The organism is Thioalkalivibrio thiocyanoxidans ARh2 (genome assembly GCF_000385215.1).
GTDB classification, from domain to species: Bacteria; Pseudomonadota; Gammaproteobacteria; order Ectothiorhodospirales; family Ectothiorhodospiraceae; genus Thioalkalivibrio; species Thioalkalivibrio thiocyanoxidans.
Genome location: NZ_ARQK01000059.1, coordinates 1 through 111991 on the forward strand (window position 1 = coordinate 1; position 111991 = coordinate 111991).

Here is a 111991-nt window from a genome sequence, read left to right on the forward strand (position 1 = left end):
CGTCATTTCCGCAGGGCCTACACCTGCGCCCGGGGTTACTACCTGGCCGTGTCGCAGCCGAACCCGGATGCCCCGCGCGTCACGACCCGGCTGCATGGGGTACTCAAGGCCCGGTTCCGGTATCGCATCGGGCCGCGTTATTACTCGCTCTACCGCCTGGCCTCGGTCGAGCCTTCGCGCTGGAACGACTACGTGATCGACAACAAGGCCTACGGAGATAACTTCCGGTCGATCAGCGAGGAACGGTTCCGAAGCATCATCAATCGCAAGAGCCTGTTCTTTGCGCACTGCGTGCACCACAGCCTGCCTACGCCGCCAGTGCGGGCGATCATACCCCCCAGCAATGGAGCCCACACCGGAGGTGACGGCTTCGACATAACCGGGCCGGTAGCCACGAACGCCCGGGATTGGCTCGGGTTGGTACAGACCGGCGAAGGGGATTTGTTTATCAAGTCCGATGATGGCGCCTATGGGGATGGGGCCTTCTCCGCCACACGGCAGAGTGATCGCTGGCACTACTGCGGTCGGGCCAGTTCTCTGAGCGATCTGTTTTATTACGTCCGCGAACGCGCCAACCGGAGCCAGACGTGCTTCATCGCCCAGTCGCGCATTCATGCCCATGACGAGCTCAGGAGTTTGATGTCACCCACGGCCGTGGGCTGTGTGCGCATCGTGACCTACATGCGCGAGGGGGAGGCCCACCTATTCTGTGCGGAAATCAAGTTGACCGCAGGGAACGGGGAAACCGACAATTTCGGATTGGCAGCCAATGGAAACATGGTCGCTGCCGTCGATATGGATAGTGGCCGCCTAGCGGTGGGTTATGCTTCGCGTAGCCTGGCGTGGCCGGTCATTCAGCCGATCGCCGAGCACCCGGATACGGGCAAACGGATTGAGGGTACCCGGTTGCCGTTGTGGGAGGAGGTCAAATCACTCGCGCTGCAGGCCCAGCGCAGCCTGCCCGAGGTCAAGACGATTGGCTGGGATATCGCGATTACCCCCGAGGGCCCGCTGATCCTCGAGGGCAATACGACCTATGGGCTTGCCAGTCTCCAGATCGCACACCAGCGCGGGTTCAAGCGGGAGATGGAGCAGATCTTTCGCGGCTAGCGTCTATGGCTAGAGCAGAAAGGGCAGCGGATCGCGCATCGCCTGCCAGAGGCCGCGCAGGTTGTACGGGGCGATCCCGCGCCATTGACGGGGCTGCCAGAGCAGGTGTTTGAGCAGATGGCTGTGCAGATGGTAGGCGCCGGCCGCGGGGGAGGCGCGCACAAATGAGCCCCCCGCGGCGAGTGCAAAACCCGCCTCGACGAAATTGATCCCCGCCCACAGCGAGGCCTGCAGGGTGTACCAGAAGCGCGGGTTGCACTCGAGTACGCGAACGTCCCCTGTCGATTCGTCCACGCGCAGATCGATATTCGCTACGCCAGTATAGTGCGCCGCCCGGACGATCCGGCGACCGATCTCCAGCAGCCGCTCGTCGGCGAAGAATTCCAGTGAGCAGGGATTCCGGCGCGATTGCAGGAGATGGCAGACCACGTCCCCATCCCGGGCCAGCAGGCTAAGGTCCGCGTCGAATCCGGGCGCATATTCCTGCACCACCAGCGGGAAGCGGGCATGTCGGCCACCTCTCTCCAGGTGGGCCTCGATATCCTCGAGCCGCTTCGCCTGAATGATTCCATGACTGGACTCGCCGTACAGCGGTTTGGCCACGAGCGGGAATGTCATCCCGGCATCCTGCAGGCGCTCCAGGTCTCCGGGGCCTTCCAGGCGCAGCGCCTTTGGACACGGGATTCCGTGGGTCTCCATGAAACGCTGAAAGGCCCATTTGTCGTCCAGCATGCCCAGCACCTCCAGGCTGCTGGAGGGAAAGGCCGTCACGCCCGGCAGGCGCGGTGCGAGCGCGTGGACTACGCCGGCCCCCAGGATGTCGGCACCGATAATCCCGTCGATACGGTGTTGTGTGCAGTAGTTGCGCAGGCGGTCGCCAAAGACTTCCAGGGTTTCCGGCCGGGTATCCGTCAGGGGCATGCGCTGGTAGCGGTCGCGGTACCGGGAGTGACGGGCGGCCCCCGGGGACTTGAGCTCCAGCAGGTGGATCTCGGCGGCGAGGCGCTGCAGGCAGTACAGCACCTTCAGGGCGAGTGGCGAACCGTCGGAGAGCACCGCGACGCGCCGCGGCATGGTGGTCTCGGTCATACCGGCAGGCGAAGCTGAATGCGTCGGCGGAACGGGCAGATCTCGATATAGGAACCGGCGATCCGCCAGCCGGTTTTTTGGCTTACCCGGATCGAGCTCTTGTGGCTGTGCCAGATGCGGCTGTACAGGCGAGTGAAGCCCCGTTGCGACATCAGGTAGGCCGTCTGCCTTTTCAGCAGGGCCGCATATCCTTGCCCGCGATGCTGGGGCAGGGTGTAAAGCCCGGTGGATTTCGCGGCACTCTCGGGCAGCTTCCAGCTGCGTCCCTGGCGTTCGGCCTCGTAACGCGCGCCCCACCAGTACCATTGCACCGCCACGAGCTCATCGTCGCGAAAAAGGCCGAAGCCCTGGGCCCCTTCACCTCCGAACTCCCGGCGCTGAAGCATGCCTTCATCCACCACGCCGTCCAGGTCCTCGGGGGTGATCGGCTCGACCCGGATACCGGCGGGCATCTCGACCTCGGGCTGCGGGAGATCGATATAAAAGACCTTCCAGTACTGATAGTCGCCAAGCCCCAGATGCAGGGCCTCCTTTAAAAGGCTGCGCGGACTATAAACATTCACGGTGCCCACACGCGTCCCCCATTGCGAACTTTGCTGTCCAGGCAGGCGGCCGGATATAGCCGACCCTGGTTTTTCAATGCAAGCCATGCCGCGGGCGCGACTTTAAGATGTTTTCTTGATCAACCGCCCATGGAGGTTGGTTGTGGTTAAGCGTTCGTATGTCACCAAGGAACGATTATGAATCAGTGTCTCCCTAGCATATATCGCCAGGTTCCCACTGTCGGTACGGTTTTTTTGGTACGCGAAAGCCCTTTCGGTTCCGTTTCAAGCTGCTAGTCTGAAATGTCCGGCTCGGGTTTGTTCAGGGGCGATGGGGTTGCTCAGTCAGGCCCGCCACACAGGACGCTCTTGTAACAACGAGGCCAAGTGCGTTCGTGCGTTTATTTTCACTTGGGGAGGACATCGTGGGTAAAGTCTCGGGGTTGCTGGTGTCCGCGCTCTATCGTTCCAATCACATCGTGCGCCACTTTTGCCGTTCCGATGTGTGGGGCCAGTTTCAGGCGGCCGCCGACCACTATGGTTCGTCAGCACCGGCCATCGCCTGGAGGGCGCTGCGCCTGTATGGGGCCGGTCGTTTTCTGCCTGGCGAATCGTTGTGCCGGGGGCTGCTGGACCCGCGGCTGCCGGTGAACGAGCACCTGGCCCATGTCAGCGAAGAACGCCTGCACGGGCTCCAGCTTGCGGTGAACTCGCCGCATGCGGAGATGTGTCGCGACAAGCTCATGTTCCATGACTTCTGTCGCAGCCATGACCTCCCTGTGGCCGACCTGCTCGGGGTTGTGTCGCGCCATGGTTCGCGCGACGCCTGGGGCGAGCCGCTCTCCACGCCCGCGCAATGGGAAGATTTCGTGTGCCGTTTGCCCGCCTCGTTTCTGGCCAAGCCCCGGCACGGGCGCCAGGGGCGCGGTATTGCCGCACTGGGGCTGGATCCACGGGAGGACACCGCTCTGCCCGAGTTCGCGAAGGAGGTCGCCGGTCTGGCCGATGATGGCGAGGATCGCATTCTCGAGCAGCGCCTGCGAAGCCATGATCGTGTTGCCGAACTGACCGGGACCCGCTCCATATCGGCACTGAGGCTCTTTACTCGGGTCAGCCCGGAAGGGGAGCCGGAGGTATTGGACTGCCACTTCCGGCTGATCGTTGGCGACTCGGTCACCGACAACATCAGTGACCCGCACACGGGCCGTTTCACAGCCAACGTGGTGGCCCTGCCGCAACTTGAGGATGGAAAGCTGGGCAAGGCCTGGGCGTTCAACGCCAATGGGCTGGGCTATGACTGGGTCACCCACCACCCGAGCACGGGCGTTCTGATCGAAGGATTCGAGGTGCCGTTCTGGGCGGACACCCTGCAACTGGCCAAGACGGCCGCGCGGGACCTCCTGCCGATCCGGACGGCCGGCTGGGATGTCGCCCTGACCCCGAACGGCCCGGTCCTGATCGAGGTGAACGAGCGTTTCCAGCATGTCGGGTTTGGAGATGGCATTCAGCGTATCCGGCAGGCCCTGCTGGCGGACAAGCGCTACCTGGAAACGGCTGGCTTCTCGTGTTCCCCTTCGTCTTCGCAACTGCATTAGTCGCCATGCCCACGGTGTCAGGCCATACCGCGCATCGGTGGAGCCGCATCCTGGGATGCCGCAGGTCCTCGCGAGGGATGCGATGGCTTTCGTAGAGGTCATCGGTCGCCAGTACCTGGGACAGGCGTCCCATCACCTGGACTTCGACTGGGTAGCCGGAGGCCCGACGCTCGTCGCGGGCTGGTCATTCGACGGGGCGAGTCTGTCCGTCTCGGCCGATCGGCTCGGGTTTATTCCGTTGTTCTATGCCCGTGAGGGCCGTCGCCTGATCGTGGCCGACTCCCTGCAGGAGGCCGCGGCGCGCTTGTCGGCCCCCGCCTTTGACGACGAGGCCATCGCGGTCTTCATGGCACTGGGCTATCTCGTGGGTGCCCAGACCCCGCTGGCGGGCGTAAAGGTCCTGATGCCGGGAGAGACCCTGCTGTGGCGAGAAGGCGTGCTCTCCGGCGAACGCCCCGCCATCCCCCTGACACCTCCATTTTCCGGCGACCCGCACGAGGCGCGGACACGATTCACGGAGCTTTTTGCGCGGGCGATCGAGCGGCGCGCCGCTGGCGGTGTGGGGCGCCTGCCGCTGTCCGGTGGCCGCGACTCGCGCCATATCTGTCTGGAGCTGGCGCAACAGGACACCCCGCCACCCCGAACCCTGGTCCTGCGGGCGAAGAGGGGGGACGAGAGTGGTGTGGCGTGCACAGTGGCCCGGCACCTGGGCATCGAATGTCAGGTGATCGACAATCCCCAGGATCGTATCGCCGCGGAGCGACAGAAAAACCGCCTGAACCACTACTCCACCGACGAGAACAGCTGGTACCTCGCGCTGATGCCGCATCTGGAGGGCCCGGTATTCGATGGCCTGGCCGGCGATGTGTTGTGCAACGGTTCCTATTTCGACGCGCGTCTGGCCGAGTGCCTGGGTGCCGGTGACCTCGAAGGGGCGGCGAATCGTGTGCTGATGGCGGGCAGTTACACGTCGTTTCTGAAACGGACCTTCCAGGACCGCTGGCGCCTGCAGATCGCTCGTGATGCGATCATTCGGGAGCTGGGTGCACACGTTGGTACGCCCGACCCGGCCAAGTCGTTTGTTTTCTGGAATCGGATTCGCCGCGAGATCGCCCTGTTGCCGATCGCCATGGCCGGACAGCAGCAGGCCGTCTGTCTGCCCTATCAAGACCCGGACGTGCTGGAGTTCCTGCTGAGCCTGCCGTGGCAGTCGTTCGCGACGCGCGCGTTCCACGACGAGGTGATCCGGAGCTGTTATCCCCACGCCGCGCATATCCCGTACAGCCAGAAGGCCACGGGGTCACCGCCAAGGGTCGAGTGGGCGAGCCTCGGTCGCAGGGTGTCGCATCTGGCGCGGCCGTTGTTCAACGCCTTTACGCGCCCGGAGCGTGTCGTCGGGTATGCCCTCGAGGCCCTGCGCACGGGCCATATCCGCCCGCTCACGCCGACCTTCGTCAAGGTGATGCCGCTCCTCCAGGCGGTTCAGGAGCTGGGGGTCGACCCTCACCGCCACCAGGCGGCTGCTTACCCAGCCGGAAAGGCTGCCTGATGCGCCGGCTCGCGCGTCGAAGCATCGTCTGGTTGCTGGCCATCTTCGCGCCGGCGCTCGCGACCAGCCAGGCCGCGGCCAGTGACAGCTCCTTGGGGCGGATGGCGGCGGGCCTGCAGCCCGGAGAGCTGGCCCCCCTCGATGCCGGCTTTCCCGAGGGGTTCCAGCGCTACTACGATTTCCTGCGCGCCAGATCGAACGATCCGGATACCTGGAATGACAGCGCGCACTGGGATGCCAACCGGCGCCAGGTCTTCATGTATGGCGACCGCGGATCGAGACCGGTATTCATTACCTACCGCGAAGACCAGCATGCATGGCAGCACCTGTCCGCCGAGGGCCCGCCCCCCTTCGCGCATGTCTATGGCGGTGTGGCGCTCGACCCCGAGAGGGGGCACTACTACAAGATCAGTGCCGGCCGCTCGCAGCGCACCCTGTATCGCTATTCCATTGCGGATGATCACTGGGAACTCGCGACGCGCAGTTTGCCCGGGCCCGGCGGGGGGTGGGAACACACCGACCCGATCGAGTGGCACGACGCGCTGGACCAGCTGATCTACCTCCGCGAGAACCAGGTTTACGGCCTTCGCGATGGTCGCTGGGTCGAACACGGCAAGGCCGCGGTCGATGGCTATCACTCCTCGGCCCAGTACAACCGCGTGCGCGACGAGATGCTGTTCATCGGCGGCAACAAGTCGCGCAACAAGGTCTCCCTGCTGGATGCGAATGGCACAGTGCGTGATCTCGGCGATGCGCCGTTCGTGTTCGGGATCATGAACGAGAGCCTGACCTACGACCCGAAAACGGGGAACTACCTCGTGCTGAGGGCAGGCCGTGTACGCGAGTTGTGGGAGCTCGATCCGGACAAGGACGAATGGCGCAAGGCTGCGGACTGGAGCGGACAGCGCTGGCCATTCGACCGCTATGGCGGGATCGTGCCGGTGCCGATTGACGACCACGGGGTGGTCCTCTGGCTCAACCAGGCCGGCCCTCTGCTGCACCGGCACCAGTCTGCGTTCAGCCAGGAACATTCGGAGGCCGAAACTCTGCCCCCGGCCGAGCCCCGTGCGGCGTTCCTGAAGGTTTCGGCCAGTGCGCCAGCGCCCGCGTCGGAGGGGCGCTCAAAGCTTTACGACATTGCCGAGACGCTGGAGCCTGGCGAGTTCCGCCGTGTCGAAACCCGGCTGCCGGAAGGTGTGCCGGACATGGCGCGAATGAACAACACCCAGTGGCACGACCCGGACAAGCGCGGCACGTTCGGGGTGGGATGGACAGACCGCCATATCTTCGATCCGGAGACCGGGCGCCTGTTCAATGTCCTGATGCGGGACAATTCCGTCCGCTCGGTGACCTGGCTGGAGCCGGACCTGTCCTGGTCCGGCGTTGTGGCCCCGCCGGGCCTCGACTATGACGGGGGCGAACGGCGTCCGTACAACCGCCTGATGGATGGCGGTGATGGCTACATGTACTTTTCGCCGAGCGAACCTCGCCGATCCGACATTGGACGTCTGGTGCGCGCTCCGTACACCGATCCGACCGCCTGGGAAGAAGTTGGTCGAGGCGCGGGCCAGGGCAACGCCCATGCAGTGGGCGACCACTCCACCGTGTGGCACCCCGATATCGAGAAATTCGTCCTCTACACGCTGGGGTCCGCCAGCTATGACCACCTGCCGGGAGACGGCATCGAGGCCCACACGATGGGGCAGGTCCGTGTCTGGGGGCATGGCGACCGGGCGTGGACCCATCCCCGGAATCACCCGGACTACCGGGGCCCCGAGGGCCGCACCCAGTCCTCCGGATATGGCGGGACCATGCTCTACAACCCGGTCCACCGCGAGGTACTGATCTACGGCGGGATGACCCAGTACGGTGGCAACCACCGACGCGGGGCCGAGGCCACGGCCACCATCGATCGCGAGGGCCGATTCCAGCGGCATGGGGCCTCTGGACAGGCCTATGTTGCCGGCGGCAGCCGGCTGACCTATCACCCGGAGACCGGGGACTACATCCTGCTGCAAAACAATGCCCGGCAGATGTACATCGGCGATCCGCCGCGCGGGAAGCCCTGGCGGCTCCTGTACAACTGGCAGGATGTGGACTTTGCCGATCGCCCGTTTGACCGCTACGAGAACTGGCATCGCGTCACCCCGCTGCCGGGAACGGACGTGCTGATCTGGTCCGACCTGCGCCGCGGGATCATCCTGCAGCGCCTGCCCGAGAGTGATTAGGGAGATGGATTCAATCCGCGTCTCCCTAACGTTCCGGGTTACGTAATCAGTCGCCCCAGCCGAGCGTCAGTCGATGGGCATAGGGGCCCGGGTGCAAGGGCTTCGGCGGCAATGCGCAGCCCACTCCCGGGATGGTCGAGGGCAGGGGGACACTAACGATCGAGGGTCCGGAGGCAGGAAACAGAACCTCGGTCCACTGGCCCGTCAGGGGGTCTTGCTGCTGAAAGCGCCGCACGGGGGGAGGTTGATCGGCGACCAGTGCATGGCCACCCGGATTCAGGTAATGGACCGGATCTTCACCCCGACACTCGAGCCGGACCTCCTGTCGCAGTACAGGCCCCGCGGGGTCCAGCCACAGCGTAATGGCCCCGAACAGGGCGGACGAACGCGGGCGTCGCAAGGCCGCGCCGCGTCCCAGGGCCCCGTCGAACCAGCGCCAGTCCAGCGCCGCAAGGCCGCGCCTCCAGAGGGCGCGGGCCGCTGCACGCACAACAGGCACCGCCCGGCCCCCGTCCAGCTGTATTCGCACGGCAGTCGACGCTGCGTCCACCGTGACCGCGCGAAAATCCGCCAGGGCCCAGAGCTGGTCGTCGATCTGAAACAGCGGTAGCCACCCGGCCAGGGCCGGGCTGCGCGCCAATGATTCGGCGCTGACCCTCACGGCTGGCGGACACAGGACCCGGTCGCGATAGCGGACATGAACGGGCTGTCCGCCTGCATAACGCAGCTCGGCGACCTCTCGACTGTAGGCCTGGGGCGCCTGCCCACGGGTACTGATCAGGGCGCACAAGTCGGGTCCCGCCTGGGCACGCAGCACACCCGCCTGAGCGTCCTGCTGGCAGACCTCTGTCCGCCCCCCTGCCCATTTGAGGTTGACGATCCGTCCGGGGGGGGCGTGGCGCCGCTGTGGGTCGCTGGCCCAGGCCAGGACTGCAGCCGCCCAGGCGTTGTAGACCGACAGATGCATGTAGTCGTCCCAACCTGCAGGCCGGGTTCCGGCTGCGAAGATGCGATCCGCGGGCGTCAGGTCCAGGAGCCCGTCGGCCCGGCGCTGCCGTTCCCATCGCCTCAGTACGCCACGCAGCATCTGCCCGGCCGGCGTATCCGCCTGCTCCGCGCCGGCCAGCCCGAGGAGCTGCAGACTGGCCACCAGACAGGCATCACCGAACAGGGAGTGTGTGCTGCGGCCGAGGCCACCCACGTACTCTCCACCGTCCCAGCTCAGCGCAACCCAGCCATAGAGTCGCTGGGTGATGGCTGCCAACGCAGGCGTGGCTGTATAGCAGAGGGCGATGGAAGCGATCAGCAGGGCCTTGTGGTGGTAGGCCATGGGGGTGGCTGCGCCGAGCGGGTCCGGTCGGGACGGATAATCAACAAAACCGCCGTGGGCGGTCGTCCAGCGCTCCAGCAAAGTCGCCAGCCGATCCGTTTCCCGCTCTCTTGGACGGCCGGGTGGCGACTCGATCAGGCGGCAAAGCTGGGCCAGCAGGGTCCAGTTGTTCGAGGGATAGCGCCGCTCCAGGCGACACCGCTGCAGCGCCTCGTCGAGGACCGCCTCGAGTGCCGGCGTAACGAGTTGCGCACCCACGATCACCCGTTCCCTCAGCAGCAGCAGCAACAGACGATTGAATGGGGCATGGCCGGCCCGGTTGCCACAGCGGTCCAACCATGCCCGCAGGGGCCAGCCCCACTGTTCGATTTCCGGGCCACCCTGCAGGTACAACGCGAGGGCCGCGCTGGTCTGGCCGTAGTGATCGGCGGGAGTCGGACGCTGTTCGAGGACATCCCATAGTCCGATGTCCGGCCGAACATGGGCCGCGACTGCCTGCGTCAGGCGCTCGGCCCAGGGCTGGACCATGGAGACCCCCAATGTGACGGTCTTACCCATGAACGTGCGGCCACATTGATCAGCGTTTCCCTAGCGCAGGATGCCGGGTGCCCCGGTGGCGCTGTCATGCGCGGCGCCCGCCGGCAGGTTGGGCGCCTGTGCCGGCACGGGTGCGGGTGCCTCGGCTACTCGCGGCGCCTCTTCCAGTTCGCGGCGCATGATGATGGCCAGGGCGATGAAGGCGAACAGCAGGTTGAAGTAGATCACGTCGAGGAAGGCCCCGGCGGCCAGGTAGCCGATCAACCCCACCTGGATCGCCCAGGCGTATTCCGCCAGCCATATCTGCCCCGTCTCGAGCCGGGCTCGCTTGCGGACCCGGTTCAGGGAAAAGAACGTGAACCCGACCAGCAGCAGAAAGGTAGCGAGCCCGCCAAACCCATGTTCGCCGATCAGCCCGAAATAGACGCTGTGTGGCGAGAGTACATGGCGCCAGTCCCCCTCGAAGTTCGCATAGCGGATCCACCAGTCGTACCCGAGGTGATGGTTGCGAAAACCCATTCCGGTCAGGGGCCGCTCGGTCGCCATGTTCCAGTTCACGCCCCACGCCTGGATGCGCTGCATGGCGGAGCGGTCTTCCTCATAGGTCTCGATGGTCCCCCAGCGATCCAGCAGGCGATCCGGCGCGGTCACCCCGATCACCCCGAAGACCAGCACGCCGGCCATCACCATCGCCAGCTTGTGGCGCATGTGCCAGAACAGGAATGGCGCCACCACCAGGATCCCCAGCAGAGCACCGCGGGAATAGGTCGCGAGGATCGCGATCACGGTCAGCCAGAACACGCCGTAGATGGCCCAGCTGATCGGCCGGTAGAAGCGCTCCATGCCAGGGATCTCGAGGTCAACCCAGCGCTCGCGGAACAGCCTCGCGCTGATGAGGATCAGCGGCAGCACCATCACCATCGCCAGCCCGATGTAGGTGTTTCCAGACAGATACGAGCCGGGTGGCCCCAGCACCATGTATTGCCCCCCCGTGGACAGCGTGAACAGGCCGCCCTTGAATCCGAAAAAGGCGATCGAGAATGTAATAACTAATAACAACCATACGATGCGAAGCTGACCAAATATCAGCATGGGTGTGATAAATGTAATCAGCAGGATCTTAAAAACATGCTGCCAGAAGTCCCATGCACCGCTGGGATTTACCGCAAAATACGAAGTCATGGTGATGTAGCCGAAAAAGACCCATAGCATCACCATTTCGCGCGTCATCGGCATTGGCCGTCGATCCTTGGCCAGAAACAGCGCCACCAGCGTTGTGATGCCGATCACCGCTGCTACGGGGAAGGTGCGCATGAATGACCAGGTGAGGCCGTGCGGGGCCATCAGACCTACCCAGAACCAGGCGGGGATGCCAACCCAGGGCCTTGCCAGGATCACCGGGATCAACACCATGATGATAAAAAACAGCAGGTAGTCGCGCATTACAGAGAATTCCGCTATACAGCAATTACGGGTGTGTCGCGGTACGTCGCGAGCACGCGAAAGCGGCGATATGATTCAGCCCACTCGAAGAGTAGCCCATTTGCCGAAATAGTGGGCATTTTTGTAAAAGATTGGTAACACACTACGAGCTGTCTTTTTTGGTCCTTGCCTCAAGGAGAACCATCCTGATCATGCGCCTCCCGACTCTGCTGCACGACGGCGTCCTGCATAGCGCCGAACGAGCTCCCATGGCCCCGGCGATCACGCATCGGGGGATTTCGCAATCCTACGAGGCGGTCGCCAGCGACATCGAGAATGCGGCGTGGCGGTTGCTCGCCACCGGGCTCCAGCGACAGGACCGGGTTGCCGTGTACCTGGACAAATGCCCGGAGGCGGTCCACGCGATGTTCGGGGCCTCGCGGGCGGGTGCGGTACTGGTACCCATTAATCCGCTGCTGAAGGCCGCGCAAGTTGCGCACATCCTTCAGGACTGCGGGGTGCGGACCCTGGTTACGTCCGCGGCGCGCTATGCCGCGCTGCGCGATGTCCTGGCGCAATGTCCGGACCTGGACACCATCCTGTTCGTGGACACACCGCCCGACGGCGAAGAACCGGGCGGGCCGCGCCTGGAGGCCTGGCAATCCGCGGCGGATTTCGGGATCGGCAGGCCGGCACACCGGGTTATCGATACGGATATGGCGGCGATCCTCTATACCTCCGGCAGCACCGGTCGACCCAAGGGCGTGGTGCTGTCGCACCGCAATCTGGTGGCCGGCGCCCAAAGCGTCGCGCATTACCTGCAAAATCGGGCGGGGGACCGCATCCTCTGCGTGCTGCCGTTCAGCTTCGATTACGGCTTCAGTCAGTTGACGACCGCGTTCCTGACCGGGGCCCATGCCACCCTGCTCAATTACCTCCTGCCCCGTGATGTGCTCAAGGCGGTCGAGCAGGGCGGGATCACCGGGCTGGCGGCGGTGCCACCGCTGTGGATCCAGCTGGCCGAGATGGAGTGGCCGGAGGCCGCGCGGCGGTCCCTTCGCTACATCACGAACTCGGGCGGCGCGATGCCCTTGAAGACCCTGAAGCGCCTGCGGGCGCATCTGCCGCACACCCAGGTGTATCTGATGTACGGGCTCACGGAGGCCTTTCGCTCCACCTATCTGCCGCCCGAGGAGGTCGATCGTCGACCCGACTCCATGGGGCGGGCCATACCCAATGCCGAGGTCATGGTCGTGCGCGAGGATGGTAGCCGCTGCGCGCCCGGAGAACCCGGGGAGCTGGTCCATCGCGGGGCCCTGGTCGCGATGGGCTACTGGAACGATGCCGCGCGCACGGCCGAGCGCTTCCGCCCCGTGCCGGGGCAGCCGTCCGGCCTGCCAGGTCAGGAGATGGCGGTGTGGTCAGGCGATACGGTGCGGATGGACGAGGACGGCTATCTGTATTTCGTCGGCCGGCGCGACGAGATGATCAAGACCTCGGGCTACCGGGTAAGCCCGGTAGAGATCGAGGAGGCCGCCTATGCAACGGGGCTGGTGGCGGAAGGCGCCGCATTGGGCATTACGCATCCGCAACTGGGCCAGGCAGTGGTCCTGGTCGTATTGCCGCGCGACCCCGCGGTAACCCGGGAGCAGGTTCTGGCTCTTCTGCGCGAGCGCTTGCCCGCCTTCATGGTGCCGAGCCACCTGGAGCTGCGGGTCCAGTCCCTGCCCCGCAATGGCAACGGCAAGATCGACCGCAAGGCGGTGGCGGCCGAGTTCGAGGGCTTGTTCCAGGAGGTCGCCCTGTCATGAACCGGGAGGTATCCATAACGCCCGCCCCTCGACATGCGGCAATGGCGGCCTTCGAGGTGCGTGACCGCTCGCTGCTGATCGGCGGTATGCCCCTGCCCGAGATCGCCCGCCGCGCGGGCCGGACCCCGTTCTATGCCTATGACCGACAGGTCATGACGCGCCGCGTCCAGGCCCTGCGTCAGGCTCTGCCCCGGGACCTGTCGATCCACTACGCGGTCAAGGCGAACCCGATGTCGGCGGTGGTGGGCCATATGGCCTCGCTGGTCGATGGCCTGGATGTCGCATCCGGGCGCGAACTGCAGATTGCCCTGGACGCCGGGGTGTCCGCCGCCGATATCAGCTTCGCCGGGCCGGGCAAGTCCCCGGCGGAGCTGGAGATGGCGGTGGCCGCGGGGATCACGATCCACCTCGAATCCGATACCGAACTGACGCGGGTCGCGGCGATTGCGGAGCGCACCGGCAGGACGCCCTGCGTCGCGGTGCGCGTGAACCCCGACTTCGAGCTGAAGACCTCGGGCATGAAGATGAGTGGTGGGCCCAAGGTGTTCGGTGTGGATGCCGAGCGCGTGCCCGAGATGCTGGCGCGAATTGGCAAGATGGGGCTGCATTTCCGCGGCTTCCACATCTTTTCCGGCTCGCAGAACCTGCGCGCCGAGTCGCTGGTGGAGGCCCAGGGCCTGACCCTGGATCTGGCATTGCGGCTGGCCGAGCATGCCCCTGGACCGGTGGAGACACTGAACATCGGGGGCGGTTTTGGTATCCCCTATTTCCCGGGCGATCAGCCGTTGACCCTGGGCCCTATCGCCGAGCAGCTTGAGCAACGCCTGCCGCAGGTTCGCGCGCGCATGCCGCAGGCCGAGATCATCCTCGAGCTCGGCCGCTATCTGGTGGGGGAGGCGGGCGTATACGTCGCCGAAGTGCTGGACCGCAAGGTCTCGCGCGGCCGGGTGTTCCTCGTCACCAATGGAGGGCTCCATCACCACCTGGCAGCCTCGGGCAACTTTGGCCAGGTGATTCGCAAGAACTACCCGGTCGCCATCGGCAACCGCATGGGAGAGACCGACACGGAAGTCGTGGACGTCGTCGGGCCGCTGTGCACCCCGCTGGACGTCCTGGGCCAGCAGATGGAACTACCCCGCGCGGAGATCGGCGATCTGGTGGTGGTCTTCCAGTCCGGGGCCTACGGATATTCGGCCAGCCCCAGGGGCTTCCTCAGCCATCCGGAGCCCGCGGAAATCCTCGTCTGACACCAGAGTCGGCCTTCAGGCGTGACCAGCGGCCAGCTGCTGGAAGTGCGTGCTGCCGTCGACCAGCATCTCCCAGCTTCCCTGGTCGACCAGGCGCCCGCTCTCGAGTACGTAGATCTGATCGCAGGGTTTGACGGTGCTCAGCCGGTGTGCCACCAGGATAATCGTCTTTTCACCGCTCAGGTTGTGAATGGCATCCATCACGGCGCGCTCGGTGGCATTGTCCAGGGCACTGGTCGCTTCGTCGAAGAACAGCACCGCCGGATCGCGGTACAGGGCCCGGGCGATGCCGATACGCTGGCGCTGCCCGCCGGACAGGCGCGTCCCGCGTTCGCCGATCAGCGTTTCGTAGCCCTGCGGGAGCTCGTTCATCACAAAGTCGTGCAGATTCGCCAGGCGCGCGGCCCGCTCTACCGCGGCCTGATCGATCTCGGCCTCGGGGACGCCCAGGGCGATATTGGCAGCGACACTCTGGTCGGCCAGGAAGATGTGCTGTGGGACATACCCGAGTGCCGCCTGCCACTGCCGCACGTTTGCCGCCGTCAGTGGCTGGCCGTCGACAAGAACCGCACCTTCGTCGGGTTCCAGCAGCCCCAGCAGGACATCCACCAGCGTGCTCTTGCCGGCCCCGGACGAGCCTACCAGCCCGATGGTCGTGCGGGCCGGGATCTCCAGCGAGAGTTGGTCCAGTGCGGCGCGGTCATGCTGGGGGTAGCGATAGGTTACGCCCTCGACCCGAATCGCCTGCCGGGGTGCCAGGGCAGGACGGGCCTCGCCGCGCGAGGGCAGGGCGTCGCCGCCGCGGTCACCGAGATCCTTCAGGATGTTGTCCACCGCCGCAAAATTGAAGCGCAGGGCCGCCAGGTTCTGAAAGATCTTCTGGAAGGCGGGAATCAGTTGCTTGCCCGCCAGCGCATACAGGCCGAGCAGGGGGAGGGCCTGGGCCAGGCCCCCGTCGCCGGCCATCAGGTACAGCACGAGCAGCAGTACGCCACCAAAGGCGATCGCCTCGATCGCGTACTGCGGGGTGTCCTGCAACAGCACCGCATTCGCCTGGTGCCGGGCATAGCGCCTGGACGGGTGGCGGTAGCGCTCCAGGTAGTCACGTTCGCGTCCCAGCAGGCGGATCTCCTTGGCGCCCGCGAAGGCCTCGGCCGCCGCGGTGAAGCGTTCGCGGTTGGCCTCCACCCGGTCTTGTCCGATCCGGTTCAGCCAGATCCGGGCCACGATGTAGATGGCCGCGTAGACGCTGCCCAGACCCAGGGCCACGGTGAGTGCGAGCCACGGCTCGACCACGATAAGCAGGGCGATGATCGAGAGCGCCAGCAGGCCCTGGCTGACCAGCCGCATGGCCGGCATTACCGCGCCACTGATCGCGTGTGTAGTCTCCTGCAGGATCGTCTTGGCCAGGTCACCGGAATTGCGGTGCAGGAAGAAGGTAAACGGCCGTCGCAGATAGTCGGCCATCAACCGGCGCGACAGCTCGTATTGCTGCATGTGCGAGAAGCGGGTGATCGACCACTGCGTGAGTGCCTGCAGCAACGTCCCGAGCATGAACATCACAAACGCCGCCACCCCCAGAAAGTAGAGAAACTCTCCGGTCGATTCGAACCCGAGGGTGTTGTATGCCTGGCTCAAGAGTGCGTGGTCATGAACCATGTCCGGGTCGGACAGCACTGCGAGAAACGGCATCACCGAGGCGACACCCACGGTCTGCATGAATGCCGTGATGATCATCAGGACTACCAAAAGCCCTACCTTGCGCCGATCCCGGGGGTGCAAAAGGGCATTCAACTTGCGCAAGGTTCCAGCCATGAATCAACCGATTCTCGTTGTCGCGATCCCTATGACGTATAGCGTTTTTTTGCCTTCGAGGAAACGGAAAATTTGGTTCTGGCGGCGTGGAATCGACCGTCAATTACAAAACTCATGCAGCTGTCTGGATCGGATCATCAGGTAAATCCATCGCAGTCGGGATTGCTTGATTCAACGGGTTTTTGGATCCTCCAGTTAGGGGGGTGGACAGGCCGGTGCTGGCGATCGAGTTGCATGGAGTCTCGCCATAAGCCGCGATTGCCACCCTATGCCTTTTTGCGATTTCAAGGGGTGGTCAATGGCCATGGACGAGTTCGGTTTGCACGCCGGTTTCCTGCACGCGGCAAGGCAGTTCGCGGACCGCCCGGCGCTGGATGTGGAGGGGGGCGAGATCCGCTACCGGGATCTCTACGCCGCCAGTGCCAGCCTGGCTTCGGGCCTTCAGGCCGACCTGCCCGCCGACGGGCCGCGCACGATCGGCGTCCTGGCCCAGCGCTCGCGCATCCTGTACCAGGGCCTCCTGGGGGTGCTCATGGCCGGGCACACGCTGGTACCCCTGAATCCGTCCTTCCCCCCCGAGCGAACACGGCGGATGGTCGATTTGGCCGGTCTGGGGGCCCTGGTCGTGGATGCCACCGGGATGCAGTCGCTGGACGGCTGGCTGGGGCCGGAGCATTCCGACTGTGCGATCTGGCTGCCGACCCGGGAGGACTGCGATGCCTTTCAGTCCCGCTGGCCCGGGCATGCCTTTCATGCCCTGGACGAGGCCTCGGCCCCCGAGGGATGGTCGCCGGCCCGGGTCAATCCCGACGATCTCGCCTGTCTGTTCTTCACCTCGGGCAGTACCGGTGTACCCAAGGGCGTGGCCGTGCGGCATCGCAATGCGGCCCGGTTCGTGGCCATGTCGCGGGAGCGCTATGACCCTCTGGGTCTGAGCGAGAACGACCGTTTTTCTCAGTTCTACGACATTACCTTCGACTCCTCGATGTTCGATCTGTACGTGGGCTGGTCTTATGGCGCATGTCTTTGCTGCCCCTCCGCCCGCGAGTGGTTCAACCCCAACCGCTACATCGTCGACAAGGCCCTGACCGTCATCGACATCACGCCGTCGGCCGGCCATGGCATGAGCCGCCGCAACGGCTGGGCCCCCGGCCGCTTCCCCCAGCTGCGGCTGTGCCGCTTTGGCGGTGAGGCCCTGTCGGCGGAACTGGCCAGGATCATGGAGGCCGCCGCGCCCAACGCCGCGATCGACAATGCCTACGGGCCGACCGAATGCACCGTCGATGCCTGCTTTTACCGCTGGGATCCAGAGCGGTCGCCGGCGGAGTGCATACACGGGATGGCCCCCATTGGTTATCCGGGAAACCAGGTCGGGGTTCGCGTGGTCGACGAGGCCTTTCGCGAAGTGCCCGAAGGGGGGGAGGGCGAACTCCTGATCAGCGGGCCACAGGTCAGTGCCGGGTACTGGAAGGAGCCCGAGCGTACCGCGACCACGTTCATCCGGCTCGGGGATGACGACAGCCTGTATTACCGCACGGGTGATCTCGTGAGGCGCCCGTATCCCGGGGAGCCCCTGCAGTTTCTCGGGCGTTTCGATCACCAGATCAAGATTGGCGGCGTGCGCATCGAACTGGGAGAGATCGAACAGGCCCTGCGCGAGGCCGCGTCGACTGACCAGGCCGTTGCGATCGGCTGGCCGCGTACCGCGAGCGGGGCCTCCGGCATCATCGCCTTTGTGGTCGCCGAACACGCGGACCTGGAGGGGATTAGGGAACAACTGAGGCAGCGGCTCCCCACCGTGATGGTGCCGCGGGAGATTCATCTTCTGGACGAACTGCCGCTGAACGGGAATGGCAAGGTCGATCGCAAGATGCTCGTCGAGGCGCTGGAGGCGGACGAAGCATGAATGGTCGCGCGCCCTCCGGCGCTGCCCCCGCCAGGCCGGCGAGATGACGAATGTGCTGGTTCAGCTGCGTTCCTCCCTGCACCGGCACGGCTGGTGGCGCACTATGGCGCTCGTCCCGCGGAACATCCTGTTCCGGCTGACGGACTTCGATCTCAAGCACGGCACCAATACCGGTATCCAGGCCGAGGACGATGCCGGCCTGCCGCAGGAGCACGAGGGATACGAGGGCGCCCCGCCGCGCCTGTTCCACCGGATCATCCGTTCCCTGGCCATCGCCCCCGCGCGCTATGCGTTCATTGATCTGGGGTCGGGCAAGGGCAAGGCGCTGCTGCTCGCGTCGCACCATCCGTTTCGGCGGATCATCGGGGTCGAGTTCAACCCCCGCCTGGACGCGATCGCCGCCGCGAATGCGCGGATCTACCGGCATCCCGAGCGCTGCATGCACCGGATCGAAACCGTCTGTGGCGACGCCGGCGCGTTCGAGTTGCCGCCGGGCGACCTGCTGATCTACCTGTTCAACCCTTTCAAGGCCGCGATCATGGAGCGCGTGCTCGCGAATCTCGAGAGTGCCCTGCAGGCCGACGAGGGACGGGACGTGCTGGTCGTGTACCAGAACCCGACCCAGAGAAGACTGCTGGACGAGGCCCCGTTTCTGGAGCGGGTTGCCTACCGCGAGTACCGCACCAGGCGGCTGCGAAAGATGCCGATCGGCCGTGTCGCGGTTTATCGAAATCGCCGAGGCCCTGCTCGCGCTTAGCTACGCGCGAGCAGGGCCTTCACCGTACTTGCCCCCAGATATCCCCAGGTCTTCACCCGCCCCGGGCGGCGCACCAGGGCCTGAAAGAACGCACGCCGGGCGATCCGTGGGTCCCCCTCCCAGTAGTGGTGGTAGCCGAAGGTGAAACAGGCATCACCCAGGCGCTCGCGCACCCGGAGCCAGGAGGTCTTTTCGCCATTGGGTCCCACCAGACCCCAGCGGCCGAGCGCCCGTTGGACCACCTCGACCTCGTAGTTCACATCCGGGTACTTGGTCATGCAGCCACGCCCGTGCAGGCGATAAAGGGCGGTGACGCGGTCCAGCTGGCGGTACTCGGTCAGTCGCGAGGCTCGAATCCAGTAGTCATAGTCCTGGCCGCGCTTGAGCTGAGGGTCGAACGGGCCGACCTGTTCCACCAGCTCGCGCCGCATCATCACCGTGATCGTATGCGGCAGGGATTCCATCAGCAGCCGGTTGTACACCCAGCCCGAACCCTCCGGGACAATTCCCGGTGCCTCGGTCACCGGGACCGGGGGATCGGCCAGGGTATGGGCCGGGGCGAACTGCCCGCTGGCATCCGGCGTCCACGCCAGAAAATCCGTGTGCACCAGACCGATCTCCGGGTGCTGCTCCATGTACAGGATCTGGGCGGTCAGCTTGCCGGGCAGCCAGACATCGTCGGAATCGATGAAGGCGATGAAGTCGCCCTGTGCGGCCGAGATGCCGGCGTTGCGGGCCACGGCCGCTCCCTGGTTCTGCTGGGTCAGCAGCGTCAGGCGGTCGCCATAACGGCGCAGGATCTCGACGGTCCCGTCGGTCGAGCCGTCATCCACCACGATCAGCTCGATGCTGGGGTAGTCCTGATCCAGGACGCTGTCGACGGATTCGGCAATGTAGGCCGCCGTGTTGTAGGCCGGCATGACTACCGACACCAGTGGCTTGCGGGGCAAGGCCTCCGACTCGGCTGCGTGTGTGTTGTTCGCCAGTGACGCTTCCATGGGTGGCATCATCCCGGGCTGCGCCCTGGCGCCTGGCGCAGCCAGTCATGCGTCCATCTGGCCACCTGGTCACGCCACTCGCGGCGGGAAAAGGTGTGGTTTGCGTCCGGCAGTTCGCGCAGGGTCACGCGTGGCTGTCGCAGCAAGCCGTCCCAGGCCGGTGCATGGCTGGCCACATCCCGAAACTCGGCGGCCGTCAGGTCCTCTCCGCTCAGGACCACCAGGATCGGCCCGTGAAAGCGGCGCCAGCCCTCGGCCATCCGGTCCGGAAGGGGCGCAGACGAAACATCGAAGCGGCCCTCGTCGGTCGCAGCCGGGGCAGTCCCGGCACGACGGCCCAGTACCGTAGAGACCACTCGCCCCAGGGACTGCAGGGAGACCCAGGGGTTGAAACGTCCCTTCAGGGCGCCCGACCAGAAGTCGCGCGAGAAAAGCCGCTGGAGGTAGTAGGTCTTCAGGTAGGCGCGGGCCAGGCCCTCGTCGGTGCGGACCCACGGGTTGGCCAGCACCAGGCCCGCCACCCGGGGGTCACGCCAGGCATAGAACAAGGCGGCGGAGGCCGCACCGCACAGGCCCCAGATCACGACCTCGCGCATTCCCGGCACCTCGGCCGAGAAGATATCCATCGCCGCGCGCAGGTCATCGTGCACCTCTTCGTAATCGCGCTGGGCGCCGGACGAGTCGCCCATGCCGCGAAAATCGAAGCGGAACACCGGTATCCCCCGAGCCGCCAGGTCGCGCGCCAGGAGCAGAAACTGGCGATGACTGCCGACGCGATACTGCGGGCCGCCCACGGCGATCAGGACGCCCCGTGCGGCCCCGGCGGCGCCAGGGTGGAGGATGCCGAGCAGCTCGTCTCCGCCCAGCCGGAAGACCACGGCCCGCTCGTTCATGCCGCCCGCCCCAGAGACACCGAGCGCCCCAGACAATCCATGGTGTGTTCCAGCAGGGCCGGGACCTCGAGGATGTCCGGCGCATTCCAGAAGGGTTCGCCGGGGACGACCGAGGCGTGTACGTCCAGCCCCTGCTCGCGCCACGCCTTCAGCGTTCGGGTGCTCCCCGCAGACAGGGAGACGTCCTCGTCGTCGTTGACCTCGAACCAGTACAGCGGCCCTTGTGGCGGTGGTGCCAGGCGGGCCATTGCCAGGGCGTTCGCCAGCTCCGGCGCCAGGGTATAGCCCGCGACCTCGATGGCTTCTCCCGCCTCCAGTCGGCCGCGCAACTGCCCCGTGCTTTCCTTCTCCCCGCCCATCATGCCCGCGGCCATGCGCAGGCGGAGGAACTGCGTCAGGTGCTGTTCGCCGTTGGTGACCGGTTGCCACAGCACGGTGGCCGCCACCGACGGGGCGCGTGCGGCCAGAAGGTCGCTGATCAGCAGGGCGCCCGCGCGCAGTCCCCAGAGGATCAGGGGGGGCTGGGCGCCGGTTTGGGATTCCAGATGAGCCAGGCAGCGCGCGAGGTCGTCGAGCCAGGAATCCCAGCGCGCATCACCAAAATCGCCTCCGCTGTCCCCGCAGCCGTACAGGTCCGGCAGCAGGACGGTGTACCCCTCGCGGGCCATGCGCCGGGCCTGCAGCGCCACCATGCGCCGGGCCTTGTTCAGCTCCTCGGCAAAGGGCGGCACGAACAGGACCCGCCCGCGGGCAGGGGTCCGGGCGGCCGGGTGCAGGACATAAAAGACTGGTCCGTCGCAGCCCGGCAGGAAACCGGCCTCCATCTAGGCACCATTCTTGTGTTCAACGAAATCGACCAGGGCGCCGACGGTCTCGAACGTCTCCGCACTGACGTCATCGTCATCGATAACGATGTCGAACTGTTCTTCCATCTCGTTGATCAAGGAAACCACCGCCATGGAATCCAGTTCGGGGACCCCGCCCAGCAGAGGGGTGGAGCGGTCAAAGTGCTGGGCACGGCCGTTCAGGCCGAGGGCGCTGTCAAGCAAAGCCTTGATGTGCTCGAGCGTTGACATGATGCTGATCTCCTGTTCCCTGGTGGCGCATTCCGCATACTTCCGGAAGCCCTATTGTGAAAGCTTGTGGCCGACAACTGGAGACCTTGCGGGTACCAAATAATCAATACTTTAAAGTGGTCGGCGGTCCCTCCATCATTGAGTTTTACCTTTGCCTGCATTTTTTTGTTTGCTGGAAGGTAAACGCGGAAACTTGTATATCGGCATGCCCACGGGAGCCATCACAGGCGGGTATTTGCTGCTGTTTCCTTGAACGCCACTTCAGGCGACAGGAAGGCCAATGGCGGGACTATGCGGATGGTTTGGGGCGCCCAGGGAGGCGGCGGGCGATATTCTCGGCCTGCAGAAGGCGGGGCTCCCTTCGGTCCCGGGTGAGTCCAGCGCGCGTTGCGATGGCCCCCGGGGCGGGTGTCTGGTCCAGGGCGGCTGGGTGGCCCAGGCCCCGGACGGGCTGATCGCAGGCATCACCGGCCACCCTCGGTGGCGGGAACGCGGTCTGCAGCGTCTGGCGCTGGAGCAGTCGCCCGCACATGCCTTGCTGGACGCCTACCGGCGCTTTGGCGAGGCCCTGTTCAGCCAGGTGGCGGGGGCGTTCGCGCTGGCGATCCTGGATCCTCAGAGGGCGCGTCTCCTGGCAGGCGTGGACCGCATGGGGCAGATTCCGTTGCATTGGGCGGTCGTGCCTGACGGGGTGGTCTTCGGGACGGCGGCAGGCAGTGTGGTTCGCTATCCCGGCCTGATGCGCGAGCCCACCCCGGCGGGGCTTTATCACTACTTCTTCTTCCACATGCTGCCGGCTCCGGTCAGTGTGTTCGCCGGTGTCGAGAAGCTGCGTGCCGCGCATTGCCTGGACCGCCAGGCGGACACGATCCGCGTGAAGTCATACTGGGTCCCGCATTTTCGCGAGTCGCGCCTGGGGGATGCCGCCGAGATGGGGACGGCCCTGCGTGATCAGCTGCGCAGCGCCGTCAAACATCATCGGGAGACACCGAGGCCGGGGGCCTTTCTCAGTGGAGGACTGGACAGCTCGACCGTGGCCGGGCTCCTGGCCGAGACGACCCCCGAGCCGCCGCCGACCTTCAGCATCGGTTTCGATGCCCCGGGTTACGACGAGATGGAGTACGCCCGCATCGCGGCCCGGCACTTTGCGACCCAGGCGAACGAGTACTACGTGACGCCGGACGACGTCGTTGCCGCCGTCCCCCTGATTGCCGGCAGTTACGACGAGCCCTTTGGCAACTCCTCGGCGCTGCCTGCCTATTTCTGTGCACGCATGGCGGCACAGGCGGGCGTGACACGGATGCTGGCCGGCGATGGTGGCGACGAGCTGTTTGCCGGCAACGCACGCTATGCCAAGCAGGGCCTGTTCGAGCACTGGCAGCGCCTGCCGCGCCCCTTGCGCCAGGGCATGCTGGAACCCCTGGCGACCCGCATCCCGAAGGGGGCCGGCTGGTTGAGCAAGGCGCGCCGCTACGTGGAGCAGGCGCGCATCCCGCTGCCCGATCGGCTGCAGACCTACAACTACCTGTACCACCTCTCGCCCACGGCGATGTTCGAGCCCGACTTTCTCTCGGCGGTGGATACCCAGGCCCCGTGGGACTTGATGCGCGAGATCCACGACCAGCCGGCGCACGCCTCGTCGCTGAACCGCATGATGTACCTGGACTGGCAGCAGACCCTGGCCGACAACGACCTGCGCAAGGTGACCCGCATGTGCGAGCTGGCCGGCGTGGATGTCGTCTTTCCGATGCTGGACGACGACGTGGTGGAGTTCTCCCTGGGTATCCCGTCCGACCAGAAACTGCGCGGGCAGCGGCTGCGCCACTTCTACAAGGAGGCGATGCAGGGTTTCCTGCCCGACGCCATCATCGACAAGAAGAAGCATGGCTTTGGCCTGCCCTTCGGGGTGTGGATGCACGACCATGCGCCGCTGCGCGAACTGGCCTATGACAGCCTGCTGCGGCTCAAGGGGCAGGGCTTTCTGCGGCCGCAGTTCATCGACGAGCTCATTTCGCTGCACCGCGACGGACACGCGGCCTACTACGGTGACATGGTGTGGGTGCTGATGATGCTGGATCTCTGGCTGCACGCGCCGTCGAGCGAGATGCCGGCCGAAGCGCGCGCCCAGGCGGGCGGTTACTGAACTCTACAGACCACGTGCCGGTGCTTGCCTCCGGCTTCCGGGGCAATCGCCTCGACCTGACGGATCTCCACTGTCAGGGGTTCCCCCAGGGCCTGCGCGAAGGCGCGCCGCAGGCCTTGCTCTACGGCCTCGGCCAGTGTCTCGTCGAGGACCAGCAACAGCTCGACCCGGTCCGGCGCGTGCTGGATGATCTTGTACGAGCGCAGGCCCGCGATCTCGCGCAGGCAGTAGTTGAAATGACTGCCGTGCACCCAGCGGCCATCGAGCGCGATCAGGCCGTCGTTGGCCCGCCCCTCGATCTCCCGTAGCAGCGGCAGGCCGCGCCCGCAGGGGCAGGGTGCCGGGTCCAGCGCGCCACGATCACCGGTGCGGTAGCGGATGAAGGGATACTCCGGACCCATCAGGTTGGTGACCACGATCTGTCCGGTCTCGCCGGCCGGAAGCGTTCGCCCGGCATCGTCCAGGATCTCGACGATCAGCGCCTCGGCCGTCAGGTGCAGCCCGCCATGCGGGCATTCGCGTGCGATCAGGCCGGCATCCCGGCCGCCATACTCGTTCGCGACCCCACAGCCCAGTACGTCGGTGATGATCGCCCGCCATTCCGGGCGCAGGACCTCCGACGTGGTGAAGGCCACCCGAATGCCCCGATCGTCCAGGCGTCGGCCCTGTTCCCGCGCGTGCGCGCAGACCCGTGCCAGCACGGAGGGATAGCCGAAGATCATGCGCGGGCGGAACTCGCGAATCTGGTCAATGATGGCATCGACCCGTGCCCGGTCGAGGTCGCGGGCCGGGACCAGGCGCGAGCGCAGCACGCGGTCGCGCCAGGACCGCAGGCGATTCTGCGCGTCGGTCTCGTTCGGTGCGCCCCACAGGACCAGCTCGCGGTCGCCAATGTCGACGCCCCACCAGCGGGTCGCGCGCCACTTGGCGGCGATGTCCATCGCAATGCGTTCGCGCCCCAGCCAGAAGGCCAGCGGTTCGCCGGTCGAACCGCTGGTACGTTGCGCGACCAGGTGCTGTGCCCCCTCGGCCCGCCACTCGTGGCCTGCCTGGCGCAGAACGTTCTTGTCGATGACCGGCAGGCGCTCAAGATCCGCAAGGCTCGTCAGCGCGCGGGATGACCAGCCCTGGTCGGCGAACCACTGGCGATAGAACGGAATCTGTTGTGCCACGCGCTCGAGCAGGGCCTGCAAGCGGGCCAGCTGCAGGTTCTCCAGTGCCTCGGGTTCCCACCACTGGGTCGCCTCCAGCGCCTTGCGCAGGCGCACCGTCGAGTGCCCCTTCAACCGCTCGTGCACGGGAAACGCGCCATGCGCGACCAGTGAGGTGTACAGCCCCATCTTCAGGCGCGCCGTGACAGGCGATGTCCGACGGGCCCGGCGATCGTCTCGAAGGCCGCGACCAGTTCCGGGATCCGCACCCGCCAGTCATTCGCCCGCGCATGGGCCAGGATCGCCTTGCGGTCCCATTCGCGACCCAGGGCCTCGTGGATCGCTGCGCGCAGTGCGTCATGGTCCCCATAGGGGACGATCAGCCCCACCTGCTCCGAGGCGACGACCTCGGCGTTGCCTCCCACATCCGTGGTGACGATGGGCAGCCCGCAGGCCGAGGCCTCCAGGAATACATTCGCCCAGCCTTCAAAACGCGTGGCGAGCACGAACAAGTCCCCCGCGGAGTACACAAACCGCAGCTCGTCGGGTGGGACGGGCCCGAGGAACCACACCCGGTCCTGCAGCCCCAGTGACTGGACCTGCTGGCGCAGCTCGGCCTCGTTGTTGCCCTCGGGGGTGCCGCCTCCGGCAATCACCAGGTGCAGATCCGGGTGCTGTTGCAGTAGTTCCGGCAGGGTCGCGATCACGCGGTGGAAGCCCTTGCGCTCGGACAGCCCCCCGACGGAGATCAGGAACCGCCCCTCGGCGGGCAGGCCCAGGCGCTGCCGGGCCTCGGCCCGGTCCTCCGGCTTGAAGCGGTCGAGATCGGCCCCGTTTCCCACGACCTGCACATGATCAGGCTCGATGCCCCAGTCCAGCGCCTCGTCCCGCAGCGCCCCGGCCACCGAGAACACCCGCGCCGCATCCTCCAGCGCCCGGCGAATCTGCGCCCGGTGCAGCGGCCGGTCGCGGAAACGGTTCAGGCTGCCGCGCAGGGTGATGGTGTAGGGGTGGTGCAGCCAGCGTGACAGCCAGCGCGCGGCGACCCCGTCGGGGTAAATGAAATGGGCATCGATCACGTCGAAGCCGAACTCGCGCTGCAGCCGACGCATCAGGCGCAGACTGCCGAGCGCCTGAAAGAAGCCGTCGGTCCACTTGAACAGGCCCGGGATACACAGGAAACGGGGGTGGTAGACGCGAATCGAACCCTGCCTCTCGAAGGCCGGCAGCGGCGGTCGGGCGTGCGGGCGCAGGCGTCCCAGCCAGTGCTGGAACGGGAACCAGGGCGCCGGGGCGACGACGACCAGATCGAGATGCTCGGCGACACGGCGCATGCGCTCGCGCACGAACAGTCCCAGATTGGGTTGCGCCGCGTTCGGGTACACGCGCGTGAAGACCACCAGACGTGGGCGCCCATCATCCGGCACGCAGCACCTCCGGCCGGGCCCGCAGCCCGTCGTAGACCGACTGGTAGCGCGCGACACTCGCCGCCCAGGTGCGCTCCTGTTCCACGAAACGCCGTCCGTTCTCCCGCACCCGTGGCCAGTGTTCCGGGTGCTCGAGCGTCTCCAGCACCCGGGCGGCCAGGGCCTCGGGGTTGTCGGCCGGGAACAGCCAGCCGGTCTCGCCATCCCGGATCAGTTCCCGGTGGCCGCCCACGTCCGATGCCACCAGCAGGCGCCCCTGGGCCATCGCCTCCAGTGGCTTCAGCGGCGTGACCAGCTCGGTCAGGCGCATCGAATGGCGCGGATACACGAGCAGATCGACCAGGTCGTAGTAGCGCTGCACCTGGTGATGCGGGACGCGCCCGGTGAAGATGACGCGGTCCTGGATACCGAGGCGTTCGGCCTGGGCCTTCAGGCGCTCGGCTTGCGGCCCGCCCCCGACCAGCAGGATGCGCACGTCGGGCGCTCGGGCTTGGATAAGCGGACAGGCCTCGAGCAGGGTATCCAGCCCCTCGTAGGCATAAAAGGATCCGAGAAAGCCGAGCACACGGGCATCACCAAGACCCAGTTCGGCCTTCAGGGCGGGATCGGGCTGGCCGCCCAGGTGGAAGTCGTCCGCGTCCACCGCATTGGGGATTACGGTGACCTGCTCGGCCGGGATGCCGCGCGCGATGATGTCGCGGCGCAGCCCCTCGCAGATGGTCGTGACATGTCCCACGCGCTTCAGGGCATAGGTCTCCAGCTCCCGCGTCAGGCGGTAGCGCAGGCCATGTTCGCGGGCGGTGCCATGGTCGACCGCGGCGTCCTCCCAGAATGCCCGTACCTCGTAGACCACCGGGATGCCCAGCCGGCGACCGGCACGCAGGGCCGGCAGGGCATTCAGCGCGGGCGAGTGCGCATGGATGATGTCGGGCGCGACCTGGCAGGCGACGCGGGTCAGCCGCTGGGTCAGTGCCTGCATCAACCCCCATTGTTCGACCCCCGGGATCGCGCTCGGGTTGTAGGCCGTGCGATAGAAATGCAGGCCGTCAATCGTCTCCTCGTCCGCCTGGGCCACCATGTGCTTGGGGCTGGTCAGGTGAAAGGTCCGCCAGCCCCTGCGGCGCTGTTCGCGCAGGATGGCCGCGGTGCGAAAGGTATACCCGCTGTGCAGCGGGATGGAGTGGTCGAGGACATGGAGGATCTTCATGCCGCAGCCCTCGCTTCACCGCCCGGCGCCGGTCGGGTCACCACGAGCCAGAAGCCCAGGCAGCGCAGCGTGTCCGCGTCGAGTCCGCGAAACGGCGCGGCCAGATAAGGGGCCACTGCGGCCACATCCTCGTCCAGCGCCTCGGCCGTGGATTCGATATGCCGTATCACCAGCCCTGCGTTCTTGATTGCCTGCTGGTAGCGGTCCAGGCGCCAGCGGTTCGGTACGCCCTTGCCGGCATACATCCACTGCCACAGGGCGTCCGGCCAGGTGAGAAAATCGAGCGGGTTTTCACGGTGCAGGCCGTGGCTCTTGAGATCCACCTGGTGTACCGCCAGTGCCCCCGGTTTCAGGGCCGTCGCCATGTCACGAAAGGTCGCGTCGAGGTCGTTGACGTGTTCCAGCACCGCGCGCGAATAGATCAGGTCGACCTCGGCGTTCAGGCCCGCCAGCCCATCCCGGGTCACGCGGTATTCCAGCCGCTCGCTGCGAAACCCCGAGGCCGGGTCCCCGGGGCGCACGAAGCACGCCGCCGCCCGTGCATGGGCCTCGGGATCCAGGTTGTCCAGCAGGCACTGCAGGACCTCCAGCTGGAAGGGGCTGCGCTGCGACAGCGCAAAGCGGTCGACACAGGTTACCCGGGCCGCGCCATGGGCCAGCATCAGCAGGGCCACGCCGGGCACGTCGCCGGGCCCGTACTCCAGCAGGTGTTTGTCGCGAAGCGCGTCCTCGATCGCCTCGGGCGGGACCGCCAGCTGATCGAAGTAGTCGAAGAAACAGGTGGTGAAGTACTGCGCCACGGATTCCGCCGTCTCCGCGCCGCGGCCACGCCCGGTCTCGTGGGTCAGGCGCACATAGAGCCCCGGGGCCCCCCGGGCCAGGAGGTTGCTGAGGATGGCGCGGGTGGCACGCGTGGCATCGGCAACGGGGTGGCGTCCGTACATGGCTAGGCCCCGGGTACGGCGCAGCCGCTGAGCGGGCTGGTCGGTTGCACCTTGTCCAGAAAGGTCTGGAACATCACGAGCGACCACAGCGCCGCGCTGTGGTCGCGCGCGCCACGGCCGTGTTCGTCGACCAGCCGCTTGAGGGCACGCTCGTCGAACAGTCCGGAATCACGCATCTGCTCGCCCAGCACTCGCTCGTGCATCGCCTCGCGCAGTGGCCCCCGGAACCAGTTGGCCAGTGGCACGGCGAAGCCCCGCTTGCGCCGGTAGAGAATCGAGTGGGGCAGGTAGGGCTCCATTGCCTTCTTCAGGACCGCCTTGCCTTCGCCGTCGCGCAGCTTGAGTTCCGGCGCGAGTGTGGAGGCCCACTCCACCAGCGGGTGATCCAGCAGCGGCACGCGGACCTCCAGCGAGTGCGCCATGCTGGCGCGGTCGACCTTGGTCAGGATGTCTCCGGGGAGGTAGGTCTTCAGATCCAGGTACTGCACCAGCGAGAGGGGGTCGTCGGTCGGGGCCCGCCCGGCATGGGCACGCAGCACCTCCACCGCCCCGTAGCCCTGCAGCTCGCGCCGGAATGCGGGCGAGAACAGCGTGTCCCGCTGCTCGTCGCGCAGCACCGACACGCCCTGGAAGTAGCCCTCGACCGCATCCCGCGCCAGCGCCTGGAAGGTCGCCCGGGCGCGCAGCGGGCGTGGCGCCCAGTCCGCCTTGGGATAGACCTGGGCCAGGCTGCCGAACAGGACCCGCCGCAGGCCCAGGGGCAGCGGGTTGCGCAGGCGCTCCTCGGCCAGGTGGTGCCGATACCGGCGGTAGCCCGCCAGGTTTTCGTCGCCCCCGTCACCGGACAGCGCGACTACGACCTGGCGGCGGGCCTGCTCGCAGACGCGGTAGGTCGGCAGGGCCGAGCTGTCCGCAAAGGGCTCGTCATAGAGCTCGCCCAGGCGTTCCAGCAGGGCAAAGTCATCGGGATCGACCTCGCGGTTGTGATGGTCCGTCGCGTAACGCTCGGCGACTTCCCGGGCATAGTGCGACTCGTCAAATGCGGGGTCGGCAAAGCCGATGGAGCAGGTGCGCACGGGCTCGGTGGAGAGCCCGGCCATCATTGCCACCACGGCGCTGGAATCCACGCCCCCCGACAGGAAGGCGCCCAGCGGCACCTCGGCGACCATGCGGATGCGTACGGCCTCGCGCAGGCGTTCGGTCAGCTCCTCGGCGGCCTCGGGCATGTCGATGGGGGTGGGTGCCGTCGTCGCAAAGGGGACATCCCAGTACGCGCGCGGGATGGCAGCGGAGCGCTGGTTGCGCCGCACGGTCAGCGTATGTGCCGGTGGCAGCTTGTGGACGCCGGCCAGAATGCTGCGCGGTTCGGGCACATAGCCATAGGCGAAGTATTCCTCCACCGCGCAGGGGTCGAGCTCGCGGGGCTGTCCTGGGTGGGCCAGCAAGGCCTTGAGTTCGGAGCCGAAGATCAGCTGACCATCCGGCAGCACGCTGTAGTAAAGCGGCTTGATGCCCAGGCGGTCGCGGGCCAGAAACAGGGTCTGGGTGTGACGATCCCAGAGGGCGAAGGCGAACATCCCGCGAAAGCGCTGGACGCAGTCCTCGCCCCATTCCTCCCAGGCATGCACGATGACTTCCGTATCGCAGTGGGTGAGAAAGCGATGGCCTGCCCGCTGGAGTTCGCGGGTCAGCTCCGGGAAGTTGTAGATCTCGCCGTTGTAGGTGACGACGACGCTCCCGTCCTCGTTGAACAGCGGCTGCTGGCCGCTGGCGAGATCAATGATGGACAGGCGCCGGTGTGCCAGCCCGATTCCCGGTTCCAGGTGGATGCCGCCTTCGTCCGGGCCCCGGTGGAACTGGGTTGCGTTCATGCCTTCCAGACAGGCGCGATCAATCGGCCGCCGTCCGTGCATGTCGAAAATTCCAGCGATACCGCACATGTCAGTGTCCCGTCGTCCCGTGTTGCCGCCGGCGGTGCCTCGCCCGCATCGAGGAGGGCCGGGCGTTGGCCTTGTCCAGCAGGGTGTCGTAAACCCCAAGGTAGCCCTCCACCATGGCGTCCATGCTGAACTCCGCCTCGGCCCGGGCGCGGGCAGCCTGTCCCGTGCGCTTGCGGGCATCAGGATTGGCGAGACAGTCGCCGATGGCCCCGGCGAGGGCGTCGGGCGTTCCGGCTGGCACGAGGGTCCCGGTTTGCCCCGGGGCAACCAGGTCCGGATTGCCGCCGACCTCGGTGGCGATTACGGGCAGCCCGGAGGCCATGGCCTCGAGAATGGTGTTGCAGATGCCTTCGGCGAGTGACGGGAGGACAAAGAGGTCCATGGCGCGCAGGCAGCCCGCGACGTCCTCGCGGGCGCCGGGCAGCCATGTTTGTGCCGCCACCCCGGCGGCCTTCAGACGCTCCACGGCGTGTTCCCTCAAGGGCCCGTCACCCACAATCACCAGGCGAAGGCGGTGGAAGGGAACCGGAGCGCGTTCGCGCAGGGCAATGAACGCCTCCACGAGATCCAGCGGTGCCTTCACCGCCTGCATCCGCATCACGCTCCCGATCACGATGTCCTCCGGCCCGGCAAAGTCCGAGGGCCAGGGCCCGGTGCGGACGCCTTCGCGCGGGTGGAAGTGCCGGGTGTCCACCCCGTTACAGATGTGCGTCAACCGCTCGGGGCCGACGCCAACCCTCTGTTGCAGATAGTCCACCTGGTGTTGCGACAAGGCGATATAGCGGCCGACCAGGGGGCGCACCAGCCGCCGCATGTAACGATGCTTGTCGCGGGAGCCATCCAGATCCGCGACATCCCAGCCATGCTCGCCATGTACCCGGGTACGCACGCCGGCGAGGGTGGCGGTAATCTGCGCCTCCAGCGTCGCGAGATTGCGGGTGTGGACGATCGCGGGGCGCAGTTCGCGCAACAGCCGCCACAGGCGCCGGTGCACGCCGAGATCCTTGCCTTCGCGCTTTTGCAGAGCATGCAGGCCGACATCGTCCCTTTGCAGGCGTTCGCTGAACCGCGTGTAGTCCGTCATGCAGATGATCGCGTGCCGGTAGCGCTCGGCGGGCATATGGTTGAGCAGATTGACCAGCCCGTTCTCCATGCCGCCGACGTCCAGGCGGTGGATGACGTGGGCCACGCAGGGCCGCGGGTCGACGGTCTCCGGTCGATAAGCTGCGCGGGCGTTCATCGCTGGTTCACGTCCTGCAGGCGTTCGAGCAGCTGCGGCATGGCGTCCTCCACATAGGCCCGCATCGCGTCCTCGGCCTCCTGCGGGTCATCGCGGTACTCGGCATAGATCACGATCAGTGCCGCATCGTCGCGCCCGCCCAGTAGTCGGCTCGTGGCCTCGCGGGCCTTGACCTCGAAGGGCCGGGTGGTGAGCCGCCCATTTGCCCAGTACCACTGCCACGCCACCAGTTGCTGCTGGCGGCCGCGCAGCAGGACCCGTCGCGGATCTGGATAGCCCGCCACCTCGGCATGGCCGCGGCGGGCCTGACTCCATTCCGCCCGTTCCCGGCCTGCCAGCGTGTTGTGCCAGCCAAGCATGTTTCCGTGGCGTGCCTGTTCGCGGTAGAAGCCCAGGTGCATGCCGACCTTCGCCTGTCCCTCGTTCACGACCCAGCCGCCGCGCTCGGCGCGCATGAACTGGTAGCCGGGTTGCCAGGCGGGCCGTTCCCGAGCGGGCACGGCTGTCCAGCCGGAAGGCACGACCGGCCCGGTTCCGAGTCCCTGCACCGCACCGAGATCCCGGGTATGCGTCCAGTGGGCATATACCGGCCCCAGGGTGACCACCAGTGCGGCGATGACTGCCATATGAGCAAAGCTCGCGGCCCCCGTCTGCGGGGCCTGCGCCGGGGCGCGGCGCACGGCTTTCGATGCCGCGCCATCCTCGCGCCAGAAGGCACCGATCCAGAACATCAGGAAGATCACGACCCCAAAGAAGACCCACCCGTAGATCAGGTGATCAACACCCACGGCATACTCCATGCCGCTCAGATGACCCACCATCACGATCATGTAGGCGCGCAGGCCATTGGCGATGATCGGCACGATGATCGCGACACCGACAAAGGCCAGACGTCGCCAGAGGCTGCGATACATCAGATAGGCGTACAGCGTCCCCAGGGCGACGGACGCAATCAGATAGCGCACGCCGCTGCAGGCCTCGACCACGGACCAGCGTCCGGTGGGCAGCTCGAAGTACAAGCCCTCGCGATAGATCGGAACCCCGGACAGCTGTACCGCCGCGACGGTGAAATTCGCGGTGAAGTCCATCAACGGCGGTACGAGGAACTCGCCAAACGGGACGGCAAACAGCAGGTAGGCCAGTGGAAGCTGCAGCACGCGCACCACCGCGGTACCCATCACCAGCCACACCAGGAAGGGGATCATCAGGGTCGCGGCGAACTGGCGCACCGAGGTGACATCCACCAGCTCCCCCATGACCCAGGCAAGCCCCAGCAGCAGGATGGGAGCCAACGCCAGGGGGGTGGGTCGAGGCGATACGGCCGCCAGCTCGGCACGCTTGAGATAGACCAGAAACAGGACGATCGGCACGATCAGGAACCCGTGCGCGAAGGTGTCCGAACGTGCCCAGGTATCTACCATCGAGAGGAAGGTGGGCGCGAACACGATCAGCACAATGGCCAACAGAGCGGCCAGTGCCAGCACGGGTGCCCACCACCGCTGCACCCGCGGCTGGGACATCACGGTGGCCGGCGTGTTCATGCATCCCCCCGGGATGCGATCGCCTCGCCCTCGGGCGCCAGTCCGCTCTCGAGATAGTCGTGCAGGCGGGCGAGATTGCGGCCCCAGTCGTAGTCCGTAGTGATGCGCCGGCGGGCGCTGGCCGCCATCTCGGGTTCGGGTTGTTCCAGGCACCGAAGGACCGCGCGGGCGAACACCTCGGGGTCGGTCTCGGCCTCGATCACCTCGTCATTGCGCGCTGCGGTGATCCCCTCGAGCGCCTGCGGGGAGGCCACGACGGGGCGCGCGAGCGCCATGGCCTCGAGCACCTTGTTCTGGACTCCGCGCGCGATCCGCAGGGGCGCCACCGATACCGCGGCCGACCCGACCCAGGGGCGCATGTCCTCCACTGGCCCGACGACCTCGACGCCGGGCTGGCGCTCCAGTTCACGGACATCCGGCGAAGGTCGGCAACCGACAATATAGAAGCGCACATCCGGACATTCGCGTCGGATCCGGGGCAGGACGGACTCCGCGAACCAGACCACCGCCTCCACGTTCGGCCAGTAGTCCATGGCGCCGCTGAACACGATTGGCCGGACGTGATCCGGGTAAGGGCCTTTCTTCGGGAGCTTTTGCGGATCGAAGTACGCCGCATCCACGCCGTTATTCAGTGCGTGCACCCGATCGGCGCTTTCCGGCGCCAGGGCCCGAAACGCGGTGGCCTCGTCCGGTGACACGAACAGGCTGGCCTCGCTGCGCGCCGCGACCTGCCGTTCATAGCGCAACAGCTGGCGTCCTTCGCGGCGGTAGATCGCGCTCATCGGCCAGGCCTTGCTGGCGGCGTATTGCGTCCACTTGTCGGAGTCGACATCGACGAAATCCACCACTCGGGGCAGATTGGCCCGGTGTGGGAGGTATTGCGCCATCGCCGAGGAGAAGACCAGCGCGCGCGTGATGTCCTGCTGTTCCAGTACCTGATCCACCCAGCGTTGCAGCGCCGCATCGCGGTACCAGGGCAGAGTCAGCGGTTCCTGTGTCAGCAGGCCGCGCAGGGCCCGCCATTTTGCACGTCCCGGCGAGAGCGGGCGCACGCAGACGCTCTCGCAGCAGCGTTCCAGCTCTTCTACATAGACCGCGTCGTCCGGGTCATCGATAAAGGTGCCCAGGTGAACCCGGTAACGCTGTGCCAGATAGCGCAGGATATGGTGCGACCGAATCTTGTCGCCCTTGTTGGGCGGCCACGGGATTCGATGGGTCAGATAAAGAATGGCGTCCATTTCATGTCCACCCGCTGCTACGGTCGAAATCCAGGCATCCGAACACCCCGTCCCCTAACCCAGGCTGCGGGACAGCCAGGGTCCCACCCGGTTGGCCACCGACAACGGAAGCCGTTGCCACGCGTGGATGAAATAGCGGTACCTGGGATTGAGCGGGTTGATATCGGGCATGTGCCGGGCACGCACCAGGTCGTACTCGTAGTACAGGGGCTGTGGTTCGAACCCCCAGTTCTTCTTGAAGCTGAACGACCCGGTATCGCGCTTGCTGCGGCCAAAGTCGAAGGTGCGCAGGCCCGCCTCGCAGGCGCGCCGCATCACCTCCCAGTACATAAAGTCATACCCGGCCACCTCGCGGGCCCGCGGTGTACCGCCGCCGTAGTAGGGCAGGACCTGATCGCGGAAATAGAAGGTGAGCACGCTGGCCACAGGCGTCCCCGCGTCGGTGACCGTCAGGATCCGGCAGTCGTTGCCGAACACGGTGCGCAGGAGGCGGAAGTAGCGCCGGCTGAACACGGGCGTCCCCATGCGGTGCACGTTGGCCGCATAGATGGGGTAGAACCGATCGGTGTCGCGGTCGATCTCGCTGACCAGGCCGGCCTGGATGCCCTTGCGCACCATGCGCCGCTGCTTGCGCGGGATCGCCTGCAGGTTCTCTTCGACCTCCTTCGCCATCGCCTTGCGGAAGGTCGCATACAGGTGCTTGGTGGGCCGCCCCGGGTGATAGGGCGCCATGTGGCGGTACTCGAGATAGTCCACCCTGTATTGCCGTGCCAGCTCCCGGGCCCGGTTGTCGAGGGCTACGAAGGCCTCTTCGGTGCGTGCGGCGATGCCGCCGTACACGCAGAACGGCAGCGAGACCAGGGAATGGCCGAACAGGACGCTGCGCACGCGCGCCAGGGGCAGGACCCCCTCGATCCCATTCGGCCCCTCGGCAAACAGGAAATGCGTCGAGTGCCCGAAGGCCCGCTCGATCACCGTCTGCCAGCCTGCCCGGTGGAAGAACGTCGCCACCGGGCAGGCCTCGACGAAGGCATCCCAGCGCGCGACATCGGCAGGGCCGAGTTCCTGGACCCGCAATGCGGATGCGTGCGCCGCCGTGGGTCGTTGGTCAGTGGACTTGAGCATGGCCTGGTGCTGTCGTTGAGGGCGACACCGGCGACCGCGCCGGGCTCGCGAGGAGGTGGCCAAAGACCTCGTCCATGCGGCCCCAGCGGAAATCCTGCAGCAACCGCTGCAGCCGGCCTTCGGTACGTCCCAGGTTCAGGTAATGGCGAAACCGCGTTCTGGCGCTCACCCCGGGGATACGCGGTTGGCCCGGATCGATCTCCCAGGGGTGGAAATAGAACACCCCGGGCAGCCCGTCCCGAGTGTTGATCCTCCGCAGTGCCTGACGGGAAAAGGCATACGGCAACAACCGAAAGTAGCCGCCACCGGCGGCCGGCAGATTGCGTCCGGCGACGCGCAGGGTGGCCGGGGGCAGTTCCAGTACCCCGCCGGGTCCGCGTGGCCGATGGGGGTGGCGCGGTGCGGTCGGTGTCCCGTAGTGGTCGTGCTGTACCGGGTAGATGCTCGAGCTGTAGGTGTGGCCGGTCTCGGCCAGCACGTCGAGCGCCCACAGGTTGTCCTCGCCGATCGAAAAGCTGGGGGCGCGGTAGCCGCGTACCGGGACCCCGGCGATGTCCTCCAGGATCGACTTGGCGCGGATGATGTCCGCGCGAAACGCCTGCGGCCCCAGCTCGGTGACCCGCTGGTGCCCGTACCCGTGGCTGGCCATTTCGTGTCCGGCGTCGACGATGCGGCGAATCGCCTGCGGGTAGCGCTCGGCAATCCAGCCGAGGGTGAAGAAGGTTGCGCGTACCTGGTGGTGATCGAACAGTGCGAGGATGCGTTCGAGGTTGTATTCCACGCGGCACTCCTGGCTCTCCCAGCAGTGTCTCGGGATGTGCGGCGCCAGGGCCGAGACCTGGAAGTAGTCTTCGACATCGACGGTCAGGGCGTTGGACAGGGTGGGTGGTTCGGATCGCATGGTGATTTTCCCGGGCGCTAGTGCCTGGCGAACTCCTTGTGGTCGAAGCCCGAAATCTTGTTCAGCGAGTCCAGGGCGTCGAGGATGCGCTGCGACTGCCGGTAGTTGATCGCCAGGGCGTGTTCGATCCTGTCCAGGCGTTTTTCCATCGCCTCGTAGCTGTCTTCCAGACGGACCAGGGTCAGCTCGTTGGCAACGGCGCGTTCGGGATCGAACACGCCATTGACGACGCCGTCGGGTTGCGGTGCGGGTGCCTCCTGCTGTGCGCCGAAGTCCTCCTCGATCTCGTCCATCACCCGGCGCGCCTCGTCGGCGTCGAGGTCATAGCGCTCCTCGAGATACCCCATCAGCAGCAGGCGGTCGCACAGGGTGTTGACCTTGCGCGGGATGCCGCCGGTGAACTCGTGGATTACGGGCCAGATATCGGTGGCAAAGTGTGGCGTTCCCTCCCAGCCGACGCGCGACAGGCGGTGTTCGACGTAGGCCTGGGTATCGCCCTCGTCCATCGGGCCGAGGTGATAGGTGGCGATCACCCGCTGGCGCAGCTGCTGCATGTTTTCGCTGCGCAGGATGTCGCGAAATTCGGGCTGCCCCAGCAGGAAGCTCTGCAGCAACGGCCCGTCAATGCCCTGAAAGTTGGACAGCATGCGCAGCTCTTCCACCGCATCCATGCCCAGGTTCTGTGCCTCGTCCACCACCAGCAGGGCTCGCTGTCCGCGTGAACGGGTGTCCAGCAGGAAACGCTCCATATGACGCAGCTGACTGGCCTTGTCATTGCCGGTCCCCTGCACACCGAAGGCCAGGCACACCGAGCGCAGCAGGTTCTCGGCATCGAGCTGGGTACTGACCAGCTGTGCCGCACGTACTGGTTTGGTGCCGAGCGTCTCGAACAGACTGCGTACCAGCGTCGTCTTGCCGGCCCCGACCTCGCCGGTGATGACGATGAAGCCCTCTTCCTGCTGCACGCCATATTCGAGGTAGGCCATGGCGCGCCGGTGGCCCTTGCTGGCGTAGAAGAATTTCGGATCCGGGCTCAGGGCGAATGGCTTGCCCTGCAGCCCGTAGAAGTTCTCGTACATGCTCAGAACTCCTTGGTGATCAGCGCGAGAATCGAGTTCTCTCGATACTCGTTGACCCGGCTGTTCGAATCCCGCTGCTGATAGCGATACGCCAGGCTGCCCCGCAGGTCCGGGGCGAACTGACGGTTCAGGCTGGCGCGGAAGTAGAAGAAGTCGTCTTCGCGGTCGCTGCCGAGAAACTCCGTGCGCGAGAGCCCAGAGCTCAGCTCTGTGGTGGTGCGTGGCCCCAGGGTCAGTTCCCAGAGCGCGATCACGCCGGTGCGTCGGTGGTTGTCCTCGAACAGCCCCGCACCGGTGTCGAACTCCGCCTCGCGCCGGGTCTGGTAGCCGGTCAGCCCGAATACGCTGCGCCCCGTGTCGTAGCGCCAGTTCGCGCGCACGCTGCGCGTCAGGTAGAACCCCTCGATCAGCGCTTCTTGAGATACCACCGCGCCCGGGACTGCATCGAACCACTGCTCCGGCGGGGTTTGGTCCAGCCACTCTTGGGGGCTCATGCCTTCCAGGGCAGCTCGTTCGGATACTCCAGCAGCCCATTCAGATAGATGAACGGCCTGGAACTCGCGACGATCACGCGTGGAGGTGATCCCCTCGCTGTAGCTGATGCCGTAGCTGGCGCGTCGGCTGCGGTGCGTCGCGCTGAGGGCTCGTGTTGTGCCGAAGAAGCGCTCGCCATAACGCGCCTCGACGGAGGTCACCGGTGTCGGGGTCCAGCCGACGCCAACCTCCCAGAAGCTGCCGTCGTTCTCGTCGCGCAGGGTTTCGTAGTCGTTGAACTCCTCGCCCACGACGCCGAACACGCGCAGGGTGCGGCCGATGTGGTACCCGAGGGTTGCGCTGATCTCGCTGAACTCGCCCTCCGGCCCGTCTTCGTACTTCAGCCGGTCGTAGAAGCCCGCCAGCTGCCAGAACACGCGATCAAAGGTCGGGCCGCTGTCCAGGGTGTATTCCGCGCGGTTGCCGGTGCTGCTGGCCCGGTTGCTGCGGTGGTAGTGCCGCTCGTCGTAGGTGTAGCGAATGTCCTGGCGGGCAAAGGTGCCAAACTCGTTCTGCAGGTTGGGCGACACGCTGTAATACGAGGTCTCCTCGATATTGCGGCGTGGCGTGCTGCCGCCAATGCCGACCGGGTCCAGCAGCGAGGTGGCCTGTTCCCGGCGCGACGCGGTCACGTCGACAAAGAACGTGTCTTCGATGACCTCTGTCTGGTTGCGGGCGCGCAGCATGTGAGTGGAGCGGTCCTCGCTCGACTCCGACAGGTGTCTGCGATGATTGAGCTGATAATCCACCCGGGTGTCATTGCGCGCACCGTCCCGGCGCAGGGTGAACCCGGGGCGTGCATGCCCGATCAGGTCCGCATCCTCCTGTCCCCGTGGGGACAGGCGGACGTTATCGGTTACCTCTGCACCCACGGTGACCCGTGGCGTGAAGTCCCACTCGGTGGCCAGGCCCGCGGTCGGCAGCGCCAACGAGCCACCGCTCAGTGCGGCCAGAATCCATGCCATTCGACCGTGCCGCGGCAGGACTGGCTTTGAGCACGCTGATTGTGTCCGTCCCTGGATGGCGCTCATTGCTCGTCTCCCCCGTATGGCCGTTCGTGGTAATAGCCACCTCCATAGCCCAGGCCCGATGCGGCGGGCGCGCGGTTGAGTGCAGTCAGGACCACCTCGCAGCCGGCAAGCTGCCCCATCGCATTCTCGACCGAGGTGGCCGGGGTGCGCTCGGCGTCAACCACCATCACGACCTGCCCCATTCCGGCGGCCAGGACGCCCGGCTCGCTGGTGGCCAGCAGTGGCGGGGAATCGAACAGGATGATGCGGTCCTGATACCGATCGTGGAGCTCGTCGAGCAGGGCCCGCATCCCGTCACTGGCCAGGACTTCGGTGGAGCGCCCATGCGGGCGTCCGGCGGGCAGCACGCTGAGGTTCTCGATGTTGGTCCGCAGCAGGACATCGGGGATGGTCAGGCTCGGGTCCGTGAGGACGTCCATCAAGCCGCGCTCGGCCTCGAATCCCAGGACCCTGGGGATCGTGGGATGGGCGACGTCGGCGTCCACCAGCAATACCGTGCGATCGATCTCCATTGCCATGCTGAGTGCCAGGTTGGTGGCCAGAAAGGTCTTGCCTTCGCGTGGCAATGCGCTGGTCAACATAATCAGGCGACCACGCGAAATCCTCATCTCCGAGTGGTGCCCGAAGGCGTTGTTCAAGAGCGGCCGCTTCATCATCCGAATCTCTTCGGCCAGGCTGGACCGCTGGTCGCCCGGCACGATCAGCCCCTGCCGTCGCAAGCGTGCGAAATCGATCCGAGCCGCCAGTGGATGGTCGTGTTGTGCGGACACCGGCGAGGCCGTGCCCGCCGTCTCCTGGCCCGGATGCCCGGACTGGGCTCCGGCGGGCGGGGGCCGCAAGGGTGCCGACCGGTTCTTGTCGAGGGCTTTTTCAATGATGCTCATGTGCGTCTGGCTCCCCTTGCCGTGCGCCGGTCCACAGGACCCGCGCCTCCATGGAACAAATGCATCCCGCTTCCCCGACGCGCGACGTCGGGCTGGTGCCGTAGTCGCTCATCGCAGCAGGCTCAACAGGTCATCGAGAACACCGGCGGACCCCGTGAGATAAAGGGTCATCACCACGGCATACACCAGCAGCAGTGTCGCCAGGGCGATCGCGAAGGCCGACAGCTCCAGCCGGCGGCGGCGCCGTGTCAGAGGGGTGTGTACAGCCGATATCGTGCCCAGCACAGGGCGTCCGGCGATCTCCGCGAGTTGCCGTCGATTGCTGATCGTCCGCCGCAGCTGCGAAAGCAGGAAGGCGAAGCCCGTACCCGCTCCCAGTCCGACCAGCAGGATGCCGGTGGTCATAAGCGGGCGATCGGGTGCCGAGGGCGCGGTCGGGCGGCGCGGCGGCTCCAGGACGCGGAAGTCGACCGAGTCGGTTTCCGATTCCACTGCCCCTGACATGATCGCCTGCTCGCGCCGGTTCTGGAGCTGGCGATAGGAATCGCGCAGCACATCGTAGTTGCGCGTCAGGGCGGTCAGTTCCGACTCTACCGCCGGGGCCCGGTCGACATCCTGTTCCAGCCGGGCGACCCGCGCCTTGAATTCCTCGATGCGGGTCTCCAGCATCGCGATCTCGCTCTCGGTGTCGGTGATCGCGGCCTGCAAGGTGTCGCTGCCCCCGCCCGCGATGGGTACGATCGACGGATTGCGCGCATAGTCGGCGGCCTCGCGCGAACGGCGTTCCTCCAGTTCGGACAGGATGCGCCGTGCGGCGACCACATCCGGGTGATCGTCGGTGTATCGATGCCGCATGGAATCGATGTTTTCCTGCAGGTCGTTAATCCGCCGGTCCAGCTCCGGGTTGCGGTACTGCGCCCTCACCGTGCCTCCGCCCGTTCGGCTTTCCTCGGCGTGGCGCTGCAGGGTGGCCAGACGGCTGCGGGCCTCGCGCAGCTGCAGTTCTGTCTGGGCCACCTGTTCGCGGGCGCGTTCCAGGCGCGAGTAGAAGTTGCCGTCACCGCTGATGAAGCGTGCATTCTGCCGCTTGAAATCCTCGATCTCGGCTTCCTTGCTTTGCAGCTGACGTTCGTAGGTCTCGATCTGACGCTCGATGAATCGCTGCGAGACGCTCAGATCCAGGCGCGAGTCGCCCAGCCCGCGTTCCATGAACAGGTTTACCGTCTCGCGGACCACGCGCTCGGCGATCTCGGGATTGCTGTGTCGAAACTGCACGGTGTAGATGTTCTCGCGCCGCTCGCTGTCCAGAGACAACCGGCTGCGCAGCAGGTTGACCTGCGTGTCGAGGTCGGACCCCCCCATGTACACGTCCAGATCGCTTTGCCGGGCGATCGTTTCCAGGTTGTCGCGGCTGAGCAGGGTGCGGGTGACCATCCGCAATCGCTCTTCTGTGTCCGGACGAACCGTCATCCCGCGAAGCAGGGGGTTCAGAACGGACTGGGTGTTCACGAAGACCTGGGCATTGGCCTGATACGTATCCGGCAGGCTCTGGATGTAGGCCCATCCGCCCAGGAACACAATCCAGGCGACCGGCAGAATCCACCAGCGCCGGCGCCAGGTGGCCCGCGCCCGCTGAACAAAATCCTGAACAATCTTTTCCATGCCTTGCGGTCCCCCTGTTGCACCCATTGACGCTCAATTGGCACCTGCTGGGTTTTCAAACGGAGTAATAATTGACCGGGAAAAGGGATCCCCGGAAAGCCATCTGATGGCTTGCCTGGACCCCTCCCGGGAGATGCCTAGGGCTATTGAAGATGGTTTGTTTCGCCGTGTCTACCTATGTCGAGAATGTTTACACCTCGAAAGATTTCGTTACTTATTTTTCTAATAAATTTTCGCAGCCTTATAACGGATCAGGGGTTTACGTTAACTGGTACACAGTTTGCTGGGGTTTGTTCGATTAGGCTCGAAAACCGGCCGGGGGGCGGATCGGCTGGTTGGGAGGGATTCTCAAATGCACGACGATCTGGGCCAGAAGAGCCTCGCGCAAAACCTGGCGGAGTTCTGGCATCCCGCCATGCTCCGGCGGAGCTGGAGCGAACGACTCGACTTGATGAGCGACATCTACCGTCAGCTGCACCGGTTTAGTGCGAGTGACCAGGAATACGAGAGGTGGGCCGGTCAGCTGGTTGCGGCTGTCATTGAACGACTGGGGGAACCCCCGATCACGGACCCTCACCAGGCGGACCTCTATGCCTGTTCGCCGGACCCGCGGCACTGGTCTGCCGCCTTTGCCTGGCGATACGGCGGGCAGAAGTCCTCTGGCAGGCCCGACCAGCGTTGCTGGCCGCGGTACGCAGTCAACCTGTTGACCGAGATCGGCATACGGGAGGAGTGGCGCAAGTGCCGCCTGATCGACCTGTCGAGAGGTGGCGCGCGGATTGCGCTGATCGGGCAGCACCCGTATCTGCCCCCCGAGACCACCTTGCAACTGGTCCTTCCGACCGCCGGGACCTTCGATTCCGTTGTGGTATCCGATCGCCGGGTGGGCCTGGGTCTTCGTTTTCTGAGGCGCAATCCCTCGGGGCAACGCATCAACACAACGGCCTGAAACGGTGCCCCGGCCGAACCCCTTTCTGAAACGTGCAATGGAGGACGAACTCTTGTCTACGCATGCTGACGTTGAGCCTGGATACCCAGGACCGGATCACTGTGCCCCGGGCGCGGCTCTCCCGTCCTATCAGGTTTACCTCGCCACGGGCGCGCGGGCGCGTCACATTCACTATCGCATGCGCTATGCGGTGTACTGCCTGGAAACCGGCTTCGAAGCAGCCGAGCATTACCCGGAAGGCTTTGAACGCGATCTCTATGACGAGCACGCCGCTCATTTTCTGGTGCGTCTGGGAGGGCTTTACGCCGGAGGGCGCTGGGTGGGCGCCATGCGTCTGATCCGGCCGGATCAGACACCCCTCCCCACGATCGCCACCGGGCAGTTGTTTCCGGGTGCCTTTGCCAGGGCGCGGGACGAGCCGCCGCGAGTGCTGGAGGTCTCCCGTCTGATTGCCCGCGGCGCCCCGGAGCGTGGCTCGCCGCGCCTGCTGTATCACCTTTGTCAGGCTGCCCAGGCCTACGCCCAGAATCATGGCTATGAGTTCCTGCTGTTCATGATTCGGCCGGCGCTGGCGCGCCTGCTTCAGCGCCACCACATCCCCATCGAGTTGTGTGGGGAGGCCTGCGAACATCGGGGGTTGAGGCTGCCGTTTCGGGCGCCCACCGCCGAATCGGGCGCGGCCCTGTCCGCCTGGCGCCGTCGCCTGGGGCTGGGCGAGACGCCCGTTCGTGCCCCCTACGTGGAGTTTGCCGGGAATCCGCCCTTTCCTTACCGCACGAAACTCGGCTACAAGCCTTGCTGGCGCAGGCGTTCGTATCAGGCCCCGGGGGCTTTGGAAGTGCCCTGTGCAGGATGACCCGCTCATCTCCGCCTTCTGCCGCTACTTTGACCTGATCAGGCCAAATGAAGAGCAGATGGAGGCCGTTTATCGGCTACGCTATGAGGTCTACTGCCGCGAGTTCAAGTATGAATCCGGGGACAGCTGCCTTGGCGAGCGCGAGGTCGACGAGTATGACGCGCAGGCCACTCACTGCCTGCTGCAGCATGTGGTTAGCGGCACCAGTGCGGGCTGTGTACGAGTGGTGCATGTCGATGGCCGCCAGAAGATCCACGAACTACCGATGGAACGCCACTGCGAGAACTGTTTCTACGAGACGGACTATCGTCCGGACCGAATCGAGCGAGACCAGATTTGCGAGGTTTCCCGGCTGGCGGTCAATGGGCTGTTCCGTCGGCGCCTGGGCGAGTCGGTAACCCCCTTCGGGGACCTCCACCTGCTGAATGTACCGCTGGAGCAGGCGCGCACCTTCCCCTTGCTGGCGTTGAGCCTGTTCATGAGCGCGGTGGCGATGATGGAGATCCAGGGCCGGTCGCATGCCTTTGCGATGATGGAACCGTCGCTGGCGCGCATCCTGCGTCGCCATGGCCTGAAGGTGAAGCAGATCGGCACGCTGCAGAATTATCATGGCCGGCGCGCGCCGTTTCATATCAGTCTGCTTACGGCCCTGGCCGGGATTCACCGTTCACCATCGCTGAGCCAGTTGTATGCGCACTCCTATAGCAATCTCTCCGACTCTCACCCCTCCGACTCGCTCTGGGACGCTGTTGCCCGCGCGGCCTGATGCCTGAGTTCGACTATCACGCGGCGTTCCGGCGCACCCACGGCTGGATGACCTGGCCGGAGATGGAACGCCTGCGCGGCGCGCGCGTGGCGATCGCCGGTCTTGGCGGCGTTGGTGGGAGCCACCTGCTGACGCTCGCCCGTCTCGGGGTCGGGCGCTTTCATATCGCGGATTTCGATTGCTTCGAGCTGCACAACATGAACCGCCAGGCAGGGGCGGGCATGTCCCGTCTGGGCAGGCCCAAGGTCGAGGTCCTGCGCGAGATGGCCCTGGACATCAATCCGGAACTGGAGATCACCACATTCCCGGAGGGCGTGTATCAGCAGAATCTCGATGTCTTTCTGCAGGGCGTGGATCTCTATGTCGACGGGCTCGACTTCTTCGTGTTTCAGGTGCGCCGCGAGGTCTTTGCCGCGTGTGCGGAGCGCGGGATTCCGGCGATTACCGTGGCCCCGCTCGGTATGGGGGCGGCCTTGCTCAATTTCCGCCCGGGCGGGCTGTCGTTCGATGGCTACTTCGACCTGCGGGACGGGCTTTCCGACGAGGAACTCGCGCTGCGGTTCATGATGGGCCTGGCCCCCTCGATGATGCAGATGGGATACCTCGCAGACCCCGAGGCCGTCGACCTGGCGGCCCAGCATGGTCCGTCCACGGTGATGGCCTGCGAGCTGTGTGCGGGGGTCATGGGCACCGAGGCCCTGAAGATCCTGCTGGGGCGCGGGCGTGTCGTCTGGGCCCCGCACGGAGTCCACTTCGATGCCTACCGCCAGCGTCTCGTCCGCACCTGGCGCCCCGGCGGCAATCGCAACCCCCTGCAACGCCTGCTCCTGGCGATCGGCCGCCGCCGGATGGCGCGCCTTCGGGCGCAGGTCTAGAAAGCCTTTATCCAGTCGTTTTCGTTGCAGTATGCGCCCGGACAAAAAAACCCCTCGTCCGAAGACGAGGGGCCGGGACAGGTCTTCCGCCCAGGGGGGAGCAGAAGGCCCAACCACAAGGGCTGCTAGGCGTCGAGACCGGTCTCGCGGCGGCGGCGCATGGCGATAAAGCCGAGCATCACCAGTCCAGTTCCCAGCAGAAGCAGCATCGCGGGTTCGGGTACTTCTGCTTCGGACCACCGAGAGTCGGCCGAGCCGACGACCTCAAAGGTGGTGCGCTCGTCGACTTCCTCGAATCCCTCGATGAAGTCGAACTGACCCGTCACGCGGACGTTCATGTAGAACGGATCCGGATCGGTAAAGAACTGCCGGCCTTCGTCCGTGAGCATCCATTCGTTGAACAGCAGCGCAAAGCTGCCGATGTCGTCCGCACCCGGTTCGAAGCGACCATCGCCGCGGTCGAACATGTCGGACCAGCCGACGAGGATGTCGTCGTCCGTGCCGCCCAGGGCGACACCATCGGCCGCATCGCCCGTGTTGAACCCGAAGGTGGTATCCAGATTCGGGTCCAGATAGAGCGCGATCGAGCCACTTGTGCCGGTGAACTGGCCCGCGTCCGCATCGTAGGTCCCTGAGGACTCGAATACCGCGTAGAGCCCGTAGAACAGATCGGCATCGTCCCCGCTGGAGCCCAGTCTGTTGCTTACCGACGTGCCTCCGAGGAAGTACTGACCCACGTTCCAGTAGGCCGACGCGTCGAACGAGCCGTCGGCATCGAGGGTCAGCAGCTCTTCGTACCCGCCGGTAATACGGTCGACCTGCTGCTCGCCTACCGCAATCGTAGACAGCTCGAGCTGCGAGTCATCGATAGTAAAGACGCCGGCGTGTGCGGTGCCCGCAAGCCCGAGACTGGCAACTGCCAGTACCGCACCCAGCGCTGTTTGCTTGAACCTTTCCATGTTGAAATCCTCCACCAGTTAGCATCAATTTGATTTGAATAACGGTTGCTTCCACTTCACTTGCTGGTCGTCCTTTCCTGCACGAGAAGTAAAGCAGGCTGCGTGCCATGGGCGGCAAGTGTCTGTAGATAGGGCGGTTTTTGTTTTTTTGATTGCCCCGCGCCGGGAGCGATGTAAAAAAATCGGACGCCGGGAAAAACGGCCCCTGATTTGAGGAGACGTCTCATGTCCAAACGTGCCAAGACCCGCGACGAGATCGCCGAGGCCTACAAGTCGCCACCGTGGTGGTACGACGCGCGGGGGTTTTTCATCCTCACCTTTGCCTACAACAGCACGCTGGGCGGGCAGATCCGGTTTTTTGGCCGCAACATGGGGGCCCGGCACCTGGAGATCGGCTGCGGTACGGGGACGCTGCTGGAGATGACGATCAAGTGGCGTCGCCGGCGCAAGCTGCCGGAGAGCGAGGTGGTCGGTGTGGATTACGCCGAGTCCATGCTGGCCGGGGCCCGCCATCGCTTCGCAAAGGACCAGAGCGTGACTGTCAAACATGCCGACGCCGCGGAGTTGCCGTTCGCTGATGGCGAGTTCGATACGGCCAACATCGCCAACTCGGTGCACTGCTTTCCGGATGTGGACGGTGCCATCCACGAGGCGTTTCGGGTGCTCAAGCCCGGGGGTACCCTGGCCGCGAACGTACTGCTGTATCCGCGCACGCCGCAGCCGCTCAAGGCCATCGCCGAGCGGATCAACCGCTGGGGGATGCGCAAGGGCATCCTGCATACACCGTACGAGGCCCGGGACATCCTGGGCCGGTTTACTCAGGCGGGATTCCTGGTAGTGGATTCCTCGATCTCGGGCAATTGCTACAACCTCCTGCTGCAAAGGCCGGAGGCCTCCCAAGGCCCTGTGGAGGCGGCCTCATCGTCGTCCGGGTGAACGGGCAGCCTGGGCTGACCCGGCCCGACCTGGCCGCAGGTTGGCTGTCGGCCAGGTCAGGCCGGGGGTGTATAACGCAGCGTCAGAGGGATTCGTGGAGCGACTGGGCCCGCTCGCGTTCCGGAAAGTCCTCGTGTGCCTCCAGCAGTTCCGTCAGCAGCGCGCGCGCCTGTTCGGTATCGCCACTGGCCTGGTAGGCCTGCGCCAGATGAAACCCGATATCGGGGGCCTGCGGGCTCATCCGGTATGCACGCTGCAAAGTCTCCAGGGCGCTTTCGGTATCGCCTCCCTCCAGCAGGACCACGCCCAGGGTGTCGAGAATCGCAGGCTGGTCCGGCGCCAGATCGACGGCCCGCTCGGCGTACTCGCGGGCGCGGGGATTGTCCGCCTCGCGTGCCAGCCACGCCGCGTTGTTCAGGGCAACGACATCGTTGGGCCGTTCTTCCAGCAGGGTTTCGTAGGTCTCCAGTGCCTCGGTCTCCTGCCCCGCGTTGATCTGCGCTGAACCGAGTACGTGCCGTGTGGCGCTATCGTCCGGGTGGTCCTGCAACCAGGCCTGCAACGTCCGGATCGCCGCCTCGGTCTGCCCGGCACGTTGTTGCACCTGGTATTTCTCCACCAGCCAGTCGCGTCGGGACTCGCGCTCGAGCGCGCGCTCGTAGCCATCGATCGCCTGTTCGAGCTGGCCGTCTTCGGCGTCGAACCAGGCCTGCTGTGCGATCACCTGCGTGGCCTCCGGGGCCCGCTCCGCGAGGGGCTCAAAGACCTGTCGCGCCTCGTCCACCTCGCCCGCCAGGCTCAGGTGCCGGGTCAGCACCATGCGCGCACTCATATGGCCGGAGTCGATCGACAGTGTCTCGCGCAGGGCCGCGACCGCCTGCTCGGTTTCACCCAGGGCGGCGAGATTGCGTGCCTGGCGGAAACGCAGCTCGGCGGCCTCGGGTCGCAGTACCGCCAGGTGCGCAAGGGTCTGCGCTGCGCCCTCGAAGTCCTGCTGGTGCTCCTGCAGGTCGACCAGCAGACCGAGCACCCGTGTGTCGTTGGGGTGATGCTCGCGCGCGTCCTCCAGAGTGGACCGGGCAGCAGTGTGATCGTCCTGCTGCGTCTGGGCGCGCGCCAGCATCAGGTGGGGCTCGATCCGGTCCGGGTGTTCATCGATCGCACCCTGCAGCCAGCGCGTGCCGGCCTCCATCTCGCCCTGCTGAAAGTGCAGCGTGGCCAGCCGAATCGCCGAGGTGGGGTGGCCGGGGCTGCGTTCCTGCAGGTCCTCGAGGATCTCGCGGGCTGTATCCAGGTTGCCCTGGCGCACTTCGAGCGAACTCAGGTTCAGTGCCAGGGTGCTGTTGTCCGGGTGGAGCGACAGGCCCTCCTGGTAGATCAGGCGTGCCTCGTGGGTCTCGCCCAGGCCCAGGAGGGCTGCACCCATCAGGTTGTAACCCTGCGGGTTTTCCGGATCCTTCTCGCGCAGGCGCTGGGTGGCCTCCAGGGCCTCGTCGTACTGGCCGTCACGGATATGCGCCAGCGCAAGCGAGTAGTCGGCCAGACGCACGTCGGTGCTTTCGACAGCAACCTGTTGCAGCAGGGCCATCCCCTGTTCGTGATCCCCGTGCCGTACCAGAGCGATTCCCAGCATTTCCTGCAGTTCCGGCCGATCCGCGCGGTTGGCCAGGGACTCGCGCAGGACCTCGATGCCGCTTTCGGTATCGCCCTCGCCGATATAGAGCGCGGCGAGCTGATCCCCCAGGGCCTCGACCAGGTCGGGTCGTTCGCTCAGCGCGTCGGCCAGGATTCGCCGCGCCTCCTGTGGCCGGCCCTGTCCGATGCGCAACTGAGCCAGCAGCCGATAGCTCATGGCGCTCTGCGGGCCCAGCGCGCGGTGACGCTCGAGCAGACGCTCGGCCCGAGACCAGTTGCCTTCCTCCAGGTGGATGGCCGCCAGATAGGGCATCGCAAGGCGATAGTTGCGTGACACCGCCAGTGCTTCCTCCAGGTGTGGTTGCGCCTGCAGGGGTTCGCCGCTCTCGAACTTGACCAGGCCCAGCAGGAAGTGGCCACCGGGGTGATCCGGGGCGCCCTGCTGCAGAAACTCGCCATCCTCCCGGGCCTCGTCGAACTGTCCCAGCTCGACGTGCATCAACCCGCGCTTCAGGCGCTCGGCGACCGCGTCCGGGCGCAGTTCGATGGCGCGGCCAAAGGCTTCCAGCGCGCCCTCGGGGTCACCCTGTATCCGTACCAGATCCCCCTTGAGAGACCAGGCGGGGGAGAACTCGGGGTCGCTTTCCAGGGCCCTGTCGGTCATCTTCATCGCCTGCTCGGCGTCCCCGTCGGACATGGCCTCGTAGGCGCGCGCCAGGTGGATCTCTGCGAGGTCGTCATGCGTTTCCGCTGCGGCCGCCAGATATTCCGAGCCGGCGTCGCTTTCACCCGCCTGGAATGCCGCCAGCGCCCGGTAAGCCCGCAGGCGTGCCGCATCCTCGCCCTCCAGAGCATCGGCCTCGGGGATCTCGGCGATTGCGCCGCTACCGCCCAGGATGAACAGGAGGCGCGCCAGCGGCAGGGCATATGCGTTCGGGTCCGCCCCCATTTCCAGGGCCCGTTGCAGGTGGCGCACGGCCGGCTCCGGCTGCTGATCGCGCAGATAGGCGAGGCCCAAGCGGCCGCGTACCTCGGGGTCCGCGTTTTGCTGCAGCGCGTTGCGGTATTCGATGGTGGCCGCGGCGTATTCGCCCGCCTCCATGTGGCGCTCGGCACGTTCCCGGTACTCCGCCTCGGTGGGGGTGCCCAGGGCGTCGCAGCCGACAAGGGCCAGAGCCATCGCCAGCGGGGCGAGGCGTGGAAGGACCCGGCGGGACGTGGCCACCGAATGGTTTACGGGACGGGGAATTTTCATGGGGATTACCTCAGGCCGAATTTGTCGAGCAGGCTGTAGAGCGTTGGTCGCGTGATGCCGAGTTGATCCGCGGCCTGTGCAATGTTGTTTCTACTGCGGGCCAGGGCTTTCAGGATGGCCTCGTGTTCCGCGCTGTCCCGGATGTCGCGTAGCCGCACCGCCGGGGTCTCGCCATGCGGGGGTTCCAGGCCCAGGTCCTTAGCGGTTATCAGCTGGCCGTCGGCCATGATCACGGCGCGACGGATCAGGTTTTCCATCTCGCGCACGTTGCCCGGCCAGTCGTAACTCTCGATCGCGTTGGTGGCATCCAGGGTGAAACCGCGGCGCGGCCGCCGCTGATCGTGGGCAAAGCGGTCGAGCAGATAGTGGGCCAGCAGGCTCGCATCCCCCTTGCGCTCGCGCAGGGGAGGGATGGATACCGAGATCTCGCTGATGCGGTAATACAGGTCTTCGCGAAAATCGCCCTGTTGAATCAGCGCCTTCAGGTCCTGGTTCGTGGCCCCGATGATGCGCACATTGACCGGGATCTCGGCGCGGCCACCGAGGCGCTCGATCTTTCGTTCCTGCAGAAAGCGCAGCAGCTTGGCCTGCAGGCTGTGCGGCAAGTCGCCAATCTCGTCCAGGAACAGGGTGCCGTTGTTGGCGTGCTCGATCTTGCCGATGGTCTGGCGCGATGCCCCGGTAAAGGCGCCTTTTTCGTATCCGAACAGCTCGCTTTCGAGCAGGTTCTCGGGGATCGCCGCGCAGTTGATCGCCACGAAACGCTCGTTTGCCCGGTCGCTCAGATCGTGCACCGCGCGGGCCAGGATCTCCTTCCCCGTCCCGCTCTCTCCCAGCAGCAGCACCGTGGCGTCCGAGGGTGCGACTCGCTCCACGACCCGGCATACGTCCAGCATGCCCGGATCTCCGGTGACGACCCCGTTCAGGGCGGCCCCCGGCCGGCGTGCCAGCTGACGGTTCTCGGCTTCGAGCGCGTACAGGTGAGCGGCGCGATCCACGATCGTCCGCAGGAGATCGGATTCGACCGGCTTGATGTAGTAGTCACAGGCGCCCATGGCCACGGCCTTGAGCGCGTTCTCGCGATCGTCGTTTCCGGTGACCACGATCACCTTGGTCTGCGGGTCCTGCGCCAGGATCTCCTGCAGTAGCGCCAGACCCTCGGAGGCATTGGCCGGGTCCGGTGGCAAGCCCAGGTCCAGCGTCACCAGCTCCGGCTGATGGCGCCGCACCTTGGTCATGGCGCTTCCACGGTCTTCCGCCAGCAGGGTCTCGTACCCCTCGAAGCACCAGCTCAGCTGGTTTCGCAGACCCTGGTCGTCTTCAATGATGAGAAGCTTCAACATAAAACCCTCGCAATCACCAGCGGTCACGATGGCTCGGCCATGGCCGGCACCATCTGCAAGGGGAGCTTCAGGGTGAAAACCGTTCCCACTCCGGCCTCGCTGTCAACGGTAATGCGTCCGCCCATGCGTGAAATGCGGTCCCGTGCCTCATACAAACCAATCCCCATCCCTGCGTTTCCCTTGGTGGTTTGAAAGGGTTTGAAAAGACGATTCTTTACGAAAGCCGGTTCCATGCCGCTCCCTGTGTCTTCGATTTTTACAATAGCCCAACCCCCTTCGGTGTAAAGGTTGAGATTGATTGACCCATCATCCGGAGTAGCTTCTTGAGCATTTCTTACAAGATTGAGTAGTACATTTTTAAGTCCTTCCTGATCGCCGATTACCGCCGCCGGCTCGCGCAGGTCGAGTCGCGGCAGGGGGGCGCGATGGCGGCTGGCCTCGGAGACCTCGGCCAGCAGCCGGTCGAGCGGGATGATGCGGCTCGGCGTCTCGGGTGTGGTCTGCGCATGGCGCAGCTGAGCCAGGGTCCGTTCGAGCCGGTCGCGAGCGTTACCCACCGTGCGCAGGGCATCGCGGACAAAGTCCGGATTCGACAGATGACGCTCCGCGTTGGAACACACCAGGGACAGCTGGGCGGACACATTCTTCAGGTCATGCACCAGAAAGGCCGCGAGCCGGTGAAAGGCCTCGAACTGACGGGCTTCGAGCAGCGCCTCGTCGGTTTGCACCAGCGCGACATAGACGGCGAGCTGGCGCCCGGCGGTCTTCAGGAGATCGCGCTCCTCCCAGTCGATCTTGCGCGGTGCGCGGGGCTGGGCGAGTACCACAAACCCTTGCAGGCGATCGCCCTTGAGCAGCGGCACCACCACCCACAGGCGCGTGTTCTGTGCCAGCCATTCGGGCAGCTGCAGGCCTTGATACAGCTCGGGGTCCCGGCGGTATTCGTTGAGGTCGATCACCCAGCCGGTGCGCGCGACGAAATCCACCAGCGCCCCGTCCGGTTCCTCCGGGGGATAACTCGGGTCGCCCAGGTTGAGGACGCCTTCCAGGGCATAGGTGCCGTTGCGGTCGCGTACCCACAGCAGTCCCCCGGGGCTGTCCACCAGCTCGCCGATCGCCTGGATGGCCCGCTGGCGGAACGGGATCTCGTCATCCTCGGACGAGAGCGTGCCCGTGAATCTGAGCCATTCCTGCCGGTAATCGAACGAATAGCGAAAGAAGTGCTTGGCCAGGAACACGCGCAGGCGGGAGCGCAGGCTGCCCGAGGCCACAATAACGCCCAGCAAAAGGGCGGCGCCGAACAGGAAGACCACCTGCAGGAAGGCACCCAGATCGCCCCCGACATGCCGCAGGTAGTAGCCGGCGGCCCCGATGGCGAGCAGATAGAGCCCGGCCCCGATCAGCGCCGCGGTATGGAACAGTAGATGGCGCGAGACCACCGGGGCCTCGCGAGCCTGCAGTGGCCGGCGCGCCAGCGAGATCGCGATCAGCGGCACGACCAGGGCGTTCACCAGACCCCGTGCCTGCCAGACCGGGCTGTTGATCGCCCCGAACAGGACGAGATCGGCAAACAGGAACAGGTCGAAGGCGAACATCGCCCCGAGGCCCAGGCTCAGGAACTTGATCTCCCAGCGGCGCTGCAAGGGGGTGTTGCGGAAGACCTGCTCGACCAGCACCAGGCCCAGCACCACCATCCCCAGCATCGCCATGCCCACCCAGGCGCCATAGGCCAGGGGGGCAGGCAGGGCCAGGGCTGCAAACACCCCAAGCATCACTGCAGCCGTGGCGATCATCGCCGCGCGCAATGGCCATGGCGGTCGGGAATCGGAGTCGCCGCGACGCGCGAGGAGGGCGAACAGGACCGCGAACCAGCCGGCATTGCGCAGCACCTCGAAGGCCCCTCCGGAGACCGGGGCCTCGCCGATCGCGTGAGCCACGAGCGCCATGTGCAGAGCCCACAGGACCGAGAGCAGCGCGGCACCCGCGACCCACAGGCTCCCCGGGCGCTGGCGCCAGGTCCAGAAGGCCAGCACCGCAAGTACGAGGAAGGCCAGGCCGGCCAGGAGATAACTGGGCGCCGCGAGATTCATGGGTCAGCGGGCCCCGCGGCCAAACAGCACGACGCGGACCGTCTCGAACAGGATCATCAGATCCATGAACAGGGTGTGGTTCTTCACGTAGTACAGGTCGTACTGGAGCTTCTGGCGCGCATCCTCGACCGACGCACCGTAGGCGTAGCGCACCTGGGCCCAGCCCGTGATGCCGGGGCGGATACTGTGGCGGGCGAGGAAATACGGGATCTGCTCGCTGAGCTGCTCTACAAACACCGGCCGTTCCGGGCGCGGACCCACGAACGACATGCGTCCCTGAAAGACGTTGATGATCTGCGGCAGCTCGTCGATGCGCAGCTTGCGGATCACGCGCCCCACACGCGTGATGCGGTCATCGTCGCCACTGGCCCAGCGCGCGACCCCGTCCCCCTCTGCATCACTGCGCATGCTGCGGAACTTGCAGATCTCGAACGGGGCATTGCCCTGGCCGACCCGGGTTTGCCAGTAGAGAACCGGCCCCGGACTGTCGAGCTTGATCGCGAGGGCCGTGAGCAGCATCACCGGGAGCGTCACGATCAGCAAGGCCGTGCTTGCCGTCAGGTCAAAGCTGCGCTTGACCAGGGTACGCGGCCAGTGCTGACGAAACCCCTCGCCAAATACCAGCCAGCTGGTGTTGATCCCGTCCAGCTGGAGCTGGCGGTCCTCGCGTTCAAAGAACGACGACAGGTCCGTGATGCGGATGCCGTTGAGCTTGCATTCCAGCAGCTGGTTGACCGGCAGGTTTTCGCGGCGCTCCCGCATCCCGACCACGATCTCGTCCACGTTCAGGGAGCGAGCCACGTCGAGAAGACTGGTCCGGGCATCCAGCACCCAGAGGCGGCGATTGTCGACCGGTCGGTCCGTTTCGCGCTCCGTCGCGACATAGCCCACGACCTGGTAGGCGGCATCGCCTGCGCTGGGTCCCTCATGGCGCGTCTCCAGCGAACGGGCGCGGCTGCCCGTGCCCAGAACCAGAACGCGTCGTTTGAAGGCATCGGTTTCCGACAGCCCCCGAAAGAGGCTGCGTTCGGCCGTCAGACTGGCCAGCAGAACGACCGCGCTGCTGCCCACGATCGTGGGTGTGACGAGGTTGCTGGCCGTTAGCATCCCGAGGATCGCGAGCGCTACGCCGGCCAGGATCAAGGCCCCGCCAAGGCGTACCACAGCCGAGCGCAAACTGAAGGTTGCCAGGCACTCCTGTTCATACAGGCCCGCCAGCATCACCGCGAACAGGACAACCCCCACGGCGATCAGGAGTTCCGGCATCCACGGGTCCATTGCGCCCAGCGACAAGGTGAACAGGGCCAGCGTCAGGTAGAGCGCGATGTAAATGGCAACCAGCTCGAGCCCTACCAGCGCCAGGATGCGCCGCGATACATAATGTCCGAGTATCCGCATGTTGAAGCTGCCCCCCGGTCATCTCCCCAAGGGCCCGGGAGACGATCGATGCCTGTCCCTTCGCGATCCTGCTGGTCCACCGGCGCTGCGGATCGCTCCGCTGCGCCGGTCGCCCATCAGAAGCGCCGTTCCGGGATGATCAGGATGTCACCCGGCAACATGGCCACGTTTGCCGAGATGTCGCCGCCATAGATCAGGTCGTTCAGGCGTACCCGGTACTGCTTGCGTTCACCGTCTTCGTTGCGCACCAGCACGGCCCGGTTGCCGGCCGCGAAGTCGGTGATCCCGCCGACCGCAATCATCACGTCCATGACGGTCATCTCCTCGCGGTATTGCAGGGCTTGCGGCTCGGCGGCCTGACCGATCACCCGGACCTGGCGGTCGTAGGGTCCGGCAAAGTTGGTCACCATCACCGTTACGATCGGGTCGCGCAGGAAGTCGGACAGCTTGTCCTCCATGTCCCGGGCGAGCTGGCTGGGGGTTCTTCCGCTGGCCTGGACGTCCTCCACCAAAGGCGTGGTGATCTGGCCATCCGGCCGTACCGCCACCGAGGTGGACAGATCCGGGTTGTTGCGCACCGCGATGGTCAGGGTGTCTCCGGGGCCGATGATGTACTGGTCCACCGCGGCTTTTTCGACCGTGGACGGGGCATCCGCGTGTGGGGTCGTCGTGCACGCGCTGGTGGTCACCAGGACGAATGCCAGGGACAGCATGAGAATAAAAAAAGTGCCCTGTGGGCCGGTCTTGAGGGTCATCGCTCGTCTCCCCTTTCAGGCGTTAAGTCAGTCCAAATTGACACCGCCGACTTCATTGTCCGGCGAAACCCGGACCAGGCCTGGGGGGTGCCCGGACCTGTCTCCGTTTAGCCTCGGAACGGTGCGGGCAATAGCAACCACTTATTAGTATTGGCTATTCCCCTGGAACACTGATGTTAGACGCGGCCCGCGCCCCAAACCATCAGTCTTTAGTCTGACGCTAGGGCGTTTTTCGTTCGGTTTATTTGGTCCTTCAAAATCCGGTTGGTGGGTCCAAAATAGGGGTCCTGATTTTGCGTCTACTATCGGGGCAAAACGTTGGACATCGTTCCTCTGCGCCTGCTGGCCAATTGGCTCCTGCTACCTCCTTCCGGGCCTCTCATACTTGCCATTGCCGGGTGGGCTGTTTACCGCACACATGTTGGAAAAGTGCTGTTGGTAATCGGTCTCCTGTTGAGCTATTCATTCTCTACTCCTGTATTTAGTTATGCCCTCATGAAACCTTTACAAGAGGGCTATGCGCCGCCGGGCGACGACCAGTTAAGGGGCGCGCAGGCAATCGTGGTTTTGGGAGCGGGGTATCGCAGTGGAGCCGAGGAATTCTCGGGCGAGACCGTCCATGACCTCGCGCTGGTGCGCCTGCGTTACGCGGCGCATCTGCACCACCGCACCGGGCTGCCGGTGATGGTTTCGGGGGGTGGCCCCGAGGAACGAGTTCCAGAAGCCGACTACATGGCAGAGGTACTGAAGGAATATGGCGTTCACCCGATCCTGCGGGAACCCAATGCACGCGACACCTGGGGCAACGCCCAGCATTCCGCGCAGCAGCTGCGCGCGGAGGGAGTCGAGCGCGTGGCACTCGTGAGCCATGCCCACCACATGCCGCGCGCCATCTGGTCATTCGAGCGCGCGGGCCTGGAGGTCATCCCGGGCCCGACTGGCGCGTATGTGCCACGCCATTCCGACTGGTCCCTGGAGGCCTTTCGGCCTCAGGCCAGTGCGCTCTGGGCCAGTTGGCTGGCGCTGCACGAGTACTGGGGCATGGCCTGGTATCGCTGGCAGTACGGGCCGGGATAGCCCGGCTCCCCATTAATCCGTGTAAGGCCGTGCGATTCACGGCGAGACGAAGGTTTGACGATGAAAATCCTGGTAACCGGTGGGGCGGGCTATATTGGTTCACATGTCGTGCGCCAACTGCTGGCGGAAGGCCACGACGTAGTCGTCTACGACAATCTCAGCACAGGCCACCGCTGGGCCATTGGCCACGCCGCGCTGATCGTCGGGGACATGGCCGACCGGCAGCGCCTGCATCGGGTCCTGGCGGAACACGCGTTCGACGGGGTCCTGCACTTTGCTGCCAGGATCGTGGTCCCGGAATCGCTGGCCGACCCGCTCGGGTACTACGGCAGCAACACCCGCAACACCCTGAATCTTCTGGAGGGGTGCCAGGCAACGGGCGTGCGTTTCCTGGTCTTTTCCTCCACCGCCGCGGTGTACGGTATCCCGGCTCAAAACCCCGTTGACGAGACCAGCCCGCTGCTGCCCATCAACCCCTACGGCGCCTCCAAGGTGATGTCCGAGCGGATGATTGCCGACTTCGGCCAGGCGAGCGATCTGCGCTACGTCTGTCTGCGCTACTTCAATGTGGCCGGCGCGGCCCCTGACGGCACACTGGGCCAGGCCACGCCCAATGCGACCCACCTGATCAAGGTCGCCTGTCAGGCCGCCCTGGGCGAACGCGAGAACATCACCGTCTTCGGCACCGACTACCCCACCTCCGATGGCACCTGCGTACGCGACTACATTCATGTCGAAGATCTCGCCGCGGCCCACCTGTGTGCCATGGACTACCTGGTCGCGGGTGGCCCCTCGCAGGCCCTCAACTGCGGCTATGGTCACGGCTACAGCGTGTTGCAGGTCCTCGAGTCCGTGCAGCGCATCAGCGGCTACCGATTCCCCGTGATCCATGGCCCCCGCCGCGCCGGCGACCCGCCCGCCCTCACCGCAGACGCATCGCGCATCCGCGAGGTCCTGGCCTGGTCACCCGAATACGACGACCTGGACCTCATCGTCCGCCACGCCCTGACCTGGGAACGGCGCATGACCACTGCCGCCGCACCACCGCTGGCCGTCCGAGCCCGCCCCCTGCCTATACGGGAAACCACCGCCCACGCCTACGGCGCCCCCTGATTCGCCGCCGAGGCGGCTGCCCTCAAGCGGGCAGTCGTGCGCATCAGCCAGACGCCAGGCTTGGCGCATAGCGTTCCTCCCGGGAGACCCCTGACTGCAGAGTGTCCACCTTCGCTACGTGTGTGGGACCCGCGGGGGGCTGTCGCGCCCGCAGGGCTGCAGAGGCATACCGGGGCAAAGCCTGCTTATTGGTCGATGGGCCGCGCCTTGATCGGTGTTCCACCATCATATATGTTCAACAATATTGAACAGAAGAGATTATTGAACGAATGGTCCTGGACGAAGAACCCCCTGCGGTGCCCCCGCTGTTGCAGCGCGCATGCGAGCGTCTGGAGAGCACGACGGGGTTGCAGCCGGAATTGGGACATATCGCCGAGGATGGACGCTCTGACGGGGAGCGTGCGCTCCCCGTGTTTCTGCGATTTGGCCCGTCACACGCGGGCCGGCGCTTTCAGGTCTACCTCGTCCTTCGGCTCACCCCAGCCGACCCTGGGTTGATCGCCACCCGACACGATAAAGAGCGGCCTGCACTGATCATCAGCGAATACGTGAATCCGAAGATGGCCGATCGTCTGCAGGACATGGACATCGGCTTTCTGGACCTCGCAGGCAATGCGTACATCAACGCCCCGCCGGTCTATGTCTTCATCAAGGGCAAAAAGCCAGCGGCCACGGAGTACGCGCATCGCGAACCCGCGGCGCACGCCGCCTTTCAGGGCACCGGATTGCGCATCGTGTTTGCCCTGCTATGCGCTCCGCATCTCGCCAGCGCCACCTACCGCGAAATCGCGGATGCTGCTGGTGTATCCCTGGGGAGCGCCAGCCGAGCGCTCCATGCACTGCGGGACCAGGGCTTTCTGCTGGACACGGGCCGTCGCACGCGGCGGCTGCACAATCACCCAGCGCTGGCCGAACGCTGGACCCTCGCGTATCCCGACCAGCTGCGGCGGAAAACTTTTCTCGGGCGTTACCGCGCAGCCAACCCGAAGTGGTGGCAGGACGCTTCGCTGGAGCCCTACCTCGCAGCCTGGGGCGGTGAAGTGGCGGCCGCGCGACTCACCGATTACTTGGTCCCGGAACGCATCTCCGTTCACACGCGCATGTCCCCGGCCCCGTTGCTAGCGGCCTTCGGCCTGCGCAAGGACCCGGCCGGCGATATCGAGCTCCACAAGAGCTTCTGGCCCCCGGAGTGCAACACGGACGCACCGGACCTGGCGCCACGCCTGCTCGTCTATGCCGAACTGCTGGCGAGCGGGCACGAGCGGAACATCGAAACTGCAAGGATGCTTTATGAACAGGGTCTGGCTGGACGTCTCGAACCGGATTGATCCACTACTGGCCGAGGCACTGGGCGAGATCAACCGCCTGGCCGCCGATCTCGGCATACCGTTTGTAGTGGTCGGTGCGACCGCGCGAGATATGGTCCTTCACCATGGTTTCAGCCTTGAGGTCCGGCGCGCCACGCGGGATATCGACCTCGCACTGGAGATTGCACACTGGGGTACATTCCAGGACTTCGAGAACGGCCTGCTGGCCACCGGGCGCTTCCGCTCCGACCGCGCCGCCGCTCAGCGCCTGTTGTACACCGTTGCGCAACGACCTCTGCCGGTCGACCTTATCCCGTTCGGCAGGATCGAAAGCGCTGGTCATGCCATCACCTGGCCACCGGAGCATGTGGTCCAGCTGAATGTGCAGGGATTCGCCGATGCTTCCAGGGCCGCCCGCCCGGTGCGGGTCAAGGCCGACCCGCCGACCGACGTGCAATGCATCTCCCCTTCGGGCCTGGCTCTTCTCAAGCTCATCGCGTGGGACGACGCTCGGCAGGACGGCCGCCGTCGGCGCGACGCGGAAGACCTCCGGTACCTTGTGGAGACGTATCTGGACGCCGGCAATCGAGATCGCCTGTTCGAGGAGCATGCCAGCCTGCTTGATCGCGAAGACTTCGACTACGTGGAAGCCGGGGTGCACATCCTCGGCTCGGACCTGACCGCCCTTATGGCTCCGGCCACGCGGACCAGTGTCATCGAAATCCTGGCGCGGGAGTCAGCACCGGACGGACCACTTCAGCTGGTCGGCGACATGCTGACCACCGCCCCGCATCATCCTGCGGAGCCCGCCAGCATCCGCCGACTGCTGGAAGTGATGCTTGACGGCATCCGGGCTTCCTCGACCGGGCAGCCCCGCTCCGAGTGATGCCGCTGGTGAGGACCGTCACGTCGAATGGTGGAATTCGCCCGCGGCCTGCGCCGCCGCTTGGAGAACCGCGTCCTCACCCACGGCAATTTGCTCTGATCGACCATTAAGGAGGCGCTGATTCAATCGCGCGACCGCGCTCGAGTCGCTTTTGCGTGCGAACAAGGCGCGGTGACTGCCGTGCAGTCATTCTGCACAAGGGAGCCGCAACGCTGTGCGCGCGCAAAAGCGGCCGAGCCCCTGCTTTCAATCGCTTGTGGGGTTGGCGCCCCCTGTCCCCGATGCTGCGTTGCACCGCTTCCACGTAGAACCACTACCTGCTACGCGGCGCGCCTTGTCTCGGAAAACAGGGGGCGCCAACGCGGACGTGCGATTAAATCAGCGTCTCCTTAAAGGACCGTGCGGCGGGCGAGGTGCAGGAGCCGGGCGGGCAGTTCGTACTCCAGTTCCCAGACGATGCTCATCGGCTTGCTGCCTTCATGGCGCTGGTAGCGGACCGGGCCGCAGAAGGTGAACGGCTCGCTGAGGCCGGTTGCATCGCGCTTGGCGCGCCGAATGAACAGCATGGGGGTGTAGCCGAGCTGTTCGTGGTGGATGTAGCGCTGCCCGGTCTCCGAGGCGGGGGAGGTGCCGGACTGCGACTGCCAGTGGAACCGCCGTTCGTTGAGGGCGTAGTCCTCGTACATGGTGGTGGGCGAGAACTCCTGCTCGGATTTCTCCAGGGTGACGAACAACACATCCACCCGCCGCTCCGGTACGTGCCGCACACCCTCCTGCTGGGTGATCGGTTTCTCCAAGCTGCCAAGTCCCAGGGCCAGCAGGATCTGCTCGCGGGTATAGGACGCGTGCAGTTCCAGCGGCCCCGTCTGCTCCGGGAAGGTGATGCCGCTGGCGGGGACGATACGCTCGTGTCGCCAGGCGGCGACTTCCTGGAGATCCCGGTAAAGGGGGCGCTGTTCGCGGACGAATGCGTCCACGGCGGACAGGTCCCCGTCCCCCGGCCGCGTCTTGCCCCATAGCGTGCTGTGGACAAGGGCCAGCCGGAGCCGATCCTCTTCGGCAAGCTGCTCCACGTTCGCGGCTGGCTGCGCCAGGTGGGTCTGCAGGGTGTCCAGCAACTGCCGATCGTCACACCGCGCCAGGCGCTGCAGCCCGCGTTTGAGGCCGCTGGCATACGGCGCAAGCGCTTCGGTCGACTCGCCTCCGCAGTCCGCGCGCAGCCGGGAGGGCAGGTCCTTGCGCAGCAGGTCTTCCGCATCATCCATATGCAGGCAGTCGAGCATCTTGGATAGGCTGGCGGAGTCGACGTCCCCCCGGAAACAGTCCTTCAGCTCGCGGACGATCTGCGGTCGCTGGCGGCTGATCTGCGCACGGATGTTGTCGAGCACGTGCTGGGTGGCCAGGCGGTCGAGGTGGATCAGGCAGCCGCTGGGCAACCACGGGAAGGTGAAGTGACGCAGGGTCGGACCTCTCGATTGCCCCCAGAGTCAATAACTTACCGCTTCCAAGGCCCGTTTCTGGGCCCTTAGACCGCCGATTTTGACCGTCAAATGGGTTGTTCCAGGGACGAGCCCCATGCCGTGCACAAACCGCTACCTTCTGCCCGGCCACGGGTGGCACATCACCCATCGCCGCCATCGCAGGGAATTCGTCCTGCGAGGTGCTAGGTCAAAGCTTATCTTCTGGCCTGCAGGCTACGATTCGTGGTCGTCCGCCGTATCTGTTGCTTCTTCAGGTAGATATGGCTCAGGCTCCGATGCGGCCTGGACCGGGTCCGACTTCATTTTGGGCGGCGGTGGCACCCAGGCGCGTAGGCGTTGGCCCACCTGCTCGTAGAAGTGGGGCACGGCCCGCTCGAGCTCCTCGATGAAGACCTTGTTTCCGGAGAAGCGGGAGGCTTGATCGGTCACGTAGATGATTTCGAAGCCGGTTGGGGCTACGTCGGTGTTCTCGGATTCGAGGTGCTCGGGGTCTTCCAGTACTAGGCCGAGCGGGGCCTGAGTGGATTCGGCCTTACCGGGGCGGATCGCCTTGACGAAGAAGCCGTCCGATTCGACGTTGTCGAGTTGGCGCCGTAGCCAATTGACGCGGGCGCTGGTCTTCTTTTTGTCCTTCGGTGCGTTGAGCCGCATGCTCGTGACGATCACGCGCTTCTCCAGGTTCGCTTCCACGTGAAGCTCTGCCGCGGCGTGCGGGATGTCCAGTTCGCAACGCAATACGTGTTCGCATGCAAGGAGCTCGCAATCGCTTTTCAGGCGGGCCTGCGGGTCGGTGCGGTGGTTTCGGCTCAGGCGCAGTTTGACGGCCTGGCCGAGTTTCCGTGAAAGAATCAGGCTCAGGTCGCGTTGCTCCTGATGCCAGCTGGAAACCGTGTTTTCGACCTCTTCGGAGTTCTTGTTCAGCTTCGCGCCATTCTTGACCTTGGCGACGACGTCCTTCCATTCCCGGTTCATGCTGTCGAAGCGGCTGACGCCGCTCGAGTCATGATTCAGATACCGGGTCACTTCCTCGAGGATAAAGCGCTGGTCGGGCGAGCTGATCTCGTCGGCTTCCAGCAGGAGGGTGGCCTGGGTGAGGATGTACATCCAGGACCAGTGATACAGCTCGACATTGCGCGTCTGGTTCTTCGGCAGCTTGATCGGGTGGTGGGTAGGCTGGGCGACAAACTGATTGGTGACGGTAATGACGGCGTCGATCTTGTTAGCGCGGGCCTGCTGGACGTAGGACTGGAGTTGTTCCTCGTCCACTTCGGCATTACCGATCTTGGCTTCGATCAGGGCGGTCCAACGCTTCTTCCCGGTATCGAGGACCAGCAGGCCGTCGGGACGGTCGTTCTTTTTGGAGCTCGATTTCGCGCTCTTCTCTTCCTTGAATGTGACTTCGGTCCAGGCGCCAAGCCTTGCACGGTTGCCGACGCGGACGCCCAGGGAGCCCAGCATGGATTGGCGGAGTTCGTAGATGCTTCGCATGGCCGCCAGGACGATGGAGGCCGCTCTTTGTTCTTTGTTGGAGTCGGCGGTGACGGGGATCAGCCGGGCAGGTTCGCCTGACTCGATGAACTCGGGTAGCTCGGCCATGGTTGGTTCCTCCTGGCTCTGGGCGAATCGGTTTCGCGGCATCCTTGCTTGCCAGCTTGTGGAAACCATAGCCTATATGTGGTTGAGCGTCGATCTCGCTAGTTGCGCTTTGCCAGCGGCCCGGTCAGAGGGATGTTTCGGTCCGAAGCGAGAGATAGAGATCGATTGTGGTGGCGGGGCTTTCGCGACGAGCGGGGTCCATTACGCGCAACTTTGGGAGGACCCCGGAAGGGAACTTCGGGGTCAAACCTTGCCCGTTGCGCAGCGGTTTCTCGCCTAGTGAAGCATTCCACCATGCCTGTGATGAGCGACCGGTTGAGCTCTTCCCCATCGCTTCCGGGGTCACCTTTGACCGCCTCGAGGACGGGGTCTAGCGTCCAAGGGAAGGGGCAGGAAACGGCCCGGCTAAATCCGATGCAACCTCGCGGAATCGCGAAGGAGGCTCACTATGCGCAGCGTAGAAAACATGCCGGTGCTCGACTGGCAGGACGGCAAGAACGCCATGCGGGCGAAGTTCCAGGTGATGCATGAGGAACCGGTGGTGCTGAAGATGCCGGCCGACATGGACTGGTCGGTGAACGAGGGCGAATTCGGCTGCACGCTGGACGACGACGGTGTCCCGCGCGATTGCGAAGGCGGCAGCCTGCTGCATCGTCTGGCGGAGCTCAATGACATGCCAGAGCTGGAGGACATCGCGAAGGCCTGCGCCTACTCCAGCTCCCGCGTGGATATCGACGCCGCGGGCTCCCGCATCATCGTGCACGACTGATTGGGCCTGCGCCGTCGGCCCGCCCGGCGGCGACCCTGCAACCTGGAGCGGTGGGCGATGGCGGTGATCCACCACGATATGGAGATCGACGCTGCTCCGGAGGCGGTGTTCGATTTGATGGCCCGGGTGGAGGAGTTCGCCGCCTACAGCGAGGCCATCGACTCCATTACCTGCGTCGGGCCCGAGCGCTACCGCTGGTGTGTGCGGGTGGCCGGGGTTCCGCTAACCTTCGACGTGGAAGTGCTGGTCGCCGTCCCGCCGCGTCTGCTCGGCTGGCGCGCGCTGGCCGGGCTCTCCTGCGAGGGCTGCTACCGGCTGACTCCGATTGCGCGCGGCACGCATCTGCAACTGGCCGTGCGCTGCGGCGACGAGAATCCCCTGACCGATGGCCTGCTCGGCCTGGCGGCCCACCCGCTGCTGGACGCGCTGGGGGCGGAGGTAGTGCGCAACGCCTGGCCGCGCCTCCACGGGGCGTGATGCCTACGCCTCCGCGTGGAGCTCGCGGGATTCGTCGAGGGAGGCGAGGCCGACTATCCCCGACGGGCGGCTCACTCCACCGAGTAACCGAGCGCCACCAGGCCGGCCGCCAGAGAATCCGCCAGCATCGCGTGGCTTAGCAGGTGGTCGGCTGTGCCCGGGCTCCAGTCGTCACGCGCCGCGGCCAGGGCGTTCTCCCATTCGGCGATGTCGTAGTCGCCACGCCCCAGGCGGAATAGCGCCACCACCTGCTGCTGCTGATCGGGCTCCAGGTCGTCGATGGTGGAGCGAAACTCCTCGGTCGCCGTGTCGAACGACGGCGAGGGAGACTCCTCGTCCGGGTCTGGCGGGGTTTCCGCGCCGGAGGGGGCATCACGGTTGTCGCTGATGTCCGTGTACTCGCGGCCCTGGATGTCGCGCGCCAGCTCGATCAATCGCTGCACGGTATCCGGGTTCATATCGAGGAGCGGGCCGGATTCGTTGGTCATGGTGAAGGCCTCCGTTGGTTTGTTCGGGGCGTGGCCTGGACGGGCAGGGGGTGGGTCAGTCGCTACCGCGCCACTCCGGGGGCACGTCCTCGCGTTCGCGGGTCTGGTCGGTTTCGCGCTCGCCCGGCTTGTTCACCAGGCGCACCGTGCTGGCCTGCGGCCCTTCCTCGCCCATCGACGGCTCGAAGCGTACCTCGGTGCCCACCGCCAGGCGCGGAAAGTCGTGTCCGAGCACCGCATGTTCGTGAAAATAGAACTCGCGCCCGTCCGGCGTGCGCAGAAAGCCGTAGCCATCGTCCTTGAACACGCGCACCACCAGCCCCCGGTTCTCCTGATCCGCCGGCGCCAGGGTCGCGCGCGCGGTCTGGTGCACGGCCTTCGACAGGCGGCGCTCCATCGCGTCGAAGGCACGGTTGATCACCGGAAACAGATGGCTGGCCTGCTCCACCGTCACCGGCTCCTCGTGCACCACCAGCCGGCGGTTGCGCGGCAGGCGCACCTCGATGGTCACCTTGTAGGCGTTGCCCTTGTGCCGGTGGTGATGTGGCTGCGAGACGATCACGTGGCAGGAGACGATCTCGTCCGACATCCGCTCCAGCCGTGCCACGCGGTCGCGGATCAGTTCCTCGCTCCAGTCGGAGCGATCCACGTCGTGGTAGTTGAGTTCCAGGGGGATCTGCATGGTGCCTCCTCTGTCTTGCCGTGACCGTGTACCCGACGGGATCACGGCCGTGTCGTTGCTCGGCCAGTGCAGCGCGACGGCCGGACCCTGCCGAAGCCGGGCCTTGCGGCCGGTTCGGCGCATCAGGCGCTGCGCATGCGCGGCAGCCCGGTTCGTGGTCGACCACCCTCCTGCGCAGAAGTAGCCGGCCTGGGCTTATTCGGCGCTTCCCCTGGGGGTGTGCGAGTCGTTTCCCATCGGCGGCGCGAAGCGGTAGCCGCCTACCTCCTCCGTGGCCGCTTCCTGCGGCGGCGGCAGCAGTTCCGGGATCGCGGCCCGCAACGCGTCCTCGATGCGCTCGGCGAACAGGAACTCCATCTCCTCGCGCACGGTATCCGGAAGGTCCTCCAGGTCCTGCTCGTTGTCGTGCGGCAGGATTACCCGGCGGAACCCGGCGCGCCGCGCGGCCAGCACCTTCTCCTTGATCCCGCCCACCGGCAGCACCAGCCCCGACAGCGTGATCTCGCCGGTCATCGCGGTGTCGCTGTGCACCGGGTGGCCGCTGTACAGCGAGGCCACCGCCGTTGCCATCGTCACCCCGGCGGAGGGGCCGTCCTTGGGGATGGCACCCGCCGGCACGTGGATGTGGATGCCACCCGGCGAGGGTCGGAACCCGAGCCGGCCGGCATGCGCCAGCGCCCAGTTCTGCGCCGCCTGTGCCGACTCCTTCATCACGTCGCCGAGCTGCCCGGTCAGGATCACCTTGCCCTCCTCGGGGATGCGGATTGCCTCGATATAGAGCACGTCGCCGCCGGTCGGCGTCCAGGCGAGGCCGGTGGCGACACCCGCTGGCAGATCCTTGCGTGCCTCCTCCGGGCGGAACCGCTCGCGCCCCAGCAGCTCGCCCAGCAGCTCCGGCTCGATGGTCGGTGGCACCTCGCCGGCCTCGGCGATGCGCAGGGCCAGCTTGCGCGCCAGCCGGCCGACCATCCGCTCCAGCTCGCGCACCCCGGCCTCGCGGGTATAGCGCGCGATCACCCGCAGCAGCGTCGCGTCCGGCACCTGGAACTGCTCCGTGCCCAGCCCGGCCTGGATGCGCTGGCGCTCGACGATGTAGCGCCGCGCGATCTCCAGCTTCTCCTCGTCGCTGTAGCCGGACAGGCGCACCACCTCCATGCGGTCGCGCAGCGGCCCGGGGATGGTGTCCAGGGTGTTGGCGGTGGTGATGAACATCACCCGCGACAGGTCGAACGGCAGATCGAGGTAGTTGTCGCGAAACTCGGTGTTCTGCGCCGGATCGAGGACCTCCAGCAGGGCCGAGGCCGGATCGCCACGGAAGTCCTGGCCGACCTTGTCCACCTCGTCCAGCATCAGCACCGGGTTGGCGCTGCCGGCCCGGCGCATGGCCTGGATGATGCGCCCCGGCATGGCGCCGACGTAGGTGCGCCGATGCCCGCGCAGTTCCGCCTCGTCGTGCAGCCCGCCCAGGCTCAGGCGCTCGAACTCGCGCCCCAGCGAGCGCGCGATCGATTTGCCCAGCGAGGTCTTGCCCACCCCCGGCGGGCCGACAAAGCACAGGATCGGTGCGCGCGCCTCCGGGTTCAGGCGCAGCACCGCCAGATGCTCGAGGATGCGTTCCTTGATGTCGGCCAGGTCGTAGTGGTCCTCGTCCAGCACGCGGCGGGCGCGGGCCACGTCCAGGTGGTCCTCGGTGCGCCGGGCCCACGGCAGTTCGAGGATCAGGTCCAGGCGGTTGCGGATCACCCCGTGCTCCGGCGAGGCCGCCGGCATGCCCTCCAGCCGCGTCAGCTCGCGCTCGGCCTCCTCGCGCACCGGCGCCGGCAGCTCCGCCGACTCCAGGCGCTCGCGCAGCTCTTCCACCTCCGAGGCGCCGGGGGCCTTCTCGCCCAGTTCCTTCTGGATTGCCTTGAGCTGCTGGCGCAGCAGGTACTCGCGCTGTTCGCGGCCCATCTCCATCTTGGCCTCGCCGACGATCTGCCGGCGCAGCTTGCGCACCTCGTACTCGCGACGCATGTAGTCGAGCAGCAGGCGCATCGCCGCCTGTTGCTCGGAGGCCGCCAGCAGTTCCTGTGCCTGCGCGAGATCCAGCTCCAGCAATGTTGCCAGCAGGTACACCAGGTGCAACGGGTCCTCGACCTGGTCCAGCAGCACCGCCAGGTCGCGGGTGCCGAACTGCGAGTCCTCGGCGCGCAATTGCCGCGCCAGGCTCACCAGTTCGCGCTTCAGCGCCTCGGCCTCCGGCCCCGGCTCCAGCACCACAGGCGTCGGGGTTACCCGCGCCATCAGGCAGTCGCCCTCGCGTTCGGTGCTTTCCAGGTGCACGCGCTCGATGCCCTCGACGATCACCTCCACCGTTTCCTCCGAGCGGATCAGGCGCTTGATCTCCCCGCGCGTGCCGATCGGGTGCAGATCGGCAAACCCCGGCTCCTCCACCTCGGGCTCGCGCTGGGCGACGATCACCACCGACTTGTCGGCGCTCTCGGCCGCCTTTTCCAGCGCCGCGATCGAGCCCTTGCGCCCGGCCGAGTACGGCCCGGCGGTCATCGGGAACAGGACCGAGTTGCGCAACGGCAGGACCGGGAGCAGCAGGGCATCCGGCTGAGTGGTCTCGCTCATGGCTCCTCCTCGTTCAGCAGGATGTTCAGCAGCAGCATGCCGTGGCGCGCCTCACGCTCGATGCGGGCGGACTCCAGGTCCGCCGGCAGCTCGAAGGTGCGGCTGAACTCGCTGTAGGGAATTTCCAGACGCTGGCAGGCATGGCCCGCCCCGGGCGGTGAATCGCGGCGGCGACCGCGGACCACCAGAAAGCGTTCGTGCACTTGCACCCGCACTGCACCCGGGTCGACCCCCGCCAACTCCAGCTTGATCAGCCAGCCGCGACGGTTGCGGTAGATATCCGCCGATGGGCGCCAGCGGCTGGGTCGGAGCTGTTCGGTGCGCGCCAGGACCAGGCGCCGGGTGAGACGGACAAGATCTGAATCCATGTTTCCTCGACCGGTTGTACTGGTCGCCCCGCGTGCGCCAGGGTTGCACCGGACGCGGTTTTTCCGCCCGGCCGACATGCCCCGGCGTACGCCTCGGAGGCGTCCCGGATCCCCTGTATCCCGAGTCTAGACCACCCCCCGCGGTATCGATGGCGCCGCGCATCCAGATCATGGCGGCTTCCTTGCCTGTGCATCTCGCGGGCAAGAATGCCCCGCCACGAGTAGGTACCCCGATGATCTAGGCTCCCAGGGAAAGGGCAGCGTGGATGCGCGGTGGATGGCGGCCGCGCGAACGGGTCGGGGGTGGGAGGGCAGCGCAGGTGGACGATTGCAGCATCGGCGAGAAGGTCGCGTTCCTGCGTCGGCCGGAGGCGTATCCGGCGGAGCGGCCGGCGCGGGTGGAGGTGATCGAGACGCACATGTCGTGGGTGTTCCTGACCGAACGGCATGTGTACAAGCTGAAGAAGCCGGTGCGCTATGCGTTTCTGGATTTCAGCACGCTGGCGGCGCGCGGGCGCGACTGCACGGCGGAGGTGCGGCTGAACCGGCGGCTGGCGCCGGATGTGTATCTGGGGGCGGTCCCGCTGAACAGGGATGCGTCCGGGCGCCTGAACCTGGACGGCGATGGCGACACCGTGGACTGGCTGGTACAGATGCGACGGCTTCCGGCGGAGCGCATGCTGGACCAGGTGGTCCGCGAAGGACGGCTGCAGGAGGTGGATCTGGAGCGGCTGGGGGCGCGTCTGGCGACGTTCTATGCGGGCTGCGAGCCGGTGGCGCTGACAGCGGAGGGTTATCGCCACCGGCTGCTGGAGACGGTGCGAGGCACCCTGGAGGCGCTGCTGGAGTCGGTGCCCGAGCAGGACCGCGCGCGCATCGAGCGCATCCTGCAGGCGCAGACGGCCTTGCTCAAGGAAGCCCCGGCGCTGTTCGACGCGCGCGTGGCACAGGGGCGCATCGTGGAGGGGCACGGCGATCTGCGTCCGGAGCATGTGTGCCTGACACCGGAGCCGGTGGTGTTCGACTGTCTGGAGTTCAACCGCGAGTTGCGCACGCTGGATGCGGCGGACGAGCTGGCGTTCCTGGCGATGGAGTGCGAGCGGCTGGGAGCGCCGGAGGTGGGGCGGGTGCTGTTCCGGGTGTACGGCGAGCACAGCGGTGACTGGCCGGAGGCGCGGCTGCTGGCGTTCTACAAGTGCGGACAGGCCTGTGTGCGGGCCAAGCTCGCGCTGTGGCACATCTTCGAGCTGCCGCGGCGCGAGTGGGAGCCATGGCGGGCGAAGGCCGCGGAGTACCTGGCGTTGGCGGACGGCTATATCGGCAGCGGGCAAGTGCCGCGGTTCAGTCCTCCTGCAGGTCCGTGAGCGACCCGCCTGCGTGCAGGCGGGTGATGGCCTGGGCGAACAGGGGCGCGGCGGAGACGATCTCCAGACGCTGGCCCAGCGCCTCGTGGTCGATCTTCGGCGGGAGGATGGTGTCGGTGACCAGCACCCGCTCGAAGGCGTCGCTGGCGAGGTTTTCCTGCGCGCCGCGGGTGAATGCGCCATGCGCGGCCACCGCGAGCACGCGTCGGGCACCGGTCTCGCGGCAGGTGCGTGCGGCGTGCAGCAGGGTGCTGCCGGTGGCGATCAGGTCGTCCACCAGCACCACAGTGGCATCGCTCACGTCGCCGATCAGGCGGCCGAGGGTGAGCTTGCCGCCGGCGCGGGCCTTTTCGAAGAAGGCATCGCCCACCTCCCGACCGAGCTGATTGGCGAGGCGTTCGCGAAAACGCACCGCGCGCTTCACCCCGCCCACATCGGGCGAGCAGACGACCACGCGGGTCTCCGGCTGCAGCTCGGGCGCGAGGTGCAGCGCAAACAGGCTGCGCATCTCCAGGTGCTCGCGCGGGCAGCGAAAGGCGTTGTCGTAGGCGGCCGGGTTGTGCACCTCCAGTGCCATTACGCGGTCGGCGCCCATGGCCTCGATCAGCTGCGCGAGGTAGCGCATGGTGACCGGATCGCGCGGCTGGGTGCGGCGGTCCTTGCGTGCATAGCCGAGGTAGGGGAGCACCGCGGTGACGCGGCGCGCGCCGGAGTCGCGCACACAGGCGAGGAAGAACAGCAGCCGGCACAGGCGATCGTTGACGCTGCGCTCGGGGTCGGAGTGCAGCGCGTGCAGTACGTACACATCCCGCTCGCGCACGCTCTCCAGCGGCCGCGCCTTGTGCTCGCCGTCCTCGAAGCCGCGTTCCTCGTGCTCCGCTAGCGGAAGGACCATGTGTTCGGCCACACGGCCACCGAATTCGCGCGATCCCTCCAGCGCGAACAGCATCGGATCGGATACGTTGCCGGGCATGTTCACGCCCTCCGTAAAGGTTTGCGGGGCTCTGATCGGAGTGTAGATCGCGGCGTCCCGCGCCGCCCCGGTGCGCATGTGCTTCACTCAAGGGACGGGAGGTGCAGCGGCATGAACGAGACCCACACCGTCCGGCTGATCCTGGCCGGGGACGTGATGACCGGGCGCGGCATCGACCAGATCCAGCCGACGCCCTCCGACCCCGAGCTCTACGAAGGCTACGTGCGCGATGCGCGCGACTACGTGGCGCTGGCCGAGCGCGCCAACGGCCCGGTGCCCCGCGCTGTGGAGCCGGGCTACATCTGGGGTGATGCCGTGCCTTTGCTGCAGGGCCCCGAGGCCGATCTGCGGATCATCAACCTGGAGACAGCGGTCACCACGTGCGACGAGCCGTGGCCCGACAAGGCCGTGCACTACCGCATGCACCCGGCCAATATCGATTGCCTGCAGGTGGCCGCGCCGGACTGCTGCGTGCTGGCCAACAACCATGTGCTGGACTGGGGCCGCCCCGGGCTGGAGGAGACCCTGGACACCCTGCAGGAGGCCGGGCTGTGCGCTGTCGGGGCCGGGCACGATACCGACGGTGCGCAGGCGCCGGCGGTGCTCGCCTGTCCGCAGGGTGGGCGGGTGCTGGTGTTCGCGGCCGGTCATCGCAGCAGCGGGGTGCCGGGGGACTGGGCGGCGGATGCGGGGCGCTGTGGTGTGCACTACCTGCCCGACCTGTTGGATGCGACCATCGACCGCCTCGGCAAGCAGATCGCCGCGGTGCGCCAGCCGGGCGACCAGGTGGTGCTGTCGATCCACTGGGGCAGCAACTGGGGCTATCCGATCTCGCAGGAGCAGACCGCGTTTGCGCGCGGGGTCATCGACCGTGCCGGGGTCGATCTGGTGCATGGACACTCGTCGCACCATCCGCGGGCGCTGGAAGTCCATCGCGGGCGGCTGATCCTGTACGGCTGCGGTGACCTGCTGAACGACTACGAGGGCATTGGCGGCCACGAGGCCTACCGCAGTGACCTGTCGCTTCTCTACATCGCCACGCTACAGGACGGACGGCTCGCCGGCTTGCAGATGGTGCCGCTGCAGATCCGCCACCTGCGCCTGAACCATGCCGCGACTGACGACGCCCGCTGGCTGGCGGCCACCATGGACCGCGAGGCACGCCGCTTCGGCGGACGGGTATCCCTTGCCGAGGACAGCCGGTTGCATCTTTTCGTCAGTTAGTCGCGTGGAATTCGCGGTACTCGTCGAGGAAGGCGAGGCGGGTGGTGTCGGTGACGCGGTCGATGAACAGAGTGCCGTCGAGGTGGTCGATCTCGTGCTGGAACACGGTGGCGAGGAACCCTTCGGGTTCCAGATGGCGGGGCGTTCCGTCGGGTTCGTAGTAATCAACGGCGATGTGGCGCGGCCGGGCGACCTCGCCGCGCAGGCCGGGCACGGACAGGCAGCCTTCCCAGTAGCGTTGCGGGGTCGGGTCCAGCACGGTCACGGTCGGGTTGACGAGGACGAGGCGGCCGGTGGGTACGGCACCGGGGTAGCGGGTGTTGCCCGGCTGGATCTCGATCACGGCCACGCGTTGCGCCACGCCGATTTGCGCGGCGGCCAGGCCAAGCCCTTCGTTGGCATGCATGGTGTCGACCAGGTCATCAACCAGGGCGTACAGCTCGGGGCTGGCAAATTGCGAGTCGGGTACCGGGTCGCAGACGCGACGCAGGTCGGGGTGCCCCATGCGCAAAATACGGCGAACGCTCATGGGAAGGATGATGCCACGATGCCGTATCTTCCGCCCTCGCGTCGGGATGCCAAAGTTGACATACCATATTTAGCATACATACTCTATTTGGTATGTGGGATGTCTTTGAACACAAGAGGGTAGAAAAGAACCTGGCGGCCGCGCCTGCTGAAGTTCAGAAGCGGTACGAGAAGTGGAAGGACATCGTCACCATCTCCGGTCCGCAGGGGTTGCGGCATATTCGGGGCTTCAACGACGAAGCCTTGTCCGGTAAGTGGAAAGGCTTCCGATCGTCGCGACTGAATATCCAGTACCGCGTTATTTACCGGGTGGAGAAGGACAAGGTGCTCGTAGAAGTCGAGAAGATAACTCCCCACGATTACGGGAGGGCGTGACATGAGTGATTATCGCAAGGCAGACAGGAGGGTCGAGGTTTCGGTTGGCGAATCGGTCCGGATCCTGCGTGAGCTTCAGGAAATGAGCCAGAACGATCTGGCGAATGCCTCCGGGATCCCCCAGTCGACCATTTCGGCCATTGAGAATGACCGCGTACGACTCGGTGTTGATCGTGCCAAGGTCCTGGCAAGGGCATTGCGCTGCCACCCCGCCGTACTCGTATTCCCGGGCTGGGATGTCGAGCATGAGTCGGCCGCATAGCCATCAAGCCATTCGGGGACACTCAAAGTCGGATCAGGTACCAGGCCGAAGGCACGACGCACGTCGGGGGTCCACGCGCAGGATACGGCGAACGCTCATGGGAAGGATGGTGCCACAGGAGAGATAATGGTGGCCGGGGACGGAATCGAACCGCCGACACGGGGATTTTCAATCCCCTGCTCTACCGACTGAGCTACCCGGCCATTTTTCGGAGGGATTCGCCCTTTGGGCGAAGGGCGGTATTAAAGCGGTCCGGGGCGTCCACGTCAAGCAAACGCGGCCGAACCGCCCGGAATCAGGACTGGTTCGGGTCGACGAAGCCTTCTGGCTTTTCCGAGCCATCTCCGAACAGGAATTTTTCCATTTCCTCTTCGAGGAACTTGCGCGCCTTGGGATCGACCGGGGTGAGGCGGTATTCGTTGATCAGCATGGTCTGGTGCGCCAGCCAGGCATTCCAGGCTTCCTTGGAGACGTTCAGGTAGATCTTCTTGCCCATCTCGCCCGGGTAGGGCGGGTAGTCGAGGCCCTCGGCCTCCTGGCCGAGTTTCACGCAGTTAACGGTTCGTGCCATTGCCGGAATCCTTGTGGTCGTGCAGATAACGCTGGATGGGGGCCGGGATGCCGACCGCCCGCGATGTGCCGGGTTTATACCAAATCGACCTGTCGCCTTCCATGATCCCACACGCGTTCGGCGGGAGCCGGTAGCAGTGGATGCGCAGATCGAGGTGGTAGTGGCTGAAGGTGTGGCGCAGCCCGTTGGTGTCGTGGGCCTCGGCCTGCGGCCACTGGCTGCGCACCCACTGGTCCAGTTCGGGCGCCTCGGCGGCCTCGGGGAGGCTGTACAGCCCGCCCCAGATGCCCTGTGCCTCGCGTTGCACGAGCAGGCTGCCTTGTACGGTTTGCAGGTGGGCGGCGTGGCGGATGCGCGTGGGGAGGTCCTTGCGCGGGCGCGGCGCGGGCAGCTCCCCGGTCCGGTCTTGCGCCAGAGCCTGGCAGTCGCCGGCCACGGGGCATTGCGGGCAGTCGGGGCGGGTACGCGTACACAGCAGGGCGCCCAGGTCCATGATGGCCTGGGTGTAGTCCGCGCAGCGGGTAGTCGGGGTGCGGGCTTCGGCCTCGGCCCACAGCTCGCCCTGCACGGCCGGGCTGCCGGGCCAGCCATCGATGGCCGCGTGGCGGGCGAGCACGCGCTTGGCATTGCCGTCCAGGATGGGCTCGGGGCGGTCATGGGCCTGGGCGATGATCGCGGCCGCCGTGGAGCGGCCGATGCCGGGGAGCTGTTCCAGGGCCTCGCGCGTGTCCGGGAAGCCCCCGCCATGCTCGCTCACGATGTACCGGGCTGCGCGATGCAGGTTGCGGGCGCGGGCGTAGTAGCCCAGGCCCGACCACAGATGCAGGACCGCGTCCTGCTCGGCGGCCGCGAGTGATTCGACGTCGGGGAAGTGCTCGATGAAGCGCTGGAAGTACGGGATCACCGTCTCCACGCGTGTTTGCTGCAGCATGATTTCGGAGACCCAGACGCGATAGGGCGTGCGCGGGTGCTGCCAGGGGAGGTCGCTGCGCCCGTGCCGGTCGAACCAGCCGAGCAGGCGTTCGGCGAAGGGTGTCATCGCGCTCAGTGTTTCCCTCAGGTAGAAACGAAGCGGCCGACCCCGGGGGCCGGCCGCTTGAGTGCCAGGGCTGCCGGCACGATTACCGCAGGCGCTCGCGCAGGCCGCGCTCCAGCTCGCGGCGCAGGTCGCGTTCGCCGGACTCTTCGGCCTCGTCTTCGGCGTCGTCGCTGCGGCCACCGTCGAGGCGCTGCATCAGGCTGTCGCGCAGGCGATCACCTTCTTCCCGGAGGCGTTCGCGTGCGTCGTCCTCGAAGCGCTCGCGCAGGATGTCTTCCAGGTCGAGCCGGAAGCTCGGGTCGCCGAAGGTGCCCGTGATGCGGATCGGCAGGCGGATGCCGCGCAGGTCGTCCAGCGGCCGCCCGCCCTGGCCTTCAATGGTGTCGACCAGGGTGGTGTTCAACAGGTAGTCGAGGGTGTCGTCCGTCAGATCGGCCTGGCCCTCGCCGTGTATGCGCATGAGCGGGGAATTGGCCTCGAGATCGTCGTTGTGCACGACGCCATCACGAATGTCGAAGGTGGCGGTGAGGTCGCTGAAGTCGGTCTGGTTGGGTTCGTCTTCTTCCAGACGCTCGCCGCGCAGCCGCGCCTCTGCGCGGCGGATTACCTGGGCGACATTGATGCCACGCACCGCACCATCGGAGAACGCCATGGAGCCGGAGCCGTTCAGGGCACTACGCAAGGCATTGACGGTGTTGCCGCGGGTGGCGATATCCAGTTCCAGATCCCCGATGCCCATCAGACGTGCTTCGTCCCCCTGCATGTCCTCCAGCAGTGCACCGATGTCCAGTTCGCCCAAGTCCGCCGCAAGTTCGTAGCGCGGCGTATCCTCGCGCACGTCGACGCGCAGGCGGCTGGTCAGCTGGCCCTCGTAGGCTTGTGCCTCCAGTGGGTCGATGCGCCAGTCGCCTTCGTTGGCGCGGATCTCGAGCTGGATGTTGCGCATCACCATGCCCAGGGCGTTCAGACGTTCCAGCGCCATTTCGCCGCGGACATCGATGCCGCGCAGCAGCTCGACCGGGAGTTCGATGGCGATGTCGTCATCGTCATCGTCGTCGCGCTCGCCATTGGCGGGGGCGCCTTCGGTGCGCGCCCGTTCGACTTCGGGGGGCAGGTATCGGTCAAGGTTGAACTCGTTTCCGCTCAGGTTGAAGTCGAACAGCGGGCGTTCGCCACTGGTATCCAGGCGGGCATCGCCGACCAGCCGTGTGTCATCGATGGTTACCAGGAACGGACTCAGCTCCAGAGACGTCAGGCTGCCGTTGGCCGACAGGTCCAGCGCCACGCGCTTCAAGGCATCCGGATCACTCGTTTTCGGCGGTTCGAGACCGAGGTCTTCCATGAGGGACGGCAGCGAAAACGTGTTGCTGCGAAGTTCGCTGCGAACGGCCAGGTCTTCGGCCGCATCCAGGCCAGTCAGCTCGGCGAAGCCCGTTAGCCGCATGTCGCCCAGGCCCACCGTCACACGCTCGAAGCGCATGCTCGCCTGATCGGCCACTTCGAGCGCGACGTCGGTTTCCAGCGAGACCCCGATGGGGCGTGGCAAGCCGGCTCCCTCCACACCGAAGGTCGCGTTCAGGCGGCGAATCGAATAGCGGTTGCTCAGAAGGTCCACGTTCAGCAGGCCTTCCAGGTCCATCGCGAACTCCACCGGCTCCGGTAGGTCACCGCCCTCGGCGTTGACGACGGCCTCCATTTCCAGAGGGGTTTCCACGCCGGGGCGGAAGCGACCGACCTCCAGGCGGAACGGATCCAGCGTGGCCTGGAGCCCGGTCATGCGGTCGTCCCAGTTGACCCGTGTGTTGGTCAGGGTCACGCCGGCGATGCCGATGCGCTCCATCGCAAGGCGGGACTCGGTGGCGGTGCGTTCCTCGCCGTTGTTGGCTCCGACGGCCTCGTCGCGGGCCTCCTCGGCGCGCTCGGTGAGGTCGTCCCAGTTGGTGCGCCCGTCTTCGTCGCGCGCCAGGTTCAGGCGTACGCCGTCACCCTCGATGTGCCGGACGTCCAGTTCGCGGCGCAGCAGCGGCATCACCGCCACGGAGACATCGACGACATCCAGCTCGGCGAACGGGTCGTCGCCAAAGCCCTCGGCATTGCCGAAGCGAACCTCTTCCAGACGCAGGCCGAGGTTGGGGAAGAAGGTCAGGCCGATCGGGCCTTCCAGGGTCAGTTCGCGGCCGGTGGCGTCGCGGACTTCGGCCTCGATGCGTTCCTTGTAGTCGTTGGCGTCGAAGGTCGCGACCAGATAGATCGCGACAATCACGACCAGCAGCAACAGGATCGCGATCAGGGCCAGCAGGCGCTTGATCCATTTCATTGGGGGTCTCCTTGCGTCGTGTCCGCCCGCCAGGTGCCGCTGCGGCCGCCGCGCTTCTCCAGCAGGCGCACGCCATCGATCACCATGCCGCGGTCCACGGCCTTGCACATGTCATACACCGTCAGCAGTGCGGTGGAGACCGCGGTCAGGGCCTCCATCTCCACGCCGGTCTTGGCGTGGACCTCGCAGGTCGCCTGCACGCGGACGGCGGTAGTCTCGATATCCAGTTCCAGGGCCACCCGCGTCAGGCCGATCGGATGGCACAGCGGGATCAGGTCGCCGGTACGTTTTGCACCCATGATACCCGCGACGCGGGCGATCCCCAGAACATCCCCCTTGGCATGGCGGCCTTCGCGGATACGCTGGAGGGTTTCCGGCTGCATGTGTATGCGGCCCTCGGCGATCGCTACCCGGTGGGTGACCGACTTGCCGCCGACGTCGACCATGTGCGCATGGCCTTCCGCATCGAAGTGAGTGAAGTCGTTCATCGTAGCTATAATGCTTGACTTGAACCCGTGATGACAGGGGCCCGCATGACCGTAACTGTTCACTACTTTGCACGCCTGCGCGAGGAACTGGGTCGCGCCGACGAAACAGCCGAGCTGCCCACCGAATCGATCTCGGTGGGGGATCTCTGGCGGCACCTGCATGGCGACGCCCCGCCGGAACGCCTGATGGTGGCGGTCAACCAGGAGCAGGCTGCACTGGATACGGTTGTGCGCGATGGTGACGAGGTCGCCTATTTCCCGCCGGTGACCGGGGGCTGAGGTGGCCGTCGAGCTCTACAGCGAAGACTTCGACCCCTGGGCGCTGGTGGCCCGTGCCGAGCGGGATATCCCGGCCGAGGCGCGCGGGGCGGCCAGCGTGTTTGTCGGGCGCATGCGCGACTTCAACGAAGACGACACTGTGACTGGGCTGTTCCTGGAGCACTATCCCGGCATGACCGAGCGCGAACTGGAGCGCATCGTCGCCGAGGCCGAGTCGCGCTGGCCGCTGCTGGGCTGTCTGATCGCGCATCGTGTAGGGGACGTGCGGCCCGGCGATGCCCTGGTGCTGGTGGCCACCTGGTCCGCGCACCGGATCGCCGCGCGCGATGCCTGCTCCGACATCCTGGAGCGCCTCAAGCACGAGGCCCCGTTCTGGAAGCGCGAACGCCTCGCCGACGGCAGCGACCGCTGGGTCGAGAAGAACACCCCCGGCTTCTGATCCTTTCCTTCTCCCCCAGGCGCTTGTCTGCCAGGCCCGGTCATCCCGGCCGCAGCGAAGCGGAGAGCCGGGATCTCCTGCGCAAGGCTGACAACAGGCCCCGAGATCCCGGATAACCGCTGCGCGGTTTCCGGGATGACGACATTGGGGCTGCGCGGTGGAAGACCCCCTGTGGGAGCCTGCTTGCAGGCGAAGCCCCTGCCAAAGCCGGAAGGGGAGACAGGTCGGTATTAGCGCAGCGTCAGGTAGAGCGTCTGATTGCCGCGGCGCAGTTGCAGCTCCAGTGCCTGGTGCGGCGATAGCTGGCGCGGCAGATCGGCCAGGTGCTCGACGCGCTGGCGGTTGATCGCCAGCAGCACGTCGCCGGGGCGGAGCCCGGCCTGGGCGCCCGGGGTGCCCGCTTCCACGTCGATGATCACTACACGGCTGCGCCTGGTGCCGGGTGGCGTGTGTTCCGCCAGGCGAACGCCCTCCAGCCGTGGGTGAATCGCCGCACCCTCGGCCTGCCGGATTTCGGGGCGTTCCAGGCGCGCGGTCAGGGTGCGCTCGCGGCCGTCGCGCAGGATATCCAGTTCCACTTCGCTTCCCACCCGCAGCAGGCCCAGGCGATTGCGCAGATCGGCTGCATTGCGCACCGCCTGTCCGTCGACTTTCAGCACCACGTCGCCGGCCTCGATCCCGGCGCGGCTCGCGGCGGAGTCTGGCTGCACGTCGGTAATGACCGCGCCCTGGCTGGCGTCGAGATCGAAGGCCTGCGCCAGCGCCGGCGTCAGGTCTTGGATGCCGACGCCCAGTGCGCCGCGCTCGACGCGGCCCTCGGCCACCAGCAGGTCCTGGATCTGGCGCGCCATGTTGGTCGGGATCGCGAAGCCGATGCCGATGTTGCCGCCGCCGCGCGCCAGGATGGCGGTGTTGATGCCGACCAGTTCCCCGCGCAGGTTCACCAGCGCGCCGCCCGAGTTGCCCGGGTTGATGGAGGCATCGGTCTGGATGAAGTCCTCGAACCCGGAGCCGCCCAGGCCGCTGCGCCCCAGCGCGGAGACGATGCCGCTGGTGACCGTCTGGCCGAGACCGAACGGGTTGCCGATCGCGACGACGAAGTCGCCGACGCGCAGGGCATCGGAATCCGCCAGCGGGATCGCGCGCAGGTTTTCGGCGTCGATGCGGATCACGGCCACGTCGGTCGCCGGGTCGGTACCGACGACCTCCGCCTCGTACTGGCGGCCGTCGTACAGGGTGACGAGGATCTCGTCCGCGCGCGCGATCACATGGCTGTTGGTCAGGATCGTGCCGTCGTCCGCATCCACGATCACGCCCGAGCCGAGCCCCTGACGCTCGCGTTCGCGCTGGCGCTCGGGCATGTCGAAGAAACGGCGGAAGAACGGGTCGTCGAACAGCGGGCTGACGGATTCCACCACGCGGGCGCGGGTAGCGATATTGACGACCCCGGGGATGGTGCGTTCCAGCATCGGGGCCAGCGAGGGCAGGGGCTGGCCGTCGACCTCGGCGGGGAGTTGCGCCAGCGCCGGGCCGGCCCAGGCCAGGGTCGACAGCAGAATCAGGAAAGAGACCAGCCGACGCATGCGCGCTCCTTGTGTCCGTGAACTACGGCGTCAGCCCCGCGCGCGGCGCAAACGAGGACTGTTCCGCCATCTTGCGGTACCAGTCGCCGGCCTCGTCCTCGGGCGGGGCCTGGATCATCAGCTTCAGATACAGGTCGCCGGGCGGCTTGCCCGGCAGGCCCTTGCCCTTCAGGCGCATCTGCTTGCCGGACTGCGAACCCGGTGGGATCTTCAGATTGACCCAGCCGTGCGGCGTGGGGACCTCTATGGTGGCACCCAGTGCGGCCTCCCAGGGGGTGATCGGGATATCGCGGTAGAGGTCGCGGCCGTCGACACGGTAGCGGCTGTCGGGCTTGATGCGGATCTCCAGCAGCAGGTCGCCGGCGCCGCCGGTCCCCACACCCGGGTCGCCCTGGCCGCGCACGCGCAGGCGCGAGCCGTCCTTGGCGCCGGCCGGGATGCGCACGCGCTGCACGCGCCCGTCGGCGTCGTTCACGGAGATCTCGGTGCCTTTCAGCGCCTGATCGAGCGTGATCTCGACTCGGCCTTCGCGGTCGGCACCGCGCATGTTGAAGCCGCCCGTGCCGCGGCGACGGCCCGCGCCGCCCATCCCGGCACCGCCGAAGATGGACTCGAAGAAGTCCGAGAAGCCGCCGAAATCGGCCCCGCCTCCCGCACCGGCCCCACGGTGCTGGGTCCAGCCGTCCCATCCGGGCGGTGGACGAAAGTCCTGCCCCTGGCGCCAGTTGGAACCGAGCTGATCGTAGGCCTTGCGCTTTTCCGGGTCGCCGAGGGCCTCGTAGGCCTCGTTGACCTCCTTGATGCGCGTCTCGGCGTCCGGGTCCTTGCTGACGTCCGGATGGTACTTGCGTGCCAGCTTGCGGTACGCCTTCTTGATGGCGTCCTGGCTGGCGTCGCGGCTGACGCCGAGGATCTTGTAGTAGTCCTTGTATTCCATTGCACTCCCAGAGTTGCCTCTGTCCGAACCCCGGGGAACACCCGGATCCCTCCGTGGGTTATCGGCCCGTGGCCGACCCTTCCCATCATAGCCGGGATCCGGCTGTCACCCGTGCATCGGTCTTGTGAATCGCCTCGCATGCATCCTTTGGTGACTTCCAAAAAACGGGGCGCCGCCCGCTCGCGCCGGCAGCGCCCGAATCGTCCGCAGCCACAGCGGTCGCGGACGGGTTTGGTGCCGGATCAGCTGGCGATCTCGATCCGCCGCGGCTGCACGCGTGCCTGTTTCGGGATGCGAACCTCCAGCACCCCGTTCTCGGAGCGTGCGGAGATGTTTTCGGCATCGGCGGTATCCGGCAGCGAGAAGCGGCGGAAGAAGGTGCCGCGCACCCGCTCGATCCGCTTGTAGCCGTTTTGTTCCTCTTCGCTTTCGTGCCTGCGCTCGCCACGCAGGGTCAGCACGCCGTTCTCCATGTTGAGTTCGATGTCCTTCGGGTCCACGCCGGGGATGTCGGCGTGCAGTACGTAGGCATCGTTCTCTTCGCGGATATCCACGGCCGGCGCCCAGTCCGAAGTCGCGGCGGAGTCCTCCGTGCCGGACAGCTCCGGCATGCGGCCGAGTTCGCGCGACAGCTGACCCAGCAGGCTCCACGGTTCGTAACGCATCATTGTCATGGCCTTGCCCTCCTCTTGCGGGTGTCAACTCTGACTCATGCATGGAGATAGGGGTCCCAGAGGGAATTTCAAGGGGGCTGTGGGCGTTTCGGCGGACGTTTATGAGTGCTCCAGCCGACGGAAGTCCAGCAGGCGATGCTGGTTATCGGTGACCAGCTCGAACACGCCATAGACGCCGCGCTGGTCCAGGTGCTGGCGCAGCAGTCGGGCGGGAAACTGCACGCTGATCCCGCCCTCCGACTTGGCGTAGACGACCGCCGCGCGCCCGGTGTAGTAGTCCTCCATCTCGTGGCGCGAGATGGCCAGGCGTACGCGGTAGCGATGCATCGACCCGGTCTATTCCAGGTTCTGGACCTGTTCGCGCATCTGCTCGACCAGGACCTTCATCTCGACCGTGGCGCGGGTGATCTCCAGATCATGCGACTTGGAGGCGAGGGTGTTGGTCTCGCGGTTGAACTCCTGCATCAGGAAATCCAGGCGCCGGCCGCTGGGGCCACTGTTGCCCAGGATTTCGCGCACCGCCTTTACGTGGCCGTCGATGCGGTCCAGCTCCTCGGCGATATCGAGGCGCTGTGCCAGCAGCGCGACCTCCTGTTCCAGTCGCTTCGGGTCCAGGCTCAGGTCCAGCTCGTTGATGCGGGCCAGGGTGCGGTCGCGCTGCTCGGCCAGCATCGGGTCTCTACGCTGCCGAATGAACGCAACCTGTTCGGCCACGGCCTCAAGGCGTTCGCGCAGGCCACTGACCAGTTCCTGGCCTTCGGCTTCGCGCATCGCGACCAGGGCGTCGATCGCGGTGTCGAGTCCAGCAAGAATGGGGGTGGCAAGGTCGTCGGCGTCGACCTTGGTCGCCTCCAGCACACCGGGCCAGGCCAGGATGTCCAGCGGCGATACGCTGGCATCGTGTTTCATCATGTCGGCGATGGACTCGGTCGCCTCGATCAGCGACTGCACGCGTTCTGCGTCGTACGCCTCAGGCGAGCCCCGCGACTGGCCGCGATCGCGCAGCGCCACATCGACCTTGCCGCGAGCGAGCCGCTTCTTGAGGCGGTTGCGCACCTCGGGCTCCAGCGCCCTCAGGGCCTCCGGCAGGTGGATGCGCAACTCGAGATAACGGTGGTTGACGCTCTTCAGCTCCCAGTCGTAAACCCCCTGGTCCAGCGTCATTGGCTGCCGGGCAAAGCCGGTCATGCTCGCGATCATAAAGTCCCCTGTTGATAGCCCTGCGCGTGGTAGCAACCCCGTGCGCGTGTGACTCGCCGGAGGCCTCGGCCACTGCGTGCCCCCGTTCGCTCGCGGGCGCGCTCATGTGAGAGCCTCCCTGTCTCCCGTATACTGCGCGCCTCTCCAATCTACCAAGGATCAAGCATGCGACCCAGTGGCCGACAAGCCGACGAGATGCGCCCGGTGCGTTTTACCCGCCATTTCACCCGGCACGCGGAGGGTTCCGTGCTGGTGGAGTTCGGCGACACCCGGGTGCTGTGCAACGCGACCATCGAGTCGCGCGTGCCGCCGTGGCTGAAGAACAAGGGCCGCGGCTGGGTGACGGCGGAGTACAGCATGCTGCCCCGCTCGACGCATGACCGCATGGCGCGCGAGGCCGCGCGCGGCAAGCTGGGTGGTCGCACCATGGAGATCCAGCGCCTGATCGGCCGCTCCCTGCGCGCCGTGGTCGACCTCGAGGCCCTGGGCGAGCGCCAGATCATCGTCGACTGCGACGTGATCCAGGCCGACGGCGGGACGCGTACGGCCTCGATCAGCGGTGCCTATGTCGCCCTGCGCGACGCGATCCGCAAGGCGCGCGAACAGGGCATGATCCGCAAGGATCCGCTGCACGGGCATCTGGCGGCGATCTCGGTGGGCATCTTCAACGGCACGCCGGTACTCGACCTGGATTACGACGAGGATTCCCAGGCCGAGACCGACCTGAACCTGGTGATGAACGAGGCCGGCGGCGTGATCGAGATTCAGGGGACGGCCGAGGGGCATGCCTTCCGGCGTGACGAGCTGAACCAGATGCTGGATCTCGGCGAGAAGGGCATCCAGCAGATCGTCGAGGCCCAGCGGGCGGCGCTGGCCGAGGGCTGAGCCATGGACCCGTCCCGTCGCGTCGTCCTCGCCACCGGCAACCCCGGCAAGCTGCGCGAGATCCGGGCCCTACTGGGGCCTCTCGGGCTGGCAATCGAGCCGCAGTCGGAGCATGCGGTGCCCGAGGCCGACGAGACCGGGCTGACCTTTGTCGAAAACGCGATCCTCAAGGCGCGCAACGCCGCGCAGCATACCGGCCTGCCCGCGATCGCCGATGACTCCGGTCTGGAGGTCGATGCCCTGCGCGGCCGGCCGGGTATCTACTCCGCCCGTTATGCAGGGCCGGAGGCGGACGACGCGGCGAACAACGCCAGGCTGCTGGAGGCGCTGGCGGGCGTCCCCGAGGCGCAGCGAACCGCACGTTTTCGCGCGGTGGTCGTGTTTCTGGAGCATGCCGAGGACCCCTCGCCGCTGATCGCCGAAGGGGTCTGGGCGGGGCGTATCGTCGAGCAGCCCAGCGGTGCTGGCGGCTTTGGCTACGACCCGCTGTTCTTCGTGCCGGAGGAGGGCTGCACCTCGGCCGAACTGCCCCCGGAGACGAAGAATCGCCTGAGCCATCGCGGCCAGGCGCTGGCCAAACTGGTGGCACAACTGCGGGAACGTGCCGATCACTGAGCCGGCGCCTATGCTCGCGTCATGAGCGCATCCGTGACCCCGCTGCCCCTGGCTTTGTATGTCCACCTGCCCTGGTGCGTGCGCAAGTGCCCGTACTGCGACTTCAATTCCCACGAGCCGCGAGGCGAGGCCCCGTTCGACGCGTATGTCGAGGCGCTGATGCGCGACCTCGAGTCGCAGCTGCCGGATGTCTGGGGGCGGCGCGTGGACAGCGTGTTCATCGGCGGCGGGACCCCCAGTCTGTTCCCGCCCGAGGCAATGGCGGACCTGCTCTCCGGTCTGCGTGCGCGGCTGCCCCTGCGCCCGGATGCCGAGATCACGCTGGAGGCCAACCCCGGCACCGTAGATCGCGCGTACTTCCGTGGCTACCGCGAGGCCGGGGTCAATCGGCTGTCGCTGGGCATCCAGAGCTTCGACGACGCCATGCTCGAGCGCCTGGGGCGTATCCACGGCGGGGCCGAGGCCCATGCCGCGGTCGAGCATGCCCGCGGCGCCGGGTTCGACAATATCAACCTGGATCTGATGTTCGGCCTGCCGCAGCAGTCTGTCGAGGCTGGGCTGGCCGATCTCCAGGCCGCAATCGATCAGGAACCCGAGCACATCTCCTGGTATCAGCTGACCCTGGAGCCCAACACCTATTTCGCCGTCCGGCCCCCGGTGCTTCCGCCGGATTCCACGATCGAGGAATTGTTCACACAAGGGCAATGTGTGCTGGCTGCGGCTGGCTATACTCGATACGAGGTTTCCGCGTATGCCACGAGAGGGCGGGAATGTCGGCACAACCGAAATTACTGGACGTTCGGCGATTATCTCGGCATCGGGGCCGGGGCCCACGGCAAGCTGACGCTGCCGTCCGACGGGCGGGTCCTGCGACGGGTCAAGCCGCGCCAGCCCGCCGCCTACCTGGAGACGCCCGATCGGCACCGGGACCAGCCAGTTCCGGCCGCCGAGCTGCCGTTCGAGTTCATGTTGAACGCATTGCGTCTGGTAGAGGGGGTGCCCGCGCATCGGTTCGAGGAGCGCAGCGGGCTTGCCTTGAGTGCGCTGGAGCCCGCTCTGGGTGTGCTGCGGGCGGAGGGGCTCCTGGTCGCGGATACGCAGCGATTGCAGGCGACCGAGCGCGGTCTGGCACTGTTGAATGAGATTCTGGAGCACTTTTTGCCGGAGGATGCGGCGGGTGCGGTAGCCGGTGTCCGGGTGCTTGCGGGTCCGGGGGAGGTGCGGTGATGCGACCGGTCGAGTTTGTCGGGTTTATCTGCCCCTGGTGTGGCGAGCCGGGCGAGACTACCGTGGAAATGGTCAGTACGGACCGGGAATGGGTCGAGGACTGCGGGGTGTGCTGTGCGCCGATCGTCTTTCGGCGTGTTGAGAGCCCGGATGCAGAGATTCCGCAGGTAGAGGCCATACGGGAGGGTGAATGAGCCTGACCCCGCCGTACAAACCGATTGCCTGCGAGCGCTATTCCGAGCTGGAACTCGCGATCCTGCGCGGGCACCACCTGCGTACCCACTGGCGCCGGGGCGAGATGGACCGGATAGCGGTGGTGCGGCCGCTGGACCTGCGCACGCGGCGCGGGGCCGAGTACCTGATCCTGCGCGATGCCGCGGGCCGGCGGCAGTGGTGGCGGCTGGACCGGCTGGTCAGCTTCGAACCGGTGCCCGGCTGATACGCCGTCCTTGCGTGGCGGGCGTCTGGCTTGCTCCTGGAGATCGCTTCGCTGGCGCTCGCGATGACGGGAAGGGGCGGGGGCCGTTTCCCGTCAGCTGCGCTTCATCTGGTCGAAGAACTCGGAGTTGGTCTTCGAGGACTGCATGCGACCGAGCAGGAATTCCATCGCCTCGATGTCGTCCATGCCGTGCAGGAACTTGCGCAGGATCCAGAGCTTTTGCAGCTCGTCCGGCGCGGTCAGCAGTTCCTCGCGGCGGGTGCCGGAGCGGTTGACGTTGATCGCCGGGTAGATGCGCTTTTCGGCGATTCGCCGCTCCAGGTGCACCTCCATGTTGCCGGTGCCCTTGAACTCCTCGTAGATCACTTCGTCCATCTTGGAGCCGGTATCCACCAGCGCGGTGGCGAGGATGGTCAGGCTGCCGCCCTCTTCCACATTGCGCGCGGCACCGAAGAAGCGCTTCGGCCGGTGCAGGGCGTTGGCGTCCACGCCGCCGGTGAGCACCTTGCCGGAGCTGGGGGCAACGGTGTTGTAGGCGCGCGCCAGGCGGGTGATGGAATCGAGCAGGATCACCACGTCGCGCTTGTGCTCGACCAGGCGCTTGGCCTTCTCGATCACCATCTCGGCGACCTGCACATGGCGCTGCGCCGGCTCGTCGAAGGTGGAGGAGACCACCTCGCCCTGGACCATGCGGTCCATCTCGGTGACCTCTTCCGGGCGCTCGTCGATCAGCAGCACGATCAGGTAGCACTCGGGGTAGTTGGCCGCGATGCTCTGGGCGATGTTCTGCAGCATCAGCGTCTTGCCCGCCTTGGGCGGGGAGACGATCAGGCCGCGCTGGCCCTTGCCGAACGGGGAGACGATGTCGATCACCCGCGCGGTGATGTCCTCGGTGGAACCGTTGCCGCGCTCCATGCGCATGCGCTCGGAGGCGTGCAGTGGCGTCAGGTTCTCGAACAGCACCTTGTGCCGGGCATTCTCCGGCGGCTCGAAGTTGATCTCCGAGACCTTCAGCAGCGCGAAATAGCGTTCGTTGTCCTTGGGCGGGCGAATCTTCCCGGCGATGGTGTCGCCGGTGCGAAGCCCGAAGCGCCGGATCTGGCTGGGCGAGACGTACACGTCGTCCGGCCCGGCCTGGTAGGAGCTGTCGGCGCTGCGCAGGAATCCGAAGCCGTCGGAGAGGATCTCCAGGACTCCGTCACCGTAGATGGCTTCGCCGCTTTTGGCATGGGCCTTCAGCAGGGCAAAGATGATGTCCTGCTTGCGGGCACGAGACATGTTCTCGATGCCTTTTTCTTCTGCAAAGGCAACGAGATCGGCAGCGGACATCCGCTTCAGTTCGGTCAGGTTCATTCGTGGGGTGCTGTTTTCAACGTGGATGATCGGCGACCGGGGATGGCCGCTCGGCTTGCCTTGGATTGAATATCGGGGGCAGGTAGCGGTCTGGCGACCGCCTGAACTGAACTGATGGTAAGCGACGTGCCCGCCTGGGGCAAGGCCTGAAACAGTTTTTTGGTGCTTGTTTGTGCCCCGGGCCGTTCGGGCTGGCCCGGGGCGTACCGGATCAGAGGTGCTGGTCCAGGAATGCGGTCAGCTGCGACTTGGACAGCGCACCGACCTTGGTGGCTTCGACGTCGCCATTCTTGAACAGCATCAGCGTCGGGATCCCGCGAATGCCGTATTTCGGCGGCGTGGACGGGTTCTCGTCGATGTTCAGCTTGGCGACCTTGACCTTGCCGGCGTATTCTTCGGCGATTTCATCCAGAATGGGGGCGATCATCTTGCAGGGCCCGCACCATTCGGCCCAGTAGTCCACCAGGACTGGCTGATCTGCCTTCAGGACGTCTTCGTCGAAACCGGCGTCCGACGTGTACACAATTTTGTCGCTCACTCCGAGCCCTCATCACTTGGGTTGGGGGAACAGCCTGCAACGCCGGCTGTACGGCCCTTACTATCGACGATCATCGCCAGACAGTTCAAGTAACAGAGGATTCACATGACCGATCCCGCGCAGGAAACGCCCCGCTTCGACCAGCTTGATCTGCCCGAGGCCGTGCAGGCGGGCATCCGCGCCACCGGTTTCGAGACCTGCACACCGATTCAGGCGCTGACCCTGCCGATTGCGCTGGCCGGGCGGGATGTTGCCGGGCAGGCGCAGACCGGCACGGGCAAGACGGCGGCCTTTCTGATCGCCACCTTCAACCGCCTGCTGCGTCAGGCCCCCGCGCCGAATCGCCGGGCGACCGATGTGCGCGCCCTGATCGTGGCCCCGACCCGCGAGCTCGCGATCCAGATCCACAAGGATGCCGAGATGCTCGGGCGCGAAACCGGACTCAAGCTGGCGCTGGCCTACGGCGGAACCGGCTACGACACCCAGCGCGAGCAGCTGGAGGCTGGCGCCGACATCCTGATCGGCACGCCGGGCCGGATCATCGACTACTTCAAGCAGAAGGTGTTCGGGCTCAAGCACACCGAGGTGGTGGTACTGGACGAGGCCGATCGCATGTTCGATCTCGGCTTCATCAAGGACGTGCGTTTCCTGATGCGTCGCTGCGCCCCGGCCAGCGAGCGGCTGTCCATGCTGTTCTCGGCCACGCTGTCGCTGCGCGTGATGGAGCTGGCCTACGAGCACATGAACAACCCGGAAAAGGTCCAGGTCGAGGCCGAGACCCTGACCGCGGATCGCGTGCGCCAGGTGATCTACTACCCGGCGAACGAGGAGAAGATCCCGCTGCTGCTGGGCCTGGCGCGCGACCTCGAGCCGGAGCGGGCCATCGTGTTCGTGAACACCAAGCATGGTGCCGAGAAGGTCTGCGACTGGCTGAACGCGAACGGGCAGAAGGCCGCGCTGCTCTCCGGCGATGTGCCGCAGAAAAAGCGCTCGAGCCTGCTGGAGCGCTTCACCGCGGGCGAGTACACCTTCCTCGTGGCGACCGACGTCGCGGCGCGCGGGTTGCACATTCCCGCCGTGACCCATGTGTTCAACTTTGATCTGCCGCAGTCGGGCGAGGACTACGTGCACCGCATCGGGCGCACGGCGCGAGCCGGGGCCGAGGGTGATGCCATCAGTTTCGGCTGCGAGGACTCCGCGTTCTACCTGCCGGATATCGAGTCCTATCTCGGCGAACGCATCCCCACCGAGAGCGTGGCCCCGGAGGCCCTGTTCAGCGACCCGGTGCGCCCCAAGCCGCGCCCGCGCAAGCCCCGCGACGACCGGCGCGGCGGCGGTCGCGGGGGCAGCGGGCGCGGTGATGCGCGCGGGTCGGGCGGCGGCCACCGTCATCGCGGCGGAAGCGGCAAGCCAAGGGGCCCCGGCGGCGCCTGAGGGCCGGGCCGGCCGATGCAGCGGGAAACAGGGGAAATGGTGCCGACGGCAGGAGTCGAACCTGCGACCTATCGATTACGAATCGATTGCTCTACCAACTGAGCTACGTCGGCGAAGCGCGCCATAATAGCGGGGGTGGGGCTCGACAACAATCCCGCGCGGCTTTGAGTGCGGTTGGCGACGCGGGGGATGGATCAGACCTTGCGGCTGCTGACCCGGATGATCACGTCTACGCCCAGCAGTTCCTTGCCCGTCGGCAGCGCAGGCAGGTGCGAGATATCGACCCGCGCAGGGTCGACGTCTTCCAGCTCGCCGGTATCGGTGTGGAACAGGTGGTGGTGCGGGTTCAGGTTGGAGTCGTAGAACAGCTTGGTCGGGTCGACCACGACCTCGCGCACCAGCCCCTTTTCCGCGAACAGCTTGAGCGTGTTGTAGACCGTGGCCTTGGAGACGCGCGACGAATGCTGCACCAGGCGACCGAGGATCTGTTCGGCACTCAGGTGCTGGTGGCGCGCGAACATGACCCGCGCGATCTCCACGCGCTGCTCGGTCGGCGAGATCGCGTGTTTGCGCAGCAGGGCGCGTGCGTCGTCGACGTCCAGCAGATTCGGATTGTCAGATGTAGCAGACATATTCCGGACAATATAACAGCCGCTGGATCACGTCCAGATCACGTCAGTCCGATGGGGGGTCCGGAGGCGCAAGCCTCTGATAGAATGGAGCGGGTGATGGGAATCGAACCCACATTAAGAGCTTGGGAAGCTCCCGTTCTACCATTGAACTACACCCGCTTGAGTCGGCGATTGTAGGCCTTGCCGGCCTCCGGCTCAACGGCAAACGATCCTGACTAGGTAACGATGCAGATCCAGTTGAACGGCGAACCCTTCGAACTCCCCGATGATGGCGAGGCAACCCTGGCGGCGCTGATCGAGGCGCGTGGCCTGGGCGGTCGCCGGCTGGCGGTGGAGGTGAACGAGGAACTGGTGCCGCGCAGCGAGCACGCCGCACATCCGTTGCGCTCCGGCGATCGCGTGGAAATCGTGCAGGCGATCGGGGGCGGGTAGGCGCACAAGACTCTCCTGTCCGTACCCCATCCGCAATTACTTTCAACGAAGGAATCACCATGACCGAATCGGCCGCCGCGTCTGCCGACGACCTCTTCCGCGTGGGCACACGCGAGTTCACCTCCCGCCTGCTGGTGGGTACCGGCAAGTACCGCGATCTTGACCAGACCCGTGATGCCATCGAGGCCAGCGGGGCGGAGATCGTCACGGTCGCGATCCGCCGCACCAACATCGGCCAGAACCCGGACGAGCCCAACCTGCTGGACGTGATCTCGCCGGAGCGCTACACGCTGCTGCCGAACACAGCCGGCTGCTTCACCGCCGATGACGCGATCCGTACCTGCCGTCTGGCGCGCGAGCTGCTGGACGGCCACAACCTGGTGAAGCTGGAGGTCCTGGGCGACGAGAAGACCCTGTACCCGGACGCGTTCGAGACCGTGAAGGCCGCGGAGATCCTGGTGGCCGAGGGCTTTGACGTGATGGTCTACACGACGGACGACCCGCTGCTGGCCCGGCGGCTGGAGGACATCGGCTGCCAGGCGATCATGCCGCTGGCCGCCCCGATCGGCTCCGGGCTGGGCATCCAGAACCGCTACAACATCCGCGAGATCGTCGAAAACGCCCAGGTGCCGGTGCTGGTCGATGCCGGCGTCGGTACGGCCTCGGATGCCTCGATCGCGATGGAGCTGGGCTGCGACGGGGTGCTGATGAATACCGCCATCGCGGCCGCCGACGACCCGGTGATGATGGCCTCGGCCATGCGCCACGCGATCATCGCCGGGCGCCAGGCCTATCGCGCCGGGCGCATGGCGCCGCGCCGCTACGCCTCGGCCTCCTCGCCACAGACCGGCCTGTTCTTCAGCTGAGCATGAGTGAGTCTGCCGATTCGACTTCCGGCGACAAGCCGTTCTACCGCCGTATCCGCAGTTTCGTGCGCCGCGAGGGGCGGCTGACGGCGGGGCAGCAGCGCGCCCTGGACGAGCTGTTGCCCCGCTTCGGGCTCGCACTGCCGGAGCCCGCGGCACCGCTGGACCTGGCGGCCGTCTTCGGTCGCGAGGCGCCAGTCACGCTGGAGATCGGTTTTGGTGACGGCGAGAGCCTGGCCGAGCAGGCCGCACAGAACCCGGAGCGCGATTACATCGGCACCGAGGTCCATCGCCCGGGGGTGGGTCACCTGCTGCGCGAGGTGGAACGGCGCGGCCTGACCAATGTGCGCGTCTCCGACCACGATGCCGTGGAACTGCTGGAGCACTACATCGCGCCGGGCGCCCTGGACGGGATGCAGGTGTATTTCCCCGACCCCTGGCACAAGAAGCGCCACCACAAGCGCCGCCTGATCCAGCCGCCGTTTGTGCGCCTGCTGGCCTCGCGCATGCGCCCGGGCGGGCGGCTGCATCTGGCCACCGACTGGGCCGAGTACGCCGAACACATGATGGCGGTAATGGAGGAATGCGCACCGTGGTTCGAGCCGGATGGTCCGGTGCCGGCCCCGGGGCGGCCGCCGGAGCGCCCGGTGACCAAGTTCGAACGGCGCGGCGAGCGGCGCGGCCACGCGGTAGCGGATCTGCTCTACCGGCGCACGGACGCCGAGGCCTGACAGGTTCAGGGCCTCCCCGGGCGGCTCAGGCCTCGTCCATCCACCAGGCGCTGACCGCGCCGGCCAGGCTCATCAGCGCGAGCACAAAGATCGCGGCCTCCGTGCCCGCGAGCTGCGCCAGCAGCCCGAACAGCCCGCCCACGAGCAGCAGTGCCCCGATCACGGTATTGCTGACGGCGGTGAACGCGGCGCGGGTCTTCTCGGTGGCCATGTCGACCAGATAGGTCTTGCGCCCCAGCCGCACGCCGGCATGGCTGACCCCCAGCAGGAAGAACAGCACGGCATAGATCACCCCGCCCGGCACCAGCGCCGAGCCGGTATCCACCGGCGCGAACCAGACACTCAGCGCAACCAGGATGCCGAGCCCCGCGGCCAGAAGGCCCGAAAGGATCAGTACCCAGCGAGAGGAGCGATCGGACAGGCGCCCCCAGACCGGGGCGCTGACCGCCGAGGCCAGCCCGCTGGCCAGGATCAGCAGCCCCAGCGTGCCCAGATCCCCCGAGGTCGCATCCTCCGCCAGCAGGACGTAGAACGGCAGGGCCAGGGCCGTGCTCATCAGCAGTGCGCGGGTGAACACGAAATGCCCGAACGCGCGGTCGGTCCACAGCAGGCGCACCGAGGACAGGGCCTGGGTGATTGCATTGCCGCCGCCCTCGGTCGAGCCCGGTGCCTCGCGCAGGCGGGTGAAGGTCGCGGCCGCCACCCACCAGGCCCCGGCGGAGGCAGCCAGCAGGGCGACGAATACGCCAATACCGGCATCCTCGAGGTTCGCCAGGGTCAGATAGACCCCCAGCCCCAGCGTGAAGAAACCGGCCAGCGAGGCGGCATAGCCCATCACCGTGCCGCGGCGCTGCTTGGCAATCGTCTTGCCGAGCACGTCCTTCGAGGCCACCGAATTGATCCCGCGCGCCAGCGCGAACACGGTCAGCAGCCCGAGGATTGCCCAGCCCGCGGCTGTGCCCTCCAGGGTCAGGGCGACGATCGCCATCCCGGCAACCGCCAGGCCCGAGAGCACCGAGCCCAGGATCCAGAACCCCTTGCGGATGGCGCGGCGGCGAATGGAGGCGGCGACGAACAGCTGCGGGAGCAGCGAGCCGGATTCGCGGATCGGGACCAGGAAGCCGGCAAACGCGGCCGGGGCACCCAGTGCCCCCAGCAGCCAGGCCAGCACCAGCCGTGCCGAGGCCAGCTCGTCGCCGATCTTGCTCAGCGTGTTGGAGATCAGGTGGACGAAGAAGTTGACCGGCTGCGCGCGGCAGGCATCCTCCGGGATGTCCTTGCAGACGCGCGCGTCCTCCTCCCCGGCGATGGTCTCGTACAGGTGCAGGATCGGACGCGGCAGCTTTTCCGAATCGGTCTCGGCCATGGGTACCTTTGGTTGCCAAGGAGGCTCCTCGCGCTGTCACTGCGAGGAGCGAAACGACGAAGCAATCAATTCTCGAAGCAACCGGCCCCTGCTCTGCCGCGTCGCATCCGCGAAATGAGGGAGCGGACGGGGTTAGCGCCGGCCGGCGAGCGGGTCGTTCGGGTCGACGCTGTCGCGAAACGGCTTGCGCCGGTCGAGGTTCGTCAGCTGGTAGACGTTCCCCAGCCAGTTGTTCATTACCGCCAGCGCCGTGTCGTGCCAGGTGTTGTCCAGGCGGTCGAGCAGCAGTGCCTCCGGCAGTGCCGGGATCTCGGTGCAGTGCTCGACGGCGGCCTCCACGTGTTCGCGGTGCTCGTCGAGGATCGCGGCGGCCTGCGGCAGCAGGTAGTTTTCCGGCAGCGGCGGATAGGTCTCGCGCTCGCCCTGGATGTAGCGCACGACCTCGCGCTTGTACTCCTTGAGCAGGCTGATCGAGTCGTACTCCGGGTGCCCCTGGAAAAAGACCATGCGGAAACCATCCGGCGACGCGCCCAGGTGAATGCCGGCGTCCTCGCTCTCGACCAGTACGCGCAGCCCGTGGCGCTCGAACTGCTCGCGCGAGACATCGTTGTAGCGCGAGTGCGGCACGTCGAAACGCGTGTTCACGCCGGTGACCAGCGGGTGGCCGCGGTCCACCACGCGGTGCGGGAACACGCCCCACAGCTTCTCGCCCATGTGGCGGCGATGCTCGCCATAGCGCGCCTGCAGCACGGCGTGGGTGGCGAGGCAGGAGCACAGCGTGGAGGTCACGTTGTCCCAGGCCCAGTCGACGACCTCCGCCAGCGGCTCCCAGAACGGCTCCAGCGCCAGATCGGGCTGGGTCACGTTGGCCCCGGTGATGATCAGCGCGTCGAGGCCCTCCTTCTTCAGGTCCTCGAAGTCCTCGTAGTAGTGCTTGATGTGATCGCGCCCCTTCGGTCCGCGCTTGAGCTGCGGCAGGGTGAAGGGGTGGATGTAGAACTGCGCGATCTGGTTGCTCTCGCCGATCAGGCGGAAGAACTGGCGCTCGGTGGCCGCCAGGGCGGCGTCCGGCATCATGTTCAGCAGCCCGATATGCAGTGCGCGGATCTCCTGCTGCTGGGCGAAGTCGCTGGGCAGTACGGTCTCGCCTTCGCTCTTCAGGCGGGCGAAGGTAGGCAGGTCGGAGTGGGCAACGAGTGGCATTACAGTCGCGCCTCCCGTTCCAGGGCCATGCAGACCAGGTCATCGAAGTCCGTGGCGTTGCGGACCTGTGCCAGCTCCGTGGTGCTGATGGTGTAGCCGTGCGCCTCGGCGATCGCCTCGTAGCGCGGCAGACGCGCGCGGAACAGGCGCGAGAACACCCAGCGCACAAAGGCGTCCGGGTCGATCTGGGCGACATAGTCCAGCCCCTCGTCGCGCATGTACTCGGCCAGCTGCTGGTCGAGGAAGGCCTCGCGGTAGTACAGCGGCTTCGGGTCGCGTTCCGCGCGCTCGATCAGCTGGCGCTCGTCCTCGTCGGTCGCCTTGATGTAGAGGATCAGCGTGTGCTCGGCGAGGGTCTCCAGCACGCCGGGGCTGTCCAGCTCGCAGACCGAGCCCCCGGCATCGTTGACGAAGTGCGGATACCCGAACAGCGTCTGCGACTTGTGGATGAAATCCGGCACGTCGAGCATCGCCTGCACCTCGGCCTCGTGGTGCAGGTTCTGGCGGCGCTTGAACTCGGTCAGCGGCAGCCCGCCCAGCTCCGGGTTGCCGAGCTTGCCGAGGAAGCTCGCGACCGGGTGCAGGTTGTCCACCGTGATGTTGTTGATGATCTGGATCGAGTCCGAGCGCAGCAGGTCGCGCAGAAACGGCACGGCCATGGCCTGCGCCTTGATGTTGTCCAGGATCGGCTCGCTCAGGTAGCGCGTGCCAATGCGGTAGTCGCCCGAGTAGTGGAACCACTCCTCGCGCCGGAGCATGTTGGACAGGCGTGTCTTGCCGACACCGGACATCCCCAGCAGGGTGATCCGGCGGTGGTCGAGCTGGCGGTATTCTTCGGGCGAAAGGCGCATGTCCGGGTTTCGGTTAACGTCGCAGGATGAACAGGATACCGGCGATCACGGCCAGGCCGCTGATCACATAGTGGTCGTACTGAAACTGCAGCCCCAGCAGGCCGCGCAGGCCGAACAGGATCAGCCACGCGCCCAGCAGAATGTTTCCAAGCATGCGCATCCCTGCGGATCTCCTTCTTGATCGACGTGAATGTCTAGGGAGACGCTGATTTAATCGCGCGTCCGCGCTCGAGTCGCTTTTGCGTGCGAACAAGGCGCGGTGACTGCCGTGCAGTCATTCTGCACAAGGGAACCGCAACGCCGTTCCCGCGCAAAAGCGGCCGAGCCCCTGCTTTCAATGGCTTGTGGGGTTGGTGCCCCCTGTTCCCCGATCCTGCGTTGCGCCGCTTGCGGGTAGAACCACTACCCGCTGCACGACGCGCCTTGTCTCGAAAAACAGGGGGCACCAACGCGGACGTGCGATTAAATCAGCGTCTCCCTAGCGGATGAGTTGGCTTAGCTCGCGAAACTGCGGGTCGGCCGCGTCGCGCAGCCATTCGAACAGCACCGATTCGTGGTTCGTGATGATGGCGCCGGCTGCACGCAGGCGCTCCAGCCCGTTGCGCTTGCGTGCGACGTCGCGCGAGCATACGCCGTCCTCGACGACGAATACGGTCACGCCGGCGTCCAGCAGTTCCAGCGCCGTCTGCGTGACACAGATGTGGGTCTCGGCGCCGGTCAGGATGATCTGGTCGCCGCCGGTCAGGCGCGCGTGCAGGTCGTCCTCCGCACAGCAGGAGAAGGCCGTCTTGTCGGTCAGCGTGCCGTGTCCATCCAGTGCCTGCTGCAGGCTCGCGGCGACCTCGCCCAGCCCCTTCGGATACTGGCGCGAGACCTCGATCGGGATGCCCAGCTTGCGCGCGGCTTCGATCAGGCGTGCGGTGTGGCGTTCCACCGCCTCGCGTTCGCTGTCCGGCATTGCGGCCAGCAGCCGCTCCTGCAGGTCAATCAGGACCAGGCGGGAACGGGCTCGGTCGCAGCGGGCGCGCGGATCGGCCGTCATTGCTCCAGCAGCTGGTCAATCGATTCCAGGTCCGCGACGCTCAGGCGGCCGGCCGCACGCTGCAGGCGCAGGGAGTCGGCGAGAAAGCCGTAGCGGGCCTCGGCGTAATCGCGCTCGGCACGGAAGACCTCGCGCAGCGCCAGCAGCACGTCGACCTGGGTGCGCGTACCGACCTCGAATCCGGCCTCGGCCGACTCGAACGCGGCCTGGGTGGAGATCAGTGCCTGCTCCAGCGCACGCACGCGGGAGCTGTTCGCGATCACCGACAGGTAGGCGTTGCGGGTGTCCTGGGTGGTGCGGCGTTCAACGAGCGACTGGCCTTCCTGGGCGGCCTGGAAGTCCTCGCGCGCCTGCCGGGTCAGTGCGCTCACGCGCCCGCCGGTGTAGAACGGCATCTCGAGACGCACGCCGACCTGGGCTTCCGTGCCTTCGTTGAACAGCGGGCCCACGCCCTGCGCACCAGCACCGCCGTCATCGATGCCGTGGAAGCGGGTCTCGCTGACCGACGCGTTCAGGTTCAGTCGCGGGTGACCCTCGGCGCGCTGGCGCTGGATCTGCTCGCGGGCGGTCTCGGTCGTCAGGCGCTGGGCGGCCAGCTCCAGGTTGTTTTCGAGTGCGATGTCCACCCATGCCTGGGGATCGGCCGGCTCCGGCGGGGTCAGTTCCGCATCCTCGCGCAGCACGTCGAGCTCGTCCCAGTAGGTGTTGGTGATGACCGCCAGCTGCTCGCGCGCCACGTCCAGCTGGTTTTCGGCGGCGATGCGCTCGGCCTCGGCGATGTCGCGCTGGGCCTGGGCCTCTTTCACGTCGGTGCTGGCGATCAGGCCCACCTCGAAGCGGCGTTCGGTCTGCTCCAGCTGGCGCTCGATGGCCTCGAGCTCCGCCTCGCGAAAGGCCAGCGTCTCCTGTGCAACCAGCACATCGAAGTAGGCCTCGGAGACGCGCAGGATGAGGTCCTGGCGGGCCGCATCCAGCTCCGCCTCCGCGCGGGCGATCTCGAGGTCGGCCTGGGTCAGTTCAATGAAATTGCGCCGGTCGTAGAGGCTCTGCATCAGCGACACGCCAAAGCTGGTCTGACGCCCGTCGAAGCTGGGCTGGTCGCGGTAGTCGTTGTAGAAGGCGCCGGCCTCGGCGTCGCCGGTGATCTGGGGCAGGAACGCGGAGCGTGCGATCGGACGGTTCTCGAGCACGCTGCGATACTCGGCCTTGGCCGCGCGCAGCTCGGCGTCTTCCGTGGCGGCGCGTTCGTAGACCTCGAGGAGGCTGGCGGCCGAGGCGGGATTTGCCACCAGCAGGGCAATGCCGGCGGCGGCCAGCGTGGAAGAGATGCGTTTGACGGACCAGTTCATCGGCGCGGCTTCCTGAACGGACGGGAAAGCCCCATCGTAGGGAAACGCCGCGCAATGTGCACGCGGATCCGTGTTTCCCGGATGGGAGCCCCGGCATGCGAGCTGCCGGGGACGGGGCGTCAGAATTCGAACGCGGGCTTCGGCTCGAACCCGACCAGCGGCTCCACGCGGGTCTCGAACAGGACGTCGTGGCGGACGCTGTCCTCGGTGGTGCGGGTGATCAGGTTGGCATGCATGATCGGGCCGTCCCCGGTGATCACGAACAACCGGCCGCCCAGGGTCAGGTAGCGCTCGAGGAAGTCGTTGTATTCCGTCATCGCGCCGGTCACCACGATCACGTCATAGCGCTCGCGCGGCGGAGCCCACTCGGTCGTCACCGTGGCGGTGCGCAGGCTGGTGTTGTCCAGGCCGAGATCCACCAGCGTGTTGCGCGCCTTCAAGCGCAGTTCGTCGACGCGCTCGATGGAGTCGACATGTGCGGCCAGGCGCGCCAGGCAGGCGGTGACATAGCCGGAGCCGGTGCCGATCTCCAGTGCCGTCTCGGTCGGCTGCGCGCCGGCGGCCTGCAGCAGCCTTCCGATCACGACGGGTGGCAGGGTGTGCGCGCCATGGCCCAGCGGGATCTCGGAGTCCGCGTACGCCAGGGCCTTGTAGGCGTCCGGCATGAAGCGTTCGCGCGGGAGCGTTTCCATCACGTCCAGCACGCGCATGTCCAGCACCTCCCAGGGGCGGACCTGCTGTTCGACCATGTTCATCCGGGCCTTGGCGAAATCCATCGCGGTGTCCTCGAGTACGTCAATAGCGGCGAAAGAGTACGTTCGCGCGCGCAAGCAAGCAAGTTGTAGGAGGCCAGCCCTCTGGCCGATTGAATCTGGCCAACACTCCAATCGCAGAGGAGACTCGACCCCTGCGGGGTGCGGGGACAGAACCGGTGCCTAAACCAAGCCTCTGGCCGAATGGGGCCTGATCAACTTCCTATCGGCCAGAGGGCTGGCCTCCTACGGGTTCGGGGCGGTGCGCAGGGTATCTTCGATTGCCTGGATACGTGCGCGCTCCAGGGCCTCGCCGAGGGCCTTGCCCTTGTGCCCCTCGGCCATCAGGGCCTGTACGTCGACTCCCTGCGCGGCCGCCACGGCGCGGCGCACCGCATCGGCCTGGGGATAGGGCTTCTCCTCCCAGCCAGTGCGGCCGCGAAAATCCGCCTCCACCGCGAGCAGGAAGGGCTCGACATTCTCCGGTCGGCGCAGGGCACCCAGTCCGTCCACCAGCTTCATGACCGTCTTCGGGCGCAGGTCGAAGACCCGGTGCACCAGTCCGTGGTAGCGCGCGACCCGTATGGCCAGATCGCGGTAGCGGTTGGGGATGCGCAGGCGTTCGGCCAGGGCGCGGATCAGCAGGACCCCGCGTTCTTCGTGCCCGTGGTGGCTGGGCAGGATCCCGGGGTCGGTATTGCCCTTGCCGAGGTCGTGCACCAGCGCGGCGAAGCGAACCTCCGGGGACTCGGACAGGCGGGTTGCCTGGTCCAGCACCTTCAGGGTGTGCACGCCGGTATCGATCTCGGGATGATAGCGCGCCGGCTGCGGGACGCCGAACAGGCATTCGATCTCGGGGAACAGGCGGGCCAGTGCCCCGGCGTCGCGCAGGACTTCGACAAAACGGCGCGGGGCCGGGCTCTTCAGAGCCTTTTCGCACTCGGCCCAGACGCGCTCCGGCACCAGTGCGTCGACCTCGCCGGAGGTGACCAGCTCGCGCATCAGGTCCAGCGTGTCGTCGGCGACCCGAAAGCCCCAGGGGTCCAGCTGCGCGGCAAAGCGGGCCACACGCAGCAGCCGTACCGGGTCCTCGGCGAAGGCGGGCGAGACGTGGCGCAGAACGCGCGCCTCAAGGTCGGCCTGTCCGTTGTAGGGGTCGATCAGATGGCCGTCGGCGTCCTCCGCCATCGCATTGATGGTGAGGTCGCGACGTTCGAGGTCGGCCTCCAGCGAGACCTCGGGCGAGGCGTTGAGCTGGAAGCCGTGGTAGCCACGCGCGGTTTTGCGCTCGGTGCGCGCCAGCGCATATTCCTCGTGCGTCTCGGGGTGCAGAAAGACCGGGAAGTCGCGCCCCACCGGGCGGAAGCCGGCGGCCTCCATGGCCTCGGGCGTGGAGCCCACCACCACGTAGTCGCGTTCGTGCACCGGGCGCCCCAGCAGCCGGTCGCGCACCGCGCCCCCGACGAGATAGATGTGCATGGCGCCGCGCGGCCGCGCCAGGCGCTAGCCGCGGTCGACCTCGCGCGTGTGGGTGCGCAGGGCCTGCTTGCGTGCCTCGAGGCCGCCACCGAGGTATTCCGGAGCGATCGACTCGAGCCGTGTCGGGCAGGGCAGGCGCGAGCCGCCTTCACAGACGCTGTCGATGGTCAACGAGGCGAAATTGTCGCGTGACAGCGGCTTGCCGGGCACGAACTCGAACACGCTCGCCTGCAGTTTGCCGGCCCAGTCGGGCAGCGCCATGATTGGGCGCCGGTGGCCGATCAGCTGGCCGACATAGCGGACCAGCTCTTGCAGGGTATAGGTCTGCGGGCCGCACAGCTCGAAGCCCTCGCCGAAGGTCTCGGGATCCTCCAGTGCGTCGACGAAATGCTCGGCGACATCGCCCACGTAGACGGGCGCGAACTTCGCATTCGCGCGCGCCAGCGGCATGACCGGCGAGATCTTCAGCAGGGTGGCGAAGCGGTTCAGGAGGGAGTCATCGCGCCCGAAGATCACCGATGGGCGAAAAACCGTGACCGGGAAGGCGTCGCAGGCGAACACTAGTTGTTCCGCCTCGCCCTTGGTGCGCAGATACTGGCTGGGCGGGTTCTCCATGTCGGCATTAAGCGCGCTCATCTGCAGGAAACGACGGACCCCGCAGGACTCGGCGGCCGCCAGGGCTTTTTGCGTCAGTTCCACGTGCGCGGCGCGAAAGCCCGAGCCATCGCGGCCGCGTTCGTTGAGGATCCCGATCAGGTTGATGACCGCATCCTGGCCCGCGAAGAAGCGCTCCAGCGTGGCCGGGTCGTGGGGGCTGCCCTCGATCAGATCAACCTCCGGATTTACCAGCAGGTCGCGGTGGCGGTGGGGGCGCCGCGACAGCACGCGCACGCGGATACCGCGATCGACCAGGCGGCGGATGATCTGATGGCCGACAAAGCCGGTGCCGCCGAGCAGGCAGACAGAGCGAATCGAATCAATCGACATGGTCCCAAGGTCCTTCCGAAAGCCGGTGGGGGTGGTCTTATACTCGGGTGACTGTCAATCTTCAAACCGGGTTCCGTAACTCCGAGGCCTCGATATGACCGACCTGACCGCGATCAATCCCGCCACCGGCGAAACCCTGGCACGGTATCCGCGCATGGCTCCCGAGGCGCTGGAGGCTGCGTTGGCGCGGGCGGCCAGCGCCCAGCAGGACTGGGCGGCGCATCCCTCGACGGTTCGCGCCCAGTGCCTGCGCGATCTGGCCACCGTGCTGCGCGATCAGCGCGAGGCGCTGGCGCGCACCGCCACGCAGGAGATGGGCAAGCGCCTTGTCGAGGCGCGCGCCGAGGTCGACAAGTGCGCAATCGCCTGTGAGTACTATGCCGACCGCGGACCGGACTTTCTCCAGGACACCATGATCGCCTCCGACGCGAGCCGCTCGTTTGTCGCCTGGCAGCCGCTGGGTGCCATCCTGCTGGTCATGCCCTGGAACTTCCCGTACTGGCAGGTCTTTCGCCAGGCGCTCCCGGCGACGCTGGCCGGCAATACCGTCGTGCTCAAGCATGCCTCCAATGTCCCGGGTTGCGCCGAACACCTGGAGCGCGTGTTTACCGAGGCCGGCCTGCCGGAAGGCGTGTTCCAGAACCTGCCGGTCGGGTCGGACGCGGTAGAGGGCATTATTGCCGACGCCCGCGTGCAGGGCGTGAGTCTGACGGGATCGGAAAGGGCCGGGCGCGCGGTGGGCGCTGCTGCCGGCAAGGCGCTCAAGACCTCGGTGCTGGAACTGGGCGGTTCCGACGCCTTTATAGTGCTGGGGGACGCGGACCTCGACTATACCGTCGAACAGGCGGTGCGCGGGCGCTTCCAGAATAACGGTGAGACCTGTATTGCCGCCAAGCGCTTTATCGTCGAAGAGGGCGTGGCCGACGCCTTCGTCGAACGCTTCCGCAGGGCTATCGAGGCACTGGTGGTCGGCGACCCGATGGCCGAGGAGACCAATGTCGGACCACTCGCGCGCGCGGATCTGCGCGACGAGTTGCACGACCAGGTTCGGCGGAGTCTGGATGCGGGGGCCGAGTGTGTGACCGGGGGTGCGATCCTGGATGGCCCTGGTTACTACTATGCCCCCACCCTGCTGGACCGCGTCGAGCCGGGCATGGCGGCGTTCGATGAAGAGACCTTCGGCCCCGTTGCCGCCGTCACCCGCGCCCGCAACGCCGACGAGGCGGTGCGCCTGGCCAACCGCTCCCGTTTCGGCCTGGGTGGCAGCATCTGGACTGGCAACTGGGTGCGCGGCGAGGCCCTGGCGCGGCGCCTGGAATGCGGCTTCGCCGCCGTCAACGGTATCGTCAAGAGCGATCCCCGGCTGCCCTTCGGCGGCATCAAGGACTCCGGCTACGGCCGCGAGCTCTCCGAGCTCGGCATCCGCGAGTTCCAGAATGCCAAGACGATCTGGGTGAGCTGATCCGGGTCTTGCGGCGGCACGAGATCCTGTTCCCGTCGGGGCAGGCAGGGATTCAGGGGGGCTCGTGAGCGGTAGGCGCTGGCTGGGCTTTCCCGGTGCAGGAGGGGCGGGGCTTCAAAGCGCGGGCTCGTCCTCGCTCTCCATCATCACACGGTTGCGACCGGTGTTCTTTGCGCGGTAAAGGGCCTGATCCGCTCGAGTCATCACGCTGGCCGGCGAATCCCCTGCACGAAAGGCAGTGACCCCGAGGCTGATGGTGGCGGGACCCGCCGGCGGGAAGCGTTCGTCTTCAACTACACGGCGCAGGCGCTCGGCGATATCGAAACCCTCCTGCAGGCCGGTTTCCGGCAGCAGGACCACGAACTCCTCGCCGCCCCAGCGCCCCAGGATGTCGGAATCCCGCAGCTCTCTGGAAACCCGAGCCGTTACACCCAGCAGGACGCGGTCGCCGACCTCATGCCCGTATGTATCGTTGACCGCCTTGAAATGATCCAGGTCGAACATCACGAGTGTGGTGGGGGCACCGTAGCGTTGATGGTGGGCCAGGGCCCGTTTCAGTTCGGCGTCCAGGCGCTGGCGGTTGGCCGCGCCGGTCAGGTGGTCGGTCGACGCCTTCTGCCGAAGGGCGGCCTCCAGCCGCTTGCGCTCGGTGATGTCGATGCCGACCCCCAGCAGATACAGTTCGCCATCCAGCTCGACCCGGAAGCCATTGAAAAGATAAGGCGTCGTGGTGCCCCGGGTGATCAGCCGGCTCTCGATCTGCGAGTAGCCTCTTGTGAAGACTTCCTCGATCGCGCGAGCCGTCGCTTGCCGGTCTTCTTCCGCCAGAATCTCCAGCGCATTCAGCCCATCCAGCTCTGTGCCAGTACGGCCTGTCACGGTCATCATCCGGTCGTTCCAGCGCACCAGGCGGCCTTGCGAATCCAGCTGATAGAAGACCCCGGGGAGGCTTTTCAGGATCGAGTCCGATAGCGTCTTTTCCCGGCGCAGGCGGTCTTCCAGGGCGCGTCTCTCCGTGATGTCCCGGAAAATGGTCGAGGTCTGCAGCGTTTTTCCGGTCTCCTCGTCGCGCTGGACGATGATGGCCTGGGATACCGGCACCTCCTGGCCGCAGGCATCGAAGAGCGCGGTCTCCCCTTCCCAGAAACCCGTCTGGCGGGCGCAGGGCAGCCCTTCCTCCACGACCTTCCTGGCCGCCCAGTCGGGATGTACATGCCGTACCGTCTCCTCGACGCTCAGCGTCTGGAGGGGGAGCCCGGAACGATCCCGGTCGTCTCCGGCCCTCGCGAGGGCCCGCCCCGCAACCTCGGGCAGGCCGAAGAACTGGCGCGCGGCGGCGTTCATGAAGAGCATGGCGCCCTCTCCGTCGTGCATGGTCACCACGTCCTGTGTGTGTTCCAGTATCGCGGCCATCCGGCGCAGGTTGTCTTCAAGCTCCCTTTGCTCGGTGATGTCCTGGAGGGCTGCGATCATGCGTGCCGGTTTGCCATCACTGTCAGACTCGACCTGGCCGCGATGGCGCAGGGCGCGCATGCGGCCGTCGGGGTCCAGGAGGCGGTGGTCCACATGCAGATGACCTGTGTCGAGAGCGTGGTCAATCGCCGTCCGAACCTTTTTTCGATCGTCGGGGTGGACCGTGCGCATAAAGGATTCCAGCGTGCCGTCCGGGCGGCTCGGGTCCATGTTCAGGATGCGACAGGCCTCGTCGGACCAGTGGATCTCCCCGGTGCGCAGGTCAGCTGTCCAGCCGCCCAGGCGCGCGATTCGGTGCGCCTCGGCCAGTTCCTTTTCCCGCCGCTGAAGAATCGCTTCGGTTTCCCTGCGTGCGCTGATGTCGCGCACCGAAACCAGTATCTCCGGGCCGCCGTCCAGGTCCAGGCGGCTCAGGAGAACCTCGGTGAGAAACTCGGTCCCGTCCCACCTGCGGTGGACCCATTCAAAAAGGGCCTTGCCCCGATGCAGGGCCTGGTCGATACAGGCGATGGCGGCCTGTTCGCTGGGGCGGCCATCGGGCTGGCAGGCCGGCGACAAGTCAGTGATGCGGAGTGTGGTGAGCGTCGCTTTGTCGGGCACCCCGAACAGATCCAGGGCGGCCGGATTGCCGTCCCGCACACGATCGCCCTCGAGAAACAGGATCGCATCCCGTGATTGCTCGAACGCCGCGCGGTAACGGTCCAGATCGCTGGGCGCGCCGGGCCGTCCATGTCTGCGTTTGTCCGCCATGGCCATGATCTGTTCCGGCCTGACTTTTCGTCAGCCGCCCCCCCTGTCTGTGCCGCGCCCGGTTCCCGTGTGTTTGCTGCTCCCCTGCGTTCAAGTGTAGCGAGTGGGTCCAGCAAGATGCCAATGGTGATCCGCAGCGCCCCAGCCTTTCCGCAAGCGCAAGGGTCTCGGGTCTCAGGGGACGGTGTCTTCCTCGCGCCCCGAAACTGAGGTCCCGCGAAATCTTCCGGTTGAGCAGAAACGGCAGGCTGATGGACGAGACGCGCGGCCTCCTGGTCGCATGATCCCTTCCGGCAAGGCCCCCGAGCGTTTTCGCTCGAACCGGCGTTGGCTCGGGCGGTCACTGAAGCCTGGTTTCAGGCGCCGCGGGCGGGGCGCATGCGGTACAGGCCCAGTTCCAGTTGCTTGCGGCTGCTGACACTGTCGCGCTTGGCGATGATGCGGGCGATCAGGGGTTCGTCGCGGTCGAGGAGGTCGGCGGCGAGCTGGTTCTGCTCGCGTGGCAGGTAGCCGAGCTGGTGGTCGACCCAGTCGATGGCGACAGCCTTGTCGTCGTGCGGGTTCAGGCGTTCCCGACGCAGGGTCAGGGCCTGGCCGCGCTTCAGGGCGTTCCACAGCTTCGGGGCGTCGTGGTGGCGGAAGCCGGCCAGCGGGATGGTCTGCAGCAGTTCCTCGGTGGTGGCGGTGGCGCTGTAGCGCCCGCGCTTGGCGTAGTAGCCGCGCAGGGTGGGGATCGGACGGGCCTGCTGGATCTTGTTCGGCATCTTGGACTCCCTATCTTGTCTGGATCCGGGGTCCGTTGTAGCACCTGGGGTGGCTCACAGAATGAGCCACCGGACCCGATGGTGCTCTCGCTCAGGCAGGTCTGGGTGGGCTCTTGGCAGTCGGGTTGGCCTTGACCCTGCTGCCGCGCGGCTTCTGCGGGCGGCTCCTGGCCGCCGGGCGCCAGAGATCCTCCCAGCCAAGGCCGGTGAAACAGGGACCCATGGCGGCCTCGGCGAAGGTAATGGCCGGCAATCGTGCATTCCACTCGAGGAGGCGAACCTCGCCTTGGCGGCTGATGGCGACATCCCAGCCGATGCAGCCGACATGGGGGATCCGGTTGTGGAGTTTCTCCACGACCGAGACGGCCTCGCGGAAGGCGGGGGCCTCGAGACCCGCGAACTTGATGCCGGAGACGGGGTGGCGCTCTGTCTCGGTCCAGTCGGGGAGATAGCCGAAGGGGCCCAGGCGCCCGGTCTCGACCGAGACGGGGATGTACAGTTCTTCCAGCTCCCCGGTGGCACGATTCAGAGGAATACAGAAATCGGCCGCCTGCGGAGCGTGCTGGTTGGGATCGATGCCCGTGCGCAGGAATGCGGCGCGGGCGCGAGCCTGGCCATCGGGATGCAGTACGGTGGTGATGCGCAGGGTGGTCACAAACCCGGGGGCAATCTGGTCGAACAGTTCATGTTGGACCACGAACTCCTGCAGGGTGCCGTCGGGCAGCGTCCGCAGACGTTCACGGTCCAGTGAGCGGGCGTCCAGTAACATCACCCCGCTGCTTTCGCGGCCTCCGTCGGGTTTGAACACGACACGATTGGAATGGCGGAACAGCGTGCGCTCCCAGGCGTCGTCCGGGATCGGGCGAAAAGACGGAGACATCAGCCGACCGTTCATCACGTGGGCGCGATCGGGAAAGTGCGGGCTGCGAAAGAGATGGCGCGACAGCGATCGGATGCTGGATATTTCGCCCGCCTTGCGGTTGATGCTTGGCAGTACCACTTGGCTGTAGTAGTTCCCGGGAATCCAGCCCTCGCGGAATTCTCCCGCCACGGTCGCGTATACCTGAAGCCAGTCGGCATAGCCGCTCCAGCCGAGCACTTCGGTTGCGTATTCTCGCGTCTGGCGGCGGATGGAGCCGGGCAGGCGCCCTTTTTTTTGTTCGATTGGTCGCAGCAGCTTTGTCGCTTCTTTGCGATGCACCCGGTAGAGCCGATAGCGGCCATATCGATTCTTCAGTGACCGATAGGTGCGCAACATCCCAGGATTCCTTCGCCTTTGTTATTAGACGCTTTCCATGTGTGTCCCGGATGCTAGGGCGCGTGGTGGCGGGCGAGAAGCCGAGGGGTGAATCGAGGTTCACAAAACTCCTGTGCGGCTCACGGGTGTATGCCGGTTTTGTGACATTACAAGTGCGCCGCAGGCCTGCTGGTTGCGAAACGCGGGTCCTTACGGGTACTGACGGGCCGCTTCCCTGAGGGCCTTGGCGACGCGCGTGCGCAGGTTGTCGGGCGCAAGCACCTCGACGCCCGGTCCGTGACGAAGGATCTCCTGGATCAGCTCGGTGGGGTCGGCGTAGGGGACTCGCAGGTGGTAGGCCTCGCCCTCGTATTCGCCGATCTGGTCCGGATGCCAGGTCTCGTCGGCGACCCAGCGCGCGTGTTCCGGGGTGAAGCGCAGCTCGGCCCATTCCTGTGCCGGGCCGGTGAAGATGCCGAAGGCCGAGCCGATGTGGGCATCCAGCGTAGTCTCGTCGAGGTCGCGGTAGGTGCCGTCTGCCGGGGTTGTCGAACGGATGCGTTCCAGCGCAAAGGTGCGCAGGTCCTGTGCCTGCTCGCACCAGGCGATCAGGTACCAGTTGTCGCGGTAGTAGAGCAGGCGCTGTGGATGCACGACGCGGCGGGTTGCGGTGTCGCGGGCGCGGCCGTGGTACTCGATCGCGATTGGCTGTTCGTCCAGCGTGGCGGCGGCCACGGCCTGAAAGCCCTCGCTCCGCCCACCCCGCTGCGCCAGCGGCTGGATGCGGATGCGACGACGCACAGCGTCCGGCTGGTGCCCGCCGCTGGCGAGCAGCTCGCGGATACGATCCTTCAGTGGACCCAGAGTGGGTGCCAGCAGACCCGGCTGCACGTCCTCCAGCAGCTGCTCCATGGTCAGAAGTGCCAGCAACTCGGACTCGTTGAACCACAGCCCGGGCAGTTCGAAGGCCGGGGCGTCCTGTCCGTATCGGTAGCCGTTGGCCTGCGGGTCGTATTCGATCGGCGCCTGCATGAAATCGCGCATGTACTCGATGTCGCGCTTGATCGTGGCGCGCGAGACCTCGAGCCGTTCCATCAGGTCCGCCAGCGACGGCGGACGCCGGGCCTGCAGCAGGCGGTGCAGATGAAAGATGCGTTCGGCGCGGTTCATGTCCGCGACGCTAGCGGCCGGCGGCCCCCGCTGCAACTGGGCGTGATCTCTCAACAGGCTGCCCCGGCCTCCCTGAGGACAACCTGTTGGGAGATCACACCCAGGCGCGCACCCCCAGGCGGGCCAGCAGGGCCAGGCCCGTATGTACCAGCACGAGCACAGGGGCGAAGGGCTGGTCCAGCGGCAGGCTCAGCGCCCATGCGATCAGGAACCCGGCGAGGGCGATGGCCAGCGCCCACAGGAGCAGGCTGCGCAGGTTGTGTGCGAGATGGGCGGCACCCCAGGCGGGCAGGAGCAGGGTCGCCAGTGCCGCCGGAAGGCCCAGCACCATGCTGCCGAGCACGATCGCGGCGACCAGCCAGGCGATCTCGACGAGCCGGAGCCAGGGTGCGGGGGGCGGCGCGGCGGAGACGTCGGGGGCGATCTGGGCGTACAGCCAGACCCTCCGAAGCCCGGGCCACAGGATGAGGCTGGCGACACCCAGGATGGCCACGGCCCAGAGCTCGGCCGGACCGGTGAAGTACAGCTGGCCCTCGGCCCAGGCGGCCGCGGCCAGGCTGGCCTGCGAGAAATTGGCAGCCAGCAGGGTAACGGCGGCCAGCCCCGCCAGGAACACGGCCAGGGGGAGTCGCTCGCGATCTGCACTGCGTTGCAGCAACGCCATAACCCCGGCACCCAGGAGCAGGGCCACTGCCAGCACGGGCCAGTGCAGCACGGATGCGAGCACGCCGCCCGCGGCGGCCCACTGCCCCAGCGCCAGCGCCTGCCAGACCGACCCGCGCAGGAACAGTCCGGCACCGGCCAGCGCCAGCACGCCGGTCACCAGCAGCCCGGCCACGAACGGGACCAGCAGCAGATCACCGGTCATGGAGGTACTCCGCCAGTGGGTGATCCTGCACGCCAGCGGCCCTCAGGAAGTCATCGTCGTGGCTTGTCATCAGCAGTGTGGATTCACCGGGCAGGGCGGCGATCAGTTCGATGGCATCGTGGCGGACCTCGGCATCGAGGTGATTGGCGGGCTCGTCCAGCAGGATCAGCCGCCTCGCCGGGCCGAGTCCCTTGCAGTTGGTCAGGGCGGCGGCCAGACGCAGCAATTGCCATTGCCCTCCACTCAAGCGGTCCAGGCGCTGGTCCATCAGGGCGCGAATGCGCGACTGTTCGGGTGTCTGCGCGCCCATGGCCCGGAACCAGTCATGCCCGGACAGCGGCCAGGGCTGGCGGCGCGGGTGATTCTGCGCGAGCAGGCTGGTGCGGGTCTCGGGGGCAAGCTCCAGTTGGCCGCCATGAACCCGGGCCTGGCCGGTGACGGCTTTCAGCAGCAGAGACTTGCCAATCCCGTTGGGGCCGGTCAGGGCCCAGCGCGCGCCCGCGGGGACCTCCAGAGACAGAGGGCCGAGAACCGGGCGCTCGAACCCGAGGCAGGCGGAGCGGGCGCGCAGGATGGTGTTGGCAGAAGACATGGAGACCCTTTGCGGTGCTGGTTTGACGGACGTCAGCGCTGCGACAGGGCCTCGGCCCAGGTGGTCATCAGTTCCAGATAGCCCTCCAGCGCCTTTTCGTCCGGCGGGTCGAGGCGGACGGCATGAGTCGGCCAGCCGAGGTGGCGTTCCAGGAACTCCGCGCCCCGTTCGGGCTGGAAGACCGCATACAGCACGGCTCCGTCGGTGCCTTCCAGGTCGCCGACCAGGCTGCGCAGGTGGCGTGCGGTGGGCGGGATCCCCGGGGCCGGCTCCAGATAGCCGACGATCTCGACCGGCAGCCACTCCTCCAGATAGTCGAGGTCCTCGTGGTAGACCACGATGCGTTGGTCTGGCTCCACACGCTCGGCCAGCTTCTCGGCGTGTTCACGCAGACGTTCGGCGGCCGCCTCGGCGCGTTCCATGAAGGCCTCGGCGTGATCGGGGCGCAGCTCGCCCATGCGTTCGCCCAGCGCGAGCCCGATCTCGGCCATGCGCAGGGGGTCGGCATTGAAATGCGGGTTGCCCTCCTCGTGCACGTGGCCCATGTTCGGGCCGTCCTTGGTGATGGAGCGGCGCAGTTCGACCTTGTCGGCTGCGCGGAAGTGGCCGGGCTGCCCCGAATTGATTGCACGGTTGCGGGCGCCGCGCTGGGCGGCGGGCAGCCAGCCTTCCTCGAGGCCGGCCCCCATTTCCAGCAGCAGGTCGGCCCGGCGCAGGGCAGCCATGAAGCTTGGGCGGGCGTCCAGGTAATGTGCGTCGCGATCCGGCGGCGCGAGCACGCGGACCTCGGCCTCGTCGCCCCCGATCTCGCGGGCCAGGGCACCGAGGCTGGATGTGGTGGCCACGATGTTCAGTCCGGCGGCCGCCTGCGCGGGTAGCAGGATGAAGGTGAGTGCGGCCACCGAGGCCACGGCGGCGAGTGTCCGGGTGATACGGGTGCGAGTCTTGCTAAAGGACATGCGGGACTCCTGGTGATATCGGGGTACTAGATGGGGCCGGCAGGGTGTTGAAGGTCCTGCCAGCCCTGAACAAGGCAAGGGTGATCAGAAGCGGTGGGCACCGTGGGCACCGAGGGCCACGTTCAGCTGCAGCATGAATTCCAGCCCGCGGTCGCGATCACCGTCCTCGTCGACGAAGTCGTTCTGCGACAGCTGCGCGCGCAGGAATACCGGCTCCACCGGGCGGAAGGTGATCTGGGCGGAATGACGATAGCTGGTGCCGAACGAGGGCTCCGCGAAGTTGCGCTCGCTGCCTTCGTTGGTGGGCAGGCCGCGATTGGTCAGGCCCAGGGCCTCGGAGCGCAGCCCGGCCTCCCAGCGCGGGGCGAAGCCGTAGACGCCCTGGATATACAGGCCGTCCTGGCGCGCCTTGCCGCTACCCTGGGCGTTGCCGGCGATGGTGGTCTGGTCCTCTCGGCGCTGATAGTCGACATCGATTTCGCGATAGAAATACTCGCCCTGCAGCCGCCAGTCGCCGTGGCCGTAGGCGCGCCCCGAGCTGTACTTGTAGACGGCGTCCAGACCGGCGAACCAGGCATCGCCATCCCATTCCTCCAGGCCGGAACCGTGTTCGGTCTCTTCCTGCCAGGTGCGGGCGTAGCCGCCGGAGATACCGAACTGCGCGGCGTGGTCCGGGCCCAGATCGGGGCCGAATTTGGCGAAGGCGGTGACCAGGCGCGGCCCGGATACGTCGGAGAACGAGGAGCCGATTTCGTCCCCGGCGTTGGTGGTGTGCGAGCCGCCCGAGCCCTGATAGGGGATGAAGCTGTTGTCGCCCTGGAGGAGCTCCACCCCGAGTTTGGTGTAGGTCGCGGTCGGGGCGAGCCAGGTGGCCTGAACGCCGGTTTCCTGCAGGCCGTGGTCGCCGAACAGGTATTCGTTGACCAGCGGGCGGTCGACGAAATCCCAGTCGTGGCCGTGGCGGCTGTTGATGTAGCCGATGTCCGACAGGAATTTGCCCGCCTTGACCTGGAAGCCGCCCGGCAGGGCCCGGGTGGTCAGGTAGGCCTCTTCGACGTCGAGGTGGTCCTCGTCGAACCCGAGCATCAGGAACCCGTCGAACAGGTCGCCGAGATTGGCTTCGAAGGCCAGCTCGTTGTGTCCGAGGTTGAAGCCATCGTCGAAGCCGCCGTGGTCATGGCCATCGCCGTGTCCATGGTCATGGCCGTCATCGAAGCCGGCCGGTTCGCTGATCCCGTGCGACAACTCGTTGTAGTAGATCCCTTCCAGGATCAGCGAGATGTCCAGCCCCCAGTTACGGTCTCCCGCGCGGGTCTCCCACTGCTGGGCGGTGGCGCTGGCCGGCACGGCGAGCGCCAGGGCGGTCAGTCCGCCCAGGGCCGGGCGGAACAGGTTCGTGTGATTCGGCATGACGGGCTCCCAGAAACGAGCAGGCGCGCCGGGATTATTGGCGCGCCTGGATTGTTATATCGTTACGTTCTGGTGGGAATGTTATGAGATAACATTTTACCGCACAACCCCGGCACAGCTGCCCTGTGGCGCCAGGCAGGCCTTCTAGGGTTTCTCGGGGATCCCGGCGCTTGCCAGCGCTTCGGCCCAGGCCTCGAGCTTGGCCTCGAAGCTCCAGCGGGCGTTGGCCGGACTGGTCGATGG

102 protein-coding genes, 3 tRNA genes and 1 pseudogene (1 of these 106 cut by a window edge) are annotated in these 111991 nt (G+C 66.4%); 36 read left to right on the forward strand and 70 right to left on the reverse strand.

Annotation, left to right across the window (positions count from 1 at the left end):
* Positions 1 to 1110, forward strand: a 1110-nt coding sequence (locus G372_RS0111135; RefSeq protein WP_020008868.1) for a sugar-transfer associated ATP-grasp domain-containing protein, incomplete at its 5' end; no start/stop codon positions are given.
* Positions 1111 to 1119: 9 nt separating this feature from the next.
* Here G372_RS0111135 and G372_RS0111140 read toward each other — a convergent pair.
* Together G372_RS0111140 and G372_RS0111145 are read right to left on the reverse strand one after the other, a co-directional pair.
* Positions 1120 to 2184, reverse strand: a complete 1065-nt coding sequence (locus tag G372_RS0111140; protein ID WP_019623910.1) for an ATP-grasp domain-containing protein — start codon at positions 2182 to 2184, stop codon at positions 1120 to 1122.
* A gap of 11 nt (positions 2185 to 2195) precedes the next feature.
* Positions 2196 to 2771: a GNAT family N-acetyltransferase gene (locus G372_RS0111145; protein WP_018863380.1), complete on the reverse strand. Its 576-nt coding sequence runs from the start codon at positions 2769 to 2771 to the stop codon at positions 2196 to 2198.
* A gap of 449 nt (positions 2772 to 3220) precedes the next feature.
* Between G372_RS0111145 and G372_RS0111150 the strand changes: the two genes are divergently transcribed.
* The 3 genes from G372_RS0111150 to G372_RS0111160 all read left to right on the forward strand — a co-directional run bounded on the left by G372_RS0111150 (position 3221) and on the right by G372_RS0111160 (position 8113).
* A complete protein-coding gene (locus tag G372_RS0111150; protein WP_026278890.1) occupies positions 3221 to 4336 on the forward strand; it encodes a sugar-transfer associated ATP-grasp domain-containing protein in 1116 nt (371 codons plus the stop codon).
* An 82-nt stretch (positions 4337 to 4418) separates the two neighbouring features.
* Positions 4419 to 5885 carry an asparagine synthetase B family protein gene (locus G372_RS0111155; protein WP_020008869.1) on the forward strand — a complete coding sequence of 489 codons (1467 nt, stop codon included), beginning with the start codon at positions 4419 to 4421 and terminating at the stop codon, positions 5883 to 5885.
* Positions 5885 to 8113 carry a hypothetical protein gene (locus tag G372_RS0111160; protein WP_019623912.1) on the forward strand — a complete coding sequence of 743 codons (2229 nt, stop codon included), beginning with the start codon at positions 5885 to 5887 and terminating at the stop codon, positions 8111 to 8113. The genes G372_RS0111155 and G372_RS0111160 overlap by 1 nt, the downstream gene beginning before the upstream one ends.
* Before the next feature lie 46 nt (positions 8114 to 8159).
* Here G372_RS0111160 and G372_RS0111165 read toward each other — a convergent pair whose 3' ends face one another.
* Positions 8160 to 10001: a hypothetical protein gene (locus tag G372_RS0111165; RefSeq protein ID WP_026340345.1), complete on the reverse strand. Its 1842-nt coding sequence runs from the start codon at positions 9999 to 10001 to the stop codon at positions 8160 to 8162.
* A gap of 30 nt (positions 10002 to 10031) precedes the next feature.
* Positions 10032 to 11423 (reverse strand): putative O-glycosylation ligase, exosortase A system-associated, encoded by a 1392-nt coding sequence (locus G372_RS0111170; protein WP_018863385.1) that lies wholly within the window; start codon positions 11421 to 11423, stop codon positions 10032 to 10034.
* A gap of 191 nt (positions 11424 to 11614) precedes the next feature.
* Between G372_RS0111170 and G372_RS0111175 the strand changes: the two genes are divergently transcribed.
* Positions 11615 to 13213, forward strand: a complete 1599-nt coding sequence (locus tag G372_RS0111175; RefSeq protein WP_018863386.1) for an acyl-CoA ligase (AMP-forming), exosortase A system-associated — start codon at positions 11615 to 11617, stop codon at positions 13211 to 13213.
* Positions 13210 to 14460, forward strand: coding sequence for a pyridoxal-dependent decarboxylase, exosortase A system-associated (locus G372_RS0111180; protein WP_425274051.1), 1251 nt, complete (start codon positions 13210 to 13212; stop codon positions 14458 to 14460). The genes G372_RS0111175 and G372_RS0111180 overlap by 4 nt, the downstream gene beginning before the upstream one ends.
* A gap of 15 nt (positions 14461 to 14475) precedes the next feature.
* Here G372_RS0111180 and G372_RS0111185 read toward each other — a convergent pair whose 3' ends face one another.
* On the reverse strand, positions 14476 to 16275 hold the full coding sequence (locus G372_RS0111185; RefSeq protein WP_026340346.1) for an ABC transporter ATP-binding protein: 1800 nt from the start codon (positions 16273 to 16275) through the stop codon (positions 14476 to 14478).
* A 298-nt stretch (positions 16276 to 16573) separates the two neighbouring features.
* Here G372_RS0111185 and G372_RS0111190 point away from each other — a divergent pair, with 298 nt between their 5' ends.
* Together G372_RS0111190 and G372_RS0111195 are read left to right on the forward strand one after the other, a co-directional pair.
* Positions 16574 to 18181, forward strand: a complete 1608-nt coding sequence (locus G372_RS0111190; RefSeq protein ID WP_019623916.1) for an amino acid adenylation domain-containing protein — start codon at positions 16574 to 16576, stop codon at positions 18179 to 18181.
* 43 nt (positions 18182 to 18224) lie between these two features.
* Entirely contained in the window at positions 18225 to 18938 is a 714-nt protein-coding gene (locus G372_RS0111195) for an SAM-dependent methyltransferase (RefSeq protein ID WP_018863390.1), read from the forward strand.
* Here the strand turns inward: G372_RS0111195 and G372_RS0111200 are convergent.
* From G372_RS0111200 to G372_RS0111215, 4 genes are read right to left on the reverse strand one after another with little or no spacing between them, the layout of a single operon-like run.
* Positions 18935 to 19936, reverse strand: coding sequence for a glycosyltransferase (locus tag G372_RS0111200; protein WP_018863391.1), 1002 nt, complete (start codon positions 19934 to 19936; stop codon positions 18935 to 18937). The two genes, G372_RS0111195 and G372_RS0111200, sit on opposite strands and share 4 nt — an antisense overlap.
* 8 nt (positions 19937 to 19944) lie before the next feature.
* Positions 19945 to 20829, reverse strand: coding sequence for a hydrolase 1, exosortase A system-associated (locus G372_RS0111205; protein WP_018863392.1), 885 nt, complete (start codon positions 20827 to 20829; stop codon positions 19945 to 19947).
* Entirely contained in the window at positions 20826 to 21653 is an 828-nt protein-coding gene (locus tag G372_RS0111210; protein ID WP_018863393.1) for a hydrolase 2, exosortase A system-associated, read from the reverse strand. The genes G372_RS0111205 and G372_RS0111210 overlap by 4 nt, the downstream gene beginning before the upstream one ends.
* Entirely contained in the window at positions 21654 to 21905 is a 252-nt protein-coding gene (locus G372_RS0111215; protein WP_012983883.1) for an acyl carrier protein, read from the reverse strand.
* Positions 21906 to 22335: 430 nt separating this feature from the next.
* Here G372_RS0111215 and G372_RS0111220 point away from each other — a divergent pair, with 430 nt between their 5' ends.
* Positions 22336 to 24048 (forward strand): asparagine synthetase B family protein, encoded by a 1713-nt coding sequence (locus G372_RS0111220; protein WP_019623917.1) that lies wholly within the window; start codon positions 22336 to 22338, stop codon positions 24046 to 24048.
* On the opposite strand, the gene G372_RS0111225 is transcribed toward G372_RS0111220, so the two are convergent.
* From G372_RS0111225 to G372_RS0111290, 14 genes are all read right to left on the reverse strand, one after another.
* Entirely contained in the window at positions 24042 to 25388 is a 1347-nt protein-coding gene (locus G372_RS0111225) for a phenylacetate--CoA ligase family protein (RefSeq protein ID WP_019623918.1), read from the reverse strand. The two genes, G372_RS0111220 and G372_RS0111225, sit on opposite strands and share 7 nt — an antisense overlap.
* Positions 25389 to 25390: 2 nt before the next feature.
* A complete protein-coding gene (locus G372_RS0111230) occupies positions 25391 to 26626 on the reverse strand; it encodes a glycosyltransferase (RefSeq protein WP_019623919.1) in 1236 nt (411 codons plus the stop codon).
* Positions 26616 to 27833, reverse strand: a complete 1218-nt coding sequence (locus G372_RS0111235) for a TIGR04063 family PEP-CTERM/XrtA system glycosyltransferase (protein ID WP_019623920.1) — start codon at positions 27831 to 27833, stop codon at positions 26616 to 26618. The genes G372_RS0111230 and G372_RS0111235 overlap by 11 nt, the downstream gene beginning before the upstream one ends.
* The gene (locus G372_RS0111240; protein ID WP_018863398.1) at positions 27830 to 28777 is read right to left on the reverse strand and encodes a class I SAM-dependent methyltransferase; all 948 of its coding nucleotides are present in this window, start codon (positions 28775 to 28777) and stop codon (positions 27830 to 27832) included. The genes G372_RS0111235 and G372_RS0111240 overlap by 4 nt, the downstream gene beginning before the upstream one ends.
* A gap of 2 nt (positions 28778 to 28779) precedes the next feature.
* A complete protein-coding gene (locus tag G372_RS0111245; RefSeq protein ID WP_026340347.1) occupies positions 28780 to 30717 on the reverse strand; it encodes an XrtA/PEP-CTERM system amidotransferase in 1938 nt (645 codons plus the stop codon).
* Between the two features lies 1 nt (position 30718).
* The gene (locus G372_RS0111250; protein WP_019623922.1) at positions 30719 to 31957 is read right to left on the reverse strand and encodes a TIGR03088 family PEP-CTERM/XrtA system glycosyltransferase; all 1239 of its coding nucleotides are present in this window, start codon (positions 31955 to 31957) and stop codon (positions 30719 to 30721) included.
* Positions 31954 to 33498 carry an exosortase A gene (gene xrtA, locus G372_RS0111255; RefSeq protein WP_019623923.1) on the reverse strand — a complete coding sequence of 515 codons (1545 nt, stop codon included), beginning with the start codon at positions 33496 to 33498 and terminating at the stop codon, positions 31954 to 31956. Before xrtA ends, G372_RS0111250 begins: the two co-directional genes overlap by 4 nt.
* Positions 33495 to 34736, reverse strand: a complete 1242-nt coding sequence (locus tag G372_RS0111260; protein WP_019623924.1) for a TIGR03087 family PEP-CTERM/XrtA system glycosyltransferase — start codon at positions 34734 to 34736, stop codon at positions 33495 to 33497. Before G372_RS0111260 ends, xrtA begins: the two co-directional genes overlap by 4 nt.
* Positions 34737 to 34790: 54 nt before the next feature.
* The gene (locus G372_RS0111265; protein ID WP_026340348.1) at positions 34791 to 35861 is read right to left on the reverse strand and encodes a FemAB family XrtA/PEP-CTERM system-associated protein; all 1071 of its coding nucleotides are present in this window, start codon (positions 35859 to 35861) and stop codon (positions 34791 to 34793) included.
* Positions 35845 to 36762 (reverse strand): XrtA system polysaccharide deacetylase, encoded by a 918-nt coding sequence (locus tag G372_RS0111270; protein WP_019623926.1) that lies wholly within the window; start codon positions 36760 to 36762, stop codon positions 35845 to 35847. Before G372_RS0111270 ends, G372_RS0111265 begins: the two co-directional genes overlap by 17 nt.
* Before the next feature lie 17 nt (positions 36763 to 36779).
* Positions 36780 to 37841 (reverse strand): XrtA/PEP-CTERM system-associated ATPase, encoded by a 1062-nt coding sequence (locus tag G372_RS0111275; RefSeq protein ID WP_019623927.1) that lies wholly within the window; start codon positions 37839 to 37841, stop codon positions 36780 to 36782.
* 2 nt (positions 37842 to 37843) lie between these two features.
* The gene (locus G372_RS0111280; RefSeq protein WP_019623928.1) at positions 37844 to 39340 is read right to left on the reverse strand and encodes a TIGR03016 family PEP-CTERM system-associated outer membrane protein; all 1497 of its coding nucleotides are present in this window, start codon (positions 39338 to 39340) and stop codon (positions 37844 to 37846) included.
* A 62-nt stretch (positions 39341 to 39402) separates the two neighbouring features.
* On the reverse strand, positions 39403 to 40290 hold the full coding sequence (locus G372_RS0111285) for an XrtA-associated tyrosine autokinase (RefSeq protein WP_018863407.1): 888 nt from the start codon (positions 40288 to 40290) through the stop codon (positions 39403 to 39405).
* 108 nt (positions 40291 to 40398) lie between these two features.
* A complete protein-coding gene (locus G372_RS0111290) occupies positions 40399 to 41952 on the reverse strand; it encodes an XrtA system polysaccharide chain length determinant (protein ID WP_019623929.1) in 1554 nt (517 codons plus the stop codon).
* A 352-nt stretch (positions 41953 to 42304) separates the two neighbouring features.
* On the opposite strand from G372_RS0111290, the gene G372_RS0111295 reads away from it, so the two are divergent.
* From G372_RS0111295 to G372_RS0111310, 4 genes are read left to right on the forward strand one after another with little or no spacing between them, the layout of a single operon-like run.
* Positions 42305 to 42901 (forward strand): PilZ domain-containing protein, encoded by a 597-nt coding sequence (locus tag G372_RS0111295; RefSeq protein WP_019623930.1) that lies wholly within the window; start codon positions 42305 to 42307, stop codon positions 42899 to 42901.
* A 37-nt stretch (positions 42902 to 42938) separates the two neighbouring features.
* Positions 42939 to 43757, forward strand: coding sequence for an acyl-homoserine-lactone synthase (locus G372_RS0111300; protein WP_026340349.1), 819 nt, complete (start codon positions 42939 to 42941; stop codon positions 43755 to 43757).
* Entirely contained in the window at positions 43747 to 44523 is a 777-nt protein-coding gene (locus G372_RS0111305) for a PEP-CTERM/exosortase system-associated acyltransferase (RefSeq protein ID WP_019623932.1), read from the forward strand. Before G372_RS0111300 ends, G372_RS0111305 begins: the two co-directional genes overlap by 11 nt.
* The gene (locus tag G372_RS0111310; RefSeq protein ID WP_019623933.1) at positions 44523 to 45398 is read left to right on the forward strand and encodes a ThiF family adenylyltransferase; all 876 of its coding nucleotides are present in this window, start codon (positions 44523 to 44525) and stop codon (positions 45396 to 45398) included. Before G372_RS0111305 ends, G372_RS0111310 begins: the two co-directional genes overlap by 1 nt.
* Before the next feature lie 125 nt (positions 45399 to 45523).
* On the opposite strand, the gene pepA is transcribed toward G372_RS0111310, so the two are convergent.
* Complete coding sequence (gene pepA, locus G372_RS0111315) at positions 45524 to 46357, reverse strand: flocculation-associated PEP-CTERM protein PepA (protein ID WP_018863413.1); 834 nt, start codon at positions 46355 to 46357, stop codon at positions 45524 to 45526.
* 225 nt (positions 46358 to 46582) lie between these two features.
* On the opposite strand from pepA, the gene G372_RS0111320 reads away from it, so the two are divergent.
* Positions 46583 to 47293 carry a class I SAM-dependent methyltransferase gene (locus G372_RS0111320; protein ID WP_019623935.1) on the forward strand — a complete coding sequence of 237 codons (711 nt, stop codon included), beginning with the start codon at positions 46583 to 46585 and terminating at the stop codon, positions 47291 to 47293.
* An 82-nt stretch (positions 47294 to 47375) separates the two neighbouring features.
* Here the strand turns inward: G372_RS0111320 and prsT are convergent, their stop codons facing one another.
* The 5 genes from prsT to G372_RS0111345 form a co-directional block, all read right to left on the reverse strand.
* Positions 47376 to 50183, reverse strand: a complete 2808-nt coding sequence (prsT, locus tag G372_RS0111325) for an XrtA/PEP-CTERM system TPR-repeat protein PrsT (protein WP_155998809.1) — start codon at positions 50181 to 50183, stop codon at positions 47376 to 47378.
* A gap of 5 nt (positions 50184 to 50188) precedes the next feature.
* Entirely contained in the window at positions 50189 to 51526 is a 1338-nt protein-coding gene (gene prsR, locus G372_RS0111330) for a PEP-CTERM-box response regulator transcription factor (protein WP_018863416.1), read from the reverse strand.
* Between the two features lie 23 nt (positions 51527 to 51549).
* The gene (gene prsK, locus G372_RS0111335; protein ID WP_019623937.1) at positions 51550 to 53616 is read right to left on the reverse strand and encodes an XrtA/PEP-CTERM system histidine kinase PrsK; all 2067 of its coding nucleotides are present in this window, start codon (positions 53614 to 53616) and stop codon (positions 51550 to 51552) included.
* A gap of 3 nt (positions 53617 to 53619) precedes the next feature.
* Positions 53620 to 55014, reverse strand: a complete 1395-nt coding sequence (locus G372_RS0111340) for a TIGR03013 family XrtA/PEP-CTERM system glycosyltransferase (protein WP_019623938.1) — start codon at positions 55012 to 55014, stop codon at positions 53620 to 53622.
* Positions 55015 to 55130: 116 nt separating this feature from the next.
* Positions 55131 to 55769 carry an XrtA/PEP-CTERM system exopolysaccharide export protein gene (locus G372_RS0111345; protein ID WP_018863419.1) on the reverse strand — a complete coding sequence of 213 codons (639 nt, stop codon included), beginning with the start codon at positions 55767 to 55769 and terminating at the stop codon, positions 55131 to 55133.
* A 495-nt stretch (positions 55770 to 56264) separates the two neighbouring features.
* Here G372_RS0111345 and G372_RS0111350 point away from each other — a divergent pair, with 495 nt between their 5' ends.
* The 4 genes from G372_RS0111350 (at position 56265) to G372_RS0111365 (ending at position 60152) form a co-directional block, all read left to right on the forward strand.
* Entirely contained in the window at positions 56265 to 56846 is a 582-nt protein-coding gene (locus G372_RS0111350; RefSeq protein ID WP_026340351.1) for an ElyC/SanA/YdcF family protein, read from the forward strand.
* Positions 56847 to 56906: 60 nt separating this feature from the next.
* Positions 56907 to 57959, forward strand: coding sequence for a UDP-glucose 4-epimerase GalE (galE, locus tag G372_RS0111355; RefSeq protein WP_019623940.1), 1053 nt, complete (start codon positions 56907 to 56909; stop codon positions 57957 to 57959).
* 269 nt (positions 57960 to 58228) lie between these two features.
* On the forward strand, positions 58229 to 59287 hold the full coding sequence (locus G372_RS0111360; protein WP_019623941.1) for a type IV toxin-antitoxin system AbiEi family antitoxin: 1059 nt from the start codon (positions 58229 to 58231) through the stop codon (positions 59285 to 59287).
* A complete protein-coding gene (locus G372_RS0111365; protein ID WP_019623942.1) occupies positions 59250 to 60152 on the forward strand; it encodes a nucleotidyl transferase AbiEii/AbiGii toxin family protein in 903 nt (300 codons plus the stop codon). Before G372_RS0111360 ends, G372_RS0111365 begins: the two co-directional genes overlap by 38 nt.
* Before the next feature lie 389 nt (positions 60153 to 60541).
* Here the strand turns inward: G372_RS0111365 and G372_RS0111370 are convergent.
* Together G372_RS0111370 and G372_RS0111375 are read right to left on the reverse strand one after the other, a co-directional pair.
* Positions 60542 to 61597 (reverse strand): annotated as a pseudogene (locus tag G372_RS0111370) (DUF3427 domain-containing protein); the annotation flags it as partial.
* 249 nt (positions 61598 to 61846) lie between these two features.
* Positions 61847 to 63229: a hypothetical protein gene (locus G372_RS0111375; protein WP_019623944.1), complete on the reverse strand. Its 1383-nt coding sequence runs from the start codon at positions 63227 to 63229 to the stop codon at positions 61847 to 61849.
* Positions 63230 to 63677: 448 nt separating this feature from the next.
* Between G372_RS0111375 and G372_RS0111380 the strand changes: the two genes are divergently transcribed.
* Together G372_RS0111380 and G372_RS0111385 are read left to right on the forward strand one after the other, a co-directional pair.
* Positions 63678 to 63998: a hypothetical protein gene (locus tag G372_RS0111380; protein WP_019623945.1), complete on the forward strand. Its 321-nt coding sequence runs from the start codon at positions 63678 to 63680 to the stop codon at positions 63996 to 63998.
* 57 nt (positions 63999 to 64055) lie between these two features.
* Positions 64056 to 64475: an SRPBCC family protein gene (locus G372_RS0111385; RefSeq protein WP_019623946.1), complete on the forward strand. Its 420-nt coding sequence runs from the start codon at positions 64056 to 64058 to the stop codon at positions 64473 to 64475.
* A gap of 71 nt (positions 64476 to 64546) precedes the next feature.
* Here the strand turns inward: G372_RS0111385 and G372_RS0111390 are convergent, their stop codons facing one another.
* The 4 genes from G372_RS0111390 to G372_RS0111405 form a co-directional block, all read right to left on the reverse strand.
* Positions 64547 to 64963, reverse strand: coding sequence for a DUF3775 domain-containing protein (locus G372_RS0111390; RefSeq protein WP_019623947.1), 417 nt, complete (start codon positions 64961 to 64963; stop codon positions 64547 to 64549).
* A 55-nt stretch (positions 64964 to 65018) separates the two neighbouring features.
* Positions 65019 to 65645: an HPF/RaiA family ribosome-associated protein gene (locus tag G372_RS0111395; protein WP_018863432.1), complete on the reverse strand. Its 627-nt coding sequence runs from the start codon at positions 65643 to 65645 to the stop codon at positions 65019 to 65021.
* A gap of 195 nt (positions 65646 to 65840) precedes the next feature.
* The gene (lon, locus tag G372_RS0111400) at positions 65841 to 68261 is read right to left on the reverse strand and encodes an endopeptidase La (protein ID WP_019623948.1); all 2421 of its coding nucleotides are present in this window, start codon (positions 68259 to 68261) and stop codon (positions 65841 to 65843) included.
* Positions 68258 to 68629: an Hsp20/alpha crystallin family protein gene (locus G372_RS0111405; protein WP_018863434.1), complete on the reverse strand. Its 372-nt coding sequence runs from the start codon at positions 68627 to 68629 to the stop codon at positions 68258 to 68260. Before G372_RS0111405 ends, lon begins: the two co-directional genes overlap by 4 nt.
* Positions 68630 to 68949: 320 nt before the next feature.
* Between G372_RS0111405 and G372_RS0111410 the strand changes: the two genes are divergently transcribed.
* Positions 68950 to 69993: a hypothetical protein gene (locus tag G372_RS0111410; RefSeq protein ID WP_019623949.1), complete on the forward strand. Its 1044-nt coding sequence runs from the start codon at positions 68950 to 68952 to the stop codon at positions 69991 to 69993.
* On the opposite strand, the gene G372_RS0111415 is transcribed toward G372_RS0111410, so the two are convergent.
* A complete protein-coding gene (locus G372_RS0111415; RefSeq protein WP_019623950.1) occupies positions 69971 to 71044 on the reverse strand; it encodes a ribose-phosphate diphosphokinase in 1074 nt (357 codons plus the stop codon). The genes G372_RS0111410 and G372_RS0111415 overlap by 23 nt on opposite strands.
* 33 nt (positions 71045 to 71077) lie before the next feature.
* Here G372_RS0111415 and G372_RS0111420 point away from each other — a divergent pair, with 33 nt between their 5' ends.
* Complete coding sequence (locus G372_RS0111420) at positions 71078 to 72190, forward strand: CapA family protein (RefSeq protein WP_019623951.1); 1113 nt, start codon at positions 71078 to 71080, stop codon at positions 72188 to 72190.
* Here the strand turns inward: G372_RS0111420 and def are convergent.
* Positions 72183 to 72719: a peptide deformylase gene (def, locus tag G372_RS0111425; RefSeq protein ID WP_026340353.1), complete on the reverse strand. Its 537-nt coding sequence runs from the start codon at positions 72717 to 72719 to the stop codon at positions 72183 to 72185. The two genes, G372_RS0111420 and def, sit on opposite strands and share 8 nt — an antisense overlap.
* A gap of 92 nt (positions 72720 to 72811) precedes the next feature.
* Between def and G372_RS0111430 the strand changes: the two genes are divergently transcribed.
* Together G372_RS0111430 and G372_RS0111435 are read left to right on the forward strand one after the other, a co-directional pair.
* Positions 72812 to 73093 carry a type II toxin-antitoxin system RelE/ParE family toxin gene (locus tag G372_RS0111430; RefSeq protein ID WP_018863439.1) on the forward strand — a complete coding sequence of 94 codons (282 nt, stop codon included), beginning with the start codon at positions 72812 to 72814 and terminating at the stop codon, positions 73091 to 73093.
* 1 nt (position 73094) lies between these two features.
* Entirely contained in the window at positions 73095 to 73355 is a 261-nt protein-coding gene (locus tag G372_RS0111435) for a helix-turn-helix domain-containing protein (protein ID WP_019572130.1), read from the forward strand.
* Positions 73356 to 73482: 127 nt separating this feature from the next.
* On the opposite strand, the gene G372_RS0111440 is transcribed toward G372_RS0111435, so the two are convergent.
* From G372_RS0111440 to moaC, 5 genes are all read right to left on the reverse strand, one after another.
* Positions 73483 to 73558: transfer RNA gene (locus tag G372_RS0111440), tRNA-Phe, on the reverse strand.
* 92 nt (positions 73559 to 73650) lie between these two features.
* Positions 73651 to 73926 carry an oxidative damage protection protein gene (locus G372_RS0111445; protein ID WP_038070483.1) on the reverse strand — a complete coding sequence of 92 codons (276 nt, stop codon included), beginning with the start codon at positions 73924 to 73926 and terminating at the stop codon, positions 73651 to 73653.
* On the reverse strand, positions 73910 to 74965 hold the full coding sequence (mutY, locus tag G372_RS0111450) for an A/G-specific adenine glycosylase (protein ID WP_019623953.1): 1056 nt from the start codon (positions 74963 to 74965) through the stop codon (positions 73910 to 73912). Before mutY ends, G372_RS0111445 begins: the two co-directional genes overlap by 17 nt.
* 82 nt (positions 74966 to 75047) lie before the next feature.
* On the reverse strand, positions 75048 to 77282 hold the full coding sequence (locus tag G372_RS0111455) for an AsmA family protein (protein WP_019623954.1): 2235 nt from the start codon (positions 77280 to 77282) through the stop codon (positions 75048 to 75050).
* Complete coding sequence (moaC, locus tag G372_RS0111460) at positions 77279 to 77770, reverse strand: cyclic pyranopterin monophosphate synthase MoaC (protein ID WP_018863444.1); 492 nt, start codon at positions 77768 to 77770, stop codon at positions 77279 to 77281. The genes G372_RS0111455 and moaC overlap by 4 nt, the downstream gene beginning before the upstream one ends.
* 45 nt (positions 77771 to 77815) lie before the next feature.
* Here moaC and moaD point away from each other — a divergent pair, with 45 nt between their 5' ends.
* Both moaD and G372_RS0111470 read left to right on the forward strand, forming a co-directional pair.
* Positions 77816 to 78049 carry a molybdopterin converting factor subunit 1 gene (gene moaD, locus G372_RS0111465; RefSeq protein WP_018863445.1) on the forward strand — a complete coding sequence of 78 codons (234 nt, stop codon included), beginning with the start codon at positions 77816 to 77818 and terminating at the stop codon, positions 78047 to 78049.
* Position 78050: 1 nt separating this feature from the next.
* On the forward strand, positions 78051 to 78488 hold the full coding sequence (locus G372_RS0111470) for a molybdenum cofactor biosynthesis protein MoaE (RefSeq protein ID WP_019623955.1): 438 nt from the start codon (positions 78051 to 78053) through the stop codon (positions 78486 to 78488).
* A gap of 230 nt (positions 78489 to 78718) precedes the next feature.
* On the opposite strand, the gene G372_RS0111475 is transcribed toward G372_RS0111470, so the two are convergent.
* From G372_RS0111475 to G372_RS0111495, 5 genes are all read right to left on the reverse strand, one after another.
* Complete coding sequence (locus G372_RS0111475; RefSeq protein ID WP_019623956.1) at positions 78719 to 80071, reverse strand: DegQ family serine endoprotease; 1353 nt, start codon at positions 80069 to 80071, stop codon at positions 78719 to 78721.
* Between the two features lie 22 nt (positions 80072 to 80093).
* Positions 80094 to 81008 carry a DnaJ C-terminal domain-containing protein gene (locus tag G372_RS0111480; RefSeq protein ID WP_018863448.1) on the reverse strand — a complete coding sequence of 305 codons (915 nt, stop codon included), beginning with the start codon at positions 81006 to 81008 and terminating at the stop codon, positions 80094 to 80096.
* Between the two features lie 242 nt (positions 81009 to 81250).
* The gene (locus G372_RS0111485; protein ID WP_026278900.1) at positions 81251 to 81682 is read right to left on the reverse strand and encodes an Hsp20/alpha crystallin family protein; all 432 of its coding nucleotides are present in this window, start codon (positions 81680 to 81682) and stop codon (positions 81251 to 81253) included.
* Between the two features lie 99 nt (positions 81683 to 81781).
* Positions 81782 to 82009, reverse strand: a complete 228-nt coding sequence (locus G372_RS0111490; protein WP_019623957.1) for a DUF2835 family protein — start codon at positions 82007 to 82009, stop codon at positions 81782 to 81784.
* A 9-nt stretch (positions 82010 to 82018) separates the two neighbouring features.
* Positions 82019 to 82882 carry a YicC/YloC family endoribonuclease gene (locus G372_RS0111495; protein ID WP_019623958.1) on the reverse strand — a complete coding sequence of 288 codons (864 nt, stop codon included), beginning with the start codon at positions 82880 to 82882 and terminating at the stop codon, positions 82019 to 82021.
* Between the two features lie 165 nt (positions 82883 to 83047).
* Between G372_RS0111495 and rph the strand changes: the two genes are divergently transcribed.
* Genes rph through G372_RS0111520 form a run of 5 tightly spaced genes read left to right on the forward strand, consistent with a single transcriptional unit; the run spans position 83048 to position 86048 of the window.
* Positions 83048 to 83767 carry a ribonuclease PH gene (rph, locus tag G372_RS0111500; RefSeq protein WP_019623959.1) on the forward strand — a complete coding sequence of 240 codons (720 nt, stop codon included), beginning with the start codon at positions 83048 to 83050 and terminating at the stop codon, positions 83765 to 83767.
* A 3-nt stretch (positions 83768 to 83770) separates the two neighbouring features.
* Positions 83771 to 84382 (forward strand): RdgB/HAM1 family non-canonical purine NTP pyrophosphatase, encoded by a 612-nt coding sequence (gene rdgB / locus G372_RS0111505; RefSeq protein ID WP_019623960.1) that lies wholly within the window; start codon positions 83771 to 83773, stop codon positions 84380 to 84382.
* Between the two features lie 21 nt (positions 84383 to 84403).
* Positions 84404 to 85609 (forward strand): radical SAM family heme chaperone HemW, encoded by a 1206-nt coding sequence (gene hemW / locus G372_RS0111510; RefSeq protein ID WP_019623961.1) that lies wholly within the window; start codon positions 84404 to 84406, stop codon positions 85607 to 85609.
* The gene (locus G372_RS0111515; RefSeq protein ID WP_018863455.1) at positions 85609 to 85803 is read left to right on the forward strand and encodes a zinc ribbon domain-containing protein; all 195 of its coding nucleotides are present in this window, start codon (positions 85609 to 85611) and stop codon (positions 85801 to 85803) included. The genes hemW and G372_RS0111515 overlap by 1 nt, the downstream gene beginning before the upstream one ends.
* Positions 85800 to 86048, forward strand: coding sequence for a transcriptional antiterminator, Rof (locus G372_RS0111520; RefSeq protein ID WP_018863456.1), 249 nt, complete (start codon positions 85800 to 85802; stop codon positions 86046 to 86048). Before G372_RS0111515 ends, G372_RS0111520 begins: the two co-directional genes overlap by 4 nt.
* Before the next feature lie 93 nt (positions 86049 to 86141).
* Here G372_RS0111520 and rho read toward each other — a convergent pair whose 3' ends face one another.
* On the reverse strand, positions 86142 to 87401 hold the full coding sequence (rho, locus tag G372_RS0111525; RefSeq protein WP_018863457.1) for a transcription termination factor Rho: 1260 nt from the start codon (positions 87399 to 87401) through the stop codon (positions 86142 to 86144).
* 211 nt (positions 87402 to 87612) lie between these two features.
* Entirely contained in the window at positions 87613 to 87939 is a 327-nt protein-coding gene (gene trxA, locus G372_RS0111530; RefSeq protein WP_012983830.1) for a thioredoxin TrxA, read from the reverse strand.
* A 105-nt stretch (positions 87940 to 88044) separates the two neighbouring features.
* Here trxA and G372_RS0111535 point away from each other — a divergent pair, with 105 nt between their 5' ends.
* Entirely contained in the window at positions 88045 to 89373 is a 1329-nt protein-coding gene (locus G372_RS0111535; protein ID WP_018863458.1) for a DEAD/DEAH box helicase, read from the forward strand.
* A 37-nt stretch (positions 89374 to 89410) separates the two neighbouring features.
* Here G372_RS0111535 and G372_RS0111540 read toward each other — a convergent pair.
* The 3 genes from G372_RS0111540 to G372_RS0111550 all read right to left on the reverse strand — a co-directional run bounded on the left by G372_RS0111540 (position 89411) and on the right by G372_RS0111550 (position 90164).
* Positions 89411 to 89486 (reverse strand) — tRNA-Thr (locus tag G372_RS0111540).
* A gap of 81 nt (positions 89487 to 89567) precedes the next feature.
* Positions 89568 to 90005 carry a Fur family transcriptional regulator gene (locus tag G372_RS0111545; protein WP_019623962.1) on the reverse strand — a complete coding sequence of 146 codons (438 nt, stop codon included), beginning with the start codon at positions 90003 to 90005 and terminating at the stop codon, positions 89568 to 89570.
* Positions 90006 to 90090: 85 nt separating this feature from the next.
* Positions 90091 to 90164: transfer RNA gene (locus G372_RS0111550), tRNA-Gly, on the reverse strand.
* A 66-nt stretch (positions 90165 to 90230) separates the two neighbouring features.
* Here G372_RS0111550 and thiS point away from each other — a divergent pair.
* The 3 genes from thiS to trmB are packed head-to-tail and all read left to right on the forward strand — an operon-like array spanning position 90231 to position 92034.
* Positions 90231 to 90437 (forward strand): sulfur carrier protein ThiS, encoded by a 207-nt coding sequence (gene thiS / locus G372_RS0111555; RefSeq protein ID WP_018863460.1) that lies wholly within the window; start codon positions 90231 to 90233, stop codon positions 90435 to 90437.
* Positions 90438 to 90496: 59 nt separating this feature from the next.
* Positions 90497 to 91303, forward strand: coding sequence for a thiazole synthase (locus G372_RS0111560; RefSeq protein ID WP_018863461.1), 807 nt, complete (start codon positions 90497 to 90499; stop codon positions 91301 to 91303).
* A 2-nt stretch (positions 91304 to 91305) separates the two neighbouring features.
* Positions 91306 to 92034, forward strand: a complete 729-nt coding sequence (trmB, locus tag G372_RS0111565; protein ID WP_019623963.1) for a tRNA (guanosine(46)-N7)-methyltransferase TrmB — start codon at positions 91306 to 91308, stop codon at positions 92032 to 92034.
* 25 nt (positions 92035 to 92059) lie between these two features.
* On the opposite strand, the gene G372_RS0111570 is transcribed toward trmB, so the two are convergent.
* The 9 genes from G372_RS0111570 to G372_RS0111610 all read right to left on the reverse strand — a co-directional run bounded on the left by G372_RS0111570 (position 92060) and on the right by G372_RS0111610 (position 101063).
* Positions 92060 to 93400, reverse strand: coding sequence for an MFS transporter (locus G372_RS0111570; RefSeq protein ID WP_018863463.1), 1341 nt, complete (start codon positions 93398 to 93400; stop codon positions 92060 to 92062).
* 132 nt (positions 93401 to 93532) lie between these two features.
* Positions 93533 to 94603, reverse strand: coding sequence for a homoserine O-succinyltransferase MetA (gene metA / locus G372_RS0111575; protein ID WP_018863464.1), 1071 nt, complete (start codon positions 94601 to 94603; stop codon positions 93533 to 93535).
* Complete coding sequence (locus G372_RS0111580) at positions 94603 to 95454, reverse strand: hypothetical protein (protein WP_019623964.1); 852 nt, start codon at positions 95452 to 95454, stop codon at positions 94603 to 94605. Before G372_RS0111580 ends, metA begins: the two co-directional genes overlap by 1 nt.
* Before the next feature lie 13 nt (positions 95455 to 95467).
* Positions 95468 to 95614 (reverse strand): hypothetical protein, encoded by a 147-nt coding sequence (locus G372_RS14390; protein ID WP_018139463.1) that lies wholly within the window; start codon positions 95612 to 95614, stop codon positions 95468 to 95470.
* 318 nt (positions 95615 to 95932) lie between these two features.
* The gene (locus G372_RS0111590) at positions 95933 to 96496 is read right to left on the reverse strand and encodes an isochorismatase family protein (RefSeq protein ID WP_018863466.1); all 564 of its coding nucleotides are present in this window, start codon (positions 96494 to 96496) and stop codon (positions 95933 to 95935) included.
* Entirely contained in the window at positions 96493 to 97845 is a 1353-nt protein-coding gene (locus tag G372_RS0111595; RefSeq protein WP_018863467.1) for a TolC family outer membrane protein, read from the reverse strand. The genes G372_RS0111590 and G372_RS0111595 overlap by 4 nt, the downstream gene beginning before the upstream one ends.
* 119 nt (positions 97846 to 97964) lie before the next feature.
* Positions 97965 to 98621: a protein-L-isoaspartate O-methyltransferase family protein gene (locus G372_RS0111600; protein ID WP_018863468.1), complete on the reverse strand. Its 657-nt coding sequence runs from the start codon at positions 98619 to 98621 to the stop codon at positions 97965 to 97967.
* 222 nt (positions 98622 to 98843) lie between these two features.
* Complete coding sequence (locus G372_RS0111605; RefSeq protein WP_019623965.1) at positions 98844 to 100076, reverse strand: multifunctional CCA addition/repair protein; 1233 nt, start codon at positions 100074 to 100076, stop codon at positions 98844 to 98846.
* 24 nt (positions 100077 to 100100) lie between these two features.
* Positions 100101 to 101063 (reverse strand): complex I NDUFA9 subunit family protein, encoded by a 963-nt coding sequence (locus G372_RS0111610; RefSeq protein WP_019623966.1) that lies wholly within the window; start codon positions 101061 to 101063, stop codon positions 100101 to 100103.
* Positions 101064 to 101157: 94 nt separating this feature from the next.
* Here G372_RS0111610 and G372_RS0111615 point away from each other — a divergent pair, with 94 nt between their 5' ends.
* A complete protein-coding gene (locus G372_RS0111615; protein ID WP_019623967.1) occupies positions 101158 to 102525 on the forward strand; it encodes an NAD-dependent succinate-semialdehyde dehydrogenase in 1368 nt (455 codons plus the stop codon).
* Positions 102526 to 102639: 114 nt separating this feature from the next.
* Here G372_RS0111615 and G372_RS0111620 read toward each other — a convergent pair whose 3' ends face one another.
* From G372_RS0111620 to G372_RS0111660, 9 genes are all read right to left on the reverse strand, one after another.
* Positions 102640 to 104754: a GGDEF domain-containing protein gene (locus G372_RS0111620; protein ID WP_019623968.1), complete on the reverse strand. Its 2115-nt coding sequence runs from the start codon at positions 104752 to 104754 to the stop codon at positions 102640 to 102642.
* Positions 104755 to 105104: 350 nt separating this feature from the next.
* Positions 105105 to 105512 carry an HIRAN domain-containing protein gene (locus tag G372_RS0111625; RefSeq protein ID WP_019623969.1) on the reverse strand — a complete coding sequence of 136 codons (408 nt, stop codon included), beginning with the start codon at positions 105510 to 105512 and terminating at the stop codon, positions 105105 to 105107.
* Between the two features lie 91 nt (positions 105513 to 105603).
* Positions 105604 to 106770, reverse strand: coding sequence for a sugar-transfer associated ATP-grasp domain-containing protein (locus G372_RS0111630; protein WP_019623970.1), 1167 nt, complete (start codon positions 106768 to 106770; stop codon positions 105604 to 105606).
* 189 nt (positions 106771 to 106959) lie between these two features.
* Positions 106960 to 107919, reverse strand: coding sequence for a helix-turn-helix transcriptional regulator (locus G372_RS0111635; protein ID WP_018863475.1), 960 nt, complete (start codon positions 107917 to 107919; stop codon positions 106960 to 106962).
* A gap of 94 nt (positions 107920 to 108013) precedes the next feature.
* A complete protein-coding gene (locus tag G372_RS0111640) occupies positions 108014 to 108787 on the reverse strand; it encodes a metal ABC transporter permease (protein WP_018863476.1) in 774 nt (257 codons plus the stop codon).
* Positions 108777 to 109379, reverse strand: coding sequence for an ATP-binding cassette domain-containing protein (locus G372_RS0111645; RefSeq protein WP_019623971.1), 603 nt, complete (start codon positions 109377 to 109379; stop codon positions 108777 to 108779). The genes G372_RS0111640 and G372_RS0111645 overlap by 11 nt, the downstream gene beginning before the upstream one ends.
* Positions 109380 to 109411: 32 nt before the next feature.
* Positions 109412 to 110338 carry a metal ABC transporter substrate-binding protein gene (locus tag G372_RS0111650; protein ID WP_019623972.1) on the reverse strand — a complete coding sequence of 309 codons (927 nt, stop codon included), beginning with the start codon at positions 110336 to 110338 and terminating at the stop codon, positions 109412 to 109414.
* Positions 110339 to 110422: 84 nt separating this feature from the next.
* Positions 110423 to 111748 carry a hypothetical protein gene (locus G372_RS0111655; RefSeq protein ID WP_018863479.1) on the reverse strand — a complete coding sequence of 442 codons (1326 nt, stop codon included), beginning with the start codon at positions 111746 to 111748 and terminating at the stop codon, positions 110423 to 110425.
* A gap of 144 nt (positions 111749 to 111892) precedes the next feature.
* Positions 111893 to 111991 carry the final stretch of a DNA-deoxyinosine glycosylase gene (locus tag G372_RS0111660; RefSeq protein ID WP_019623973.1) on the reverse strand. 408 nt of this gene lie beyond the right edge of the window, so 99 of the gene's 507 nt are visible here — the last part of the coding sequence; its start codon lies beyond the right edge, outside the window — the gene reads right to left on this strand; it ends in the stop codon at positions 111893 to 111895.

Excerpts from the sequence above, each read along its gene's own strand:
- G372_RS0111140 (WP_019623910.1), bottom strand. The coding sequence starts at position 2,184 with ATGCCGCGGCGCGTCGCGGTGCTCTCCGACGGTTCGCCACTCGCCCTG.
- G372_RS0111155 (WP_020008869.1), top strand. The coding sequence starts at position 4,419 with ATGGCTTTCGTAGAGGTCATCGGTCGCCAGTACCTGGGACAGGCGTCC.
- G372_RS0111160 (WP_019623912.1), top strand. The coding sequence starts at position 5,885 with ATGCGCCGGCTCGCGCGTCGAAGCATCGTCTGGTTGCTGGCCATCTTC.
- G372_RS0111165 (WP_026340345.1), bottom strand. The coding sequence starts at position 10,001 with ATGGGTAAGACCGTCACATTGGGGGTCTCCATGGTCCAGCCCTGGGCC.
- G372_RS0111170 (WP_018863385.1), bottom strand. The coding sequence starts at position 11,423 with ATGCGCGACTACCTGCTGTTTTTTATCATCATGGTGTTGATCCCGGTG.
- G372_RS0111175 (WP_018863386.1), top strand. The coding sequence starts at position 11,615 with ATGCGCCTCCCGACTCTGCTGCACGACGGCGTCCTGCATAGCGCCGAA.
- G372_RS0111180 (WP_425274051.1), top strand. The coding sequence starts at position 13,210 with ATGAACCGGGAGGTATCCATAACGCCCGCCCCTCGACATGCGGCAATG.
- G372_RS0111185 (WP_026340346.1), bottom strand. The coding sequence starts at position 16,275 with ATGGCTGGAACCTTGCGCAAGTTGAATGCCCTTTTGCACCCCCGGGAT.
- G372_RS0111190 (WP_019623916.1), top strand. The coding sequence starts at position 16,574 with ATGGCCATGGACGAGTTCGGTTTGCACGCCGGTTTCCTGCACGCGGCA.
- G372_RS0111195 (WP_018863390.1), top strand. The coding sequence starts at position 18,225 with ATGACGAATGTGCTGGTTCAGCTGCGTTCCTCCCTGCACCGGCACGGC.
- G372_RS0111200 (WP_018863391.1), bottom strand. The coding sequence starts at position 19,936 with ATGGAAGCGTCACTGGCGAACAACACACACGCAGCCGAGTCGGAGGCC.
- G372_RS0111205 (WP_018863392.1), bottom strand. The coding sequence starts at position 20,829 with ATGAACGAGCGGGCCGTGGTCTTCCGGCTGGGCGGAGACGAGCTGCTC.
- G372_RS0111210 (WP_018863393.1), bottom strand. The coding sequence starts at position 21,653 with ATGGAGGCCGGTTTCCTGCCGGGCTGCGACGGACCAGTCTTTTATGTC.
- G372_RS0111215 (WP_012983883.1), bottom strand. The coding sequence starts at position 21,905 with ATGTCAACGCTCGAGCACATCAAGGCTTTGCTTGACAGCGCCCTCGGC.
- G372_RS0111225 (WP_019623918.1), bottom strand. The coding sequence starts at position 25,388 with ATGGGGCTGTACACCTCACTGGTCGCGCATGGCGCGTTTCCCGTGCAC.
- G372_RS0111235 (WP_019623920.1), bottom strand. The coding sequence starts at position 27,833 with ATGAAGATCCTCCATGTCCTCGACCACTCCATCCCGCTGCACAGCGGG.
- G372_RS0111240 (WP_018863398.1), bottom strand. The coding sequence starts at position 28,777 with ATGTACGGACGCCACCCCGTTGCCGATGCCACGCGTGCCACCCGCGCC.
- G372_RS0111245 (WP_026340347.1), bottom strand. The coding sequence starts at position 30,717 with ATGTGCGGTATCGCTGGAATTTTCGACATGCACGGACGGCGGCCGATT.
- G372_RS0111250 (WP_019623922.1), bottom strand. The coding sequence starts at position 31,957 with ATGAACGCCCGCGCAGCTTATCGACCGGAGACCGTCGACCCGCGGCCC.
- xrtA (WP_019623923.1), bottom strand. The coding sequence starts at position 33,498 with ATGAACACGCCGGCCACCGTGATGTCCCAGCCGCGGGTGCAGCGGTGG.
- G372_RS0111260 (WP_019623924.1), bottom strand. The coding sequence starts at position 34,736 with ATGGACGCCATTCTTTATCTGACCCATCGAATCCCGTGGCCGCCCAAC.
- G372_RS0111265 (WP_026340348.1), bottom strand. The coding sequence starts at position 35,861 with ATGCTCAAGTCCACTGACCAACGACCCACGGCGGCGCACGCATCCGCA.
- G372_RS0111270 (WP_019623926.1), bottom strand. The coding sequence starts at position 36,762 with ATGCGATCCGAACCACCCACCCTGTCCAACGCCCTGACCGTCGATGTC.
- G372_RS0111275 (WP_019623927.1), bottom strand. The coding sequence starts at position 37,841 with ATGTACGAGAACTTCTACGGGCTGCAGGGCAAGCCATTCGCCCTGAGC.
- G372_RS0111280 (WP_019623928.1), bottom strand. The coding sequence starts at position 39,340 with ATGGCATGGATTCTGGCCGCACTGAGCGGTGGCTCGTTGGCGCTGCCG.
- G372_RS0111285 (WP_018863407.1), bottom strand. The coding sequence starts at position 40,290 with ATGAGCATCATTGAAAAAGCCCTCGACAAGAACCGGTCGGCACCCTTG.
- G372_RS0111290 (WP_019623929.1), bottom strand. The coding sequence starts at position 41,952 with ATGGAAAAGATTGTTCAGGATTTTGTTCAGCGGGCGCGGGCCACCTGG.
- G372_RS0111295 (WP_019623930.1), top strand. The coding sequence starts at position 42,305 with ATGCACGACGATCTGGGCCAGAAGAGCCTCGCGCAAAACCTGGCGGAG.
- G372_RS0111300 (WP_026340349.1), top strand. The coding sequence starts at position 42,939 with ATGGAGGACGAACTCTTGTCTACGCATGCTGACGTTGAGCCTGGATAC.
- G372_RS0111310 (WP_019623933.1), top strand. The coding sequence starts at position 44,523 with ATGCCTGAGTTCGACTATCACGCGGCGTTCCGGCGCACCCACGGCTGG.
- pepA (WP_018863413.1), bottom strand. The coding sequence starts at position 46,357 with ATGGAAAGGTTCAAGCAAACAGCGCTGGGTGCGGTACTGGCAGTTGCC.
- G372_RS0111320 (WP_019623935.1), top strand. The coding sequence starts at position 46,583 with ATGTCCAAACGTGCCAAGACCCGCGACGAGATCGCCGAGGCCTACAAG.
- prsT (WP_155998809.1), bottom strand. The coding sequence starts at position 50,183 with ATGAAAATTCCCCGTCCCGTAAACCATTCGGTGGCCACGTCCCGCCGG.
- prsR (WP_018863416.1), bottom strand. The coding sequence starts at position 51,526 with ATGTTGAAGCTTCTCATCATTGAAGACGACCAGGGTCTGCGAAACCAG.
- prsK (WP_019623937.1), bottom strand. The coding sequence starts at position 53,616 with ATGAATCTCGCGGCGCCCAGTTATCTCCTGGCCGGCCTGGCCTTCCTC.
- G372_RS0111340 (WP_019623938.1), bottom strand. The coding sequence starts at position 55,014 with ATGCGGATACTCGGACATTATGTATCGCGGCGCATCCTGGCGCTGGTA.
- G372_RS0111345 (WP_018863419.1), bottom strand. The coding sequence starts at position 55,769 with ATGACCCTCAAGACCGGCCCACAGGGCACTTTTTTTATTCTCATGCTG.
- G372_RS0111350 (WP_026340351.1), top strand. The coding sequence starts at position 56,265 with ATGAAACCTTTACAAGAGGGCTATGCGCCGCCGGGCGACGACCAGTTA.
- galE (WP_019623940.1), top strand. The coding sequence starts at position 56,907 with ATGAAAATCCTGGTAACCGGTGGGGCGGGCTATATTGGTTCACATGTC.
- G372_RS0111360 (WP_019623941.1), top strand. The coding sequence starts at position 58,229 with ATGGTCCTGGACGAAGAACCCCCTGCGGTGCCCCCGCTGTTGCAGCGC.
- G372_RS0111365 (WP_019623942.1), top strand. The coding sequence starts at position 59,250 with ATGAACAGGGTCTGGCTGGACGTCTCGAACCGGATTGATCCACTACTG.
- G372_RS0111375 (WP_019623944.1), bottom strand. The coding sequence starts at position 63,229 with ATGGCCGAGCTACCCGAGTTCATCGAGTCAGGCGAACCTGCCCGGCTG.
- G372_RS0111380 (WP_019623945.1), top strand. The coding sequence starts at position 63,678 with ATGCGCAGCGTAGAAAACATGCCGGTGCTCGACTGGCAGGACGGCAAG.
- G372_RS0111385 (WP_019623946.1), top strand. The coding sequence starts at position 64,056 with ATGGCGGTGATCCACCACGATATGGAGATCGACGCTGCTCCGGAGGCG.
- G372_RS0111390 (WP_019623947.1), bottom strand. The coding sequence starts at position 64,963 with ATGACCAACGAATCCGGCCCGCTCCTCGATATGAACCCGGATACCGTG.
- G372_RS0111395 (WP_018863432.1), bottom strand. The coding sequence starts at position 65,645 with ATGCAGATCCCCCTGGAACTCAACTACCACGACGTGGATCGCTCCGAC.
- lon (WP_019623948.1), bottom strand. The coding sequence starts at position 68,261 with ATGAGCGAGACCACTCAGCCGGATGCCCTGCTGCTCCCGGTCCTGCCG.
- G372_RS0111405 (WP_018863434.1), bottom strand. The coding sequence starts at position 68,629 with ATGGATTCAGATCTTGTCCGTCTCACCCGGCGCCTGGTCCTGGCGCGC.
- G372_RS0111415 (WP_019623950.1), bottom strand. The coding sequence starts at position 71,044 with ATGCGCACCGGGGCGGCGCGGGACGCCGCGATCTACACTCCGATCAGA.
- G372_RS0111420 (WP_019623951.1), top strand. The coding sequence starts at position 71,078 with ATGAACGAGACCCACACCGTCCGGCTGATCCTGGCCGGGGACGTGATG.
- def (WP_026340353.1), bottom strand. The coding sequence starts at position 72,719 with ATGAGCGTTCGCCGTATTTTGCGCATGGGGCACCCCGACCTGCGTCGC.
- G372_RS0111430 (WP_018863439.1), top strand. The coding sequence starts at position 72,812 with ATGTGGGATGTCTTTGAACACAAGAGGGTAGAAAAGAACCTGGCGGCC.
- G372_RS0111435 (WP_019572130.1), top strand. The coding sequence starts at position 73,095 with ATGAGTGATTATCGCAAGGCAGACAGGAGGGTCGAGGTTTCGGTTGGC.
- G372_RS0111445 (WP_038070483.1), bottom strand. The coding sequence starts at position 73,926 with ATGGCACGAACCGTTAACTGCGTGAAACTCGGCCAGGAGGCCGAGGGC.
- mutY (WP_019623953.1), bottom strand. The coding sequence starts at position 74,965 with ATGACACCCTTCGCCGAACGCCTGCTCGGCTGGTTCGACCGGCACGGG.
- G372_RS0111455 (WP_019623954.1), bottom strand. The coding sequence starts at position 77,282 with ATGAAATGGATCAAGCGCCTGCTGGCCCTGATCGCGATCCTGTTGCTG.
- moaC (WP_018863444.1), bottom strand. The coding sequence starts at position 77,770 with ATGAACGACTTCACTCACTTCGATGCGGAAGGCCATGCGCACATGGTC.
- moaD (WP_018863445.1), top strand. The coding sequence starts at position 77,816 with ATGACCGTAACTGTTCACTACTTTGCACGCCTGCGCGAGGAACTGGGT.
- G372_RS0111475 (WP_019623956.1), bottom strand. The coding sequence starts at position 80,071 with ATGCGTCGGCTGGTCTCTTTCCTGATTCTGCTGTCGACCCTGGCCTGG.
- G372_RS0111480 (WP_018863448.1), bottom strand. The coding sequence starts at position 81,008 with ATGGAATACAAGGACTACTACAAGATCCTCGGCGTCAGCCGCGACGCC.
- G372_RS0111485 (WP_026278900.1), bottom strand. The coding sequence starts at position 81,682 with ATGACAATGATGCGTTACGAACCGTGGAGCCTGCTGGGTCAGCTGTCG.
- G372_RS0111490 (WP_019623957.1), bottom strand. The coding sequence starts at position 82,009 with ATGCATCGCTACCGCGTACGCCTGGCCATCTCGCGCCACGAGATGGAG.
- G372_RS0111495 (WP_019623958.1), bottom strand. The coding sequence starts at position 82,882 with ATGATCGCGAGCATGACCGGCTTTGCCCGGCAGCCAATGACGCTGGAC.
- rph (WP_019623959.1), top strand. The coding sequence starts at position 83,048 with ATGCGACCCAGTGGCCGACAAGCCGACGAGATGCGCCCGGTGCGTTTT.
- rdgB (WP_019623960.1), top strand. The coding sequence starts at position 83,771 with ATGGACCCGTCCCGTCGCGTCGTCCTCGCCACCGGCAACCCCGGCAAG.
- hemW (WP_019623961.1), top strand. The coding sequence starts at position 84,404 with ATGAGCGCATCCGTGACCCCGCTGCCCCTGGCTTTGTATGTCCACCTG.
- G372_RS0111515 (WP_018863455.1), top strand. The coding sequence starts at position 85,609 with ATGCGACCGGTCGAGTTTGTCGGGTTTATCTGCCCCTGGTGTGGCGAG.
- G372_RS0111520 (WP_018863456.1), top strand. The coding sequence starts at position 85,800 with ATGAGCCTGACCCCGCCGTACAAACCGATTGCCTGCGAGCGCTATTCC.
- rho (WP_018863457.1), bottom strand. The coding sequence starts at position 87,401 with ATGAACCTGACCGAACTGAAGCGGATGTCCGCTGCCGATCTCGTTGCC.
- G372_RS0111535 (WP_018863458.1), top strand. The coding sequence starts at position 88,045 with ATGACCGATCCCGCGCAGGAAACGCCCCGCTTCGACCAGCTTGATCTG.
- G372_RS0111545 (WP_019623962.1), bottom strand. The coding sequence starts at position 90,005 with ATGTCTGCTACATCTGACAATCCGAATCTGCTGGACGTCGACGACGCA.
- thiS (WP_018863460.1), top strand. The coding sequence starts at position 90,231 with ATGCAGATCCAGTTGAACGGCGAACCCTTCGAACTCCCCGATGATGGC.
- G372_RS0111560 (WP_018863461.1), top strand. The coding sequence starts at position 90,497 with ATGACCGAATCGGCCGCCGCGTCTGCCGACGACCTCTTCCGCGTGGGC.
- trmB (WP_019623963.1), top strand. The coding sequence starts at position 91,306 with ATGAGTGAGTCTGCCGATTCGACTTCCGGCGACAAGCCGTTCTACCGC.
- G372_RS0111570 (WP_018863463.1), bottom strand. The coding sequence starts at position 93,400 with ATGGCCGAGACCGATTCGGAAAAGCTGCCGCGTCCGATCCTGCACCTG.
- metA (WP_018863464.1), bottom strand. The coding sequence starts at position 94,603 with ATGCCACTCGTTGCCCACTCCGACCTGCCTACCTTCGCCCGCCTGAAG.
- G372_RS0111580 (WP_019623964.1), bottom strand. The coding sequence starts at position 95,454 with ATGCGCCTTTCGCCCGAAGAATACCGCCAGCTCGACCACCGCCGGATC.
- G372_RS14390 (WP_018139463.1), bottom strand. The coding sequence starts at position 95,614 with ATGCGCATGCTTGGAAACATTCTGCTGGGCGCGTGGCTGATCCTGTTC.
- G372_RS0111590 (WP_018863466.1), bottom strand. The coding sequence starts at position 96,496 with ATGACGGCCGATCCGCGCGCCCGCTGCGACCGAGCCCGTTCCCGCCTG.
- G372_RS0111595 (WP_018863467.1), bottom strand. The coding sequence starts at position 97,845 with ATGAACTGGTCCGTCAAACGCATCTCTTCCACGCTGGCCGCCGCCGGC.
- G372_RS0111600 (WP_018863468.1), bottom strand. The coding sequence starts at position 98,621 with ATGGATTTCGCCAAGGCCCGGATGAACATGGTCGAACAGCAGGTCCGC.
- G372_RS0111605 (WP_019623965.1), bottom strand. The coding sequence starts at position 100,076 with ATGCACATCTATCTCGTCGGGGGCGCGGTGCGCGACCGGCTGCTGGGG.
- G372_RS0111610 (WP_019623966.1), bottom strand. The coding sequence starts at position 101,063 with ATGTCGATTGATTCGATTCGCTCTGTCTGCCTGCTCGGCGGCACCGGC.
- G372_RS0111615 (WP_019623967.1), top strand. The coding sequence starts at position 101,158 with ATGACCGACCTGACCGCGATCAATCCCGCCACCGGCGAAACCCTGGCA.
- G372_RS0111620 (WP_019623968.1), bottom strand. The coding sequence starts at position 104,754 with ATGGCCATGGCGGACAAACGCAGACATGGACGGCCCGGCGCGCCCAGC.
- G372_RS0111625 (WP_019623969.1), bottom strand. The coding sequence starts at position 105,512 with ATGCCGAACAAGATCCAGCAGGCCCGTCCGATCCCCACCCTGCGCGGC.
- G372_RS0111630 (WP_019623970.1), bottom strand. The coding sequence starts at position 106,770 with ATGTTGCGCACCTATCGGTCACTGAAGAATCGATATGGCCGCTATCGG.
- G372_RS0111635 (WP_018863475.1), bottom strand. The coding sequence starts at position 107,919 with ATGAACCGCGCCGAACGCATCTTTCATCTGCACCGCCTGCTGCAGGCC.
- G372_RS0111640 (WP_018863476.1), bottom strand. The coding sequence starts at position 108,787 with ATGACCGGTGATCTGCTGCTGGTCCCGTTCGTGGCCGGGCTGCTGGTG.
- G372_RS0111645 (WP_019623971.1), bottom strand. The coding sequence starts at position 109,379 with ATGTCTTCTGCCAACACCATCCTGCGCGCCCGCTCCGCCTGCCTCGGG.
- G372_RS0111650 (WP_019623972.1), bottom strand. The coding sequence starts at position 110,338 with ATGTCCTTTAGCAAGACTCGCACCCGTATCACCCGGACACTCGCCGCC.
- G372_RS0111655 (WP_018863479.1), bottom strand. The coding sequence starts at position 111,748 with ATGCCGAATCACACGAACCTGTTCCGCCCGGCCCTGGGCGGACTGACC.